The sequence below is a fragment of the Pseudarthrobacter sp. WHRI 8279 genome (assembly GCF_040224115.2).
Lineage (GTDB): Bacteria > Actinomycetota > Actinomycetes > Actinomycetales > Micrococcaceae > Arthrobacter.
Map to the genome: position 1 here is coordinate 858887 of NZ_CP168162.1, position 115343 is coordinate 974229.

Below are 115343 nucleotides of genomic sequence, written 5' to 3' on the forward strand. Positions count from 1 at the left end.
CCGGCGAATCCGCCGCCACACTGGGCCTGTCCGGCACGGAAACGTTCTCGGTTGAGGGCGTCACCGCCCTGAACGAGGGCACCACGCCCAAGACCCTCAAGGTCACGGCGACCGCCGAGGACGGCAGCTCCACGACGTTCGACGCGGTCCTGCGCATCGACACCCCGGGTGAAGCGGACTACTACCGCAACGGCGGCATCCTGCAGTACGTCCTGCGCCAGATCTCCGCGAACTAGCGGTAACTGCCCAGCAGGCACCACCATCCCGAAGCCCCGGCCGGTCACCGACCAGCCGGGGCTTCGGCTGTGCAGGTACGTCTGGTCCTGCGGACCAAGGCGTTAGAGTTAAACGGCACGTCTACCACCTGAAGGAGGGGTCAGTGGGAATCTTGGAGACCATCCGGAATCCGCAAGACCTGAACGAGTTGTCAGAAGACCAGCTGAAGCAGCTGGCTTCGGAGGTCAGGGACTTCCTGATCACGAACGTCTCCCAGACGGGCGGACACCTCGGACCCAACCTTGGCGTGGTGGAACTGACGCTTGCCGTGCACCGCATCTTCGACTCGCCCCGTGACAGCATTGTCTTCGACACCGGCCACCAGTCGTATGTCCACAAGCTGCTGACCGGGCGCCAGGATTTCAGCACCCTGCGCCAGGAGGGCGGAATCTCCGGCTACCCCTCCCGGGCCGAATCAGAGCACGACATTGTGGAAAGCTCGCACGCTTCCTCGTCGCTGTCCTGGGCGGACGGCATCTCCCGTGCCCGCCAGCTCACCGGGGAAGGCGACCGGTACGTCATCGCTGTGGTGGGCGACGGTGCGCTGACCGGCGGCATGGCCTGGGAAGCCATCAACAACATCGCTGCGGACAAAAAGCGGCGCGTCGTGATTGTGGTCAATGACAATGGCAGGTCCTATGCGCCCACCGTGGGCGGTTTCGCGGACTACCTTGCGTCCCTGCGCCCCACGATCGATTCCTTCCGGACGGCACCGGCCTACGAAGTGGCACTCGAGTGGTGGAAGAAGAAACTCCAAAACGGGGGACCGGCGGGCCAGTTCACCTACAAGAGCCTGCACGCCATGAAAAAGGGCATCAAGGACTGGTGGGCCCCGCAAGGCATGTTCGAAGACCTGGGCATGAAGTACATCGGTCCCGTGGACGGCCACAACCTCCAGGCAATGGAACACGCACTGTCCACGGCCAAGCACTACGGCGGGCCCGTCATTGTGCATGCGATGACCGAAAAGGGCCACGGCTACGCCCCCGCCCGCGCCCACGAGGCAGACCAGTTCCATGCCGTCGGCATCATCGACCCCGAGACCGGCGAGCCCACCGGCGCCGCCGGCGCCCAGTCCTGGACCTCGGTCTTCGCCGACGAAATCGCAGCCATCGCCGATGAGCGGAAGGACGTCGTCGGCATCACCGGCGCCATGCTCATCCCCGTTGGCCTGCATAAATTCGCGGCCCGGCACCCGGACCGCGTGATCGACGTCGGAATCGCCGAACAGCACGCACTCACATCCGCCGCCGGCATGGCCTTCGGCGGGCTGCACCCCGTGGTTGCCGTCTATGCAACCTTCCTGAACCGGGCCTTCGACCAGCTCCTCATGGACGTGGCCCTGCACAAGGCCGGCGTGACCATCGTCCTGGACCGCGCAGGCGTCACCGGTCCGGACGGGGCCAGCCACCACGGCATGTGGGACATGTCCATGGTCCAGATCGTCCCCGGACTCCACCTTGCAGCCCCGCGCGATGCCAGCCGGCTGCGCGAGGAGCTTCGGGAGGCCGTGGCAATCGGCGACGCTCCCACCGTGGTCCGCTTCTCCAAGGGATCCGTGGGCGCGGAAGTGGAAGCCCTTGAACGCCTCAGCGACGGCGTTGACGTGCTGGCCCGGCGGCCCAGCGGCTCCACGGAAAACGATGTCCTGATCGTCAGCGTGGGTGCCATGTCCGAACTCGCGCTGGACGTATCCAACCGCCTCGGCGCGCAGGGCATCAGCACCACCGTGGTGGACCCGCGCTGGGTCCTGCCCGTCCCGCGTTCCATCATCGCGCTGGCCTCGCACCACCGCCTGGTGATCTGTATTGAGGACGGCGTCCGTGCCGGCGGCGTCGGTTCGCGGATCCGACAGGAAATGCGGGCCGCGGGCGTGGACACCGCCCTGAACGAGGTGGGCCTTCCAGTCGAATTCCTGGACCACGGCACCCGCGCCCAGATCCTCGAACGCGTGGGCTTGACCGCCCAGCAGATCACGCACGACGTCGTTGCGCAGGTTCTCGGCACAAAGGTCCCCTTTGCGCGTCCCCTGCCCGGCCAGCAGCACCCCACCACCGGAAGCCTTCCGATTCTGTGAGGGGAGAGGCTGAGCTGAAATACCCCGGTGTCCTGGGGGAACCTGCAGGGGAAAACCACCCGGGGGCAACGCGGGTACCGGAGAACCTTCATCCCGGCCAGCTGGTGGTCGCCCGGAACCGGAAATGGAACGGCAAAGCCCACTGGGTGGTACCCGGGCGCTACCTCGGCGAGGACCGGCACGGCTGGTGGATTTTCCAGGGAACCAATGAATTCTGTTCCCGTCCGGGCGCGGCGTTCTACACTCAGTCTGATGCCGTGCTCCTTGTGCCGCGCGAAGGCGACTGGGTGGCCACGTTCTACGACGACGCCCACCCAGGTGGGGTGCGGGTCTACATCGACCTGGCCGTCGCCCACGAATGGAGCACCATCCGTCCCGCCGTCACCGAATTCCATGTCATCGACATGGACCTGGACGTCGTCCGGACGGCCGCCAGGGGCGTGTTCATTGACGACGAGGACGAATTCGCCGAGCACCGGGTGGCCATGGACTACCCCGCCGCACTTGCCGAATCCCTCGAGGCTTCGGCGGACCAGCTTTACCAGGCCGTAAAGGCGCAGAACGCACCATTCGACGGCACCGACGTCGAATGGTTTACCAAGGGACGGTCATGAGCGGAATTGTCAGGGTCTACAAGCGCGACGACGAGGGCACCCTCCATTTCCGGGAGGCTTGGTATGACGAGGACTACAGCCAGTTCGTGATGAACTACGGCGATGTGGGCCACCAAAGCAAAACCGAGGAGACAGATGTCTCCACCCCCGAGGCGGCGGAGAGCCTCCTGGACGCTTTCGCAGCCCAGTGCGCCGAGGACGGCTACGCAGAGATTCCGGAAAAGGAACAGTTCTGGGTGGTGGCCCAGTTCGCGCTGAAGACCCGTGAGGGCACCGACAGGGACCGCTACCTGGAGGAAAAGGCCACCGACGCGCTCATCAGCCACCTGGCCTGGCGTGGACTGGGGACGGTGGAACGTTCCGAATTCACGGACTACAAGCTCAACATCTTCTGCCTGTGCCCGGAGGTAAACAAGGCCGTCAACGCCGTCAAGGTGTGCATCCGCGGCGAGGACCTGGACTTCACCAAGCTGAGCATCGGCGCAGCCCCCTTCACCGAGCCCGGCAACTTCAAGCTCAAGTATTCCGCCAAGCCGGCTGCCGGCTTCAGCCTCTAGGAGCACAATGCCCACGTACCGCCGGCTCGGAAAATCCGGCCTGACCGTCTCCGCCGTCGGCCTGGGCTGCAACAACCTGGGCCGCGCCAACACCGCCACCGAATCCCAGGAGGCCACGGACGCCGTGGTCCACGCAGCGATCGACGCCGGGATCACGCTGTTCGACGTCGCCGATACCTACGGGCGGGAACCCGGGCTCAGCGAGGCGATGCTCGGCAAGGCGCTCGGCGCAAGGCGGGCGGACGTCGTCCTGGCCACCAAGTTCGGCATGGACATGAAGGGTGCCAGCGGCCCCGACTTCGGCGCCCGCGGATCACGCCGCTACATCATCCAGGCCGTGGAGGCATCGCTGCGGCGGCTGGGCACCGACTGGATCGACCTCTACCAGTTCCACACGCCTGACCCCTTGACTCCCATCGATGAGACCCTGTCCGCACTGGACAGCCTCGTCAGCAGCGGCAAGGTCCGCTACATCGGCCACTCAAACCGGGCCGGCTGGCAGATCGCGCAGGCCGAGTACGTGGCCAGGGAACTGGGCTGCACCCGCTTCATCTCCACGCAAAACCACTACAACCTCCTGGACCGGCGCGCCGAGCTTGAGGTGACGCCGGCTGCGGAAGTATTCGGCCTGGGCGTCCTGCCCTACTTCCCGCTCGCCAACGGACTGCTGACCGGCAAGTACTCGCCCGGCCACGCCCCGGACGGGTCGCGGCTCAGCCACACCCGCCAGCACCTGGTCCACGACGCCGACTGGGACCAGCTGCGCAGGTTCGGCGATTTCGCCAGGGACCGCGGCCTGACCGAAATCCAGGTGGCCTTCTCCTGGCTGGCGGCCCAGCCCTCGGTGGCCAGCGTCATCGCCGGCGCCACCACGTCGGACCAGGTCCGCCAGAACGCCGAATCAGCCGGCTGGGTGCCCTCGGAGAAAGACCTTGCGGAGCTGGACAGTATCTTCCCGGCCGCTCCCAAGGTTGCCCTGTTCTAGGACCGGGATGACCGCTTTCCTGCTGGACGTGGACACGGGCATCGACGATGCCCTTGCCCTGGCCTACCTCGCCGCCCTGCCGGACACAGAGTTCGTTTCCGTCACCGCGACACCGGGAAACGTGGACGCGGACCAGGTGGCACGCAACACCCTGGCGTTGCTCGAACTGTGCGGCCGGCCGGGTGTGGAAGTTGCCATCGGCGCGCGCAAGCCCCTGGCCATACCGCTGCTCACCACTCCCGAGACCCACGGACCCCAGGGGATCGGCTACGCGGTCCTGCCTCAACCCTCCGGTGCGGTGTCCGGGCGGAACGCCGTGGACCTCTGGGTTGAACACGCCCGCCGCCGCCCAGGGGAGCTCACCGCCCTCATCACTGCGCCGCTGACCAATTTTGCGCTCGCCCTCCGGAAGGAACCGGCACTTCCCCGCCTGCTGGCCGGGGTGGTGATCATGGGCGGCAGCTTCTACCACCAGGGCAACACAACGCCCACGGCCGAGTGGAACACCCACGTTGACCCGCACGCCGCCAAGGAAGTGTACGCCGCGTTCCGCGGCCTGCCGCAGGAGAAGCTTCCTGTTGTGTGCTCGCTGGATACCACCGAGCGGATGGAACTGCACCCCCACCACGTGCGGCAGCTGGCGGAAGCGGCCGGTGCGCGCATCCCCGAACTGGTGCTGCCCGAACAGCCGGAAGGACTGCGCAGCACCTCGGACAACACTCTGGTCCGGCACCTGTCCGACGCCCTGCGGTTCTACTTCGAGTTCCACCGGCACTACGACCAGGGATACCTGGCCCACGTCCACGACTTCTTCGCCGCGGGCGTGGCAGCGGGAACCCTGGAGTTTCAGGCCCGTCCCGCCACAGTGGACGTCGAGACCGGGTCGCCGCTCCTGATGGGCACCACGGTGGCAGACTTCCGCGGGCTGTGGGGTGCCCCGCCGAACGCACGCGTGGTCTCCGCCAACCATCCGGCAGCGGCCTTCCGGGAGCTGCTCTCCGCTGTGGGCGGCCTCGCCGCCCGGGTCGGCTGAGGGGACCGCTGACGACGGCGGGACTACAGCGGGGCATCCTCCGGCAGGTCGACGTCCAATGCCAGGAGGGCATTTTCCACCACCTCGGTCAGCGCCGGGTGGATCCAGTACGGGCCCCGGGCCAGCTCATGGACGGGCACGGACCCTGCCATGGCCTGGACCAGGGGCTGGAGGAGGATGGACGCTTCATGGCCCAGGATGTGGGCGCCCAGCAGCCTGCCCGAGGCACGCTCGGCCACAAGCTTCACCACGCCTTCCCCGTCCTCCATGGCCCAGCCGTAGGCGGTGGTGCCATAGTCCTGGACCGCTGTCACCACGTCGGTTCCCGCGGCTGCCTGTGAACGGGCCTCTGCTTCGGTGAGGCCAACCGATGCCACCTGCGGGTTGGAGAAGACTGCGGAGGGCACGGCGGTGTAGTCGATGCGGCGCAACCGGTCCGGGTGTTCCAGGTTGTGCGCCACCACGCGTGCTTCCCGGTTGGCCACGTGCTTGAGCTGGTACGGGTTGGCCACGTCGCCCACGGCGTAGACGCCGTCCACTGGCGTGCCGCGGGAAAGGATCCGCAGGCTGGCATCGACGGCCAGGGTGCCGTCGTCGTTCACATCGAACCCGGCGGCCTCCACGCCCAGCCGGTCCGTGTTGGGAACCCTGCCGGTGGCCATGAGTACAACATCCGCAGGTACGTGAAGCGGCCGGCCGCCGGCATCGGCAAAGTTCACCACAACGGTGCCGTCGCCGTTGTCCTCGATGGACTGGAGCGAGAAGCCCAGTTCCAGCCTCCAACGGCTTGCCGCCGCCGCCGCGAACCGCCCGGAGATTTCGGCGTCGTGGCCGCGCAACAGGCGCCTGGTCCTGTTGACCTGGGTCACGCTGGAGCCGAACCCGTGGAAAATTCCGGCAAACTCTGCAGCGATGAAGCCGCCGCCAACCACCACCACCCTTTCGGGCAGCCCGTCGATCCGCATCACGGTGTCAGAGGTATGCACCTGCGGCAGGCCGATCCCCGGCACCTCGGGCAGGACCGCCCTGGACCCGGCGGCAACCACAACCTGCCCGGCCGTGATGTCCACACCGGATTCGGTCCGCAGGGCCCGCGGTCCGGTGAAGCGGACGTAGTCCTCATAGAGGTCAACGTGGTCCAGTTCCGTTGCCCGGTAGTCCCGGCCGGCGGAGGAGATGGAGTCTATCCGGCCAAAGATCCGGTCGCGGATGGCATTCCAGTGCACTTTGTCCAGGCTGAGGTCCACTCCAAGCCGGGCTGCCTCCTGCTGCGCCGCGGCAAGCCCGGAGGGGTACACGAACATCTTGGTGGGAATGCACCCCACATTGAGGCAGGTGCCGCCAAAGACGCCGCCGTCAACCAGGGCCACGCGCTTGCCATCCCAGTACGGGGTGATCAGGGAATTGCCGGAGCCGGATCCGATGATGGCAAGGTCATAGTGGGGCATGGCAGGTCTTTCCGAAACGGCAGCGGCAGGCGGATTTTGCCTGTCCGGGCAGTCTAGGCCAATCCGGACCGGATGCCCCGACAGCGGTGCGGCGCCAGTAGAATAATCGCGGACGGAACAGGCGCAGCAGCCTGCCGCCAGCTGCCGAGGTGACATACGCAGCGTTCCATCGGCCCGGTTTCCCGGGCCCTCCACGCGCACCCTGAAGGAACTCCATGTCATCGCCCTCCCTGACGCTGCCTGCCCCGGCACCGGCTGCCGCTCGTAAACGCCGGCTGCTGGAAATTCTCGGCGCGGCGGCCATCGCCGCCACCTATGTCTACCTTGTCCTCAACCAGCCGGCCGACATCACCGGCGGGCCCGGCAGCGCGTCCGCGCTGATTGCCCTTTCCGGATTCCTGGTGGGCGCCATCCTGCTGATCGTGGCAGTCCTGCCGACGTTGCCGGCCTCCACCGTGGTGCTGATCCCCGTGGCACTGGTGTTGAACATCGTGCTGGGACAGTTCGTGGGCAGCACTTTGGTCCCGTTCTACCTCGATGCGATCGGCACGGTCCTCATCGCCGTGCTGGCAGGACCGGCCGCAGGCGCCGCAACCGGAGCGCTCAGCAGCATTGTCTGGTCCTTCTTCAACCCCACGGTGCTGCCGTTCGCAGCCGGCGCCGCACTGATCGGCTGCCTGGCGGGACTTGCCGCGCGGCACGGGATGTTCCGCCGCTTCTACCTCGCCCCCGTGGCCGGTTTTGTCACCGGAATCATCGGCGGCGTGGTGTCCGCGCCGGCGGCGGCCTTTGTTTTCGGCGGCACGTCCGGCGTGGCTACCGGCGCCATCGTCAGCGCCTTCCGGTCCATGGGGGACACACTCCTGGCCGCCATCACCAAGCAGGCGCTCATCTCCGATCCCATGGACAAGGCCATCGTCTTCACCGTGGTGGCCGTCCTGGCCTACGCGCTTCCCCGACGCGCGCGCCTGCAGTTCCCGTTCGTCCGCCGGCACCGCGTGCTGGCCGGCACGTCGCCCGAACAGGGCTCCTGACCCCCACGCCGATGCGCCTGCATCCGCTGACCTCCCTGGCCGCCGCTGGCAGCACGGCGGTAATAACGACGGCGGCAGCCAGCTGGCCGCTGTCCCTCGCCGTCATGGGTGCTGCCGTGGTCCTCTCGGCAAGGGGAGGCACGGCACGGCAGCTGCTGCCCGCGGCTGCGGCAGTGCTGCTGCCCCTGGGCTTGTCGCTGCTGGCCATGCATGGGCTGTTCTTTCCCGAGGGCCGGACAGTCCTGGCAGAGTGGGGAGTGGCCCGCATTACCACCGAGGGCCTTGTCTTCGCCCTGGAGCGGGCAGCGCAGCTGGGGGCGGTAGTCCTGAGCTTCCTGGTGTTCTCCTTCAGCGTCAGCGTGCCGGACCTGGTGGCGGTGCTGTCCTCCCGCGGTGTCCAAGGACGGTTCGCCTTCGTGCTCGCCTCCACCTTGACCCTGCTGCCGGCCATCTCCTCCCGCGCGGAACGGATCCGGCAGGCCCAGGAGTCCCGTGGACTGGTGGTCCGCCGCGGACTGCTGCACCGCGCGGCCGCGTTCCGGCTGCAGGCGGTGCCGCTGGTCCTGTCCCTGATCGAGGATGCCGGAACACGGACAGCCGCCCTTGAAGCGCGGGGCTTCAGCAATCCCGGGCCGCGGACCAGCTACCGGGACGTTCCGGATCCGATCCGCCAGCGCGTGTTTCGGGGTGTGCTGCTGGCGGCCGCTGCAGCCGCGGTTGCTGCGCGGCTGCTGCTGACCCGGGCGGGAAGCTGAGCCATGTCCGCCACCCACCCGATGCGAACCCAGCCGGTACTGTCAGCCGGAATCCGGAGCTTCACCTACCACGGGGATGAGGCCCCCGTCCTGGAGGGGATTGACCTCAACCTCGTCCCCGGAACGTTCACGGCCATCCTCGGAGCGTCCGGAAGCGGCAAGTCCACGCTGGGCCGGCTGCTGTCCGGCTGGCTTCCCCCCGGAACCGCTGGCACCCTCCGCGGTTTCCTGGAACTCGCAGGCACGCGCCTGGACTTCGGCGGTGACGCGGACCCGCGGATCAACCCGGCGGAGTGGGGCCGGCAGGTGGGCTTCGTTCCCCAGGACCCTGCCGCCGTCCTGTCCACCGTCCGGGCAACGGTGGCGGAAGAACTGGCGTTCGGACTGGAAAACGCGGCACTGGAACGGCAGGCCATGAAAGCCACGGTGGAACACACTGCCGGCCTCCTGGGGCTCTCGGAGCTTCTGGGACGGAACCCCGCCGCGCTGTCCGGCGGCCAGCTCCGCCGCCTCGCCATCGGCTGTGCCATCATCACCGGTCCGCGGGTGCTGATCATGGACGAGCCCTTCGCATCGCTGGACAGTGCCGGAACTGCCGAACTGGCACGCCTGCTGCAGGACCTCGCGACGGCCGGTACCGCCGTCGTGGTCCTCAGCCAGGTGGTTGACGCGCCACTCCTGGACGCCGGAACCTGGGTTCTTCTGGCGGACGGCAGCGTCATGGGGAGCGGAACGCCGGCCGAAATGGGGGCCGGCCCCGGGCTGCTGCCGTCCGGTATCCGGTACGCCGGCAGCGGGACGGCGCCGGGGCAGGGCCACAAGGAAGCCGTGCAGACGGAGACGCTGCCGCCGCGCAACGATGGAGGCGTTCCCGCACTTGAGCTCCGCGGCGTCTCCTTTGGCTACAGCGCCCGGGGCAAGGAAGCGCAACTTAGGAACATGCGGCGCCGGGACCCGGGCGGAAAAGCGGCAGGCAGCGCTCTGGTGCTGCAGGGCATCAACCTGCGCATCCATAGCGGCGAGATCGTAGCGGTGACCGGGCCCAACGGGGCAGGAAAATCAACGCTGCTGCGCCATTTCAACGGACTGCTCCGGCCCACCGCGGGCCGCGTCCTGGTCCACGGCAGGGACATTGCGGGGGTGCCGCCAGGGGAAGCGGCCGGCTCCGTGGGCCTGCTGTTCCAGCAGCCCCGGGACCAGCTGTTCGAGCGGACCGCCCTCCGCGAAGTGCGCTTCGGCCTGGACCGCCTGTTCCACCCCGGCGAGGCAGCCTCCCGGGCCCTGGAAGCACTGTCCGCCGTCGGCCTGGCAGGGGCGGAGCACACGCACCCAGCCGAACTTCCCGCCTCCGGCCAGCGCCTCCTCGCCCTGGCCACGGTCCTTGCCCGCAAACCGTCAGTCCTGGCCCTGGACGAACCCACCGTGGCGTTGGACGGCGGCGGCCTCGCCCTGCTGGACGCTGCGGTGCGTTCCGCGGCAGGGGAGGGCGCCGCCGTCGTGCTGGTCACGCATGACCTTGGCTATGCCCGCGCTGCTGCCCACCGGGTGGTAGCGCTCGACGGCGGGCGGCTGGAGGGCTGATCAGGCGGGACGGGACGCCACTCCCGGCGCCAGGAAACGCCTGCCGTTGACGCGCTCGGAGGCTCCCACTCTGTCGAGGTAGGGGGTGATGCCGCCGAGGAACATGGGCCAGCCCGCGCCCAGGATCATGCAGAGGTCGATGTCCTCGGGACCGGCAACCACGCCTTCGGTGAGCATGAGGCCGATTTCCTCCGCCAAGGCGTCCTGCGTGCGCCGCAGCACTTGCTCCGCAGTGGAGGGGGAGGTGCCGAAGGACATCAGCGCCAGGGTGGATTCCGGGATTTCCTGCGATCCGTCCGGGCCGGCCGCCCATAGGCCCTTCACGCCGTTGTCGATGAGCTTCTGCAGGTTGGCGGAGACCGTGAAGCGTTCGCCGAAGGCCGCGTGCAACGATTCCTGGACGTGCTGGGCCACGGGCAGGCCCACCATGGCGCCGAGCGTGAAGGGCGTCATCGGCAGGCCCATGGGACGGAGGGCGTTGTCCGCCACCTCGGCGGGGGTGCCCTCATCAAAGGCGGCCGTGACCTCGCCCATCAACCGCAACAGGATGCGGTTCACCACGAACGCGGCCGCGTCCTTCACCAACACCGCTGTCTTCTTCAGGCCCTTGGCCAGTTCGAAGGCGGTGGCCAGCACGGCGTCGTCCGTCTTCGGAGCACGGACAATTTCCAGGAGCGGCATGACGGCCACGGGGTTGAAGAAGTGGAAGCCCACCACGCGCTCCGGGTGCTGCAGGTCCTCCGCCATGGCGGTAACGGACAGCGAGGAGGTGTTGGTGGCCAGGATGCAGTCCGGGGAGACAACTGCCTCCAGTTCGGCAAAGACCTGCTTCTTGACGTTCAGTTCCTCGAACACGGCTTCAATCACAAAGTCCGCGTCAGCGAAAACATCCTTGGATACGGAGCCCGTGACCAGCGCCTTGGTCCGGTTGGCGGCGTCCTGGCTGATGCGCTTCTTGCCCAGGAGCTTGTCCACCTCGGCGTGGACATACCCCACGCCCTTGTCCACGCGGGCCTGGTCAATGTCCGTCATCACCACGGGGACCTTGAGCTGGCGGGCGAACAGCAGTGCCAGCTGGCTTGCCATGAGCCCGGCACCAACCACCCCAACCTTCGTGACAGGACGGGCCAGCTTGCGGTCCGGGGCTCCCGCGGGGCGCTTGGACCGCTTCTGGACGAGGTCCAGGAAGGCGTAGACGGTGGCACGGAACTCGTCGGTCTGCATGAGGTCGGCGAGGGTTTCGCATTCCAGGGCAGCAGACTGTGCCTGGGTCATGGTCCGGTTCGCCTCGAGGATGTCCAGGACCTTTCCCGGCGCAGGCGCAGCATTGGACGTCTTCGCGTCCACGAAGGCCCGCCCTGCCGTGACGGCGGCATCCCAGCGCGCGGCGGTTGCGGGCCCGGCGGGATCGACGGCGTTGGTACGTTCCGGGACCACGTCGCCGGAAATGACGCCGGCCGCCCACGCGAGGGACTGCTCCAGGAAATCCGCAGGCTCGAACAGGGCGTCCGCGACACCCAGGCTGAACGCCTGGGGTCCGGTCAGGGTCCGGTTGTTGCTGAGCGGGTTTTCAATCATCACCTTGACGGCGTTTTCCGGGCCGATGAGGCGCGGCAGGATGTACACGCCGCCCCAGCCCGGGACCAGGCCCAGAACGGCTTCCGGCAGCGCAAGTGCGCCTGCTCCGGTGGAGACTGTGCGGTACGTGGACTGCAGGGCAATCTCCAGCCCTCCACCCAGTGCCGCGCCGTTGATGAAGGCGAAGCTGGGGACCCCCAGGCCGGCCAGCGTGCTGTACACATCGTGTCCCAGCTGCGCCATCCACAGCCCGTGCTCGCGCTTGTCCAGGTTCTTGACGGCGGAAAGGTCGGCGCCCGCCACCAGGTAATAGGGTTTGCCGGTTACTCCGACGCCGACGATTTCACCCCGGGCCGCGCGGTCCCGGAGACCCTCCAGGACCTTGCCGAGCTCCACCAGCGTGTTCGGCCCCAGTGTGGTGGGCTTGGAATGGTCCAGGCCGTTGTCCAGGGTGATGAGGGCGAACGTGCCAGGGCTTGGCTTCCCGGCCGGTGCCGGCAGCTCGATGTCCTGGACGTAGGAATGCGTCACCGTTTCGTTGGGAAACAGGTCGGCAAGTCGGGTGAAATCTGCGGCGCTCATGCTGCTCCTTCGGAAACGGTGTGGGTGGCGGAGTTTGCCGGCCGGGCTCCGCTGTAATCGGCGTGGCGGGGGTTTTCCCAGATCACCGTGGCGCCCATGCCCAGGCCAACACACATGGTGGTGATGCCGTAGCGCACGGAAGGGTCTTCCTCGAACTGCCGGGCCAGCTGGGTCATCAGCCGTACGCCGGAGGAGGCCAGCGGGTGCCCCACTGCGATGGCGCCGCCGTAGCGGTTGACCCGGGTGTCGTCGTCGGCAATGCCAAAGTGCTCAAGGAAGCTCAGGACCTGGACGGCGAACGCTTCGTTGATCTCGAAAAGGCCGATGTCCCGGATGGAAAGCCCCGCGTTCTTCAGGGCCTTCTCGGTAGCGGGCACCGGGCCGATGCCCATGACTTCCGGTTCGACGCCCGCGTAGGCGTAACTGACCAGGCGCATCCTGACCGGCAGTCCGAGCTCCGCCGCGGTGTCGGACGAGGCCAGGACAGCGGCGGTTGCGCCATCGTTCAGGCCCGCGGAGTTACCTGCGGTGACCCGCCCGTGTGCCCGGAACGGGGTGCGGAGGCCTGCGAGGTCGGCCAAGGTGGTGCCGGGCCGCGGGGGCTCGTCCACCGTGTGCAGGGACCATCCCTGGCCGGGCTTCATGGCTGCCACCGGCACCAGGTCCGGCTGGATGCGGCCGCTGCGGCGGGCGGTCTCGTATTTTTCCTGCGATGCCACGGCATAGGCATCTGTGCGTTCTTTGGTGATGGACGGGAAACGGTCATGCAGGTTCTCTGCGGTGTTCCCCATATTGAGGGCGGCCGGGTCCACCAGCCGCTCGGACATAAAGCGCGGGTTAGGATCGGCGCCGGATCCCATGGGGTGGTTGCCCATATGCTCGACGCCACCTGCCACCGCCACGTCATAGGCTCCGAAGCCGATGCCGCCGGCGACGGAGGTCACGGCGGTCATTGCCCCTGCGCACATGCGGTCTATGGCGAACCCGGGAACCGTCCTGGGCAGGCCGGCGAGCAGGGCGGCGGTCCGGCCCAGGGTAAGGCCCTGGTCTCCGGTCTGGGTGGTGGCAGCAATCGCCACTTCATCGATCCGCTCCGGCGGCAGGGAGGGGTTCCGGCGGAGCAGTTCACGGATGCATTTCACCATCAGGTCATCAGCCCGGGTGCCCGCGTAGATGCCCTTTTCCCCGGCCCTGCCGAACGGTGTGCGGAGGCCGTCCACAAAGACGACGTCCCGGACAGTGCGCATGGATGCGCCGCTTTCCTGGTGGCTCACGTATAACTCCTCATCGAGACGTAGGCGCCGGTTGCGTGCCGGAATGCGGCAGCCAGCCTGGCGGCAATACCATCGATGTTACTCGTGAGTAACTTAGCCCGCAAGGCCCTGGATTGAAGGGACGCTCTCTCCTTTAATGCGCCTTTTTGGCTGGCGCTCGCTCACTCTCTTCAAGAAAGTGAGCGAGCGTCGGCACTATTCACGCATCAACCGAGAGAGCGTTTGGGGATTCGTTTTGGGAGCCGGTGGCCGACGGCGGGACCTACTGGCCTGCCGCGGTTGCGTCCGCTTTGGGTTCCTTGGCGGGCAGCGGCTGGGGGTTCAGGAACGCCTCGGAGATGAGCGGTGCGGCCAGTTCCACCTGCCAGTCCCGTGCGCCCAGGGCGCGAAGTTCCGCGGCGATCGCGTCTTCGCCGACATCCGCCGGTGGGCGCCAGGCCACCCGGCGCAGGTAGTCGGGAGTCAGCAGGTTCTCCAGTGGCAGGTTCAGCTCCTCGGCCCTGGCCTGCAGCAGCGGCCGGGCGGTGGCCAGCCGGCCAGCTGCCGCCGGATCGCGGTCGGCCCAGACCCGCGGCGGGGGCGGGGCATTGGTGGGCAGGTGCAGTGGCGGGAGCTCTTCGAGGTCGCGGGCTGCGGCGATGCACCGCAGCCAGCGGGGAGCCTCCCGCTGGGCCGCCCTGCCGTGGAAGCCCTTGGTTCCCAAAAGCTGCGGCACCGTGGACGGCATCGCCTTGGCTGCAGCCACCAGCGCAGAGTCAGGGATCAGCCTGCCGGGGGCAACATCCCGCTTCTGCGCCAGGGAGTCGCGCTCCAGCCACAGCTCCCGGACGGCAGCGAGCTGCCGGCGGTCGCGGATCTGGTGGAGCCCAGAGGTCTTCCGCCATGGGTCGACACGGGCCGGCGGCAGTCCCGCGGCCAGGATCGCCGCAAATTCCTGCTCCGCGTACTCCAGCTTGCCATCAGCCTCCAGGAGTTCGATCAGCTCCTCCCGCAGTTCCGTCAGGACCTCAACGTCCAGTGCGGCGTACCTCAGCCAGGGTTCCGGCAGGGGACGGGTGGACCAGTCGGCGGCGGAATGCTCCTTGGCGAGACCAAAGCCCAGCAGTTGTTCGATCACGGCCGCGAGTCCCACCCGGGGGAGCCCGGCGAGCCGTGCCGCGAGTTCGGTGTCAAAGAGCCTGTCCGGCCACATGCCCAGCTCGGAGAGGCAGGGCAGGTCCTGGCTGGCGGCATGCAGGATCCACTCGACGCCGCGCAGGGCGTCGTTGATGATGTCCAGGTTGCCGAACGGTTCGGGGTCGATCAGCCAGGTTCCGGCGCCTTCACGCCGGATCTGGACAAGGAAAGCCCGCTGCCCGTAGCGGAAGCCGGAAGCCCGCTCAGCGTCAACCCCCGCGGGCCCTGTTCCTGCGGCTATGGCCGCGGCGCAGCGCTCCAGGCCGGACTGCGTTTCGATCACCAGCGGAACGCCGTCCCGGGGCGAGGCAAGTTCAACGATTTCGGGGACAGGGCTGTCAAAGCCTTCCACCGTGATATGGGGTGCGGTATCAGCAGCCGGGACGCCGGCCGTGGTGTTATCCGGAATGTTAGGGGTCATGATGCCTTCAGTTTACCGGCCGGCCGGTCCACGCCCGTGTGCAGGCCTGCGTCCGGTCCTGCAGTGCTGCCTTGTGCGCCGCGCGCGTCCGGGCGCCACCGGCCAGGGATCTCAGTTCCGCCGCCGGTGTGTCAGCGGCGTAACGCCGTCCGGAAGGGGCGGCAAGCCGGCGAATGTGCAGACCATGTCGGACCATGCCTCGAGGTGGGCCCGGACGTCAGATGTGGCGGGTGTCCAGGACGCACGGAGTTCAATGTCGATGGATCCCGGCCGCTCCGAGAGGGTGCCGAAGCTTTCGGAGAGGACGCGGGTGGCGGTGCCGCCCGCGGCCCGGTACGGCGCCTTGTGATTTTCCAAGGCCTCAACGAGCCAGGTCCAGGCGACGGTTCCGAGCATCTCGTCATTGCCCATCTCGGGCTCCAGTTCTGCGCGAATATAGGTGACGATGCGGAACTCCCCGCCCCAGACCTCCGATCCGTCCGGATCATGCAGGAGGATGAACCGGCCGGTTGCCAGTTCCGTGCCGCCGTCGTCTTCCGTTCCCGAGGCGGCAGCCAGTGCCATGGCGGCGGGACCGTGAAGGGGCGTTCCAGGCGTGCCGGCGCCGGGAGCATAAACCTCGGCGCCGAGGGCGACAGCGAAGGGTGCCAGGCGGGCAGGCGCGGGAATCTCCGCCAGTCGGAGCTCCCGGCGGCACTGGGCTTTCCTGAGGGTTCCCAAGGCGTGGAGAAACTCCGGGGGAACCTGGTCAAGTGCGTTCACCTTCGCAGGTTACGCAACTGTGCCGGGCAGGGCGGGTAGGCTCGCCGCCGTCCCTTGCCCTGGGTGCAGGCAGCGTCAGCCGGCACGCTGCTGGAGTTCCCGGCGGATGGCGTCAGCAAAGGAATCCACGTCCTCTTCGGTGGTATCAAAGGAACACATCCACCGGACTTCCCCGGCGGCTTCATTCCAGTCGTAGAAGCGGAAGGACGCGCGCAGCCGGTCCGCCACGCCGTCGGGCAGGATGGCGAACACGCCGTTGGACTCGGTCTTCTGGGTGGGCTGGACGCCGTCGATGGTGTCGACGGCGGCGCGGAGCCGTGCGGCCATGGCGTTGGCGTGGGCGGCGGAGCGCAGCCACAGATCGCCCTCAAGGAGCGCGATGAACTGGGCCGACATAAAGCGCATCTTGGACGCCAGTTGCATGTTCATCTTGCGCAGGTAGACGAGCCCGTGCGCGGCCTCCGGGTTGAGCGCCACCACCACTTCGCCGAAGAGCAGGCCGTTCTTGGTCCCGCCGAAGGACAGGATGTCTACGCCGGCGTCGCGGGTGAAGGCCCTGAGTGGAACCCGGAGGTGGGCTGCGGCGTTGGCCAGCCTGGCGCCGTCCATGTGGAGTTTCATGCCTTTGGCGTGGATGTGGTCTGCGATGGCCCGGACTTCCTCCGGCGTGTAGCACGTGCCAAGTTCCGTGGTCTGGGTGATGGAGACCGCCAGCGGCTGGGCGCGGTGCTCGTCGCCCCAGCCCCAGGCCTCGCGGTCGATCAGTTCGGGGGTCAGCTTGCCGTCCGGCGTCGGGACATGCAGGAGCTTGATGCCGCCGACGCGCTCCGGGGCACCGTTCTCATCCATGTTGATATGGGCCGTGGATGCGCAGACCACCGCACCCCACCGGGGGAGCAGCGACTGCAGCGAAAGGACGTTGGCGCCGGTGCCGTTGAAGACCGGGAAGCACTCAATGCCGGGCCCGAAGTGTTCCTCCATCAGCTCCTTCAGCCGGGCGGTGTATTCGTCCTCGCCGTAGGAGACCTGGTGGCCGCCGTTCGCGGCCGCCAGTGCCGCGAGGACTTCCGGGTGCACCCCCGAATAGTTGTCCGAGGCGAACCCCCGCACGTTCGGATCGTGGAGGCGGACCCCGGCGGCGGTTTCAGCAGTTGTTGTCATCGCTTTGCTCACGCTTTCAGTCTAAGTAAAGTCGGGCGCCGGTAAGTCAGGGCGCCAGCAGCAGCCGGCTGCCGTTCAGTTCAACGGCCGGGGTTTCGAAGAGGCCGACGACGGCGCGCGCCAGGTCCCCGACGTCCGTTGCCCCCGGGAAAGTCCGTCCTGGATGGCTGCGGCGCAGCCCCTCGTCAACCAGGGCCTTGACCACCAGGACGACGGCGGCTGCCGCGCCGCCGCCGTTCCCGGAATCACGGCGGAAGCCGTCCGCCACGGCCATGGTCCAGGCTTCAGCGGCGGCCTTCGCTGCGGCATAGCTGGCTCCTGCCGCCGAGGGCTTGCTGACGGCGGTGGAGGACACCAGGGCGAAGCGGCCGTTCGGGGAGGCGGCGACGTCGTCGTAAAAAACGCGCGAAACGTTGCGGAGTGTCGTGATGGCTCCCCGTTCGAGGAAGTCCCAGTCCTCGTCCGTCTGGTCCGTGATGCCGCGTGCGCCGCGCCAGCCGCCCACCAGGTGGATGACGGCGTCCATTGGTCCGGCGGCAGCGGAGACCTCGGCCCGCAGCTGCCTGACCTCTTCCATTTGGGCGAGGTCGCACACAAAGGGGGCAACGCCGTCGCCCGCCTGTTCCGCCGCCGCGCTGATCCTGGCCCGGTCCGACCCCACGGTGAAGACGCGGTGGCCTGCTTCCTGGAGCGCGCGGGCCACGGCGACGCCGGACGCTCCGCTGCCGCCGGCAACAAGAACGTTCAGCCGCTGTTGTGCTGTACCCGGTGCTTCCGTCACAGGGCAGAGGCTCCGGTGATTCCGGCAGTGGACTCGATGACAGGGCGCATCTTCTTCTCCAGCGCTTCGTAGAACATGGACAGCGGGAATTCGTCGTCAAGCACCTGGTCCGTAAGGCCGCGGGGTGGACCGGCCAGGGGCAGTGCCTCCGGTCCCTTGGCCCAGACGGAGGCCGGGTGGGGAGTAACGGTCGCGGAAATCAGCTGGTACGCGGCCAGCCAATGGGCGGTCTTCGGCCGGTCAATGGAGCGCCAGTACAGCTCGTCGATGTTTGCGCCGAGCGCGATGACGGCGTCGGCTACCTCGTCCCAGTCGATGGTGAGCCGGGTGTCCGTCCAGTGCAGGACACGCTGCTGGTGCAGCCAGGCAAAGAGGAGCTGGCCGCCCAGTCCGTCGTAGTTCCGTACCCGGCTGCCGGTGATGGCGAAGCGGAAGATGCGGTCAAAGATGATGGCATACTGCACCAGTTTGGCGTGGCGCCGGGCCTCAGGATCGGCGTCTTCGTCCTTTTCTATCCGTACGGACTCTCGGAAAGCAGTCAGGTCGCAGCGCAGTTCCTCGAGCGAGTACAGGAAGAAGGGCATCCGCTGCTTGATCATGAACGGATCAAACGGCAGGTCGCCACGCATGTGGGTCCGGTCGTGGATCAGGTCCCACATGACGAAGGTGGCCTCGGTCAGGTCCTGGTCGGCGAGCATTTCCGCGGCGCCTTCGGGCAGCTCCAGGCTGGTGGTCTCGGCTGCGGCCTTGAGGACGCGGCGGAACCTGGCCGCCTCCCGGTCCGCGAAGATGGCTCCCCAGGTGAAGGTGGGGGTCTTGCTGACCGCGACGGTCTCAGGGAACAGTACAGCGGAGTTGGTGTCATAACCGGCGGTGAAGTCCACGAAGCGGATGGGAACGAACAGCTTGTTCGAGTAATCGCCCGCCTCAAGGCCGGCGATGAACTCGGGCCAGATCACCTCGATCAGGACTGCCTCCACCAGGCGGCTGCTGCTGCCGTTCTGCGTGTACATGGGGAAGACCACCAGGTGCTGGAGGCCGTTCCGCCGCTGCTCCTGGGGCTGGAAGGCCAGGAGGGAGGACAGGAAGTCAGGGGTGGCAAACCCGGCGCGCGCCCAGCTGGAAAAGTCCGCGCAAACAGCGTCCAGGTATGTGGCGTCATGCGGGAAGGCGGGGGCGAGGGCGCGGACGACGGTGACGATGTCTTCCACCTTGGCAGCTGCCTCGGAATGGTGCGCGGCGTCGGGGATGGAGCCGTCCTGGGCCTGCAGGGCCTGGAGGGCAGTGGCGGCGGCCTTCAGCCGCTTCCAGTCCTGGTTCTCCGCGGAAATCCCGGTGACGGCGGTGGTGAGGGTTTCGGTCATCGTCGGCTGCCTTTCTGGTTGCTTGCTACTAATGCCGAGCGTAGCAAGCAACCAGAGGGGCTAATGCAGAAAGGGTGTAAGCCTAAGAAAGCTTTAGGCTCGGGTACGGGGATCGCTGCCGGAGGAGGCTGGCAGCTGGGGCATCACTTCTCCGGCTCCGTTCCGCTGACCTGCGCATCCTCTTCCGGGACCAGCCGGATGGAGATGGAGTTGATGCAGTAGCGCTGGTCCGTGGGGGTTCCGAAACCCTCGCCCTCAAAGACATGGCCCAGATGCGAATCACAGGCTGCGCACCGGACCTCCACCCGGTCCATCCCCATGGTGCGGTCGTGGATGTAGCGGACCTTCCCTTCCGCAAGCGGTGCCCAGAAGGACGGCCAGCCGCAATGGGAATCGAACTTTTCGTTGCTGGTGAAGAGCTCTGTCCCGCAGGCGCGGCACTGGTAGACGCCTGCCGTGTGGGTGTCCCAGTATTCACCGGTGTAGGGACGCTCGGTTCCGGCCTGGCGAAGCACGCGGTATTCCTCCGGCGTGAGTTCCTCGCGCCATTGGGCATCGCTCTTTTCAACGCTCTTGCCGCCCGCGGCGGAACCGGCGGATGCCGCCTCAGGGGCAGGCACGGCCGTATCTGGGGCCTTATGTCCGAAGATGCTGTTTCCGAAAATGCTCATAGCCTTCCCAACGCTCACGAGTCGCCAATAAATCCCGAGCCCGCGTACAGGTGAAGCACCGGTATGCCCAGCTGGTCCTGCGCTTTGTTGGCCCAGTCCGTATGGAAGGTGTCCGCCACGGCATGCGGCCGGGTGATCACCACCGCCTGCGCAGCGCCGGTCTCGCGTACCTTGGAGACCAGTCCGCTGACCGCCCCGCCGTCCACGACTTCCCCTGTAAGGCCTGAACCCAGTCCTTCCAGGGCAGCGAGGGACACGGACAGGGTCTCGGCTGCCTTGGCACGTTCCTGGGTGGGATCCGGGGCGTGGGAGGTCAGCTCCCGGAAGGCTTTGGCTATGTCCAGCAGCGAAAGGTTCTCGAGGAAATCCACCAGCAGGTGCCGCTCGGTGTTTGCCGGCACCAGGACAACCAGGCGGGTATCCGAGCCGTCCACGAGGCGTTCGATGTTCAGGCGGTCGTCCGCCCCCAGGGGTTCTTCGGTCAGGATGACGATGGGTTCACTCATGGCCTTAGCCTAGTCCTGCAGCGCTGCCCTGCGCAGTGGCCGCCACGCCCGTCCCGGAGGGCCGGCAGGCAGCCGCGCACGCGGCGGAATGCGGGCATCGGTGCCGGGCCGGTAAGAATAGTTTCATGGCATCTTTCCAGCGAACCCGCCCCGCCCCCGTTCAGAGCACCCCCGACTCCGGGGGGATGTCGCTGCGCGCCAAATGGGCAATCGGCGGAGCGATCGGCGGAGGCGGCCTGGCAGGGCTGCTGGCAACAGGGTCCTCTGCGCTCGCCGTGTACTTCGCGCGGCGGGTCATCACGCCGGCACGGCAGCGGGCGGCAGACCAGGAAATGCTCGCGCTCATCAGGGACGGCCAGCGGCAGCAGGCAATTTTTGCCGCCACGGACGACACCACCGTGGACGGTGTCTACGGGTTCTTTTTCGACGGCGGCAAAGGACACGCGCGGATCGGCCGCATCGTTTCCTACTCGCCCGCCGAACGGACTGTCCTGCGGGAGGTCGAAGCGGTCTACGCCGGTGACCTCTCAAAGGCCCGCCGCGGCTGGTGGAGCGGGGCTGTCCACCCGGACCCTTCCGCCGTCGGAATCCCGCACGAGGAAGTGATGATCGACGTTGACCGGGGGCAGGCGCCCGCGTGGCTCGTCCGCGCCGGCGGAACGGCCCGGACCTGGGCGGTGATGGTGCATGGACGGGGAGCCACGCGGCAGGAGGCGCTGCGTGCGGTAGGCCCGGCGCTGGAACTGGGGCTTACCAGCCTCCTGGTTTCCTACCGCAACGACGGCCTTGCGCCCTCCGCAGACGACGGCCGTTACGGCCTGGGGTCGACGGAGTGGCGTGACGTCGAGGCAGCAATCGAGTACGCGCTGGCCAACGGTGCGGAAGAGGTTGTGCTGTTCGGGTGGTCCATGGGAGGTGCCATCTGCCTGCAGGCGGCCGACCTTTCCCGCCACCGCCACCTCATCCGGGCGATGGTGCTCGATGCGCCCGTCACTGACTGGGTGAATGTCCTGGCCCATCATGCGCAGCTGAACAGGATTCCCTCCCTTGTGGGCCGGTATGGCCAGCTTATGCTGGGGCATCCGCTGGGACGGCGCCTCACGGGATTGTCCGCCCCGGTTGACCTGAAGGCGATGGACTGGGTGTCGCGGGCAGTCGAACTCCGCACGCCCACGCTGGTGGTGCACAGCGTCGATGACGAATACGTGCCCTACCGGCCTTCTGCCCTGCTCGCCGAGCGCAATCCGGAGATGGTGACCTTCGAGCCGTTCCACCAGGCACGCCATACCAAGGAATGGAACGTTGATCCGGAGCGGTGGGAAAGCCTGGTCAAGGCGTGGCTGCGGCAGCAGCTGGCACCCAGGCTGAATCCGGGCGCCTTGAACCCGGTCAGCCCCTGACAGTGTTTAAGTTCTACTGTCAGCGCTGAATCCGTTGCGGGACGCGCCTGCTCCGGAGCAGCTTCAGCTGAAGCCTGGACCGTCCGAAGGGGTAATGGGATCCGCGAAGTTGGAATGGGTGGGACGGTCGCGGTCCGACAGACGTTCTGGCCATCGAGCGGCGTGCGGATCGACTTTTCCGCACTTCACGCAGTGGCGCGTGAAGGTGCCGTCGCGGTCCGCTTCCGCCACCCAGTGGTGCCCCAGGTTTGCCTTGCAAAACAGGGTTTTGAGCATGACGTTTGTCCATAAAACATCGGCCCTGCGTCAGGCCGGGCCGGCTAACGGCTGAACCGACCAGTGGCGTTGCGTCAGCCGGTCGGGCTGATCCTGCTGCAGGTAGGTGCGCCCTGACGGATCTTGTGTGCCTTGAACATACGACGGCGGCGCCGGCGGCGTGTTTTGGGGCTATGAGAGAAGTGGCATTTTTGGTGCTGAATCGGTGCATCGATTGTAGCGCCGCAAAAGGGCCAGGTGTATACGGGCTGCGACCCCTATGGGGCGGACAACGAGCCTATGGGTGCCGTGACTGCCTGGGTGAGGCGGATCAGGTCAGCCGGCGCCAGTTCTATGTCCAGGCCGCGCTTTCCGCCGGAGACCAGCAGGGTCTGCAGGCCCACGGCGCTTGAGTCCAGCACCGTGGGGGAGGGCAGCCGCTGGCCGAGCGGGGAGATGCCGCCCAGTACGTAGCCGGTGCGCCGCTGGGCTGCGGCCGGATCCGCCATGGCCGCCTTCTTGGCCCCCAGGGCGCTGGCGAACGCCTTCAGGTCCAGGGTTCCGCTGACCGGGACGATGCCCACCGCCAGCCGGCCCTCCACCTCAACCATCAGCGTCTTGAAGACCCTTGAGGGGTCGATCCCGAGGGCCTCGGCCGCCTCGGCCCCATAGCTGGCTGCTGAGGGATCGTGCGTGTAGGGGTGCAGCACAAAGGGAACCCCGGCCGCGGTCAGCGCCGCCGTTGCCGGGGTTCCCTGTGAAGCATTCTTGCGGGCCATGGTGCTGGTCCGGGCAGCAGCTAGGAGCGCACGCCGGAAGCGGCAGCGACCTTGCGCTTGATCCGTCCCAGCATGGCCGTCATGCCCCGCATGCGCAGCGGCGTGATGGCCCGGGTGAGTCCCAGGAGTTCGGGCATATCGTCCGGGACAGCGAGGATCTCTTCGGCGGACAGCCCGTCCAGCCCCTCGTGCAGCACACCGGCGAACCCGCGTGTTGTCGGGGCCTCGGCGGGAGCCTTGAAGAACAGCCGCACGGTACCGGCCGGGCCGCCGTCTTTTTCCGTTTCGATGGTGAGGAAGAGCGGCGACTGGCACTCCACAACCTGCTCCAGCAGTTCGGGGTGGTCCTTGAGCCGGTCCGGCAGCTCCGGAAGGCCCTCGGAGAATTCCAGCAGCAGCTGCAGCCGCTCGGGTTCGGACATGGCCTGGAAATCGTCCACGATGGCCGCTAGGGCGGAAGGCAAAGCTTGAGTAGTCATCGGTCCAAGTCTACGCAATCGCTGTGGAGCGGGCCGCGTCAGGCTCCGACTGCAACGGGAACGGAACCGCGTTCGGCACCCTTGACGATCGGTACCCGCACGGCGTTGCCCCATTCGGTCCAGGAGCCGTCGTAGTTGCGGACGGATTCGAAGCCCAGGAGGTATTTGAGGGCGAACCAGGTGTGGCTGGAACGCTCGCCGATGCGGCAGTAGGCCACGACGTCGTCGCCCGCGGTGAGGCCTGCCTCGCCCAGGTAGAGGGCCTCGAGTTCCTCGCGGCTGCGGTAGGTGCCGTCAGCGGCTGCGGCGCGGGCCCAGGGGACGGACGCGGCGGTGGGGATGTGGCCGCCGCGCAGGGCGCCCTCTTCCGGGTAGGCCGGCATGTGCGTGCGCTGGCCCGTGTATTCCTCGGGGGAGCGGACATCGATGAGCGGCTTGCCAAGATGGGCAAGGACGTCTTCCTTGAAGGCGCGGATGGGAGCGTCATTGCGCTCGACGACGGGGTAGTCGCCCCTGGCCGGAGCCGGCTTTTCCCTGGTGAGTTCCCGTCCTTCGGCAATCCACTTGTCCCGGCCGCCGTCCAGCAGGCGTACATCCTGGTGGCCGAAAAGCTCGAAAACCCACAGGGCGTAGGCAGCCCACCAGTTGGACTTGTCCCCGTAGATCACCACTGTGCTGTCACGGGAGATGCCCTTCGACGCCGCCAGTTCGGCGAACGCGGCGCCGTCCACGTAGTCGCGGGTTACGTCGTCGTTCAGGTCTGTGTGCCAGTCAATCTTCACGGCGCCGGGGATGTGGCCGGTTTCGTAGAGAAGGACGTCTTCATCGGACTCCACCACCACCAGCTCGCCGTTGGCGACGGCGCCGCTTTCGACAGCGGCAGCGAGCCACCCGGTGGAGACCAGCCGCTCCGGATGGGCGTAGGCAGCGAACTTCTCGTTCTGTTCAACGGGGTAGGGCATGATCTTGGCCTTTCATTGAGGACATGGATAGCCTGCTGGACCTTGGCGGGGCCGGCATTGGGACCTGCTTCCACACTAGCCAGCACCCCGGCCGGTGTCCGTATTCCGTTAATAGGACGAAATGTTGCCTTCATCACGCCGGGCCCGCCGGGAGCCTGTGACACAGCATGCGGCGGCAGTCTGTGAGGGAATGGGTATGGGCAAAGGAGACGCCGCATTGCCGGTATTCTTTCTGGGGACCAACCACCAGCAGAACGGACCCCCTTGGTACAGATCGAACAGCTTGCCGCCCGCACTCCGGCAGTTTCGGTGGATGAGCTCCTCAAAGGTTTCTATCCATCGCCCCGGTTCGGCCAGGTTTCATTTTCCAGCTACCGCCCCGATCCCAAGCAGCCCAGCCAGTCTGCAGCCGTCAGGGCACTCGAGGGGTTTGCCGACGGCGTTGGCTCCGCGGGCGGGGGCGGACTGTTCAAGAAGTTCTTCGCGAAGAAGGATGAGTCCCGCGCCGGCATTTACCTCGACGGCGGGTTCGGCGTCGGCAAGACCCACCTTCTGGCCTCGCTGTGGCACGCCTCGCCCGGCCCCAAAGCCTTCGGTACCTTCGTGGAGTACACCAACCTGGTGGGCGCCCTGTCCTTCCGCAAGACGGTGGACGCGCTCAGCAGCTACAAGCTCGTTTGCATCGATGAGTTCGAACTCGACGATCCCGGCGACACCGTCCTCATGTCCCGGCTGATGCGGGAACTGGCAGACGCCGGGGTGAAACTTGCGGCCACCTCCAACACCCTCCCCGGTTCGCTGGGCGACGGCAGGTTCGCGGCGGTGGATTTCCAGCGCGAAATCCAGGTCCTCGCGGACCAGTTCGACGTCCTGCGGATCGACGGGGAAGACTTCCGGCACCGCGGGCTGCCGGCAGCGCCGGCACCGCTGAAGAACAATGAACTGTCCTCGCACATGAAAGCGGAATTCGACGGGAAGACGGTGGCCCAGGACGAATTCAGCACGTTGATCCACCACCTTGCAGGGGTGCACCCCAGCCGCTACCGCCAGCTGATTGACGGCATTGACGGGGTGGTGTGGCGCAACGTCCACACCATCACTGAGCAGGCGGTGGCGCTGAGGTTCGTGGTGCTTGCTGACAGGCTCTACGACAAGGATGTCCCCATCCTCGCCAGCGGGGTGCCGTTCGACCAGCTGTTCACGGAGGAAATGATGACGGGCGGCTACATGAAGAAGTACTTCCGCGCCGTCTCCCGGCTCACCGCACTGGCCCGCGAAGGCCAAAACCACGAACCCTCCTAGCGGAGGTACAGCCTGGTAAGCCTGCTGCTCCGGGACTGTGCGGCTTCAGCACCAGGCGAACCGCCAGCCCGGCGGCGAGGGCCCAAAACGCCGACCCGATACCGGCGAAAGCAAGGCCCGAGGCCGCCAGCGCGGCAGAAACGGCACCGGCAAGGGTTCCCAGGAGTGCAAGGCCGGCCACTGCCTCGAGCATGCCGGCCGGTGCGGCGGTCACCAGGGCCACCAGCGCAGCGGAGAACGCAGCCAGCACAAGGTAGGCAAATCCGGACGTGAAGCCGGCAACCCACCGGCGGTGCCGGTCCGGACCTGCCTCCTCACCCGCTGCCAGGGCGGCGCTGAGCGCTGCCAGATTGACGGCGTGGGCGCCGAACCCAGCTGCCGCCGCGGTACCGGCGCCGGTCACCAGCATGGCCGGACGCCACGGGGTGTCGTAGCCGAAGGACCGGAGGACAGCCACGCCGGGAACGTTCTGTGACGCCATCGTCACCACAAACAGGGGAAGAGCAATACCCGCCATCGCCTGCAGGCTGAAGGCCGGCGCGGTCCAGGCCAGGCCTGGAAGGATCTCCCCGTCACCCAGGGTGGTGCCCCCTGCGGCCAGGGAAATGCCGATCACGGCGAGGGCCACCAGCAGGGCTGCCGGCACGGACCAGCGGGGCGCCAGCTTCATCATCAGCAGCCAGCACAGTATGACCGGCGCGATGAACAGCGGAACAGTCCCCAGCGCCTTGAAGGGGGCAAGGCAGAGCTGCAGCAGGACGCCGGCAAGCATAGCCTGCGCAAGGGTTGCAGGGATCCTCGCCATCAGCCGGCCCAGGGCAGGCACCAAACCTGTCATGGCAATCAGTACCCCGGTGGCAAGGAAGGCCCCGACGGCGGCTGGCCACCCGCCGTCGACCGCTCCGGACGTTGCCAGCAGGGCAGCGCCGGGCGTGGACCACGCAAGTGTCACCGGCACTTTGGAACGCCACGCAAGCCAGAGCACCCCCAGGCCCACGGCCACGGTCACCGCCAGCAGTCCGGACGCTGCCTGCTCAGGGCTGGCACCCACTGCCCTGAGCCCGGCCAGCACCACGGCGAAGGACGACGTGAAGCCCACCAGCGCAGTGACAATGCCCGCCACAATTGGCCGGGAGTCGAGCCGGGACTGCCCGGGTGGCTGGTGTGCCGTGGTGAAGGTAGGGGATTTCGCCATACGGGCAGGTTACCCGCCGTCTTTCGCGAACCCTTCATCGGCCCTGACATGCCGGTTAAACGCCAAAGGTGCAGGTGCCGCCTCCCGGCGGGACCTGCACCCCCTTGACGTGCTAGGGCAAGACCCTGGCCAAATCCTGTTAAGGAGTCCTGTCAGCCGGCGGAACCGGGTTGACGGGAGTTGCCGGCGGAACCTGCTCGGCGGCAGGTGCCTGTCCCGGGGTTCCGTTCTTGTCAATGAGCTTGGAAGCGCCATCCTGGACCTTGTTGACGTGGCCCGAGTACTTGCCTCCGGTCTTGGTGTCCACAAAATCACCGGCCTTGTTGATGCCGTTCTTGATGGCCTGCTCGTTGCCGCGGATGAGACCCTGAGCCTTGCCCTTTAGATCGTCAATCAGTCCCACGAGCACCTCCCTTCAATCGCGGAGCCAGGTCGCTCCTCCGCATTCGATCCTAGCGCCGCCGGGAAGGCATGCCAAGGAAATCGGGGGTTCCGGGCGTTCGCCCGCAGCGGATGCCGTTCCGCCAACGGGATCGCTCTGTCTGCTGTGGCTGCCGCGGTGTGGGAACGCCCGGTGATGGCTCGTTGGGGGAGGGGTGGCCGGGCAAGAAAAAAGCAGCTCCCGGGGGAGCTGCTGGATGTGGGCGATACTGGGATCGAACCAGTGACCTCTTCCGTGTCAGGGAAGCGCGCTACCGCTGCGCCAATCGCCCGGAACCGGAAGACCGGCTTATGGGATTGTGAAAACAAGAGAGCGGACGACGAGATTCGAACTCGCGACATCCACCTTGGCAAGGTGGTGCTCTACCAGCTGAGCTACGTCCGCAAATATGGAGTACGTTCCGGCCGGGGCCGGGCGAACTGCCTGAAGCAAGTTTCCTTGCTTGGTGGGCGATACTGGGATCGAACCAGTGACCTCTTCCGTGTCAGGGAAGCGCGCTACCGCTGCGCCAATCGCCCATGTCCATCCGGGTATTATCCGGAAACCATGGTTTTCACCGAGGTGGGTACGGGATTCGAACCCGTGTATACGGCTTTGCAGGCCGCTGCCTCGCCTCTCGGCCAACCCACCGTGTAAGCGTCGATTCCGAAGAACTTTTGCTGTGACAGTGTCCTGCGAGCGGACGACGAGATTCGAACTCGCGACATCCACCTTGGCAAGGTGGTGCTCTACCAGCTGAGCTACGTCCGCATTTTGGAGGCTGATTCCCTGCCGTTCCCGGCATTTCCTCGCGTTCCAACGAGTAAAAACAATATAGGAGGTTCAAGGATTCTCCAAATCGCCGGCGCCCCAATCACCCTTTGTGTCCGCCCTTCCCAGCAATGGCGCGGTTTCCGCCTACTTACAGCCGTGTAATTCACGACGACGGATGTGTGACCTGGGTGCTGCGTCCGGCAGATTCGCGGGACGCGCGCGCTTGCTGCCGGCGTCCGGGATAGCTGTGCGGGCGGCGATTTTTGAATTGGGTGCGGCGTCGGCTAGCATTCAAGTGCACCAGGGCGATTGGCGCAGTGGTAGCGCGCTTCGTTCACACCGAAGAGGTCACTGGTTCGAACCCAGTATCGCCCACCGCACAAAGGTCCGTTTCCGCTCGCAGCGGAAGCGGACCTTTTTTGTGCGCGGATCCTTGCCTGCAGATTTTGTCGGCCCCCTGTGAAAGAGTTTTTTCCATGACAGCTCCACTCCTCGCCCACGCCACCGAATACGGCCGGATGTACGCCCGCTCAACGTCGGAGCAGTTTTCGGTTCCGTCCATCACCACTGTTATCAGCCAGCAGCCGCATGGGCTGGATGGCTGGTTCGGGTATATGGGCGCCAGCAGCCTGGCAAAAGATCCGCTGCTGGCGGACTGCCTGGGAAGCCCCGCCAAAATCCGCCAGGCTGTCAGCCGCGCTGCCAAGGCAGCCGAGACCTATCGGGACGACGCCGCCAGGCGAGGGGACCGCGTGCACAACTACTGCGAGCAGGTGGCCCTCCGCGCCCTGGGGCGCCCGCACGCCATGAAGGAAGCCCGCGAGGCCCTGGCCGCCAACGGGGAGGAAGCCTTCGCAGTGCGCTTTGACGAGTGGTGGGAGCTGTTCCGGGTGGAACCCATCGCGCCGGAAATCACCGTGTGGAACAACGCGGTGGGGTATGCGGGAACCCTGGACCTGGTGGCCCGCATCAACGGCCGCGTTTGCCTCATCGACTACAAAACCAAAGGCACCACCCGGGACGGACTGGTTAAACCGCTCGATGACAAGGTGGTGATGCAGCTCGTCGCCGGGATGAAGGCGGAAGAGAGCCTGGTTGATCCCGAGGCCGGCACCTGGGAACCGTGGAAATACGGTGAGGACCCCGTCCTGCTGGCGGTGGCTATCGGCGAAACCGAAGTCCGTCCCGTGCGGGCCAACCCCGACGTCCTCAAGCACCACTGGTGGAAGTTCTGTGCCCTGCGGCGGGTGTGGGAGCTCAACGCGGATACCATCAGCGCCGGTGCCGCGCTGCTTCCCATCGCACCACCGCCGCTGGCCCAGGTGCGCACTGCCTAGCGCTCCGTCTGTATTTGGTATGTCTGCGGACCAGATGACTGCGCCTAAACTGGACAGGTCCCCTTTACCGCCAACTGTAAGGAATTACTGCGCATGGCTATCCTGAATATCCGCATCATCGGCGATCCTGTGTTGCGCACAGTGGCCGATCCCGTGACGGATTTCGGGCCGGAGCTGGCCAAGCTGGTGGCGGACATGACCGAAACCATGGAGGACGTGGACGGCGCAGGGCTGGCCGCGCCCCAGGTCGGCATCAGCCAGCGCGTCTTTACCTACCGGATTGGCGGCGTGGAAGGCCACATCATCAACCCCGTCCTGGAAAACAGCGGTGACTACCAGGAGGACCAGGTGGAGGGCTGCCTGTCCATCCCCGGCCTCGGTTTTCCCGTGCGGCGTTTCCGCTCCACCCGCGTGACCGGCGTGGACATGCACGGAAACCCCGTCACGGTGGAAGGTGAAGGGATGCTGGCACGGTGCTTCCAGCATGAGAACGACCACCTGGACGGCATCCTTTACACCGACCGCCTGGAGGGGGAGGACCGCAAGGCCGCCCTGCGGTCAATCCGGAACGCCAACTACGGCTCTGTTACCGAGCGGACGGCAGCCAAACGGGCCAAAACGGTCGGGTCCAGTTTCGGCGGCTCCACACCCGGGTCAAGTTTCGGTGCCGGAGCGGCCGGTAACGCCGGGTGAGGGTCCTGTTTGCGGGAACCCCCGCAGTCGCCGTCCCGTCCCTTGATGCGCTGGTGGAGGCAGGGTTCGACGTCGTCGCCGTGCTGACCCGTCCCGACGCCCCCGTGGGCCGCAAGCGTGTCCTGACGCCGTCGCCCGTGGCTGCGCGCGCCGCCGAGCTCGGCATCGAGGTCATCCGCGCAGCGCGCGTGGACGCCGAGGCGACGGCCAGGATTTCCGGGGTAAACCCGGACGTGGCCGCCATCGTGGCCTACGGCGGGCTGGTTCCGCCCGCAGCCCTGGCCGTTCCCCGGTACGGCTGGGTCAACCTGCACTTCTCCCTTCTGCCGGCCTGGCGCGGAGCCGCACCCGTGCAGCGTGCCGTCATGGCCGGGGACGACGTCACCGGGGCCGTGACGTTCCTGCTGGAAGAGGGGCTGGATACGGGTCCTGTTTTCGGCACCCTGACCGAATCCGTTGGCCCAGAGGACACCGCCGGGGAACTCCTGGAAAGGCTGTCCCGGAGCGGGGCGGTCCTCCTGGCCCAGACGCTGACCGCCATTGAGGCCGGCAAAGCGGCGCCGCAGCCGCAGGCAGGAGAGGTTTCCCTGGCGCCCAAGCTGACCCTTGAGGACGGCCACCTCAACTGGAGCCATCCCGCGCTTGCCATCGGCCGGCAGGCGCGTGGCGTCACTCCGGAACCGGGGGCATGGACGGTCCTGGACGGACAGCGGGTCAAACTGGAACCCGTCCGGCTGCGGCCCGATGTCACCCATCTTGCGCCGGGGGCACTGTCGCTCCACGGCAAGAGCGTTCTGGTGGGCACGGGCTCCCATGCCGTGGAACTAACCCGGATCCAGCCTGCGGGCAAAAAGATGATGGCCGCTGCTGATTGGGCACGCGGCATGGCTTCCCTTGAAAGCGTGGTGTTCGAATGAGCGGGTCCGGCGGCAATCCAGGCGGGCGCGGCAGCGGCGGTCAGGGCAACACAGGCAGAGGCAACACCGGGAAAGACGGCATGGGGCAGGGCCGGGGCAAAGGCGGACCCCGTGACAACAGCCGTCGAAACGCCCAGGGCCGTGAACGCAACCGCGGACCGCAGCGGAGCTTCACGGACAACGCCCCCTCCCAGCGCACCCGCCGGGCCGATCCCGCCCGGCTTGTGGCCTTTGAAGTCCTGCGGGCCGTGGCGGCTGAGGACGCCTACGCCAACCTTGTCCTGCCGGCGCGGATCCGCCACCACGGGCTGGACAAGCGCGACGCCGGATTCGCCACCGAACTGACGTACGGTGCCCTGCGCGGCCAAGGCACCTACGACGCCATCCTGGCCCGCTGCGTAGACCGCCCGCTGGACCAGCTGGATCCCGCCATCCTGGACGCCCTCCGCATCGGAGCGCACCAGCTGCTGGCCATGCGCGTACCGGCCCACGCGGCCCTGGACCAGACCGTCGGCCTGGCGCGCGCCGTGATCGGAGCAGGCCCGTCCGCCCTTATCAACGCTGTGCTGCGCAAAGTTGCCGCGCACCCCCTGGACGAGTGGCTGGACAAGCTCGTGGCGGGCGAAACCGACGCAACGAAGATCGCGGCGCTGCGCTATGCCCACCCCGAATGGATCGTCCGGGCCATGCGCCAGTCCCTGGTTGCACACGGCCGCTCCGCCGATGAAATCCAGGACCTGCTGGAGGCGGACAACGCAGCTCCCGTGGTCAACCTGGTAGCCCTCCCCGGCCTTGGCAACCTGGACGAGGCACTGGAGCACGGCGCTGCTCCGGGCGAACTCGTTGAGGGCTCCGCGCTTTCCAGCGGCGGAGACCTGGGACGGTTCTCCTCGGTCCGGGAAGGAACCACCCGCGTCCAGGACGTTGGCTCGCAGCTGGTGGCCCGGGCCATGGCATCGGTCGATCTTGGCGGGCCGGCAGGCGGACCTGGCGATGGAAAAGCCGAGGCGTGGCTGGACCTCTGTGCCGGCCCCGGCGGAAAGGCCGCCCTGCTGGGCGCACTGGCGAAGCAACGGGGCGCCACGCTCCTGGCCAATGAGCCCGCCCCGCACCGCGCCAAGCTGGTAAGCCGGGCCCTCGCCGCCGTCCCGCGGGAAACCTGGCAGGTCCGGACCGGCGACGGCCGCGAGCTCGGCACCGAAAAGCCCGGCTCCTTTGACCGCGTCCTGGTGGACGTTCCCTGCAGCGGACTGGGCGCCTTGCGGCGCCGGCCCGAATCCCGCTGGCGCCGGTCGCCCAAGGACCTGGCGGACCTTGGCCCGCTGCAGCGCGAACTCCTGGCCTCGGCCCTGGCAGCCGTGCGGCCCGGGGGCGTGGTGGCCTACGTGACGTGTTCGCCGCATCCGGCGGAGACGACGGCCGTGGTTGCCGACGCCCTCCGGAAGCGTGAGGACCTGGAGCTCCTGGACGCCGGGGCGGCGCTGGATGCCGTCAGCCTTCCGGGGAAGCTGGACGCGGGCCACGAGTCCACGGCTCAGCTCTGGCCGCACATCCATGGCACTGACGCCATGTTCCTGGCACTCATCCACAAAAAGGCCCAGGCGCAAGCAACAACAGACCAGTGAAAGGCAACCCCGTGACGCAATGCTGCATCAACCCGAGCATCCTCTCCGCCGACTTCGTCAACCTGGAGGCCGAACTGCAGCGCATCAGGACCGCTGACGCCGTGCATGTGGATGTCATGGACAACCACTTCGTCCCCAACCTGACCATCGGACTGCCCGTGGTGCAGCGCATCCAGGCTGTCAGCCCCGTCCCCCTCGACGCGCACCTCATGATCGCCGACGCCGACCGGTGGGCGCCCGGCTTTGCGGACGCCGGCCTGGCCTCGGTCACCTTCCATGCCGAAGCATCGATTGCCCCGGTGAAGCTGGCGCGCGAACTTCGCAGCAGGGGGTCAAAAGCGGGGATGGCGCTTCGGCCCGCCACCCCTGTAGAGCCGTACCTGGACATGCTCTCCGAGCTGGACATGCTGCTCATCATGACCGTTGAGCCCGGGTTCGGTGGACAGGCCTTCCTGGACCTCACCCTGCCCAAGATCCGGCGGGCAAGGGCAGCCATCGACGGGTCCGGAGCCGGCGTGGCCATCCAGGTTGACGGCGGCATCACGGAGGAAACGATTGTCCGGGCAGCAGAAGCCGGCGCCACTGTTTTTGTTGCCGGCTCCGCTGTTTACGGTGCTGACGATCCCGCCGCAGCCATTGAACGGCTCCGCGACCAGGGCAGCCGTCCATTACGTGCGGCGTCCGCGGAATAGCCGGGAGCCCGCGACTGTTATGGCACAATAGCAACACACATACGTGCTCCGGGGTCGGTGTAAGTCCGAACCGGCGGTGACAGTCCGCGACCCGCGAGCCGGTGCCTTCCGCAAGGAAAGCCCGGCAGACGGTTGAACCGGTGAAATTCCGGTACCGACAGTTAAAGTCTGGATGAGAGAAGCACGTACAGCTGTATCTGTGGGGCCGTCCCGGTCCCGCAGCCTTCTGCTGTCGTATACCCCCGGAGCCATCGCGGTTCGAGAGGGAAGGAACGACACAGCATGAACCCCCAGCGATGGCTCTTGACTGCCGAACGTCCCGCCGCTTCAGCGCAGGACGCAGCCGCGGCGATGGTCGCGGCATGACGGCGGCCAACCAGTTTCTTGGAACCGGCGCCGCCGCCACCGCCCTCCATCCGGGCCACCCGCTCCAGCCCGCCGACGGTGTGGTGACCGCCTTCAGCGCCGGCGAGACCCGGGCCATGGAGGCTGCACTGCAAGCAGCCCTGCGGGGCCCGCGCGGGGCCAACCCCCTGGTGGGCGCCGTCGTCGTCGATCCTGCCGGCAACCACCTCATCACCGGGTTCCACCGCGGTGCCGGCACCGCGCACGCGGAGGCCGATGCCATAGCCCAGGCGGCAGCTGCGGGCCTGGACCTTTCGGGCTGCACCATGCTGGTGACGCTGGAGCCCTGCGACCACCTGGGACGCACCGGCCCGTGCACACAGGCGATCATCGCCGCAGGCATCACGGACGTGGTGTACGCCGTGGACGACCCGCATGACCCGGCAGCAGGTGGAGCGGCAACGCTGCGTGCCGCCGGCGTGCGCGTCCGCAGCGGCCTGGGAGCTGCTGAATCCCTGGACCTGAACAGGCAGTGGTTCGAAGCGGTGACGGCAAAGCGGCCCTTCGTCACCCTCCACATTGCCCAGACCCTGGACAGCCGCATCGCTGCCCAGGACGGCACCAGCCAGTGGATCTCCAGCCCGGAATCCCTGGCGGACAACCACGCAATACGCGGGCGGATCGACGCCATCCTGGTGGGGACCCAGACCGTCCTGGTGGACAACCCCCGGCTCACCGCCCGCGACCCGAAGGGAACACCGGCGCCGAACCAGCCGGTACGGGCTGTCATGGGGCTGCGGGACGTCCCCGGCGGGGCCGCCGTGCGCGGAACGGACGGGCGCGTCACGCACCTGCGCACCCGCGACCCCCACGAGGCGTTGTCCCTGCTCTATGCGTCCGGGACACGCCACCTGATGGTGGAAGGAGGCTCGCGCATCCTGAGCGCCTTCCTCGCCGCCGGGCTTGTCGATGAACTCATCGTGTACCTGGCGCCCACCCTGCTCGGCTCCGGCACCTCCGCCCTGGACGGCCTTGGAATCACCACCCTCGGCGATGCCCAGCAGTGGGAATGGGACGAGTCCGACGGCGGTGCCGTGCGCAAGCTGGGCCGCGACCTAAGACTTCACCTAAGACCGCAACGAACCGTTGCCCTAGACCCCCAACCATCCCGCGTAACCGCGGAGCAAGCCCAGGAAGGCCACTGATGTTTACCGGAATTATTGCCGAACAAGGGCGCGTTCTGTCCGTCGAGAGGGACGGGGAAACCAGCGCCACCCTCCGGCTGCACGCGCCCGGCAGCACTGAAGGGCTCGCCCTGGGCGGCTCGGTCGCCGTCAACGGGGTCTGCCTTACGGCCACCGAAATCAACGGCACGGAATTCAGTGTGGATGTGATGGGCGAGACCCTGGTCCGCAGCACCATCGGGGAACTGGCCCCTGGCGACTCCGTCAACCTTGAGCGCTGCGTTCCCGCGGGCGGCCGGCTGGACGGGCATGTGGTGCAGGGCCATGTTGACGGCGTCGGCGTGCTGCTGGAACGGGAAGCCCTGGGCAACTGGGAGCGGCTCCGGTTCGGCGTGCCAGCCAACCTGGCCCGCTACATCGCGGAAAAGGGCTCCATCGCCATCGACGGCGTCTCCCTTACCGTCACCGCCGTCAGCGACGCAGCCGAGCGTAAACCCTGGTTCGAAGTCGGCCTGATTCCCACCACCCTGGCCGAGACCGGGCTGGGTTCCAAGACCACGGGCAGCCGGGTCAACCTTGAGGCGGATGTCCTGGCCAAGTACACCGAACGCCTGCTTGCCTTCAGCACACCAGCGTCTGCTGTCCTTGATGGAGGTGCACCGTGAACGCCGTTCTCCGGCTCGAGCCCGAGGCGCCGCAAACAGGCGCTGAACCTGCCCCGGGTACCCGCGGACTGGACTCCATCGAGGCAGCCGTGCAGGCCATGGCCGCCGGCAGGCCGGTGCTTGTGGTGGACAACGAGGACCGCGAAAACGAAGGCGACATCATCTTCGCGGCGCAGCATGCCACCCCCGCGTTGATGGGATGGACCATCCGCCACAGTTCCGGCGTCATCTGCGTTCCGCTGTCCGGGGACCGGGCGGATGCCCTTGCGCTGCCTCCCATGGTGGCGGTCAACGAGGACGCCAAGGGGACCGCCTACACCGTTTCCTGCGACGCCGCCCTCGGTGTCAGCACAGGGATCTCCGCCACGGACCGGGCCCTCACCGCCCGGGTCCTGGCGGACCCCCACGCCGTGCCGGCGTCCCTGACCCGGCCTGGGCATATATTCCCCCTCCGTGCAGTTGACGGTGGTGTGCGGGAACGTCCCGGCCACACCGAGGCCGCGGTGGACCTGTGCCGCCTGGCCGGCCTCGAGCCGGTGGGCGTGATTGCAGAAGTTGTATATGACGACGGCGAGATGATGCGCCTGGACGGGCTCCTGACCTTTGCAGCTGAGCACGGCTGTCCCCTGATCTCCATTGAGGATCTGGCGGCCTACCTCGCAGCGGGGGGAAGCGAACCCACGAAGAGCGCCCGCAAGGTTCGGGGCGGCAAGAAGGAGACACGATGACCTCTTCGACAGCCCGCGGCAGCGGTTCGCCGAACGGCCACGGGACTTCCCCGAACAGCCACCGGAGTTCCCCGAACAGCCACGGACCCGCCGTCAACGGGGAGGAGCGCAGCGGCAGCGGCGTGGTACCTCATCCCGTCAGCGCCGGCCCGGTAGTGCAGCTGCCCACGGCCTTCGGTGATTTTGTGGCGCAGGCCTGGACGGACCTGGTCACCGGCGTTGAACACCTGGCCGTCAGTTCACCCAACCCGCCCAAGGACGGTAAAGCTCCCCTTGTCCGGCTGCACTCGGAATGCCTGACCGGCGACATTTTTGGCTCCTACCGCTGCGATTGCGGGGAGCAGCTTGCCTTCGCCCTGGAAATGATCCAGCAAAACGGCGGGACGCTGCTCTACCTGCGCGGGCAGGAAGGCCGGGGCATTGGCCTGGCCAACAAGATCAAGGCCTACGCGCTGCAGGAGGCGGGCTTTGACACGGTGGAGGCCAACGAACAGCTGGGGCTTCCCGTGGATGCCCGCTCCTACAACGCCGCGGCGCAGGTCCTGGCGGAAATGGGCCTCCATGAGGTGCGGCTCCTGAGCAACAACCCGGACAAGCAGAACAGGCTTGCCCGGGCGGGCGTAAAGGTTGTGGAGATGGTTCCCACAGAGGTGCCCTCCCGCGATGAGAACATCCGCTACCTGCGGACCAAGAAGGACCGCATGGAACACCGGCTGCTGCTGGACACCCATGTGGTTGCGGTTCCCGTCACCACCCCGGAAACCTTCGAGCACGAACAAGACTGACGTGCTGCGGCACACCACCAACCGCAGCACCGGCAAGACACACCACCACGACTGAACGGAACAGACTGACCCATGAGCGGACACGGCGCCCCCGATATCGACCTCAGCACCCTCAACCCCGCAGAAACGTCGCAGCTGCGGCTGGCGATCGTGGCGGCAAGCTGGCACACCCAGATTATGGACGGGCTGCTGGACGGCGCCCTCCGGGCGGCGAAGGACGCCGGCATTGCCGAACCCACCGTCCTGCGCGTTCCCGGCAGCTTCGAGCTGCCGGTCGCTGCCGCCCGGCTCGCACCGCACTTCGACGCCGTCGTTGCCCTCGGCGTCGTGATCCGCGGCGGAACCCCGCACTTTGACTACGTGTGCCAGGCAGCGACGTCGGGACTCACCGACGTCAGTGTGCGCACTGGCGTCCCCGTGGGCTTCGGCGTCCTGACGTGCGACACCGAGCAGCAGGGCCTTGACCGGGCCGGCCTTCCCGGCTCCAAGGAGGACAAGGGCCACGAGGCCGTCACCGCGGCGCTGGCCACCGCCGTCGTACTCAAGCAGTACGGCAAATAGCGGACCCGGCAGGACGGGCGCGCGTGTGTATTCGCTCACATCGCGCCCGTCATGCAACGGCCCGGGAAGCGCCCCGTGGGCTGCAGCAAGTAGGCTGGAGGGCGTGAAGAATTTCGAGACGCTGTTCGCTGAGCTCAGCGAGAAGGCAGCCACCCGCCCGGAAGGCTCCCGCACCGTCGCTGAATTGGACTCCGGTGTCCACGGCATCGGCAAGAAAGTCGTTGAGGAAGCAGCCGAAGTCTGGATGGCTGCCGAATATGAATCCGATGAAGCCGCGGCAGAGGAAATCTCCCAGCTGCTGTACCACCTGCAGGTTCTGATGCTCGCCAAAGGCCTGACCCTGGAAGACGTCTACAAGCATCTGTAGCCACCGGCCCGGCGCGCTACAAGCCGCCGGTGCCCGCCGTGGCCTGCATTGCCTGAACACCTAGACCTCCCCAAACCAGAAAGACCCCAATGCTGCGAGTAGCCGTCCCCAACAAGGGCTCCCTGTCCGAAGCCGCCTCCGCCATGCTGTCCGAGGCCGGCTACCGCCAGCGCCGGGACACCCGCGAACTGGTCATGGTGGACCCGGACAACGACATCGAGTTCTTCTTCCTCCGCCCCCGCGACATTGCGGTGTACGTCGGGCAGGGAACGCTCGACGTCGGCATCACCGGACGCGACCTGCTCCTGGACGCCGAGGTGGAGGCCGAAGAGCTGCTTCCGCTGGGCTTCGCTGCCTCGACGTTCCGCTTCGCGGGCCCCGTGGGTGACTTTGCCAAAGTCGAGGAGCTTGAGGGCAAGCGGCTGGCCACCAGCTACGACGGCCTGCTCCGCGGCTACCTCGCCGGGAAGGGCATCAACGCCAAGGTTGTCCGGCTGGACGGTGCCGTTGAGTCATCGGTCAGGCTGGGCGTGGCAGACGCCATCGCCGATGTTGTGGAAACCGGCAACACCCTGAAAGCTGCCGGCATGGAAATCTTCGGCGATCCCATCCTGAAGTCCGAGGCCGTGCTGATCCGCCGCACCGGCGAAGGCGGCGCCGCGAACGGCACAGCCAAGGAGATCGAAGTCCTGATCCGCCGCCTGCAGGGCGTGCTGGTGGCTCGCCAGTATGTGCTGATGGACTACGACATCCGCAAGGAACTTGTGGAAAGTGCCGCTGCCCTGACCCCCGGCCTTGAATCACCCACCGTCTCCCCGCTGCGGGATTCGGACTGGGTGGCAGTCCGCTCCATGGTGCCCAAGAAGGAAACCAACCGGATCATGGACGAGCTCTACGACCTCGGCGCCCGCGCCATCCTGGTCAGCAGCATCCACGCCTGCCGCATCTGAGCCGGCCCCCGCAGTACCAACCCGCGCCCTAACAACCCAGCGCAGCAAAAGACAGAATTTCCAGGAGTTCCCATGGCAGTAGCAGTACGCGTCATTCCCTGCCTCGACGTGGACGCCGGACGCGTCGTCAAAGGCGTTAACTTCGAAGGCCTCCGGGACGCCGGCGATCCCGTTGAGCTCGCCCACCGCTACGACAACGCCGGTGCGGATGAGCTGACCTTCCTTGATGTCACGGCGTCCTCAGGGAACCGGGAGACCACCTTTGACGTGGTCCGCCGGACTGCAGAGGAAGTCTTTATCCCGTTGTGCGTGGGCGGAGGCGTCCGGGGCGTGGCAGAGGTGGACAGGCTGCTGCGCTACGGGGCCGACAAAGCCTCGATCAACACCGCAGCGGTTGCGCGGCCCGACGTTATCGACGAGATCACCCGGCACTTTGGTTCCCAGGTCCTTGTCCTGTCCCTTGATGCCCGCCGCACCCGCCCCGGGTCCCAGCCCACGCCGTCGGGCTTTGAAGTGACCACCCACGGCGGACGGACCGGCACCGGAATCGACGCCATTGAGTGGGCCAGGGAAGCCGCGGAACGCGGCGTGGGCGAGATCCTGCTCAACTCCATTGACGCTGACGGCACCAAGGACGGCTTCGACCTGGAACTTATCAGGCTGGTCCGGGCTGCGGTCAAGGTGCCCATCATCGCGTCCGGCGGAGCAGGGGAGCCTGCCCACTTCCCTCCGGCCGTCGCCGCGGGTGCCGACGCGGTGCTGGCAGCTTCCATCTTCCACTGGGGACCGGACAACATGATGTCCCAGGTTAAGGACGCGATCCGGAACGCGGGCTTCGAAGTCCGCTGAAGCGTGCCCTAACCCAACTGGGTAGCGTCAGGTGTCGTTATGAGGGCTCATAACGACGCCTGGCGCTACTTGGTTTGAGGGTTTAGAGGCCCACTTCTGCTGACTGGAGGAGCGCGACGGCGTCGGGCTGGCCTTCGAAAGTCACCAGGGCATGGCGCGTGCGGCCATGGGCGTGCATCAGCAGCTCGCCCGGTTCGCCCACGATGGCCACCGAAACAGGTGCGCGCTTGGCGACGTGCCGGGGCCCGGACGGCCGGACCAGGACGATTCCCAGGTCGACGCCGCGGTAAAGGATCGCGGCGCGCTTGACCAGCTCGTCCCAGAGGGCCTCCGAGTAGGCCTCGTCGAGTGCCCGCGGCGCCCACCGGTCAACTGCCCGGCGGATATCCTCCGTGTGCACGAAGTACTCAATGAGGTTGGCGCTTTCATCGAGGGTCCTGATGTTCATCGGCGAGAGCGCCGGCGGGCCTGCCCGGAACGTGTTGACCAGCTTTGCATAGGCTTCGGCAGTGGTCAGCTTCGCCGCGAGCCTGGCAGTGGCCTGGTCCGAGGCTTTGGCCAGGCGTTTGATAATCAGGCCCAGCCCCACGGCTGCTTTGCGTTCGCGCAGGTACAGGTGCGCGGCAAGGTCCCTGGTGCGCCAGCCCTTGCACAGCGTGGGCGCATCAGGACCGGCCGCAAGCAGGGTCTCGGCCAGGACTTCTCGGGACGGTTCGACGAAATGCATCACTTGTGAAACTAGCATGACCGGCGCGGAGTTGGGCAGCGCGGCCACCCCTGCTGGCGTGCCGTCGTTCACACACGTTCGGGGCCGCGGGACAGGCACTAGACTTGACCTGATGTCTGAGTACCCCGCCCCCGTCCCTGACCCCGGCCCCGCCGTGCCTGTGGCTGCCCCGCCCAGCCCGGCCGCCGCCCCATCGCCAAGCCCGCTTCCCGTGGACTTGGCCGCCGCGCTCAAGCGTGACAGCGCCGGCCTGGTGGCCGCGGTGGTGCAGCAGTACGACACCAACGAGGTCCTGATGCTTGGCTGGATGGACGACGAAGCGCTGCGCCGCACCATGACCACCGGGCGGGTCACCTTCTACTCGCGCTCCCGCCAGGAATACTGGCGCAAGGGCGACACCTCCGGGCACGTGCAGTGGGTCAAGTCAGTGGCAATGGACTGCGACGGCGACGCGCTGCTGGTACGGGTGGACCAGGTGGGCGCAGCATGCCACACCGGCACCCGCACCTGCTTCGACGGCCGGGACCTCGCTGTCACCACCGGCCAGGCCGGCTGAAACTCTCTGGCTGAAACTCTTCAGGACCCGCAGCCACCTGCGGTCACGCGGGGGAGGGCCGGGCACCCCCGCAAACACGCACACACAGGCGCCGGCGCAGACGGCCCAACGAGAACAGGCGGAACAGCATAGCCATGCAGGACCTTGGAATCATCAGCCCGGGCCTCGAGGAATTCAGGGAGCTCGCCGGGCACAGCCGCGTCATTCCCGTCCGGCTCAAGGTGCTCGCCGATGCCGAGACGCCCATCGGGTTGTACCGGAAGCTCGCCAACGGCCAGCCCGGCACCTTCCTGATGGAATCGGCGGCTGTAGGCGGGGCATGGTCCCGCTACTCCTTCATCGGCGCGAGGTCCAGGGCCACGCTGACCGCCAAGGACGGCAACGCGCACTGGCTGGGCCAGCCTCCCGCTGGCGTTCCGGTGGACGGCAGCCCGGTGGATGCCATCCGCGACACCATTGAGGCCCTCCGCACCGACAGGTTCGACGGACTGCCGCCCTTTACCTCAGGCCTGGTGGGATTCCTGGGCTGGGAAACGGTCCGGCACTGGGAGCGCCTGGTCAGCCCGCCCGAGGACGACCTGCAGCTCCCGGAGATGGCGTTGAACCTGGTGACGGACATGGCGGTCCACGACAATGTGGACGGCACGGTGCTGCTCATCGCAAACGCCATCAACTTCGACGACAGTTCGGAGCGCGTGGATGAGGCCTGGCACGACGCCGTGGCCAGGGTCAAGGCGCTGCTTGCCAAGGTGAGCACCCCCGTGGCCCAGCCCGTCTCGGTCCTGGCTCCGGCGGCACTGGACTTCGCCTCCAGCGTCCAGGAACGCTGGGACGAAGCGGAGTACCTGGCTGCCCTGGACCGCGGCAAGGAGGCCATCGTTGACGGCGAGGTGTTCCAGGTGGTCATCTCCCGCCGCTTTGAGATGGAGTGCCCGGCATCGGCCTTGGACGTCTACAGGGTACTGCGGAACACCAACCCGAGCCCCTACATGTACATCTTCAGCCTCGAGGATGCCGAAGGCCGTGAGTACTCCATCGTGGGATCCTCGCCCGAGGCCCTGGTGACGGTGACCGGCGAGGAAGTCATCACCCACCCCATCGCCGGATCGCGCCCGCGGGGCAGGACGGTGGAAGCGGACAAGGCACTTGCCGAGGAGCTCCTGGCGGACCAGAAGGAACGTGCCGAGCACCTGATGCTCGTGGACCTTTCCCGCAATGACCTCTCCAAGGTCTGCGTTGCGGGGACCGTGGACGTCACCCAGTTCATGGAAGTGGAGCGCTTCAGCCACATCATGCACCTGGTGTCCACCGTGGTGGGCAAGCTCTCACCACAGGCCAAGGCATACGACGTCCTCAAGGCAACGTTCCCGGCCGGCACCCTCTCCGGCGCCCCCAAACCCCGCGCGCTGCGCCTCCTGGACGAACTCGAACCCCACCGCCGCGGCATCTACGGCGGAGTGGTGGGATACCTCGATTTCGCGGGCGACATGGACATGGCAATCGCCATCCGCTCCGCACTGATCCGCGACGGACGCGCCTACGTCCAGGCCGGTGGCGGCATCGTGGCTGATTCGGTCAACGACACCGAGGCGTTGGAAACCGTCAACAAGGCCGCAGCGCCCCTCCGCGCCGTCCATACCGCGGGCACGCTGCAGAACATCTCGGCAGACTCGCTGCCCGGCAGGTCGGACTCCTGATGCCCGGTCCGGGACCCGGAACAGGGCAGGAACCCGCAACAGGACAGGCAGGCGGAGCAGGACAGGCAGGCGCTGGAGAGGCGCCGGCCGCGGTCAAGGGCCCGGCGGCGCCGGCCTGGGCACGCCGGTCCACGCTGGTGCTGCTCATTGCCGTCCTGGCGCTGGCGGTGTTCGGCGCCACCACACAGACCTGGATCAGCGTCAACCTCGATCCCAACCAGCTTGGCCAGGGCGGCGCCGCGGAGGAGCCTCTCCCGGTGCAGGGCAGCAAGGCGGCCACCGCCGTCACAGCCCTGGCGCTGGTGGCACTCGCCGGCGGACTGGCAGCCGCGATCGCGGGCAGGGTTGCCCGGTGGATCATCACCGCCATCATCGTCCTGGCATCCGCTGGAATTGTTGCTGCGGCTGCAACCGTCCTCACCAACCCGCTGGCAGCGGCCCAGGGTTCCATTGCGGAAGCCACCGGCGTCACCGGAAGCCAGGCCCAGGTCGCTGTCACGGCGTTCCCGGCCCTTGCCGTCGTTGCCGGCTGCCTGCTGGCACTGGCAGCCCTGCTGATCGTCCCCGCGGGACGATACTGGAAAGCCCGGACCAAATATGACGCACCGGCGCCCGGCAGTCCCGCGGCTGCAGGCCCGGTGGACGAGATCGACAGCTGGGACCGGCTCTCCCGCGGCGACGATCCCACCTGACCCGGCCTCAGCCAGCCGCGGGCACCGGCAGCGCGCCGCCCGATAACCGGTTGCGGGCCAAAAAATGGCAGAATGTAAGCAGTATTCACCCTGAGGAGATTTCCATGAGCAAAGCACCTGCGTCCGTTTCCAAGTCCGGCACCCGCACGGTAGCCCCGGGCGTCATCGACCACAGCCAGGAACTTGGCCACGGCAACAGCCCCGCAGCCTGGACCTGCGTCATCGTGATGCTGGTGGGCGCCCTGATCATGTCAATCGCATTCGTCATTGCCAACACCCCCATATTCATCGCCGGCGGCGGCGTCATGGTGCTGGGCCTGATCCTGGGCTACGTCATGCGCAAGGCGGGCTACGGCGTTGAGGGCAGCAAGCTGAAGAACTCCGGCCACTGATGTCCACTGTTCTCGATGACATCAACGCCGGTGTCAGGGAGGATATGGAGGCCCGGAAACGGCTTGTTTCGCTGGCTGAACTGAAGGACCTGGCCCAGGCCGCGGCACCTGCCCGCGATGCCTGGGCAGCGCTCGGCGGCCCTTCACCGTCCCGGGCGGAGCTCAAAGTCATTGCGGAAATCAAGCGCCGCAGCCCCTCCAAGGGAGACCTTGCCGCTATCGGCGACCCCGCCTCCCTCGCCAGGCAGTATGCCGACGGCGGTGCCTCCGTCATCAGCGTCCTCACCGAACAGCGCCGCTTCAGCGGGTCCCTCGCGGACCTCGACGCCGTGCGGGCCGCCGTCGACGTTCCGCTCCTGCGGAAGGACTTCACGCTTGACGAGTACCAGATCTGGGAAGCCCGTGCCCACGGCGCGGACCTGATCCTCCTCATCGTTGCCGCGCTCTCCGATGCCCAGCTCGCCGAGTTCAGCACCCTCAGCCGGGAACTTGGCATGAACGTGCTGGTGGAGACGCACACTGAAGAGGAAATAGAGCGGGCGGTTGCTGCGCAGGCGCGCATCATCGGCGTCAACGTGCGGAACCTGAAGACGCTCGACGTCGACCGTTCAGTCTTTGCCTCGCTGGCCGGGCAGATTCCGGCCGGGGCAGTGGTGGTCGCCGAGTCGGGCGTACGCGACGCCGACGACGTCACGCACTACGCCGCCAGCGGCGCCAACGCCGTACTGGTCGGCGAGGCCCTGGTCAGCCACTCGACGCCGCGCGAGCGGATCGCCGAATTCAAGGCGGCCGGCGCCGCCGCCATTGCCGCCCGCGGCTGACGCCCACACCGGCGCAGGAGCGGAAGGCGGGGTTTGCCCCGCCCGGCGGTCCTGGCCGGCCAGCCCGCGGAACCACACTTTGAGAAACATCCAACTGGAACAGGACGGGACCGATGGCTGAAGCACCCTCCGGCAACGCCGACAACGATACTGACAACAATGCCGCCGAAGCATTCCTGCAGGGCGGCTCCCTCAAGCACGCCCCGGGGCCTTACTTCGGCAGCTACGGCGGACGCTGGATGCCGGAATCCCTCATCGCCGCGTTGGACGAGCTTGAGGACACCTTCAACAAGGCCAAGGACGATCCCGAATTCCGGGCACAAATCGCGGACCTGAACAAGAACTATTCCGGCCGGCCGTCCCTGCTGACCGAAGCCAAGCGCTTCTCCCAGCACGCCGGGGGCGTCCGCATCTTCCTCAAGCGCGAGGACCTCAACCACACCGGATCGCACAAGATCAACAACGTCCTCGGCCAGGCGCTGCTCGCCAAGCGGATGGGCAAGACCCGCGTCATCGCCGAGACGGGCGCTGGCCAGCACGGCGTGGCAAGCGCCACCGCCGCTGCCCTCATGGGGCTCGAGTGCGTCGTCTACATGGGTGCCGAGGACTGCCGCCGCCAAGCACTGAACGTTGCCCGCATGGAACTCCTTGGCGCCACCGTCATTCCCGTGACCAGCGGATCGCAGACCCTCAAGGACGCCATCAACGACGCCCTGCGCGACTGGGTGGCCAACGTGGACAACACCCACTACCTGCTTGGCACCGCGGCAGGCGCCCACCCCTTCCCGGCCATGGTGCGCTACTTCCACGAGGTCATCGGCGAGGAAGCCCGCGCCCAGATCCTGGAGCAGGAAGGCCGGCTCCCGGACGCCGTCTGTGCCTGCATCGGCGGCGGCTCGAATGCCATCGGCATCTTCCACGGCTTCCTTGACGATCCGTCCGTGAAGATCTACGGCTTCGAAGCCGGCGGCGATGGCGTGGACACGGGACGGCACGCAGCCACCATCACGCTGGGCAAGCCCGGTGTCCTCCACGGCGCCCGTTCCTACCTCATGCAGGACGACGACGGCCAGACGATCGAGTCCCACTCGATCTCCGCCGGCCTGGACTACCCCGGCGTGGGCCCCGAGCACTCCTACCTGGCGGACATCGGACGGGTCAGCTACGAGCCCATCACGGACAGCGAGGCCATGGAGTCCTTCCGGCTGCTGTGCCGCACGGAAGGCATCATTCCCGCGATTGAGTCCTCCCATGCCCTGGCCGGAGCCATCAAGGTGGGCCAGCGCCTTGCAGCCGAAGCCGCTGCAAGCGGCGGTACGGCACAGGACAAGATCGTGATTGTGAACCTTTCGGGCCGCGGTGACAAGGATGTGGCCACCGCAGCCGAATGGTTCGACCTGTTGGACAAGGATTCCGCCGAGTCGGAAATCGGCAAAGAGGGGGAGCAGCTGTGACCACGGCACAGGCAACCAGCAAGTCAGCGGCGGCCATCGACAAGGCCCGTGCCGAGGGCCGCGCCGCCCTCATCGGATACCTTCCCGCCGGCTACCCCAGCGTGGAGCAGACCATTGCCGCCGGCATCGCGCTGGCGGAAAACGGTGCCGACCTCATCGAGATCGGGATCCCCTACTCCGACCCCGTGATGGACGGCCAGGTCATCCAGGCCGCCACTACCGAGGCGCTGGCCAAGGGTTTCACCGTCAGCCAGGTTTTCGACGTCGTCCAGGGCATCACCAGCCGGACCGACGCCGCCGTATTGGTGATGACCTACTGGAACCCCGTGGTCCGGATGGGCGTGGACGAGTTTTCCCGCCGCCTGGCCGAGGCCGGGGGAGCAGGGCTGATCACCCCGGACCTCATCCCGGATGAGGCGGCCGAGTGGATGGCCGCCTCCGACAAGTACGGCCTGGACCGCGTGTTCCTTGTGGCGCCGTCCTCCACGCCCGAGCGCATGCAGCGGACGGTGGACGCCAGCCGCGGCTTCGTCTACGCCGTATCCATCATGGGCGTCACCGGCGCACGGACTTCCGTGAGCACCGCGGCGAAGGACGTAGTGGCGGCAGCACACGCCGCCGGCGCTGAGCGCGTCTGCGTGGGCCTTGGCGTCTCCAACGCCGGCCAGGTCCGCGAGATCGCCGCCTACGCCGAAGGCGTCATCGTAGGCACAGCCCTCGTGGCCGCAATCCGCGACGGCGGCGTCGACGCAGTTGCCGCCCTCACCAAGGACCTCAGCACCGGACTGACAGCGGAAGAAGCCTAGTCAATGCAGATCCTCCTTCAGGCAGCCGCACTGGTGCCGGCCAGCATTCCGAGCCCGGACTGGTCCGGTTTCGACATTCCCCTGCCCTGGGGAACGCTGCGCATCCACGCCTATGCCCTCTGTATCCTGGCGGGCATCGTGGTGGGCCTCTGGCTGACCTCCGTCCGCTGGGCCAAACGCGGCGCGCCTGAAGGCAGCGTCTGGGACATCGTGGTCTGGGCCATTCCCTTCGGCATCATCGGAGGCCGCCTCTACCACGTGGTGTCCTCGCCGGACGCCTACTTCGGCCCCGGTTTCGACGGCACCGGCGACCTTTCCCTCATTCCGCAGATCCAGCGGGGCGGGCTGGGCATTTGGGGCGCAGTAGTGCTGGGCGCCGTGGGCGCCTGGATCGGCTGCCGCCGCAGCGGCGTCAAGCTGAGCGCTTTCCTGGACGCCGCCGCGCCCGGACTGCTGCTGGCCCAGGCAGTGGGCCGCTGGGGCAACTACTTCAACCAGGAACTCTTCGGCGGGCCCACCACCCTGCCGTGGGGCCTGCAGATTGATGCCGACAATCCCAACTTTCCGGCCGGAACGCCGGCGGACACCCTGTTCCACCCCACGTTCCTGTACGAATCGCTGTGGAACCTCGCCGGCGTCGTCCTCCTGCTCGCACTGGACCGGAAGTTCAACTTCCGCCGCAGCAGGCTCTTCTGGCTGTACGCCATGTACTACACGCTGGGCCGGGTCTGGATCGAGGCGATGCGGATCGATGACGCCGAGCAGATCGAACTGTTTGGCATCACCACCCGCCTGAACGTCTGGACCAGCATCTTCGTGTTCCTGGCGGCGCTGGTGGCCTTCATCCTGCTCGGCATGAAGAAGCGCACCGAGAGGGACAGCGTGTATCTGCCGGGCCGGGAACCGGAGAAGCTGGCCGCCCCGGCTGAGGCAGCCGCCGCCGGCGATGACGTCCGTGATCCGGACCCTGTTGTCTCAGATAGTGAATCGCGTGATAATCTCCCTGATAACCAAAACGGTTCCCGGCGTGCTTCCGTGCCAACGGAAGAGGCCGCGGCTGCGCCGGCGGGCTCCACGCCCGGACCGGACGCAACGGCTTCCGGAAAGTCCGGCAGCACTGCCACAGGAACCGCGCCGGAAGCCGGCGCTACCAAGTAGCGCGCGGGCCAGGCAGGGCAGCAGAGCCACCGCTCGAAGCGCCCAATCACCACAGCGTCGTGGCAGCGGGGCCACCCTGGACAGCATAGAGCTGCTGTCCGGTGTTGCCCGGGGCAGGGGCCTGCGTAACTGTTAGTTCAGCAGGCCACGCTGACCTACAATTTCCAGTAAATAACACTTTGTTGTGCCCATGAGAGCGGCGCCCGACGAGTGGGGCCAACGGTGTCCCTTCCATACGCACGATCAGGAGGAAGGACGTCTCCCATGACCCAAACTCTTCACACTCCCAGCTGGTCAGAACCGGACCAGCCTGAGGCTGCCATGTCGCCGTTCAAGCGCTTCGCGGCGCTGCCGGAGGCTGCCGGGCTCTACAACCCGGAGCAGGAGAAGGACGCCTGCGGTCTTGCGATTATCGCCACCCTCCGCGGCGAGCCCGGCTACGACATCGTGGACGCCGCCCTCACCGCCCTTCGCAACCTCGAGCACCGCGGTGCCGTGGGCGCGGACGAGGGCACCGGTGACGGCGCGGGCCTCCTCATGCAGATCCCGGACGAGTTCTTCCGCGCGGTCACGGAGTTCGAACTTCCCGCCCCCGGCCAGTACGTGGCCGGCACGGCTTTCCTTCCCGCCGAACAGCGCGAGGCCGACGCCGCGAAGGCCGGCATCGAGGGCCTTGCAGCAGACGAGGGCCTGAAGGTCCTCGGCTGGCGCGAAGTCCCCATCGTCGCTGACCTGGTGGGCGCCATGGCACGCGCCTGCATGCCGTACTTCGCCCAGCCCTTCCTGGCATCGGCCACTGGCGAGGAACTGGAACGCAACGAACTGGACTCCCGTGCATGGCGGATCCGCAAGCGCGCCCAGAATAAGTTTGGCGTCTATTTCCCCTCGCTGTCTTCGCGCACCATCGTCTACAAGGGCATGCTCACCACGGCCCAGCTGGAGCCGTTCTACCCGGACCTTTCGGACAAGCGCTTCAAGACCAAGCTGGCGATTGTCCACTCGCGCTTCTCCACCAACACCTTCCCGTCCTGGCCGCTGGCCCAGCCGTTCCGCACCATCGCCCACAACGGTGAAATCAACACCGTCAAGGGCAACCGGAACTGGATGCGCGCCCGCCAGTCGCAGCTGGCCAACCCGCTGCTGGGCGACACCCCGGAAGAGCTGTACCCCATCTGCACCCCGGGCGCCTCGGACTCCGCGTCCTTCGACGAGGTGGCCGAGCTGCTGTGGCTGTCCGGCCGCCCCATCACGCACTCGATCATGATGATGATCCCTGAGGCCTGGGAAAACCACGCCACCATGGATCCGGCCCGGCGCGCGTTCTACGAGTACCACTCCCTGCTGATGGAACCCTGGGACGGCCCCGCCGCTGTCTCCTTCACCGACGGCAGCCTGGTGGGCGCCACGCTGGACCGCAACGGCCTGCGCCCCGGCCGTTACTGGATCACCGAGGACGGCCTGATCGTCTTCGCCTCCGAGGTGGGTGTCATCGACGTCGAAGCCTCCAAGGTGGTCAAGAAGGGCCGCGTCTCCCCGGGCAAGATGTTCCTGGTGGACACCGAGGCCGGCCGCGTCATCGACGATGAAGAGGTCAAGGCCGAGGTCGCAGCCGCCAACCCGTGGGCGGAGTGGGTCAAGGACAACCTGATCGACCTCAATGAACTCCCCGAGCGCGAGCACGTGGTGCACACGGCCGCGTCCGTGAACATCCGCCAGCGCACCTTCGGCTACACCACCGAGGAACTGAAGATCCTCCTCGGCCCCATGGCCCGCACCGGCGCCGAACCGCTGGGCGCCATGGGCTCGGACACCCCGGTGGCCGTGCTGTCCAAGCGCCCCCGCCTGCTCTTCGACTACTTCGTGCAGTCCTTCGCGCAGGTGACCAACCCGCCGCTGGACGCCATCCGCGAAGAACTCGTGACGTCGCTGACGTGTGCCATCGGCCCCAACGGCAACCTCCTGGACACCAAGCAGGTCCGCCAGCCCCAGGTCCAGCTGCCGTTCCCGGTGATCAACAACGACCAGCTCGCCAAGATCGCGAACATCGAGGATGCCGACGGCACCCGCGTTGCCATGAAGGTCCGAGGGCTTTACCGCCCGGAGGGCGGCGAGAACGCGCTCCGTGCACGGCTCACCGAGATCTGCGAGCAGGTGTCCGGTGCCATCAACCGCGGCGTCCAGTACGTGGTGCTCTCCGACCGTGACTCCAACGCCCAGTGGGCGCCCATCCCGTCGCTGCTGCTGGTCAGCGCCGTGCACCACCACCTGCTGCGCAGCGCCAACCGCACCAAGACCGCCCTGGTGGTCGAAGCCGGCGACGTCCGCGAGACACACCACGTGGCTGTACTGATCGGCTACGGCGCCTCTGCCGTCAACCCGTACCTGGCCATGGAGTCCGTGGAGCAGCTCATTGCTGCCGGGGACGTCACCGGGGTCACCCCGCAGGACGGCGTGTACAACCTGATCAAGGGCCTCGGCAAGGGCGTCCTGAAGATCATGTCCAAGATGGGCATCTCCACCGTGGCGTCCTACACGGGCGCCCAGACGTTCGAGGCGCTCGGCCTGGGCCAGGAGCTGGTGGACGAATTCTTCGCCGGCACCCACTCGCAGCTTGGCGGCGTTGGCCTGGACGTAATCGCCGCGGAAGTTTCCGCGCGCCACCAGATGGCCTATCCCGAGGGCGGCATCGAGCAGCCCCACCGCCCCCTGCTGGGCGGCGGCGAGTACCAGTGGCGCCGCGACGGCGAGCCGCACCTGTTCAACCCGGAGACCGTCTTCCGGCTGCAGCACGCAACCCGTGAGCGCCGCTATGACATCTTCAAGGCGTACACCAGGGGAGTGGACGACCAGTCCGAGAACCTGATGACCCTCCGCGGCCTCCTCAAGTTCAAGAACGAGCGCCCGCCCGTTCCGCTCGAGGAAGTGGAGCCCGTCTCCAGCATCGTCAAGCGGTTCTCCACGGGTGCCATGAGCTATGGCTCCATCTCGCAGGAGGCCCACGAGACGCTGGCCATCGCCATGAACCAGCTCGGTGGCAAGTCGAACACCGGCGAAGGCGGCGAGGACGTTGACCGCCTGCTCGACCCGAAGCGCCGCTCTGCCGTCAAGCAGATCGCCTCCGGCCGTTTCGGTGTGACCAGCCTCTACCTGACCAACGCCGACGACATCCAGATCAAGATGGCCCAGGGCGCCAAGCCCGGCGAAGGCGGCCAGCTGATGGCTCAGAAGGTCTACCCGTGGGTGGCCCGTACCCGCCACTCGACCCCCGGCGTCGGACTCATCTCCCCGCCCCCGCACCACGACATTTACTCCATCGAGGACCTTGCGCAGCTGATTTACGATGCCAAGCGCGCCAACCCCTCGGCACGGGTGCACGTCAAGCTCGTCTCGGAGGTGGGCATCGGCACCGTTGCCGCCGGTGTGACCAAGGCGAAGGCCGACGTCGTACTGGTCTCCGGCCATGACGGCGGAACCGGCGCCTCGCCGCTGAACTCGCTCAAGCACGCAGGTGTTCCGTGGGAGCTCGGCCTGGCCGAGACCCAGCAGACCCTGATGCTCAACGGGCTGCGCGACCGCGTGGTGGTGCAGGTGGACGGCCAGCTCAAGACCGGCCGCGACGTGGTGATCGCCGCGCTGCTGGGCGGCGAGGAATTCGGCTTCGCCACCGCACCGCTGGTGGTGGAAGGCTGCATCATGATGCGCGTCTGCCACCTGGACACCTGCCCGGTGGGCGTGGCCACGCAGAACCCGGAACTGCGCGCACGCTTCACCGGCAAGCCCGAGTTCGTGGTCAACTTCTTCGAATTCCTTGCCGAGGAAGTCCGCGAGATCCTGGCCGAGCTGGGCTTCCGCAGCCTGGAAGAGGCAATCGGCCACGCCGAGGTCCTCGACGCCCGGGACGCCGTCAACCACTGGAAGGCCGACGGCCTGGACCTGGACCCGATCCTGCACGGGCTGGAATTCGACGACGACGCACCGCTGCGGAACATGACCGGCCAGAACCACGAGCTGGACAAGCACTTCGACCAGCGCCTGATCACCATGGCCACCGAGGCGCTGACGGACCGCAGCCCGGTCAGGATCGCCGTGGACGTCATCAACACGGACCGCTCGGTGGGCACCATGCTGGGCCACGTCGTCACCAAGACGTTCGGCACCGACGTCCTGGCCACGGACACGATCGACATCACCCTCAGCGGCACAGCCGGCCAGTCACTGGGCGCCTTCCTGCCCGCAGGCATCACCCTGCGGCTGTTCGGCGACTCCAATGACTACGTGGGCAAGGGCCTCTCCGGCGGCCGCATCATCGTCCGCCCGGACCGCACGAACGTCTTCAAGGCGGAGACCAACGTGATTGCGGGCAACGTGATCGGTTACGGTGCCACCAGCGGCGAGATGTTCCTGCGCGGCCAGGTGGGCGAACGGTTCCTGGTCCGCAACTCAGGCGCCACCGCCGTCGTCGAAGGCATCGGCGACCACGGCTGCGAGTACATGACCGGCGGCCAGACGCTGATCATCGGCCGGACCGGACGCAACTTCGGCGCCGGCATGTCCGGCGGCACCGCCTACGTCCTGGACCTGGACCCAGCCCGGGTCAACAAGGACGCCCTGCAGTCCGGCGAACTCCAGCTCCGCGAGCTGGACGCCGAGGACCGCGACATCGTGCACGGCCTGCTGGTCAAGCACGTTGAAGAAACTGATTCCCAGCTGGCGGCGCGCCTCCTCGAGAACTTCGATGACACCGCCGCCCGCATTACCAAGGTGCTGCCGCGCGACTACGCTGCCGTACTGCAGACCCGTCTTGACGCCATCGAAGAGGGCCTGGACCCCGACGGCGAAGAAGTGTGGTCCCGAATCCTGGAGGTAACCGGTGGCTGATCCACGCGGATTTTTGAAAGTACGCCAGCGTGAAACCCAGCCGCGCCGTCCCGTTCCCGTCCGCATCATGGACTGGAAGGAAGTGTACGAGGCGCAGGAGAAGGGCACCCTGAAGGCCCAGGCCGGCCGCTGCATGGACTGCGGCGTGCCGTTCTGCCACCAGGGCTGCCCGCTGGGCAACCTCATTCCTGAATGGAATGACCTCACGTGGCGGGACAAGGGCGAGGAAGCAATCGAGCGCCTGCACGCCACGAACAACTTCCCGGAGTTCACCGGCCGGCTCTGCCCGGCGCCGTGTGAAGCCTCTTGTGTCCTGGGCATCAACCAGCCCGCGGTCACCATCAAGCAGGTGGAAGTCTCCATCATTGACGAGGCCTGGGACAACGGCTGGGTGGAGCCGCTGCCGCCCGCACGCCTGACCGGCAAGACGGTCGCCGTGGTGGGTTCCGGTCCCGCCGGCCTGGCCGTGGCGCAGCAGCTGACCCGGGTGGGCCACACCGTGGCTGTGTACGAGCGGGACGACAAGATCGGCGGCCTGCTCCGCTACGGCATCCCCGACTTCAAGATGGAAAAGGAGCAGGTGGACCGCCGCGTCGAGCAGATGAAGGCGGAAGGCACCCGCTTCCGGACTGGCGTTGCAGTCGGCACGGACGTGACCTGGGAGCAGCTGCGGCGGCGTTACGACGCTGTTGTTGTCTGCACAGGCGCCACCGTCCCGCGCGACCTGCCCATTCCGGGCCGCGACCTTGAAGGCGTGCACTTCGCCATGGACTACCTGGTTCCGGCCAACCGCGCCGTGGCGGGGGAGGCTGTCGAAAACCAGATCCACGCCCAGGGCAAGCATGTGGTAATCCTCGGCGGCGGCGACACCGGCGCGGACTGCCTCGGCACCGCACACCGGCATGGAGCCGCTTCGGTGACGACGCTCGCGATCGGCAAGCAGCCGCCGTCGGAACGCGCCGGCCACCAGCCGTGGCCGACGTTCCCAACCCTCTTTGAGGTTGCCAGCGCCCACGAGGAAGGCGGAGAGCGCACGTACCTCGCCTCCACCGTTGAGTTCGTGGGCGAAAACGGCCAGCTGACCGGCGTCAAAGTTGCCGAGACCGAGTTCGTTGACGGCAAGCGCCTGCCCAAGGCCGGAACGGAACGGATCATTCCCGCGGACCTGGTGTTCCTGTCCCTGGGCTTCACCGGAGCCGAGCCTGCCGGCATCACCGACCAGGTGAAGGCGGAGTTCGACGGCCGCGGCAACGTGTCCCGCGACGGCTACTACATGACCAACACCGAGGGCGTCTTCGTGGCCGGTGACGCCGGCCGCGGCCAGTCCCTGATCGTGTGGGCCATTGCCGAAGGGCGCGCCGCTGCGGCAGCCGTGGACAAGTACCTGATGGGCAGCACCATCCTGCCCGCTCCCGTGGCCCCGACGGACCGCGCCATCGCCGTCCTCTAGCGATGCAACGGAGGGTTCACCTCCGCGACAACTTAACCAATGCAAGAGACCAATAGGGTAGGTATATGAGACGCGCAAAAATTGTGGCCACGTTCGGCCCGGCCATCGCCAGCTACGAAAACACTCTCGCGGTGCTGGAAGCCGGTGTTGACGTTGCCCGCATGAACATGAGCCACGGCGACTACTCCGTGCACGACAACACCTACGAGAACGTCCGCAAGGCCGCCGCGGACCTGGGCAAGGCCGTGGCCATCATGGCTGACCTGCAGGGTCCCAAAATCCGCCTGGGCCGCTTTGTTGACGGCCCGCACGAACTCGCCGTTGGCGACACGTTCACCATCACCACCGAAGACGTTCCCGGCACCAAGGACATCTGCTCCACCACGCTGAAGAGCCTCACCGATGACGTCAACGTGGGCGACGCCCTGCTGATCGACGACGGCAAGGTGGCTCTGCGTGCCACGGCTGTTGACGACGTCAAGGTGGTCGCCGAGGTGACCGTGGGCGGCATGGTGTCCAACAACAAGGGCATCAACCTTCCCGGCGTAGCCGTCAACGTGCCCGCCCTGAGCGAAAAGGATGAGGACGACCTCCGCTGGGCCATGCGCCGCGGGGTTGACTTGGTGGCCCTGTCCTTCGTCCGGGATGCTTCGGACATCGTCCGCGTGCACGAGATCATGGACGAGGAAGGCCGCCGCGTTCCGGTCATCGCCAAGATCGAGAAGCCCCAGGCCGTGGAGCAGCTGTCCGAGATCATCGACGCGTTTGACGCCATCATGGTGGCCCGTGGCGACCTCGGCGTGGAGCTTCCGCTGGAGGAAGTGCCGATCGTCCAGAAGCGCGCCATTGAACTGGCCCGCCGCTGGGCCAAGCCGGTCATCGTGGCTACCCAGGTCCTGGAATCCATGATCGACAACCCGCGACCCACCCGTGCAGAGGCCTCCGACTGCGCCAACGCCGTCCTCGATGGTGCTGACGCCGTCATGCTTTCCGGCGAGACCAGCGTGGGCAAGTACCCCATCGAGACCGTCAAGGTCATGGCCCGGATCATCGAGTCCACCGAGGTCCACGGCCTCGAGCGCGTTCCCCCGCTCGGGACCAAGCCCAAGACCCGTGGCGGCGCCATCACCCGTGCCGCCGTCGAAATCGCCGACCAGCTGGACGCAAAGTACATCTGTGCTTTCACCCAGTCCGGTGACTCCGCACGCCGTCTTTCCCGCCTGCGGCCCATCAAGCCGGTCTTCGCTTTCACTCCGGTGGAGCAGGTCTGGAACCAGCTGGCGCTGACCTGGGGCATCCAGCCGGTCCTGGTCCAGATGGTGGACCACACCGATGAGATGACCGCACAGGTTGACCGCAGCCTCATGGAGATGAACCTCGTGGAAGACGGTGACCTGGTGGTTATTGCCGCCGGTTCCCCTCCCGGAAAGGCCGGCTCCACCAACTCGCTGAAGGTGCACAAGGTGGGCGACCTCGCCGACTCCACCCGCGTTGGCGAAGCGACCAGCAACAAGGAAAAGCTCGGCCCCTGGCCGGAAAAGAAGAAGAAGGCCTAGGCTTTCGGATTACCCAAAAGGACCCCTGCCGGCTGGCAGGGGTCCTTTTCGTTGTGGTCTGCTGGTTGGGCCTGCCGGATTTTTGGCAGACCCAACCAGGCGGAACTAGTTGACCTGGTTGATGATGGTCTCAGCCACTTCACGCATGCTGAGGCGGCGGTCCATGGAGGTCTTCTGGATCCAGCGGAAGGCTTCGGGTTCAGTGAGGCCCATCTTGGTGGTGAGCAGGCTCTTGGCGCGCTCCACGAGCTTGCGGGTGGCGAACTGTTCCTGAAGATCGGAGACTTCGCTTTCGAGAGCCTTGATTTCCTCGTGGCGGGAGAGGGCAATCTCCAGGGCCGGGATGAGGTCTGCGGGGGTGAACGGCTTCACCACGTACGCCATGGCACCGGCGTCGCGGGCGCGCTCCACGAGTTCCTTCTGGCTGAATGCGGTCAGCAGCACCACGGGGGCGATGCGGGCCTTGACGATCTTCTCGGCCGCGGAAATGCCGTCCATAACGGGCATCTTGACGTCCATCAGGACGAGGTCCGGCTTCAGTTCCTCGGCGAGCTGGACGGCCTTCTCGCCGTTGTCCGCCTCGCCCACAACGTCATAGCCTTCGCCGCGCAGGATTTCGATGATGTCGAGGCGGATGAGGGTTTCATCCTCGGCCACAATGACGCGGCGCGCCGGCTGGGATGTGGGCTTTGACTCCGTCTGTTCAGTCACGGGATCTCCTTGGAAAGGTACGGCGGGGACATCACTATCTTAGGTGCGCCCGGTCCTGTACATGATCTGCTTGGTCGGTTGCGGCGTCGGCGGCGCGATTCTGGAATTCAGCCTATCTGGCTGTAGAGTAATTCCGCGTACGTGAAGCGATCGCGTTGCTCACAATCAGCTGTGGGCGTACCGGTTTGCTTTGCGTATTCCGCGCCCGAGTGGCGGAATTGGCAGACGCGCCGCACTCAAAATGCGGTATCGAAAGGTGTGTGGGTTCGAGTCCCACCTCGGGCACAGTGTTTTCGCAGGTCAGAGGCCTGTTAGACGGTTGAGTGTGTACAAAGCACCAAAAGTCTTTGCACGGGCGTAGCGCTTTTCCATGGCCAGCGTCAGTGCGCGCACAAACATGGACGGTTCCAAGTCCTACATGAGTAGCCAGCCTCACTGAAGCAGGGACGCTCGCGCGTCTGCTAGGCGCCGCGGCCAGTCATTCGAGATTGAGCACCGGCACGTCATCGGCCACGTCCCCGTAGATAAGCTGGACTATAGACTGTTGGCGCAGTGGGTGAAGTCGATGATGGCCAAGGGCAAGGCACCGAAGACCACTCACAACGTTCAGGGCCTCATTTCGGCTGCTATGAATACCCGGAGATGCTCGGCTACATTACACGTAACCCCTGCCGCGGCGTACAGCTTCCCGGCATTGAAAAGGCCGAGGACAAGGCTATGTTCCTTACCCATTCGGAGTTCAGCCTCATCATGGAGGGGATGGGGGAGCGCTACAAGGCTTTCACCAGTCGGACAACGCCGACGGGGCGGGAACAAAACCCGGGACGGTCAGGGAAGGGGCCGGCAGCTGAAACCAGCTCTTGGTAGCCATGAACAAGGGGGTCACAGGTCACCTTTGCGTCACAGAATATGCATTTGTGAACGCGCGTCCTCATGCGTCACTCCAGCAACATATGCTCCTCCTATCACTTACCGCTGCGCCTTCGCAGCACTATGAGGAAGACAAATATGGGGGCCTCTCAGAGGCGGCTTCTCGCAGCCGCAGCTTCTCTTGCCATTGCAGCATCCTGGGTTGGATCTGTTGGACCGGCAATCGCAGCATCACCGACCACTACCGCTACGGATGAAAAGGTAGCAACACCTACTAGCTCACCTACCGGGACCTCCACAGTTCCGGTAGAAATCCCGACAGCACCCGCTCCGACAGAAGCAGTTGCTACGTTGCGAATAGAGGCGCCGACCGCTCCGGCCGCCGCGGAAAATGGCGGGACACCCGAAGCGGTCACACCTGGGGGGTCCACGTACACTACCTCCGACGCAATCGGAGCTGAGTATGCGACCTCCGGCGCAATCGGAGCCAAGTACGCCACCGCCTCCGCTATCCTCGGTGCCGCCATATCACCGGAGTTCACCAGCCAGCGTTTCGGTGGCGCGTACCAACTCTTTGAGAATGGCACAATCGCCTACCTTCCGCAGTACGGTGGCTACATAGTTATCGGCGGCAACAACAGCGTCTGGCAGTCCATTGGTGCGCAGGACAGCGACCTCGGCTACCCGATCTCCGCCGAGTACGCACCGATGACTGGCGGAGTGATGCAGATCTTCCAGTTCGGGAAAATTTCTTGGAACCCCGCAACGGGTTCTCACGTCACCAAGGGTGGCATTGGTGGCGCCTGGGACAACGCAGGCGGACCGCTGGGCGGCCTCGGTTACCCGACCACGGATGAGTATGCTCCCATGACCGGTGGTGGTATGCAGGATTTCCAAAACGGCAAGATTTCCTGGAACGCCGCAACTGGTTCGCGCGTCACCAAGGGTGGCATTGGCGCGACTTACGACTCCGCCGGCGGCCCCCTCAGCGGTCTTGGCTACCCGACGACGGACGAATACGCGACCGAGAACGGCGGCGCCGCCCAGGACTTCCAGTACGGGCAAATCGCCTATTCACCTGCAACGGGATCCCACGTCGTCAGAGGCGCTATCGGGGCGATGTGGATCCTCTACGGCGGACCTCGAGGGTTCGGGTACCCGACGGCCGATGAGATTACTGGTCTGACGGGCGGTGGGGCCAAGCAGTACTTCCAGAACGCTGAAATTGTATGGTCCCCCAGTGTCGGTACCAAGATCATCACCGGCGGTATTCGTTCCATCTGGGTTGCTCAGGGCTCTGAAGCCGGGCGCCTCGGATACCCGACCAGCAACGCATACTGGGTCAGCGGCGGCGAGGGCCAGGATTTCCAGGGTGGCCGGATCACCCGGTACTCGGGGAACACCAAGATCGAGTACGCCTCCGACACGCATTAGCCAGATCCCGCAGCAGCCGCCGGCCTACTAGGCCAATCGCACTTGGAGCTTGTGAGGCCCTGTCCCTGTAAGGGGCAGGGCCTTCCTGCTGCTCGGAGTCCTCGAGCGCGTCCGCCGACGGTACGCTGACGGGCGCGTCTGGCACCCGCCGCTGCGGTACACATAGGATGCAAATTCCAGCGATAGACAGACCCGCGTGAAGCAGAGCATTTTCGCCCGCGTCGCCCAGCTCGCCAGGGCCAACATCAACGCTCTCCTGGTCTCCGCCGAAGAACCGCAGAAAATGCCGGACCAGATGGTCCGGGACTACTCGGCCAACATCCGCGAAGCCGAAGCCGCCATCGCCCAGACCATCGGAAACGTCCGCATGGCCGCTCAGAATGAGGTGGTCGACAAGCTCAAGGGCGGGCTCGACGAGATGAAGGGCAGGCTGCACGAGCTGACCGCGAAGCGCAACATCATCCATGATTCGGGCTGTCTGCCGTACTGATTGCCGGTTCCAGCGATTCATGCTTGTAGTGCAGCAGGAACTCGTGCTTGTAGTGAAGTCCAATCCAAGGCGAGGCAACAACGTCGTCGATGTCGGCAGCCACCTGGGTGCTGATGGATGTGCGTTGCATGGCATTCTCGCTTCATTGCGGGGCCGCAATGGCGGCGCGTGACTGGGATAGGCTGCCACGCATTTTCCACCTGAAAGGGTTAAGGCGGCTGCAGCTGTTCCCTTGAATGGGAGTTAGGTTCAAGGGTCGATTGGCCGGGACCGGAACGATGAGCTGTACGGGTCCCGGCCACTTCGGGGCGAAATGGGCCTAAGCCTTGGTGCTTGCTCCAGCGGGAGTGACTTCCAGGCCAGCGGCCGTAGTGGAAGCTGCAAGAGTGGGCGCTGGGTGAGCGGCAGCACCGGCTACGTCCAGGCCGAGCTTGCGTCGGTCACGCTGCTGGTTGATGAAAAGCAGGGCCAGGATTCCGAAGACCAGCAGCAGGCCGCCGGCCAGGGCGAACGCTGCGCGGTAACCTTCAGCCGGAGTGGCCGCACCGCCGATAAGGAATCCCGACACGGCCGGTGCGAAAACGCCGCCGGTGGTTAGGACCGCGTTTGCGATGGAGAGGTTTGCCCCGCGCTGGGCGATGGTGGTTAGTTCAGCAACCACCAGGTAGGTGATGGCGAAGAGTGCAGGTGCCGTTCCGAAGCCGAAGACCATGAGAATGACCGAGAGGACGGGTGAGGTGGTCAGAGTTGCGGCCACAAGGCAGGCTCCCGCGAAGGCCGCCGAGATGCTGAGCACCCAACCACGGGCCTTCCGGGTGGGAACGCCCTTTATGTGCAGGCGCTGGGTCAGGGCGCTGAGGCCCACCGTGGCGATCGCTCCCCAGGCCGCAGGCAGCGCGATCATGGCACCGGACTGCTGCCCGCTGAAGCCCAGCACGTTCTGGAAGTACGCCGGGCCCCAGGACATCGCCAGGGTGAAGGTCCAGTAGCCGAAGAAGGAGGCGAACACTGCGAAGATCCAGCTGGGGGAGAGGATGGTGCGCCAGTAGCGAATTTTGGTTTCTGCTGCGACGGGAGTTTCTTCCGCTGCGATGCCGTCGATCTCCTGTTCGGCTTTCCGGCTGGTGTACGGGCCTTCCTTGCCCACGATGACCCAGAAGACTGACCAGACCAGTCCCACGATGGCCAGCAGTGCAAAGGCCGTCTGCCAGCCGAACTGCCCGATGACCCAGGCCAGGACCGGTGCGAAGGCTACAATGCCCAGGGTCACGCCGGATGAGGCAAGAGCCGCCGGCGTAGCGCCCTTCTTCTCCGGAAACCATTTGTAGATGCCGTGCATCAGCACCGGAGCCAGTGGACCCTCGCCGGCACCCAGGAGTAGGCGGCTGGCCCAGAGGGCAGGCAGGGAGGCGAACAGCAGGATGGGTACCTGGGCCACGGACCACAGCAGGCACAGGACCAGGAGGATCCACTTGCTCGATACCTTATTGGCGATGGGTGCAGCGACGATCTGGGCGATCCCGAATGTGAGGAACATGGCGCTGCCCACCAGGCCGAACTGCTCGGGAGTGATGCCCAGTTCTTTCATGATGGGCACGGCCGCGATGCCGAGCACTGCTTTGTCAGCCCAGCTGAGCATCATCAGGAAAAGAAGGCTGAACGTCATGAACCAGCCATAGCGGTTGCGCCTAGCCCGGGACCAGGTCCGGGGATCGCGGGAAGCCGCGGCGTCCGGCGTAATGCCGGTGAGGGGAGTTTCAGACACGGTATGCCCAATCGTTGAAGGGGAGGTCTTTGCCGGTTTGGGGGACGGCGTTTCCTTGACTCTAGGCCCGTGTGACGGGCCTTACATTTCGGCTTTCCGTTGGGCGGAAAGCCACTTTCCGGGGCGGTGTGCACCGCTCGTTGTCCCGCCGCCGGCGGGACCCAGTAGCGCCAGCAGGCCCATCCCCAGAATGCTCAATCCGCATGTCAACCACCAGGTTGTGTCCCAGCCGCCCGTAGTGGTGGCCAGCAGGGCGAACAGCATGGGTCCCAGGAAGTTCCCCACGTTGAAGATCTGCTGCGTCAGTCCCAGTACGGCCGTGACGGAACCGTCGGCGGGGGCAACGTGTACGGAGTACCTGGTGACCGCGGCCGGGATGAGGCCTCCGACGGCGGAGAACATGGCGATCAGGATGAACTGGAAGAGGATGCCGTTGCCGATGTGTTCCCAGCCCACAGCGAAGGTAGCCACGGACGCCGCTGACATGGCCAGGAAGGTCCAGAAGATGATCTTCCGCTCGGACAGGCCGCGCTGGATGAGCGGTCCGGCGCTGAGGGCTCCGATGGCATTGACTCCTCCCACAACGGCGCTGAGGATGCCGGGGAGTGGCCCTTCAAGGCCGGCGGAGCGGTAAATGGAGGGCAGGAAGCCCAGCACTGCCATCCACTGGGCGGTGTAGCACGCGAAGACCACTCCGATAATCCAGGGTGGACGCGTGGCGACGGTGCGTCCGACGCGGCGGAGGGCATGCCGGAGACCAGCGTCGGCCGGAGGCACGTCCCTGGGTACCTGGCGCAGCAGCAAGGGCACCGGTGACAGTGTGAGCACGGCCATCACCAGCCACCATTCGCGCCAGCCGGCGGCCTCCAGGAACAGTGCTCCGGCCGCGAGTCCTATTAGCGTGGCCATGCCCTGGAAGGCGCCCCAGCTTGCCAGCGCAACGTTCAGCCGCCGCTGTGGGGCCACCCTGCGGATGAGGGGTGGGGCGACGACGACGGCCAGCAGGAATCCGATGCCTTCGAGCGTCCGGGCTGCCATGAGCAGTTCGGTGGTGGGGGCGGCGGCGCCGAGCATGGACGCGCCGCTCAGCAGGACCAGTCCGCTGACCAGGAGCCTGCGGAGGCCTGCCAGTTCCCCGCCCACGGCGGTGGCCAGGCCACCCACGACGCTGGCCAGTTGGATGATGCCAAGCAGCAGGCCGGCCTGGACCAGGGTTGTGCCCAGATCCACCTGGATGCCGGCCAAAGCAGCCGGCAATTTCCAGATGTGCATCGCTGCCGCGATGCCCGCGGCGAGGACTGCAAGCCAGGGCCCGTCCGCCGTCGTCCGTTTGTCATTCACTGTTTTTGCGGGCGACGGCAGTTCCAAGAGTTGTCCTTGCTGAAGGGTGGCGGTGCGGTGTCCTTTGTTCCCCGGGGTTCCTAGGCAGGCGCGAGCACCGGGGTGCCGATGCGGAAGCGCTGGCCGCTGGCGGCAACGTCCACAGGGCCGTCGAAAGTGGAAGCGGCACGGGCGCGCCACCATTCCGGCTCCGCTCGGCCAGCCAGGTGGGAGAGGACCAGCCTGCCCACTCCAGCTGCGGCGGCAACGCGGCCTGCCCCTTCCGGAGGTGTGTGCGCGATCTGCTGGTGGTTGAGGAATTCCGGCGCGAAACCCTTGCCGGCGTAGAAATCCAGGTTCACTGCCTCATGCACCAGGACGTCTGCACCGCTGGCGAGTACGGCCATCGCCTGACATTCCGCGGTGTCGCCGGAAAACACTACTGAGCCGGCATCGGTATCGAAGCGGAATGCCAGTGCGGGGCGGACCGGGGGGTGCTCCACCAGGATGCCGGTGACTTTGACCCTGTCGTCCTCGTAGACGTCGAAGGGCCGGGCTGCATCCGGGCTCCCGTGGGCCGGGGCGGAGAGGTCCACGGTCCGCACGAGGGAGGCCAGGTCCGGACGTGCCTCGTCATGGACGCGGATGTCGATGTCGTAGGAGAAGGCCTGCAGCGAGTGGGATACCAGTTCACCGGTGCCGGAGAGGCGGGCACCTCCTGCGCGGGTGGCATCCTTGCCAGGTCCCACAATCGAAACAGGGCCCGTGAAGCCCTCCACCGGGCTGCCCCAATTCCATAGCAGGAAGCCGGGCAGTTCCACCACATGGTCCGAATGCAGGTGGGTGACAAAGCCCGCCACGAAGTCCTTGCCGCGAAGCCCGGCTTCATGGGCGGCGCGGGAGCAGCCCAGGCCGAAATCCACCATGTAGAAGGCATCGTCCACCACCAGGGCGCTGGAGATGCCGTTTTCCGGACCGCGGATGGCCGGGCCGGCGGCGGTGCCAAGGGTAATCAGTTCGACGCTCACGGGAAGTCCTTTTGCAGGGTAGGTGCGGGGCTCAGGAGTGGGGGCGGGCATTGATGACGCGGGTTTCCAGGTATTCCTCCAAGCCCCAGCGGCCGCGCTCGCGGCCGACGCCGGAGGCCTTCCAGCCGCCGAAGGGTGCATCCGGTTCCACCAGCGTGTGCTGGTTGATCCAGACTGTTCCTGCTTCAATCTGCGAGGCGGTGGCGTGCGCGCGTTCCTGGTCCGGGCTCCAGACGGAGGCGCCCAGGCCGAATTCGCCGGCGTTCAGGGAGGCGATGGTCTGCTGGAGGTTGTCATATGCCACGATGGGCAGGGCTGCCCCGAACTGTTCCTGTTCAACCAGGTCCATTCCCGGTTCGGCGTCCACTACTACCGTGGGGGAGAGGAAGTAGCCGGGCAGGTCGCAGCCGGCGCTGCCGCCGGCAATGATGCGGGCTCCTGAACCCACAGCGGAATCTACCAGGCCATGGACCAGTTTGAGCTGTGACTCGTTGTGCATGGGTCCCATGGTGGTCCCGTCCGCGATGCCGTGGCCCAGCACGTGCCGCGAAGCCTCTGCAGCGATCGCTTCGGCGAGTTCCCTGCTGCGGCTCCGGGGAACATACACACGCTTGACTGCCATGCACACCTGACCGGCGTTGCGGAACGCGCTGCCCACAATTCCGCGGGCCGTAACGGCCATGTCCGCGTCATCCAGCACGATGGCCGGATCGTTCCCGCCGAGCTCCATGGTGACGCGCTTGACGGTGGGGGCGGCCTGCTGGGCCATGGAGATGCCCACCTCGGTTGAGCCGGTGAAGGAGATCTTGCGGATGCCCGGCGAGGTGCTGAGGGCGACGTTCACGGTCCGCCGCGAACTGGTCCGCACCTGCAATACCCCCGCCGGAAGGGCCTCGTTGAGCAGGTTCACCAGCGCGATGGTGGACAGCGGCGTGGACGGGGAGGGCTTGGCGATCACGGTGCACCCCGCGACCAGGGCAGGGGCAAGCTTGACGGAAAGGAGCGAGATGGGGAAGTTCCAGGGCGTGATGGTGCCCACGATGCCCACCGGCCGGTACTGGACTTCAAGGGTCCTGTCCGCCCGGGGTGCCAGCGGCTCGGTCTCGTCCCAAGCCAGGTCCGCGTAGTACTCGAAGAGCCCTGCCGCCACCGTGAACTCACCGGCAGCCTCCGCCTTGGGTTTACCCTGCTCACGGGAGAGCAAGGTGGCCAGGGAATCCAGGTCGCGGCGGATCAGGGCCGCTCCCGCACGCAGGGCGGCGCGGCGGGCCTCCCGATCAGCTGACCAGCGTGGTGTGGCCCGGCGGGCGGAAGCAACCGCCTGCTCAACATCGTCTCCGGTATTTTCCGGAGCGTACCCCACGAGTTCAAGCGTGGCCGGGTCCAGGACCTGGTAGTGGTCTGCCGTCATGGCCTGTCCTTTCGGGCGGGAAGGGGAAATTCTTATCCCAGTCTCATGGCACCCGTCACAATCCGCGCGAACCTTTCCGCCCAACGGAAAGCCCGGAATGCGGAACTGCCGGAGCTTGCCACTATGGAGTGAAGCACGTCACGCACTAACGAGGAGTCTCCATGACCCAAGAGCAGCTTCCCATCGTCCTCACCGGGGTTTCCTCCGGCATCGGTGCCCGCACTGCACAGATCTTGTCTGCCCGCGGGGTGCCGCTGATCGGTATCGACCGCAACGCCCCCACGGGCTTCAGCGGCACCTTCGTGCAGGCGGACCTGTCCAGCCAGGCGGGCATCGATGCCGCCGCCGCCGCAGTGTCCGCCGCAGCGCCGAACGGCGTCGCCGGCCTGGCCAACATCGCAGGCGTCCCCGGCACCGCCCCCTGGCGCACAGTGCTGTCCGTCAACGTCTTCGGTGTCCGGGAGCTGGTGCGGGCCCTCGCCCCGCTGCTCGGCGAGGGAACCGCCGTCGTCAACCTTGCGTCCAGCGTTGCTGTCCAGTGGCGGGACGTGAAAGGCAAGTGCGCCGCTTTCGCGCTTACCGCCGACCCGGCCGGCGCCCTGGATTCGGTGTCCGGCGATGAGGACATCACCGGCGAGTCCTACCTTTTCTCCAAGCAGTGCGTCCGCTTCCTCACCGAGCACCTGGCCGCGGAACTGCTGCCGCAGCGGACCCGGGTGAACAGCGTGAGCCCGGGGCCGGTTGCCACGCCCATCCTTGAAGACTTCAAGAAAGACCACGGCCGGGACAAGGTGGAGGGGGCAGGAGCCCTGCTGGGCCGTTTTGGCGAGCCCGACGACGTTGCATCCGTCATCGACTTCCTGCTCCGCCCCGAGTCCGGCTGGGTGAATGGCTCGGACATCCGCGTGGACGGCGGACTGGGTGCGTACCGGGGTTCAAGCCTCGCCAACGTCACCGGCTGAGGAAACCCCCTCAGTGCCTGAAGCGGTACTCTCCTTGCCGCCGCAAGGGAGGTTTCGGCGTCGGGCTTAAACTGGTGGTGCGGCACGGCGTCAAGGATGCGCTGCTGCCCCCGGCGTCCGGAAGGGTGAAGCATGGCTAACGCTGCCCCAAGCGGCCGGACCGCCCGTCCCGCGTCCGCGGCGGCCCGGGCGCAGACGGCCAAAGCTGCCGACGGCGGTGCTTCCGCACAGCAAGCAGCGAGTGTCACGTCCCGTGCACTGGCCCTGCTGGGCACCTTCGACGCCGAACACTCAGTCCAAAGCCTCAGTGCCATGGCGCGGCGGGCCGGCCTGCCGGTAGCCACCGCCCACCGGCTGGCAGGAGAACTCGTGGCCTGGGGTGGACTCGAGAAAGCCAACGCCGAGTACCGCGTGGGTCAGCGCATCTGGCGCCTTGGCCTGCTCGCTCCTGCCCAGCAGAACATCGCCGAAGTTGCGGCCCCCTTCATGCAGGACGTCCTCTTCGTCACCCACAACGTGGTGAACCTGTTCATCCTGGACGGGCAGGAGGTCCTGCTGGTGGAACGGATGTCCGGCACGGGAGCAGGCCAGCCCTTCCGGCGGGTGGGCGCCCGCCTGCCGCTCCATGCGAGCGCCGCGGGGAAAATCATGCTGGCCTACGGGGCCAAGGAGCTGTTGACCGCAGTTGTCCAGCACCTGGAGCCGCACACGCCGCGGACCATCACCAGCGCCGCAGCGCTTGCTGCCGAAGTGGAACGGGTCCGGGCCGGCGGCTACGCCACCACCGAGGAGGAAACCGGGCCGGACAACTATGGCCTGGCTGTCCCGGTGTTTCTTCCGAACAAGCAGGTGGTGGCGGCGCTCGGCATCGTCACCCGGAGCAAGCCTGCCCCCGCCGGGAGCGTGGTTCCTGTGCTCAATATCGCTGCCCGGGGCATTGCCCGAAGGCTGGGCGTGGAGCACCTGCCGCGATAAGGGACCGTGGAGTCCTTTTCACGCCGGTCTTTCCGTTGGACGGAAAGCACCGCCCCGGCTGTGGTCTGAAACACCTAACCTCAATTAAGCCGTAAATAAGGCCGGACCTCCGGCCGCAGGGACCGCCGCCCAGGCGGGCCTTCCCAAAGGAAGTGAAGACCTCATGACTGCACCTGCAGGAGCCACTATCGACGTCGTGGTCGATAAGGCGGACATTGTGGCGGACCGGGTGGTCTCCCTGGTCCTGCGGCGGGCCGACGGCCTGCCGTTCGAACCCTGGCAGCCGGGCGCGCACATTGACGTGCACGTGGGGGACGGCCTGGTCCGCCAGTACTCGCTGTGTTCCTCCCCCGACGAGCTGGACCACCTGCGGATAGGCGTGCTGCACGTACCCGATTCGCGCGGCGGATCCAAGGCCGTGCACGCCCTGCTGCCGGGAACACCGCTGGCTATCTCGGAACCCCGCAACAACTTCCCCGTCCGCGAATCCCGCCGTTACCTTTTCATCGCCGGCGGCATCGGCATCACCCCGCTTGTTCCCATGCTTGAAGCAGCTGACGCGGCCGGCAAGGAGTGGACACTGGTCTATGGCGGCCGGAGCCGGAACACCATGGCCTTCGCCCAGCAGCTGGAGGACCGGTACGGCCCTGAACGGGTCCGCATCGTAGCCGAGGACGAGGTTGGCAGGCTGGACCTGGACCAGATCCTGGGCATGCCCAGGGCCCACATGCTGGTCTATGCCTGCGGCCCGGGCGGACTGCTGGGTGCCGTGGAGGATCGCTGCATGGGTTGGCCGCCCGGCGCGTTGCACACTGAACGCTTCGTCGCCTCCACCCTGGGTGCCGCCGCAGCCAACGCACCCTTCGAAGTGAAGCTGGCACGGACCGGAACCACCGTGACCGTACCCAATGACAAGACCATCCTCGAAGCCGTGGAGGAGGTGGGTGTGCGGGTTCTGTCCTCCTGCCGCCACGGGTTGTGCGGCACCTGCGAAACCCAGATCATTTCGGGCGAACCCGAACACCGCGACGCCGTCCTCACGGAAGAGGACCGCGAGGCCGGCGAAATCATGCTGGTTTGTGTCTCCCGTGCCGCCGCCGGCTGCCCGCGCCTCGTGCTGGATCTCTGAACCAGACGCCAGCTTTCCCTTACTTAGGCCCACGGGCCCGCCACGTATCGCCACCAGGAGAGTTCCAATGACCGTTACAACCCATGAAGCCAACGTCTTGGGGGAGGACCCTTTTGAAACCGCCAATCTCCTCGACCCGTATCCCTTCCTCGGCAGGCTCCGGGACGCGGGGGCAGTTTCCTACCTGGAGGCCACGGGCAGCTACGCGGTAGCCGGGTACCAGGAGGTGTACGAGGTCCTGACCGACTTCGAGACGTACATCTCCTCCGGTGGCCTCGGCCCCCGAGACATCCGGAAGGACGCGGGGTGGCGGCCGCCCAGCATTCTCGAATCCGATCCGCCCATCCATACCGTGATGCGCCGCGCGCTGACCGGCGTCATCAATCCCGGCACCGTGCGCGCCCTGCGGGAACCTTTCACGCCGCCCGCTGAGGAATTGACGGCACAACTGGCGGGCCGGGAACAGTTCGACGCCATCACGGATCTTGCCGAGAAGTACCCCCTGCGGGTCTTCCCGGACGCGGTGGGAATTCCCGACGTCGGCCGTGAACACCTGCTGCCATACGGCAACATGGTGTTCAACGCCTTTGGCCCGGAAAACTACATCTTCAAGCAGGCTTTCGCACAGGGTGACGAACATGCTGCCGCCGTGATGCGTAACTGCCAGCGCGAAAACCTGGATGACACCGGTTTCGGTGCCCAGATCTGGAAGCGCGTGGAGGATGGCCTCATCACCGAGCAGCAGGCAACGCTGCTGGTCCGCGCACTGCTGTCCGCGGGCGTGGACACCACAATATTCGGTATCGGAAACACCCTGTCCGTGTTGGCCCGGTACCCGGAAGCCTGGGCGCGGCTGCGGGAGAACCCCAAGATGGCGAAATTCGCCGTGGATGAGGCGCTGCGGCTGGAATCACCCTTCCAGAAGTTCCACCGGACCGTTGCCGTGGACACCGTCCTGGGCGGTGTGCACCTGCCGGCAGGTGCCAAGGTGCTGGTGTTCCTGGGCGCTGCCAACAGGGATCCCCGCAAATGGGGTGAGAACGCCGACGAGTTCGACCTTGACCGCAATGCCTCCGGCCACGTGGCCTTCGGCATGGGCCTGCACCAGTGCGTGGGCCAGCCCATCGCCCGGCTGGAAATGGAGATTGTGCTCCAGCAACTGCTTCTGCGGGTAGCCACCATCGAACCGGACGGCACGCCGGTGCCGATCCTGCACAACGTGCTGCGCGGGTTCGAGTCCCTTCCGGTGCGGATCACGGCAGGATAGACCTCCCAGGAGTGTTCGCGGTCTAGTCTTGAAGTCCCTGAAACGCTCAAAGAGTAGTCGGGGTGGGCGGAACCTTGAACTTTGGAACGTTTGCCAGGAACCACGGGAGTGCGGCCTCGCAATCGTCAGAGCAGGCGATCGGTCATCCCGGTCTTCCGCTCAAACAGTGTCCTGTGGACAAACCTCGAGGGTGGGCCAAGAATGAGCAGCATGTGCGGTGAGAGCATCCCTGTCCGGGCTCCTGGAGGCCGTTGGATCTGATCGAATTGGGTGCGGCATGAGAGCTGTGGTTGTGGGGGCGGGTATTGCGGGTCTCGTCGCGGCCCGCCAACTTGGTTTGGCCGGATGGGAGGTCGATCTCTGCGAACAGTCGCCGGCTCCGCGACCTGATGGCTACATGATGGACTTCTTCGGCCCAGGAGTCGGCGCGGCCGAGAGGATTGGTCTTTACTCCCGGCTGGCAGCGGTTGCTTATCACGTGGAGGCGATCGAGTACATCGATGTTGCGGGACGTCTCAGGTCCAGTCTCGCTTACCACACGTTTGCCAGGGTGGCGGGCGGGAAGGTTTTGAGCTTGCCGCGCCCCGACATGGAGCGGGCCGCCTTGGCGGCACTGACGGACGACGTCGCCCCGGGCCGGGTACGCGTCCGTTACGGAGCGCCGGTATCCCAAGTGTGGGATGACGAGGCCGGTGTGCGGGTCTCTGTTGAGGGGTCTCCAGGCGTGACTCTCACCGCAGATGTCCTCATTGGCGCTGATGGCATCCATTCCGGTGTGCGGGCCCAAGTCTTTGGTCCGAAAGCGCAGTACTTTCGCTTTCTGGGCATGCGTGCTGCGGCGTTTATCGTGACCGAACCGCTATTGAATGCCCGCTTTCGGGACAGGTTTGTCCTCACTGACACCATCGACCGGATGGCAGGTTTCTACAGCCTGCGTTCGAACCAAGTGGCGGCTCTGATGGTTTACCGAGATGCCGCAGGGGAAACGGGGGATGAGCGATCGAGGAGTCCGCGGGAGCGGTTGCGACGGGAGTTCGCCGGGCTCGGCGATGCGGTGGATCGGGTGCTGGAACTGTGCCCGGAGCATCCGTACGATGATGCTGTCGCGCAGATCATTATGCCGGGCTGGCAGAAGGGGCGAACCGTTCTCGTAGGGGACGCTTGCGGGGCAGTGTCGCTCCTCGCCGGGCAGGGCGGCTCGCTGGCCATCGCTGGGGCCGCGCTTTTGGGGGACATTCTCGGTCCCGTGGCGTCCCCTAAGGGAGTAGGTCCCGCCATCGCTGAATTTGAGCGATTCTGGCGACCCGTCGTCGAGGATGCCCAGACGGCAGGGCGGCGCATCGCGTCGTCATTTCTGCCCAGGAACCACGTCCAGCGCTTCCTGCGGCGTTGGATCATCAGTGCAACTCATGTGCCGGGAATCGACCGTATGGTGGCACGCCGTATCGTGGGCAAAATTGCAAAGTAGGAATCAAGGGGAGCCGGCCGCCTAACCGGCAGGAACTACTGGGCTTCCGGGGACCTGCTAAGTTGAGGGGAAACCGAAGAGAAGACCCGGTGTCAGGTGACTGAGTTGCTTAATTGGGAACGTATGGGGCGTATTGCTCTAACGTCCCGTCGAGTACGGCCACGTCAAAACTTGTTGTGTCGCCTTGAGTACTGACTGTCAGGGCGGTCCGCGCGCCTGGGCTTGCTTCGGTGCTGGTTAAGACGGTCGGTGAATCCTGAAATTCAAGCTTTTCCCCGGCTGGAATGCTCATGGGCAGCTCGTCGTCGCGGTCCCCTATGACAAGATCGATGCTCTCGTCAGTCTTATTGAAGATCGTGCCCAAGATGCGGCCCGGTTCGTTCTCGGCGGCAGTGACAATGAATATGCTGCGCAGTTCAAGGCCAGCGAAGTCCTTATTTGACCCCACCGCTATCGCATACTGGTCCTCGTCAGGTGGGGGTGTGCACGCCGTTAGTAGTAGGGCCACAATGGTTGGCGCCAGCATTGCCGCGAGAAAGGGTTTTGCCTTATTCATGTGGTGTCCTTCCGGGTTGCCACCGATCCGACTGCTGGACAGGGCTTACTCAATCGGAACTTCAGAAAATCGCACCATCACCGACTTTCCCAAGGTGCCGCTGAGCTTGCTGACTTCTGCCATTTTTTCTTCGGACATGGTGTTGTTCCTCCCTTGCGGGCGCAGAAGAGCACACTAATGAGGCTGGGGCCCTTTTGCTGTGGGTTGTGTCCCGGACATCTCACGGGTCCGGGGTGCAGGTTCTGCGTCCGCCCGCATTGTGGTTCCGTTACCGGTTCCGCAACGCCCTTCACTATTCAGGCTACGTGGCTGATCTGTACCGACAACCCCGTGTTATGCACCTGTGATGGGGTTCAGACATTCTTGACGCGCCCGTAACGCACAGCGCCGGGAGATTTTCGAGATGGAGTGGTTGATCTAGGACATTGACCGAAACGGGGTAGCGGCAACACCGCAGGAGGCTGATGCCCGCCCCGTCCCCGAGTACGAGGAGTCTGCAGAACGCAAGTGCCCGGGGCGCTAAGTCCTCCACCAGCGCGCAAGCCTGGAGTGTTCACGATCGGAACGGGAGCTTGAGATTGCCCTTCTACTGACAAGGCGTCAGTTGCGGCTATGCGCTTGAGCTGCTGAGCGGGCCAATCGGCGGCCGACGTCGATCGGTGAGTGGGGGTAGCCGCGCAGGAAGGCGGTAAGGGTTCCGCTGTAGGCCAGGAGTACCTCGTCGGCCAGGTCCTGGGCGCGGGCTCCGGCGAGGGGGCGTGAGAAGTGCAGGAGGCGGGTAGCGAGCAGCTCGGTATCCGTGGCGAGGACGGCGCTGATCTCGTCCGCAGCTGCAGGAAGCTCGGTGGCTGCGGCCAGAAAGGCGCACCAGCGTGAGGGGTGGTTCTGGTCGCGCCGGTAGGAGCTAAGGGCGTCAAACACTGCCACTAACCGCCCCATATCGTCGCTGGCGGCCACAATGTGCTGGTCCCACGCTGCCTGCCAGTCCGCGAGCCTGACCCTCAAGGCTTCAGCGACCAGCGCGTCTTTGCTGCCGAAATGCGTGTACAGGGTGGAGGCGGAGACCTCCGCCTGGTGGAGCAGCGCATCGACGGGCGTGGCCCGGATGCCCTGGTCGAACAGAACCTGGTCGGCTGCCTTGAGCAAGCGTGCGCGGGCAGGAAGTCGCTGGCCGGTAGTCACCACCCCACTGTAACTGCCCCTATTGCAGAACGCTAGTTCTCCTGTAGCGTAACGAGCGTTCTGGTTGTGATGCGTGAGGAGGATCCCGTGCGGGCGATGGTGGTCAGTGGAATGGCACTGATAGCGGCGACCTATGGCCTGGCGCGCTTCGGTTACGGGCTTTTCCTGCCCCGGTTCACGGAAGCCTTTCAGATGGGTTCGGCCACTGCGGGGTTCATCCAGGCCGGCAGTTTCCTCTCATTCTGCTTCGCGGCGGTTCTCGCTTTGCGCCTCGCTTCCCGTCCTCGACTCGTCATCGTGTGCGCGGGGGTAACGGCTGCCCTGGGATCGATGGGAGTGGCGTTTGCGCCTAATGTCGAGGTCCTTGCGATGAGTGTCGTCCTGGCCGGTGCCGGCGCAGGGTTCGCAACCCCGGGCCTGGTGACGCTCATCGAAAGCAATATCGTCCCCGGCACGACAGGAAAGCGCGCAGACGATAGTTAATGCCGGCACCGGGGCAGGCATCGTCGTCGCGGGCATCTTCATGCTCCTCACCATTGGCCAATGGCGGCTCGGCTGGATGGCAATCGCGGCCCTGGTCGCCATCGCCACCGTTGCCACCCTCCGTGCTGACCGGACTGCAGCCCGGGACCGCGCTCCCGGCCGGCAACCTCAGGTGCGGCCCCGCGAGCTGGCCCCACTGGCCTGGCCCCACTGGCCTGGCCCATCGCCGCGGCAGTCATGGCCGGGGCGTCCAGTGCCGCGATCTGGACTTTCGGCCGCACCGTCATCGCCGCTTCCCGCACGGGTGAAGAAACATACTCCATCCTTGCGTGGATGATCCTGGGCGCCTTTGGGGTATTCGGCGCGACCGCCGGAAGGATCGTGCAGGCCTGGAGCCTACGGACTGCCTGGAACCTGACCTCGCTGGCCATGGCAGGGGCGACGATCCTCCTGGGCGTGGCACCGGGTGATGCCCTTACCTCGTATTCCTCCGTGGCACTTTTCGGCGCCAGCTACACCGCCTTGTGCGGGGTTCTTATCATCTGGGCAGTCCGCACTGTTCCCGACCAGGCCGCCGAAGGCACTGCCGTGCTGTTCATCGCCCTTGCCATCGGCCAGGCGCTTGGCTCTGCAACACTTGGAGTCCTGTTCGACCACGTCTCACCGGTACTGGCTTTCACGGTGGCCGGAATCCTCGGAATCCTCACAGTACTGCCGGCGATGAAAGGCCAGCCCGTCACACCGTCCCCTACAGCGATAGGACAGCGGGCCACATGAGATTCGATGCATCCGATACGCGAACGGTTCGTGAGACTGTTTCCAATGCTTGATCGCAGGGTGTGGGGGTGCAGAAGCGTAGGGAGTTTGCTGTCAAAGTTCAGTGGCAGCTGTCCCCTTTGGCGGGCCGTTGTCTCCTTCGATTTATGGTCAACGACCTGCGTTTGGCGGTAACGCTGCAGTAACGCTCACGCCAATAGGGTCCCACTACCTTTACGTTGCGTTCACGGGTGGCCGGGGAGCTGATATGGCCAATCTCAGACTGTGGAAAGAGATACAGGAGCAACTTCCTGCCATTGGACCCGATGGCCGTTCACTTCCTACGGCGCTGTCATGAGCCTTTGGGACGATCTCCCGTCCGACGTCCGCAACACTGGAGCGCTGGATCCGCTGGAGAATGCCCTTAGGGCGATTGACACCGCCGGGCTGACACCGCGCGAGGTCACCGATGTGGATGGCACCTGGAGCGTGAGATCCGTTGCGGTGGACGTGCCGCAGCTCGCCGGGGTCACCGTCGACCCCGCGACCGGGCGCTGGGGCGGGGCCGGGTCATCCACGCCCATCGAGCTCACCGGCACCCAGGTCACCATCGCGTACGGCCGCCATCTGACCGGCCCGGGCGGCACGGAGGACGGCGGCTGGCACCTTGACCTGGACGTGCCCGGGATCCGGCTGCTCGTGCCCTACCTGAGGGGTGCGATGCTGGACATCCGCGGCCAGCTGGTCTTCGACCCGGCCAATCCGCAGGTCCGGTTCATCCTGCCTCGCATCGTCATCCGGACCATGCAGCTGGCCGGGGCCGCGGTCGGCACCCGGCTGCGCTCGGCGTCGACCTCGGGCAGCCCCGTCGACGACATCTACTCCTTCATCCGCATGACCCCGGGCCACGCGCTCATCGGCCCGGGCAACACGGTCGGCTTCGCGTTCCGCACCGCCGAGCTCGACCTGTCCTCCCTCGCCGACGCGCCCGGGCTGCCGCCCGGGGCGCGAGCAATCCCCGGCGAGTGGCAGGGGCTGCACCTGCCGGAGGTCCGGCTGTTCGTCGCCCCGGACGGGCTCGAGGGCCTGGCCGTCTCGGCGGGCGTCCGGGACCTGTGGATCGGGATCGGGGTGCACGACGGCGTCACGGGCGCCTTCAGTGCCGAGGTGGTCAACCGCGGCGGCTCTCCGACGGTGCTGGCCCGGTTCATCAGCCCGGCCGGCCGGCACATCGCGGCGGTCGCCGGCGGGGCAGTCGAGGCGCCGGACCAGAGCGTGTTCCTCGTCGATGCCTCGGGCGGGCTGGCCCCGCACACCGTCAGGATCGAGGTCATCAGCGGGCCGACCGTCGCGGGGGACCGGCTGCCTGTGACGGTGCCCGCGGCCGGCACTGTCGAGCTGCGGGTCACGGTCACCGACGCGGGCGGGCACTCCCACGGCCCGGTCTCCTTCCGGGCGCTGCGGCCTGCCGCTGGGGAAGGCGCCGCCCCGGCGCTCGCGAACCCGGCCGCCCTGCGGATGCTGACGCCCGAGCGCGGGCGGATGGTCATCGTCTCCCAGAGCGCCGCCGACGTCACCGTGCGGCTCGACCCCGAGGTGCCCGCGGACTGGGCCTGGCCCGGCGGCACCTCGACCGGGACCCGGGCCACCGTCCCGGTGATGGCCGGCAGCACCGCGGCGGTCTCCGGCACCCCGACCCAGCCCGCGGATGCCCGCCCGGCCACGCTGGACTGCTACTTCCGGTTCAACCACCCCTTCCCGAGCGAGACCACCGACTCCTGGTGGCGCAACCCGGCCAACACCGGCTCGGCTCCCGCGTCCGGGCGGACCGCCGCCCCCGCTGGGCAAGCCTTCACCGACCTGGCGCGGTCACGGCAGGCAGACATCGGCACCACCCCGCTCGTTGTGGACGGCTACGCCTCCTACGAAGGCAACGACACCCCCACGAAGCGGACCGACAACCTGGAGCTCAGCCGGCGCCGCCTCGACGCGGCGGTCGAAATCCTGCGCGACCTGGGCTACGCCGCGACCGCCGGCACCCCGCACGGCCACGCCGACGCGCGGGACCGCACGCCGCTGGACCCGCCCGAGGCGGCGCCGGCCGAGACGTCGGGGGAGTGGTGGCTAGCCCGGGCCCGGGCCGCCGCGGCCCCCGCTCCGGAGGCCGTCCGTGCCGAACTGTCCCGCCCTCCGGCCAGCCAGCCGCCCGAGCAGCGCGACCCGCAGCCCCCGGGCACCGGCCGGCCCGACTGCTTCCGCCGGCTCGGCGTCGAGGTCGAGCTGATCCGGACCACGTTCGTCCGGCTCGAGGTCTGGGGTGAGTTCGACGTCCAGACGGCCATCGAGGCCTCGCTCGACGAAGGCGGGCAGCCCCCGCTGGGCGGGCGCGGCCCCAACCCTGGCGACGGCCTGTGCGCGTTCCGGGTCCGGCTCCGGCTGGCCACCGACCGCGAGTCCTGGCAGGTCTTCGGGGAGTTCCGCGCCCTCGAGGCAGATCTCGACGGGCTGTGGGAGGGCCGCCACACCGACGCCGGCATCGACGCCAGCAGCCTCAATGTGCTTGGAGCGCTAACGGTGATGGGGCCCCTCGCCGCCGGCGCCGCCGACCTCTCCCCGGCGGCCGGGACCCTCGTCCAGCTCGGCTCGGTCGCGCTCGGCGCCAGCGATCTGGTGCGGACCCGCATCCTGACCCTGCGGGGCGCCGAGGTCATGGTCAGCGACGGCATCATCGCGCCGGACGGCTCGACAGCCACCGACCGCGGCACGCAAGTCAGCGTCCTGCTGGACGTGGAGGTGCAGTTCTGGTTCGACCTGGGCGTGATCCGCGTGCCCGAGGACCGGCCGATCCGGACCCGCTACAAGGCGGTCGGCGTCCGGTCGGAGTGGGGCGCCGGCGCGGAAGTGGAGTATGTGCCGGTCCCGGTGTTCGATCCGTCCCGGGGCTACGAGCTCGACATCCAGCCCGGCTCCCTGGTCGCGAAGCCACCGCTGGACGAGATCCTGCGCGTATTCGGCGTCCGCGTCAGCCGTGACAACCCGACCTACCTCGAGGTCGAGGCCGGCATCGACGTGCCGCTGGGCCCCGTGACCGTCGACACCATCCGCGTCCGGGCGAGGCTTGACGCCGTCGAACTCCCGCAGCTGACCAAGCTCGGCGCCACGCTCGACATCCCCGGCACGGTCCACGGCGCGGGCTCGATCGAGCTCACCGGCGCCGGGTTCAAAGCGGCGTTCGACCTCACCATCGTGCCGCTGAGCATCCGCGCCGCCGCGACCCTCGCGATTGAGACGAAGGCCGGCGTCACCGGCGTCCTGATCGGCGTCGAGGTCGAGTTCCCCGCGCCCCTGCCGCTGGGCAACTCCGGCCTGGCCCTGTACGGGCTGCTCGGCGGGGTCGGCGTCAACTACGCCCGCCTTGAGAATCCGGCGGCGAGGGTACCGGCGCTGGACTGGCTCATAGCGCAGCTCGCCCCGCCACGGAAGAGCGTGATGCACCCGGACGGCTGGACTCACAGAGCCGGCTCCTTCGCCGTCGCGGCCGGACTGCTGCTCGGGACCACCGAGGGCGGGTTCATCCTGCACCTCAAGGGCATCATCCTCATCGAGGTGCCCGGGCCGCGGCTGCTGCTCGTGATGAAGGCGGACGTCCTGAGCCTCCCGCCCGCCATGGGCTCCACCCAGGAGGCCACCTTCCTGGCCGTGCTGGACATCGACTTCGGCGCCGGCACAATCACAGTCGGCGTCGTTGCGGACTACGCCGTCGAGCGGATCCTGCGCATCCACGTCCCGGTTACCGCGTTCTTCGACGCGCGGAACCCGGAGAAGTGGCTCGTCGACCTCGGCTCTTACGACGATCGGGTGACCGTGAAGGTGCTCGACGTGTTCACCGGCACCGGCTACCTCATGGTGCATGGTGACGGCATCGCCATCCCGCCCCTGCCGGCCACGACCGGCCTGTCCGTGGCCACCGGCTTCCACATCCAGGCCGTGCTGATGGGCTCTAAGGCCGCCCGGCTGTACGTCGAGGCGGCGGCGGGGTTCGACGCCGTGCTCGGCTTCGACCCGTTCTTCCTGGCCGGCAAGGTCTACGTCCGGGGCGAGCTGCGGCTGTTCATCGTCTCGATCGGCGTGAGCGCCGAGCTCACGCTCATGGTGGGCACCCGGATCCAGGACGGCGTGCCCCGTGACGACCCATACCTGCACGGCGAGGTCTGCGGCAGGGTGGACTTCTTCTTCTTCAGCGTCAAGGGGTGCGTGGGGATCACCATCGGGCACGAGCCGGACCCGGACCCGCCCGTGCGCGATCTCGTCGCCGGACTGTCCCTCGCCGGACGGACGCCGGCGCTGCTCGAGGGCACCGCGGGCCGGCCCGCCGACTCGACCGTGGGCCACGCCGCCGCCGTGGACGGCGCCGTCGTCCACGGCGAGGTGCCGAGCGTGCCCCTCGACGCCGTCCCCGTGCTGAGGTTCCAGGTCGCGCCCGACGCCGAGGGGCTGAGCGTGCTGGGCGAGGCACCGCTCGGCTCAACAGGCGCGGCGGGCGCAGGCGCCTGGCGCCGGATCGGCGAGCGCTGGTGGGCCTACAAGGTCACGGGCGTCACCCTCAGCGGCACCCTCACCGCGGGCACGACGCCGTCGGTCTGGTGGAGCACATCGGCGCCCGGCTCGTCCACCGCCGAGTCGCCGGCTCTGGCGCTGCTGCACTGGCTGCCGACGCCGTTCACCAGCACCGTCACGTACGGAGAGATGCTGCGCGAGCAGGTCGAGCACCGCTGGGGGACCGTCTGCCGCCCGGCTTCGCCGCCGCAGCCGCAGCTGTGGACCTTCCTGGGCGAGGCGCTCGGGTCCAGCGCCACCGGCTGGCGGCTCGACCCGGTGCTGTGGCCGGACCCTGACGGGCTGCTGCGGACCGCCCGGGCAGGCCGCATGCTCCGGGTCACCGAGCCGTGGCGCACGGGCGACGTGGCGGCGGACCTACTCGCGAGCGGTGCCCCGGCCGAGGTGGTCGGCGACGCCGTCGCCTGCCCCATCGACCGCACCCCGCCCGAGGACCCGTTCAGCCGCTGGTCGGAGGAGAACGGCCCCCTTGACCCGACCACCTGGGCTGGGGCAGGGGCCGCCACCTACGCCGAGCTGGCCGAGCTGCTCGCCGCCGGCACCACCGTCAACGACCTCGCCGGTCAGTGGCTCGAGCGCAGCCCCGACCCCGAGGCCGGCCGGCTCAAGGGCTGCGAGGGACGCATCCTCGCCTCGCCCGTGCACACCGACGGCGAGGCGACTTTCGGCAGCAGGGCCGACCGGGAGCTGGTCGAGCGGGCCCGGCAGGAGGCCGGGTGGAAACCCGACCCGCTCGCAGACGCGGTCGCGCTCTCGCTCGGGGAGGACCTCGCCGCGTTCGACCTGCTACTGCTCGTGCCGCGCGAGAAGCACCGGTCCCTGCTCATCGAAGTCCGTTCGGGGACGGGGGAGACCCTCGACCGCCGCGAGGTGGACTGGCCCGCAATGGTAGGCCCCGACAACCCCTTGCCTAAACGCTGGGTCGCCCCCGACGGGCCCTGGGCCGAGCCGGTCGAACTGGCCGGGCGCATGGCGGCGAAGGTCGCCGGGACCGACCGGGACCGGCCGATGCTCGCCCTGATCCGCTGGGAGGAGCTGCCGGAGGGTGCGGCCGCCGTCGTCGTCGGCTGGGGCGAGGACCACGGCCAGCGGATCCGCGCCCAGCGCTACTGGGTGGTCGCGGCTGCTGGCCTGACCCGGGCCGAGGTGCGCCGGCACGAGTACGACGAGACGATCGTCTCCCGCGACCGGGATGCGCTCGAGACCGGCCTGGCCCAGGACCCCTCCGACCACGCCCTGCTCGAGCCCGGACAGACCTACGACGTCACCGTGAGCTGGACATACGACGTCGAGGCCGGGGACTCAGTGCCGACGCGGACACCGTCCTTCGCCGACGAGCACACGCAAACCTTCCGGTTCGCGACCGCCTCGGCGTCCGAGGTCCCCACCGACCTGGGGCCGTGGCTGCTCGACACCAACCCGGGGATGGGCGATGCCGGCGTGTTCTGCCGGGAGCCGCTGCGGGTCACTCTCGCCACCCAGAACGTGCTCCGGCTGTTCGATGCCTATGACCACCGGCTCGAGGTGACCGTGCTCGCAGCCTCTGGCCACCACCCCGCCCCGCCCGGCGGGGGAGCCCCCGGCCAGGCGCTCGTGCTGCCGATCGAAGCGGTGCTCGCTGCCGGGTCGGTGCTGCAGCCAAAGGCCAACGCTGTCGTGCTCACGCCGTGGGACCGGGCCGTCGGCGAGCTCGTGGACGCCCTCGAGTGCATCGAGGCCGAGCACGTCACCCGGGAGGTGGAGGAGATCGTCCTGGCATATGAGCTCGAGCCGCTGACCGACTACCTCCTCGACATCCACGCGGTGCCGACCGGCGGCGCCGGGCCGCGGAAGCGGGTGCACCGGGCGAACTTCACGACCTCCCGCTTCGACGGCGTCGACCATCTGGCCTCGTGGATCGCGCCGGCGCCGATCGACCACCGCATGGTCCGCGACGCCGCCCCGCTCGCCGGCCTGCCGGACAGGCCGACCGGGCGGGAGTGGGACGACGCCGTGCAGCTGGCGGGGTTGCCCGTCCCGCAGACCCCGTCGGCGCCGGCGGTGCAGGTCTGGTGGTCGGCCGACGCCGTACCGCAGCCGCTCGCCGTCGTCATCGAGTGCTCCGAGCAGCTCGTGCGGGAGCGCGTCATGCCGGTCCAGCTGAGCGCGCCGCCCGACGGCGTCGATCCCTCGCACGCGTGGTGGGCCGCCCGGCCTGCGACCTGGCTGGACGTACGGTCCGCCGCGACGCCCCCGGACCCGGCGGCCGCCGCAAGCGTCGGGCGGGTGGTACGCGGGCCGGGCGGAACCCGGGCGATGATGCTGCTGGTTGCGGGGCAGCGCGGCCGGCGCCTGACCCTCGAACTGGTGCAGGCGCCCGACCCGCTCGCGGCCGACCCGGCCCGGGCCGTCACGATCGTCGACGTGACCCTGACAGGGGCACCCTGGGAGGTGGAGTTCTGATGCGCGCTCACGACGTGAGGAAGTTCCGGGCCGTGGGCGCACGGCTCGACTGGCTGGACATCGCCCGTCGCATGCTCAGGGCCGGGCATGGCGAGGGGATCGACGACGCGCTGCTCGAACGGCTCAAGGAGCGCGGCCCGGACACCCGGCTGGCCTGGGGCTGTTCCGAGGACCTTGGTGTTCCGCGCGACGCCTTCACGGTGTGGGGCCGGCCGTTGCGGGACCGCCGGCTGCGGGACGCCGGGCTGGTCGGCGTCCCCGTCGACGAGGGGGAGCTGGTCTGGTGGGGCGGTGAGGAGGCCGCGCACGTGCAGGTCCGGTACCAGGTGCAGGACCCGGCCCGGCCGGTCGCGCTGTTCCTGCTGCGGACCGGGCTGGACCCCGCCGGTGCTGTCGGCACCGCCGCCGTGGCACCTGCCGGCAGCCCCACCGTGACGCTGACCGCCAGCGCGGGCGCGGCCACCCACGCCGTTCTGGTCAACGCACACGCGCTAGCGGTGCGGATCCAGACCGTGCAGGAGGTGGTCGACGCCGATGACTGGCAGCCGCTCGAGCGCGTCGGCCTGCCGGTCGACGGCCACGAGCTCGGCGAGTACGTTCCCGACGAGCAGGGCCTCGTCGTCGCCCCGACCGCCCCGCCCAAGGCCGCCGCCCAGCGCATCGGCCGGGCCGGTGTGCCGCTCGGCTGGTACCCCGTGACTGAGACCGGCCGGACCGCCCCGCCGTGGCAGCCCTCGGACCCGGACGGGCTGGTCGAGGAGACCCGGAAGTTCCTCCTGCCCGAGCTGCGCCCGCTCTACGTGTCCGGGACCGGCGAGACGGACCAGCAGGCGCTCGAGGACCGGCGCGCCGTCGACCCTCCCTCCCGCGCCGACGGCACCGCCGCAGACCAGCCTGCGACAGCCCGGCTCAAGCCGCTCGCCCTCCTGCTGCTGGCCGCGGGTACCGACCCGGCGGCGAACCTTGCGACGGGCTTCGGCACCGCCTACCGGGCCGCCGACCTGGCCGAGCTTATGCCCGACCAGCGGGGCGAGCTCGAGTACCTGGTCACCGGGCACTACCGGCGCTCGGTCCTCGGCGACGGCGTCGAGGTGGCCGCGTACATCCCGCCGGTGCAGCGGCATGCGGTGGTGCCGCCGGTTGTGGACCTGCGGGCGGCCCGGGCGGCGCTGCTGCCGCCCGGGCTCCCCGACGGGCCGTTCCACGAGGCGATCGAGGTCAGCTGGCGGCCGGGCCCGCGCCTGGCGACGATGACCGGGCCGGTGGCGCATGCCTTCGCCGGCTGGCGCCATGGCGCGGGATCTGCCGAGGACCTGATGCCGGAGCGGCTGCTCGGCGGGTCGCAGCCGCGGGCCATCCCCCGCCCCGACGCCCACGACACCACCGTGGCCGGCGGGGACCGGCCGAAGGTCGTTCAGGGCGACCAGGAGCTGCCCGTCGACGGGTCGATCGACCGGGGGTACGGGGTCGCGCAGTGCGACATCTTCGGCATCTGGTCGCGCTGGGAGGACGTGGAGCTGACCACCTCCTCGCCCGGTGTGGCGCCGCCGCGGCTCGCACACCTGGGGCTCGTGGCCACGTACGCGGGATCCCCGGTCTGCCCCTCCGTGCTGACCGCGGACCTGGCCACAGAGTGGACGCAGCGCACGCCCGCGGCGATTGAGCTGCGCGCGGTGTTCTACCCAATGCCCACCGGCGCGACGCCGCCGCCGTTCGGGGCGCCGCCGCCACTGCCCCCGCCGGCGCCCAACCTCGGGCTGGACAGCACCCTCACGTTCACAGGCGACACGGCCACGGCGACTGCGGGGACCGTGGTGCCGCTGCGCGAGGACGGCTCGGTCGCGCCGAGCTGGGGCGCCCCGGAGCAGGGCGGCGAGGCGCGCTCCTACCGGTTCACGGTGCCCGGGCCCGGCCTGGACTTCGGGGCAGTCTCGCGCTGGGGAGTCCGGGTCTGGGCCCGGCAGACCGCGCCCGGCATAGCCGCCCCCAGCATCTGGGTTCCCGGGCCCTCACAACCTGCCACGGCGGTCGCGGGCAGCCCGGTCCCAGCCGTGCCGACGCCGCCGCCGCTGCCGCCGGGGGTGCCGCTGGGCAGCACTCCGGACGCGCAGGGCGTATCCCACGTGAAGGTGGGCTGGTCGGGCCTGGCCGGCCCGCACGTGGACCGGGTCGTCGTCTGGGAGGCCTCGGAGACCACACTGCGCCAGCGGCTCGCGCCCGGCAGCCCTCCGGACCGGACGCTCCTGCCCGGGGTCCGGCTCCAGCAGCTGTGGGACCTGTACGACGCCGCGCCCGCCGCCCAGCGCCCCCTCGGCTTCCGGCGGGCCGCCGAGGTGCCCGCGGTTCCCCCCGCCGCCGATCTCACCCTGGGCCGGGGGAGCGAGGACATCCACCTGTTCCTCGTCACGGCCGTCACCACCACCGGGGTCGAGTCGCCCTGGCCGGGCCCGGGCGGCGGCCTGCCCCCGCATGCCCACCTGCAGGCGGCCGCCGCACCCCGGCTGCGGCGCCCTGCCATGCCCCTCGTCCGGCCTGCCGTCCAGCCCGACGGCAGCCTCACCGTGGCCATCGAGGCGGCCTCACCGATCCCCGTCACGGCCTTCGAGGTGTTCGCGACACGTTCCGAGCTCGCGGCCCGCGACCACCTGACCATGGGGCCGCCGCTGGCACAGGTGCCTGCCGGCGCCGCGTTCGACCCGGTGACGGCGGATCCCCGGCTGGACCCGATCACCCGCCAGCGGGTCTGGACCGCGGACTGGTCCGGCGCCCTGCCGCCCTCGTGGGAACCCTGGCACCTGCGGGCCGTCGCCGTGCCGGAGCGCACGGTGCCCGTCTCCGCCGAGCGCGGCCTGGTGTCACCTGCCTCGGACGTGGTCACCGCCGTCGTCCTGCCGCCGGCGGCGCCGCAACTCGACGCACTCATCGCGGAGGTGCTCGGGGCAGACCATACGGGGCTTCTGATCCGGACGGCGACCACCGCCGCGGACCGGGTGGTACCCGCGGGGTCGCACACGGTCCAAGTGGCGCTGGGCGCGGTCACCGGTCCGGTCCAGCCGCTCGAGGCGACGGCGCGCGTGGCGAATGAGTCCACCGCCCCCGACACCACCGCCGGCCCCGTCGTGCAGCGGCTGCCGCGCGAGGCCGGACGCACGCCGCTGCTGGTCTGGGGCCGCCGCGACGACCCGTCCGTGCCGGTTCAGGCGACCGTCCGCGTGGCAGACCCGCTCGGGCGGGTTGCGGAGCAGACCCTGCTCATCCCCGGCTGGGTCGAGCCGCGGCCCGAACTGACCCTCAAAATCATCGACGTCTTCCGGATCGCCGGCCGCGGCTACGTGGCGAGCCTGCTGACCAGCGCCGATCCCGCGACCGAACCGCCCCATGTCCTCACGGTCGTCGCTCCACTGCCCGGCACCATTCCGCCGGGCCCCCTCAGGCGCCGTTCCTTGCGCGCCTCCTGGGAGCTCCCGGACATTCCGACACGGCGCTCCCCGGTGCCACCGCGGGGCGCAGAGATCACGGCCGTGCGGTCGAGGGGCTCGCAGGGGACAGAGATCGGACTATGGATACCCGCCGCGCGGATCACCGGCCTGACCGCAGGCATCACCCACCCCATCGAAGGAGAGGTGCAAGACGGCTGGCATCCGGCCTGACAGGCGGGGAAGCCGTCGGATGATGCAGAGGTAGCGGCACCGTTAGAAAAGCCATGAGTGGTGTGCCGGGTGGCCGCCCGGTAAGAGCGGTTCTTTGGCTCCCGCCACGTTCTGCTGGGCGCCGGGAGGCGTGCCTGCCTCACGGTCCGTACCCGATCCTTTCGATGCAATCGGCTCCGTTCCGCGCCCCGTTCTGGGCGCGGAGGCGTTCGCCCGTGCGTGCGGCCGCTGCGGTGACCGCGTGGTCGGTGAGGATGTCGTTGATGGTTTGGCCGATGATTTCTGAGGGCGCGCTTGCGGAGAGGGTACGGCCGAGCCTGTTGCGTTCGATGACGTTGCCTATGAGTGGCTGGTCGGACGAGGGGTCCAGCGGCAGCACCAGGAGGGGGATCCCGTGGGCGAGGGCTTTGAGGGTCGTGGAGTGTCCGCCGTGGCCGATGACAAGGTCGACGTGAGGCATGATGTGCTCGTGGGGGATTCGCCCTAAAAGCTCCACATTGGCTGGCAGCGGCTGCTCCGTTTTTATCGGCACTCCGCCGGTGGTCACTATGGCCCGCACCGCTGATGTGCCCTTTGTCAGCTGCCCCAACGCGGTAATGATCCTCCGGTACACGTCCTCTTGGTTCTTCTGCCAGACGGTACTGAGGCTGACCAGGACGAGCGGCGGGATTCCGGCAGGGCGGAGGGCTGGGGGAGTTGCGTGCTCCGTTGTGCCGATCCAGTCGAACGCGATCCGGCACCTTCCTTGCCCGGCCGGATCTATGTCGCGGTCAGTGGGCAGGAGCCGCGCGGCGCAGCGCTCAAGGAGAGCCATGGGGCTGAGGCCAAACGGCCGGAGCGCCGCGTTCACGGCAGGGTTGCCCATGCCCTGCTCCCAGAATTTCCCAAGGGAATGAAACAGCACGGCGGACGGGGTGCCCGTTCTGAGGGCTTCGCGCAGCGAAGTCAGCATGACGCCGTCAACAACGATCGCGTCGGCGCGTTGTCTGGCAAGCAAAGACCGGACATCCCGGGCGGTCCCTCGCCCCAGTGCCATCCGCATCAGCGCAGGCCAATGTCCGAACGTCCCCGTAGGCTTGGTGACGTCCATTCGTGCCAAGGCGGGCAACTGCACCATCGTCACGCCTGCGGGGGCCGACCCCTGAGCGCGCACGCGCACGCCGGCAATGGTCACGTGATGCCCGCGCCGCGCGAGTTCTCCGGCGATCGCGAAAGTCGGCGGGAGGTTCCCCCCAATGTCACCGCTGAGGAACATTACGTCGAGCGGCGGGTGCTGCCGTTGCTGTCCGATCATGACGTGCGTGGCGACACCGCATGCACGCGGTCGCCCCTTGGCGTGCTCGCGGCGGAGGGCATGCTACCGAGCCTGGCCGCCCGCTCGCCCCTGGAGGTCATGACGACGGCGGCCGGGCACAACGAGCGGGTTCTTCCGTTTGCTGCGACTTCGCTCTGCAGATAGCCACCGGTCGTGATCAGCACCTGGAGGCCGCCGCACTCCCGGGTCGGTCGTCCGTGATCGCCGTTCCCAGGCTCATGAACCATTATGGGCGCGTCCTCTCCGGACTGACCAGAGACTTTTCCTCCCCACCAGGCCTGACTGGGCCAAAAACAGGGGGATGCCAGACGCAGCTTCGGACTGGTATGCGTCTCGATGGCCTGGTGGCTGGGTTCAGTCGGTGATGCCGGCGATTTCCTGCAGAGCACGCAGGTGCGCGCCGAAGGCGTTTCGCCCGGCCGGGGTGAGGGCAATCCAGGTCAGACGGCGGGCGTCGCTGCGAGAGACAGATGCGGCTTTGCTCAGGCTGACGTATCCAGCCTCAGTCAGGGTCTTGAGGTGCTTTGAGAGGGTCGCATCTGAGACGTCGAGGGTGTCGCGCAGTACAGCAAAGTCCATCTGCTCCACCTGCTGCAATAATCCGCAGATCCGGAGCCGTACCGGAGCATGGATCAGGTCATTGAACAGCGCCTTGGTCATCGTCGCAGCTGGTTCAGTGCCGAGCGGAAGGCGATGCCGCCCAGCCAGGTGACCAACCCGAAGGCGGACAAGCTGGTCAGCAGGACCGCCCAGCGCGCACCGAAGGAAACCAGTCCGAGCGAGATTGAGAACAGGATTAGGCAAAGCACCAGAATGGCAGCCATCACCAGGGCTGCGCGGGGCCCCATCTTGCGGAAGCGGATTCCGGTTTCGCGGCGGATCAAGTGAGCTATCACCAACGCTGCGACCAAGCCCAGCCACCCGGACGTTGGCGGCTCGTAGTTCCCACCCGGGTTGGCCACTGCAGCCCCAGCCACCCACCAGGCAGCCACGCCTCCGAGCGCGGCCAGCAGCATCGTCGGGACCTGCACCCTATCGGCCAGGGCCTGCCTGTCGGCACCCAGGTCCCGGAGACTGGCAGCGGCCTCCTCGGACGATGGACGCCCTTCAAAGTCGTTTTCCATATTGGAAAGTCTATAAAGAGACTTTCCGATTCGGCAAGTTATTCGGTTTGCCGTAATGGGGAGTGTGGTTAGCCCACGCTTGATAACGCTGGGAAGATGCCCGCCCTGCGTCACTCCGCAATTCTTCCTGAGCCCTAAGCTGCTGCACCCGGGCCAAGCGGGCCGGTTTATGGGCTCAAGGGCGGTGCCGGTGGCGCCCGGTCTAAGCTAAGCGGCCCTTTCTTCGGAGCTTTGGATCTCCGCACCCTGGAGTGCGTGTCTGACTTCTGTGGGCGGCCGGCGCCGGTCTTTGACCCGAACAATCAGCATGGTCAGGATGGTGACCGTCCAGGCAATCGCGGTGAGGAACACCAGGCCGATCGCCACTAAGGGGTGCATGCCGAAAGTCTAGGACCGAGGAGCCGGGAATCCCGGCCGCAACACCGCAGCATCAGAGCACGAAAAAGGTGCGCCCCGTTCGCTGAGCGCACCCTTCTCGATTCCCCTCACAGTCGCATCCCCATCCGACTGGAACCATCATAAGCATGCTTAGGATTATGTGCGCAAGCCCGATACCCACACCGAAGCACTGAGGCAGACGGCTCCGAACAGGACAGGGGCTGCTCGTGGGTTCACGCTTGCTGCTGGGCGCGGTCGGCCTGACCCCTGGTCGGCATGTTCGCTGACAATGCGGTCTGGGGCCAGATCCAGGCGGAGCGCAGGATGAAGGCCAGGAGCAGCACCTCGATTGCGATGTGGAAGCCGTAGTAAAGAGCCCAGTCCCAGGACGCCTCTGCCGCGTTGAACACCGTGATGGGGATGTAGAGCGTTGCCACGACGAGGTTCGTGGCGCGGTTCACCCGGGCGGGCAGCGTCATGGAGAGCATCACCATCAGGGCCGGGATTCCTATGACCGCGACGAAAATGGTCATCAACGTCGGGGTGATGTTGAACTCAAAGATGCCGCCACCCCGGATTTGGTCGATGGCGCCGGGTTGGTAAAGGTGGAAGTAGTCGATGTAGATGTAGAAGAACATCAAACTGGCCCAGGCTGCGGCGAGCTTGGCTTGCACCGGGATCCGCTGGTCTTCCAGTGTGGTGGTGGGTTGACGTGTTCTCAGCATGGACTCCGTTGTTGTGGTGAGGATCGGTAGTTCCACGATCGCTGAGTCCGGCGGCGGGCACATCGGCCCGGAGGCTGGAGTTTGACTGGCCGATGGCATGGTCTCCTTCTCGTGCTTTCGGCTGATCCGCCGGTGCCGCTCTGGTTCTAAGCTGGACAGATGGTGACGAAGGCGTTGCGCTCGTTGTGGGCTGAGCCTCGACCGGCGAATCCGCCGCGGCGGGTGTGGCGGGATGGGGTGCTCGTCGGGGTGCTCCTGGTGTGGTCGGTGGTGGAGGCGGTGCTCCGTGAGGACATAATGTGGCGCCCGCTGGTGCTCGCCGCCATGGTTGTGGTCCTTGCTCCCTTGTGGTGGCGCCGCACCCACCCGCTGGCGGCGGTCGCGGTCTCCTTCGGCACGCTGACGGCTGTCGACGTTGCGAGGATCCTCGCGGGCGAGGATCCTCGTCTCTTGACGAGCATCGGGGGCGTGCTCGTCTTGGCCTACGCGCTGTTCCGGTGGGGAGCCGGCCGGGAGGCAGTGATCGGTCTGGTGGTCATCCTGGCCTGGCTGGTCATCACGCACGTCGCCGATCCGACCAGCCAGGCAGATGTGGTGGGTGCATTCGCCTTCTTCCTGTTCGCGGCAGCCCTGGGCGCTGCAATCCGTTACTACGCGTCCGCGCGCACCCGCGACATTGACGAGGCCAAAGCTCTGGAGCGTGAGCAGTTGGCGCGTGACCTCCACGACACGGTCGCCCACCACGTCTCCGGGATCGTCATCCAGGCCCAGGCGGGACGTGCCGTCGCAACATCGCACCCTGAGCGTGCCGCTGAGGTTCTTGCGGTCATCGAGGACGCGGCCTCGCGAACGCTGACCGAGTTGCGCACCATGGTGGGTGTCCTGCGTGCCTCCGAGGGGGCGGACTTCGCGCCAAGCCAGGGCGTGGCGGACCTCGGGCGGCTCGCCGGTCAAGCCGGGGGAGTGCCACAGGTCGATGTTGAGCTGTCCGGTGAGCTCGACGATCTCAGCCCTGTGGTTGGTGCCGCGCTCTACCGGCTGACCCAGGAGTCGGTCACCAACGCGCGACGGCACGCCCGCTCCGCGACGCGGGTAGACGTGCGTGTCGTGGGTGACGCCGAGCAGGTGCGGTTGACGGTCGATGACGATGGTGCCGTCAGCACGGCCGGCGGCAGCCCGTCGGGCTTCGGCCTGGTCGGTATGCGGGAACGCGCCGAGCTGCTGGGTGGCACGTTCCACGCCGGCCCGTCCGCGGGCGGTGGCTGGCGGGTTGAGGCGATACTGCCCCGAGCGGGCGCCCCCCGATGACCATCCGGGTGCTCATCGCCGACGATCAAGACATTGTGCGCAGCGGCCTGACGATGCTGCTGAACGCCCAGCCCGACATCGAGGTCGTGGGTGCCGCCACCGATGGGCGACAGGCGGTGGCCCTGGCGCGTCAGCTGCACCCGGACGTGTGCTTGTTCGACATCCGCATGCCGCTGATGAACGGTATCGAAGCCACCCGCCAGCTCGCCGGACCCGAGGTCACCGACCCCCTGCCGATCGTGGTGATCACCACTTTTGACCTCGACGAGTACGTCCATGGGGCGTTGAAGGCCGGCGCCCGGGGCTTCCTGCTCAAGGACGCCGGACCTGCGCTGCTGACCCAGGCGATCCACGCCGCACCCGACGGTGATGCTCTGATCGCTCCCAGCGTGACCGTCCGCCTGCTTGCGGCGTTTGCCAGATCGCAGAAGGGATCACCCGCGCAGCCGATAGAACCGCTCACCTCCCGGGAGGAGCAAGTGCTCCTCCCCGTGGCGCAGGGCCGAACGAACAGTGAGATCGCCGCCGATCTCCACATCAGTCCCAGCACCGTCAAGACCCATCTGGCCAGCCTGATGCGCAAGCTGGGCGCGCGAAATCGGGTCGAGCTCGCCATGTGGGCTCATGAGACAGGCCGCACCTGAGGTTGGGACGCGGGCCGTTGATGCCAGCGCGTCGTTGAACGGATGGCAGGGCTACATCGACTACATCAGCCTGACCAAGGGCAGTTCTGAGGCTGCCTTTCGGGAGTATCTTGATGAGGGCATGGCATCTCACCCCCGGGAACGACGCCGGCGGCACGGCTCCCGGACCAGTGCCGCGGGACGTGTGGCCCTCCTGGACAAGCCACACCTTGGGTATCGCCTGAGCCGGGCGTTGACCTGGTAAGGCCTTCTACAGCGTGGATGGTTACTTGGCACCGGCCGGGTCGAGCGACGAGCTCGCGACCTTGTGCACGGACTGACCGGTGACCGTGCGCTGCTCGCGCCACAAGGAGAATCCGAGGGCGACCAGGGCGACAGCGTTGGGCAAGGCGAACAGTCTGAAGTTGATCTGCGGCAGCACCAGGATCGCAATAGGAGCAAGGGCGCCAACGGCGAGCAGTACTGCAGACCAACGGACGAGGATCTTTGCGCGGAAGAGGGCGATAGCGAAAAGCAGGCCGCCGCCCAGGTAAGCGATTCCCATGAACGAGATGAGTGGCTGGATCAGGCCAATGTCACCGGCCGCACTGCCGTTTGTGGACACGGCAAGGACGTCGTTGACGTAGCCGGGCGCGCTCTCGGCGATGGATGGGAGGACGACCATTGCAATGGTTTCGACGCTCAGCATGGTGAGGTAGCCTGCGCTGAAAAGGACGTACCCGATCAGGCCAAGGACCCCAGTCTCCTTGGTCTGGCGCAGGTACATTCCCGTGATTCCAACGAGCGCCAAAGCGGCCATCAGCACCTTCATCCCTTGCCGGACCGTCCATTCGGTTGTGGTGACAAAGGTGGCATCCAGATGGGGATGGTTGATCTGGACGGCAGCAAACAGCAATCCTGCGGCAATGGCGCTCAGGCCAGCCGCCCCGGCGAGCTTGGTGGCGGTGATGGACATGTCCGGCTCCTTGTTTCCGCGTGTCCGTGGCCGAGTGCTACGGATGACTCAAACGTAGGAACCAATGGGGTGACCAGGCGTCACCCAAGGATGTGATTGACGGGGTGAGATCCGGGCAACCCGGACCCCTATACTGGGGGCATGCCGACGCCTGTGCTGGCTACGAAGCTCTTTTTTCCGGCACCGCGCCCGCAGATCACTTCCCGGCCACGGCTGCTCAAGCGTCTCAACGATGAACTGGGCGCAAGCCGGAAGCTGTCACTCGTTTGCGCTCCGGCGGGCTTCGGCAAAACCACCCTGCTCAGCGAGTGGATCATCCAGCGCAGACGGCAGCACCCCGGCGTACACATCGCCTGGTTGTCCCTGGACGCGCACGATAACGACCCGTCACGCTTCTTGGCCTACCTTGTTGCTGCCCTGCAGGGCGTTGACGCGGAAATCGGCGCAGAGATCACAGGCATGAGGCACAGCGATCAGGTCCTGGTGACGGAACCAGTGCTGACGTCCCTGATCAACGACATAGCGCGGTCCGGGAAAGAGTTCATCCTCGTGCTCGATGACTACCACGTCATTGAAGAACGACCGGTTCATGAAGCCCTCGCGTTTCTTCTGGACCATCTGCCGCCACAGCTGCACCTGGCCATCGCCACCAGATCGGACCCGCCGCTGTCGCTGGCCCGCCTGCGGAGCCGCGGCGAGCTGACCGAGCTCCGGGCCGCCGACCTGCGCTTCACACCGGACGAAGCGGCTGATTTCCTCAACCAGGTCATGGACTTGGGTCTTTCAGCGGATGACATCGCTGCTCTTGCGACCCGGACCGAGGGGTGGATCGCGGGACTCCAGCTGGCCGGGCTGTCCCTACGGGAGCACGAGGACGCCTCCGCGTCCATCAGGGCTTTCACGGGAAGCCATCGCTTCGTCATCGACTACCTGGTGGAGGAAGTGTTGCAGCGTCAGCCGGAAGAAGTCCGCAACTTCCTGTTGACCACCGCTCTCCTGGACCACCTGACAGGAGGTCTGTGTGAGGCACTCACAGGCGTGGGCGGGGGCCAGGCCATGCTTGATGCGCTGGACCGGGACAATCTGTTCGTTATTCCACTGGATGATCGGCGGCAGTGGTATCGCTATCACCATCTGTTCGCCGAAGTCCTGCGTGCACGGGCCCGGCAGGAACTGCCCGGCCGTATACGCGAGCTGCATCGACTGGCAAGCGAATGGTACGAACAGAATGACCTGGCAGAGGACGCGGTCCACCATGCACTGGCGGCCGAGGACTTTGAACGGGCCGCCAACCTGATCGAAGCGGTTCTGCCGCAAATGCGCCGGACCCGGCAGGATGTCATGATGCTGGCCTGGCTGACGGCGCTTCCTGACAAGGTGATCCGTTCCCGCCCACTGCTCAGTGTCTTCTACGCCTGGCGCATGCTCGTCTCCGGCGACCTCGACGCCGTCGAGCCCTGGCTTCGGGCCGCTGAACAGGGACTGGAAGCTGCAGCAGAGGGTCCTAGAGACTCCGCCCCGACATCAATCCGCGGGCAAGAGCTCCGAATGCTGCCATCAACCATCGAAATGTACCGGGCCTCACTGGCTCAAGCCAGGGGTGACGTCTCCGCCACGGCACACCACGCGCGGGAGGCGTTCGAACTTGCCGGGCCGGAAGACCATTTCGCCCGCGGGGCCGCAGCAGCGTTTCTGGGTTTGGCTTCCTGGGCGCAAGGTGACGTTCAAACGGCTGTCGACACCTTCTCAGAGGCAGTCCTGAGCCTCCATGAAGCGGGAAACCTCACCGATGAACTCAGCAGCACCATCCTGCTGGCAGAGATGCGCGTCGCCGCGGCACAGCTTCAGGAAGCGCGAAAGCTCTACGAAAGGGCCCTTGGCCGTGCGGCCGCCCAAGGGGGTTCCGTGCCCCGTGGCACTGCTGAGCTGCATGTGGGCTACAGCGAGCTCTGCCTTGAATTTGGGGACCTGGAGAGCGCAGCCGGGCATCTTCAAACCAGTAAGGAGCTGGGCCAGCACGTCGCTCCCCTGACCGAGCACTCTTACCGGTGGTTCGTTGCGATGGCAGCCGTAAGGGAAGCCGAGGGGGACATGGCCGGGGCCATTGAATCCCTCGATCAGGCCCAGCTCCTGTACCGGCGCGGGTTTTTCCCGGAGATCCGTCCCATCCCCGCATTGAAGGCGCGCGCAGCGATCAGGCAGGGGCTGCTGTCCGAGGGCTTGGCGTGGGCACGCAGCACCGGCCTGATAGCGGTGGGGGAGCTGACCTACCTGCGGGAATTTGAGCACCTCACCCTGGTGCGCCTTCTCGTTGCCCAATACAGGGTCCGGCCTGAGGAAAAGACGATCCAGGAGGCGGCGGACCTGCTCGTGCGCCTGCTCAAAGCTGCGGAGGCAGCCGGACGCAAGGGAAGCACCTACGAGATCCTCATGCTGCAGGCACTTGCACTGGAAGCCCAGGGCCAGCGCGCGCTGGCCCTGGTGCCCCTGGAACGTGCCCTGGCGGAAGCCGGACCGGAGGGTTTTGTCCGCCTCTTTGTTGATGAAGGCGCGTCCCTGGCGCCGCTGCTGGCCGAGGCAGCTGGCAAAGGCACCGCCCCGGCCCACACCGCCCTGCTGCTCCGATCCCTGGAAACCGTGAAACCTGGAACGGCCATAAGGAGGACTGCCGCACCTCAGCCAGAGGACCTGAGCAAGCGCGAGCTGGAGGTACTGAGGCTACTGGGCTCGTCATTGAGCGGGCCGGAAATTGCCCGCCAGCTCTTTGTCTCGGTCAACACCCTGCGCACCCACACCAAACGCATCTTCACCAAGCTCGGGGTCAACAGCCGGCGGGAAGCGGTGCGCCATGGCAAGGAGCAGGGGCTGATTTAAGGGCCTGCGCAGCCCTCGGGGACTCACTACATCTATCACCACGGATGGTGACGCGGAATCACCCCACGCCTCGGTAGCTTCAGGTTGTCCGGGCAACCGTTCCCGGCCAATTCAGGGCAGAAAAGCGCGGACCATGAGCATCATGCGCTTTCCGCAGGAGCACGAACGTTTCACCACCCCGCATGCATGGCCGGGATGATCAGGACCTGTAAAGGGGATGAACGACATGCCAGCGGAACATCACGGGCCCGGACAGTACCAACTCCGCGTCCGGGGACACCTCGACAGTTCCTGGACCAACTGGTTCGAAGGCATGGCGCTCACACAAGAAGACGATGGAACAACCACCCTGTGCGGACCCGTCCTCGATCAGGCAGCGCTGCACGGCCTGCTCGCAAAGGTTCGGGACATGGGCGCGACGTTAATAGCCGTGAATCTCCTGGAGGATCCGAGCCCCCAGAACGAAACCATCAAGGCCTAGCGCCAGCGTGCAGCGACCACACCCCGCATTCCACCCAACCTCGCCGGCTCATCGGGAGATATAGGGCCAGCCACCTCATCAATCACCACCAGTGGTGACGCCAAGTCACTAAGCGCCCGCATAGTTTCAACTCATCCGGCACCCACGTTCATGACGCCTCCTACAACACCCGTTATTCGCGCAGAACCCTTTAGAAAAGAGCTCCAAATGTCTTCCAGAATCGAAATGCTCCTGCCCGCGGCACTCATAAGGATCCTTGCCTTCGCCGGATTTATCTCAGCAGCAATCCTGCTGGTCAACGCGGCAAAAAGAGCAGGGATCATTCCCACATCACCTTTCACCCAGCTCGCTGCACCGATAGCTCAAATCGCGGCCATCGGATTGGTGATCGGGATGTATCTGTTGATGTCCCGCAAGGCCGGGACCCTCGCAGCCTCAGGTGCCGTAATCTCCGTAATTTCGCTGGCCGGCCTCGTTGGGGTTGAGTTCGTCCTCAACCTCGTCTTTCCCTACATTGGCCAAGATGTTGTTGCCGTCCTGCGTTCAGGTCCCTTGGGTATTGCCCTCACAGTGGTATCGATGCTCTTCCTCGTGGGTACCGTGATCTTCATGCTCGCGCTGTGGTTCACGTCAAGCGTTCCCAGAAGCGCCATAATCCTCTACACGGCGAGTTCACTTCCCATCGCCCTGCGAACGGTGTTCCCGGAAACTGTGCTGCAACTTGGGCTGGTTGGTTTGGCCGTAGCCGCCGCTTTCCTTGCAGCCTGGATGCTTCGCACCATTCCTCGTACCGCAGCGGCCGACGGGGCTTCTGTGGCACAGCCAGCATCGGTGACCGCAACTTAACCAGAACACGCAGAGAAAGCCGCTGCCCGCAATTTTCTAAACGTCGACTGCAATCAACCACTGCCGGATATTGGCCCGGCTCTTGTACCAGGAGCAGCAATGAGTTCGCTTACAGACCACACAAAACGTCGCCGGCCCTTCCGTCGCACTCGCAAAATACTTGGCGTCGTCGCTGCCACTGCGCTGGGCACAACGCTTGCATCCACAGGGGCAAACGCGTTCCTGGAACAGCAGGAGAGGTGGAGTACAGCCCAGTACGGAGAACTGGTGGAAGTCGCGGGAGGCTCACTGAACGTCGTTCGGGCGGGCACCGAAGGTGGGCAGCCCCTGGTCCTGCTCAGCGGCCTGGGCACGATAGCTCCGGCGCTGGACTTCGCACCTTTGATCAGGGAACTCGTTGCTTACGACGTCATCGTCGTCGAGCGCTTCGGGTACGGCTACAGCGACATGAGCGCACGCGATCGGACCGTGGAGAACACCAGTACTGAGCTTCACGAGGCCCTGTCCTCACTCGACATCGGGAAGCCCTACGTCTTGGCTGGGCATTCGATCGCGGGCTTCTACACACTCGACTATGCCAACCGGTACCCTGGCGAAGTAGCCGCTGTCATCGGCATCGACCCCACCGTGCCCACCACGGAGTTGGAGAAGCCATCCGCGGCTGGCGGCATCAATATCGCCGGGATACTGTCCGCCATTGGCCTGGTCCGGACAGTCGTCTCAATTGCTCCCGGATCGGTAGACCCGACTGGCGACGACTTCACCAAAACCGAATTGGAACGCATGCGCCAAATGACAATCTGGAATTTCGGCAACGCGGCAGTCGCCGACGAAAGCGCCCGGGTTGCCAGCAACGCTGCAGCACTCCGCGGAATGACCTATCCGCAGAACATACCCGTCCTTCACTTCCTTGCCAGTGACAGCGTGGCTGCCATTCCCGACTGGCTCGAGTCGCACAAGAACCAGCTCAAGGGCGTCAACCGTCACGAAGTCCTCGAACTCCAGGGTCTGCATAACCTGCAATGGACGCAGTCAACGGCCATGGCTAAGAAGATCACGCAATTCCTTCAGGACAGTGCTCCGTCTCAGACGAAGCCCACACCTCCTCAGGTGCAGTGATCTCAATGGAAGCGAACACGGTCGGGGCAGCGACCCCCTCGTCGGAGCATTCGATGCGTGACCACTTTGGGGGCGTAGTCGGTTTGGCGCAGGAGTGCACGAAGTCCCGGCCCAGCCGTTGCCACCGGCAGGCGCTTTGGATGGTTTGATTAGTCGGTGCTTCGTCTCAGACGCCTCGTTGTTCTTATCCTCTTTACGGTTGCTGTCACCACCGCTTCCTTGTCCTGGGCGCTTGGGCAACCTGCCGCGGACGCCCGTCGGGCTTTTTCTCCACCGCCGCGAGCGGAGGCTGAGCTCGACATGGTGTCTTCCGGTATGACCACCGCAGTGAACGTCACCAGGAACCCGGATGCGGAGTGGGTGCTCCGGGCTGCAAAGGAGACTGGAATTCCTCAGCGTGCCCTGCGGGCGTATGCTGCGGCGGCGGTAACCGTGAATGCTGCTGTTCCGGCGTGCGGAATCGGTTGGAACACCCTGGCGGCCGTGGGCTTCGTCGAAACAGCACACGGAACGTACGGCGGCGGCAGCCTCACGGCCTCGGGCCAGGTGAGCCGCCCGCTGACGGGCCCGGTTCTCAACGGTGCCGGGTTCGCTGCCATCGCCGATACGGACGCAGGTGTCCTGGACGGGGATGCCCGCTGGGACCGTGCTGTGGGACCCATGCAGTTCATTCCGTCCACGTGGCAGCTCGTCGGGCGGGACGGGAACGGAGATGGAACGGCGGACCCGTTCAATATCGATGATGCCGCCCTCAGCGCGGCGACCTACCTGTGTGCCGGCGGCCGGGACCTGACAACTGCGGACGGCTGGACCGACGCCATCTACGCGTACAACCAGTCTGATGCCTATATCAAGCAGGTGCGGGACCAGGCCACGGCCTACGCCGCGAACTTAGGCGCGGCGTAGGCCGTCGGATCTCTTCCCAGACGGCAGCAGTAACTGCAGAGGGGGCCTTGCCCGCCTGGTCCTGCGCCTGCCGGGCCGTCCCCGCCTGAGCGCCGGATCCAACCCGTTGCCGGATTAGTAAGAATGCCGGGCTTTGGAACTACCGAATCGGTTTGATTTCGCGGATGGTCAGGTCCCGGAAAGTGGCGGCACCCTCGTGGGCGTAAAGGCGGATTGCGTTGTCGCCTTCAAGGGGGAACACCCGGTGCGAATGCACCACCCGTCCGTCCCCGAGGAACATCTCCACGCTTGTGAGGTCCACGAGGATGCGGATGCTGAGCCGTCCTGCCGAGGGGTCGATCGGAGTCTGGGTTTCGCCGCCAGTCGGGTTGATCGTTGGACGCCTGTTGAGGTAGGCGAAGGGGCCCCGGAGGAATGCGCCGGCGGCAACGTGCCTGCCCCCGCCCTCTGCGCGGCACACTTCAAGGCCAACGTTGGCAGGTGGGGAAGCGGGGTCCCAGACAAGCTCGCACGTCAGGTCGTAAGCGGATGACCGGACGTCCAGGTCGCGGGTGCCTTTTGCGACGACGTCGCCCAGCATGTGGGTGCGCTTCACGTGGTTTTCCAGCGCTGACGTAGGTGCGGACACGAGGTGGTAGCCGCCGTGCGCCTGTTTGAGGCGGATGTCGCGCACGATCATGTCATCGCCGTTGTACGCGTCCGTCTCAAGGGTGGGCGTGTTGTGGGGGTAGTCCCAGAAGTTCGCCCACCCGATTGCCCGGCGGAGCGTCTCATCTTCCGCACCCGAGGCGTCGTGGTGTGGATAGGTGACTGCCCCGTAGAAGTCGTAGCCGTAGTCGAGCCATTCGGGCTCGGGGTGGTCAGGCGTGAACGATGTTCCGTCGAAAGCGCCGGTCCAGTACGCGTAGGTGGCGGGCAGGCCACGGGCTTTGCCGTTGGCACTCGTGCCGAGGATCCAGTGGGAGGTGCCGTCGTCAGCGGTCATCCGGAAGATGTCAGGGCATTCCAGCAGCCCCAGATCGGTGCGGACGAACTCGCCGACGCGCTGCCAGGACCGCAGGTCGGCTGATGTGTAGAAGCCGAGCTTATGCCCCTCGGCGTTCGCCATAAACCAGCGTCCGCGGTCAGCGTCCCAGATGACTTTGGGATCGCGGAAATCATGCACTCCGGGGTTAGGCAGCACCGGGGCAGCCCCCGCGGCCTTGAACGAGCGTCCGCGGTCGGTCGAGTACCAGAGGTACTGGGCCTGGCGGCCTTCGGGCGCCTGCGTCACCAGGGCGATCACCGCACCCTCGCCGTATCCGGCGGTGTTCAGTTCGTCCACCACAAGGGACCCTGACCAGCAGTCCCCGTTGCCGTCGCTGAACTTCGGGATCGCGACGCCGTGGTCAGTGAATTCGACGTGGTCCGTAGTGGTCGCGCGGCGCCATGACGTGCCTCCGCCGCCCTGCAGGTAGTCGGCGTTGTACAGGTAGTAGTAGTGGTATTCCCCGTCTATGTAGACGGGGCGCTGGGGGTCGTTCTTCCAGTTGTCCGGGACGCTGAAGTGAAAGGCTGGACGCATCCGGCGTGATCCGTTCGAAAGTGAGCCGTTTGATGCCGGATCTGGTGTCCTGGCCGGTGCGGCTGCGGCTGATTCGGCGATGGCCGCTGACAGTGCGAGAGATCCGCTGAGCGCAGCCGCCCCGCTTCCGGCAAGGAGTGACCGACGAGAGACCGCGGGTGAATTTTTCATGGGTTCCTTCTTCATGGGCAGCCTCGATGCTGCTGTAAGAGTTGGTGGTGGTGTTCTGCCCCGCTTCAGGGAAAGAGGCTCCGGGTACCGTCAAAAATGTCGGCCATGGTCCAGGCGTCGAGGGAGAGCACCTCTGCCGTTCCTTCGGCGGCAAGGCTCACGTGGCCCCCGCCCAGGGTGGGGTAGACGCGGGCAGTGAGCGCTATCCCGTTGGCAAAAATTTCGACGGCGGACCGGTCCAGGATGACGCGCAGGTGCACCCGCCCGTCGGGCATGGGGACGGCTCCGGACTTGTCTTCCGCATCAACGGCTGGATCTAGGCTGCTTTGGGTGCGGTCCAGGCGGAGCGTGCCCTCGCCAATGCCGTCAGCCGCCCTGCCCAGCTCGATGACCGTTTCCTCGGCGGGGCTGCCGGAGGTGCCCCGATCAGTGGAGCCCAGTACACCGAGCCGCAGCAGTGCGCCCGGTGCCAGTTGGAGCTCCAGTTCGAGGTCGAGTTGCGTGCCGGACAGGCCGGTTTCCAGGGGTTCCAGCAAACGGCCCGGCACCTGTCCGGGCAGGCGGGTATGGTCACGGCGCAGCTTCTTGATTTCCGGCACGGGTGCGAAGCGGAGGGTCCCGTCCTCGGCCGCCGTGACGGTTCGCGGCAGGCTCATCACTCCTGACCAGCCGGCCTCCACCATCGCGGCATCGCTTCGGCCTTCCTGCATCCAGCCGAACATGACGCGCCGGCCGGACTCATCCTGGAACGATTGCGGTGCATAGAAGAAGCGGCCGCCGTAATCGAGCCGGTGCAGGGCCGCGGGTTCGAAGCTGTCGCCGGCATACCGGCCGGTCCAGTACAGCGGGTGGTGGGTGTCGCCGTCGTTCCAGGCGGAGAAGACCAGCACGTCCGGTGAGCCGTCAGAAGGCGCGGATCCCAGCGAACCCTGCCCGGCCCGGAAAAGGTCCACGCATTCCCACATGGTCCCCGTCCAGTCCGTGTCCGCAGGATCACCCTGCGAGGCATCGCCGATGAACAAGGGCCCAATGTAGTCCCAGGACCGCAGGTCCGCTGACTCGTACAGGAACGCCGTACCGCCGCGTCCGCGGACGCCCGAACCCACCAGCTGACGCCACTTGGTTCCTTCACGCCAGACGCAGTGGTCGCGGTACGCCGTGATGTCGACTCCAGCCGGCGGCGCTGCGATCACGGGATTTGCCGGGTCTTTGGTCCAGGTCAGAAGGTCGGGGGATCCTACGGCGACGCAGGGCAGCTCCTTGCCTTTGAGCCGCCCCGAATACACCAGGGTGGGCGTGCCGCCGTCGTTCACCAGGACCCCGGACCAGCAGCCCTCGGCGTCCGGTCCTGCGGACGGTTCCAAGGCAATGGGCTGGTCCGTCCAGGTGACGAGGTCCGTGCTGGTGGCGTGGCCCCACTGGATGCGGTGGTGGAACGCGCCCTCCGGGTTGTACTGGTAGAAGAGGTGGTAGGTGCCGTTCCAGTGGCTGACGCCGTTGGGATCATTAAGCCAGCCGGCCGGTGAAACGAAATGGAAGCGCGGCCGGAGGGGGTCGGCTTCGGCCCTGGCAACCAGCTCATCCTGTGGAACGGTTGCGAGCGGGTGGGTCAGTTCAGTCATGCGGAAGCCTTTTCTTGAGCGTTCGACGCCGGGCGGCCGGGTTGGGTTGGTTCGCCCGCCAGGGCATGGCCGGCGGCGCCGGCCCACGGCCGGTAGAGGTGGCAGCGCACCCAGTGCCGGTTTTCGGGGTCCCCAACCTGGTGGCGCACGGGTTCATCGGCTGAACAGGCCTGGTTCGGATCGCCGTCGAAAGCGCACGTGGTGGAAGCCATGACCGCCTGCCGCAGTTCGGCCCGGCGGACGGGATCGTAGGAGCCTGCCCGTGCCGGGTCCGGGACGGCCGAGACCAGGAGTTGCGTGTAGGGGTGCGCGGGGTTGGACAGCAGGTCCAGGGACTCGCCTTCCTCGACGAGTTCACCGGCGAACATCACTGCCGTCCGGTCCGCCAGATAGCGGGCGGACGCGAGGTCGTGGGTGATGTAGAGCATGGAGATGCCCTGCTCGTCGCGGAGCTTGCGCATCAGGTTCAGCACACCGATCCGGACGGAAACGTCAAGCATGGAGGTGGGCTCGTCTGCCAGGATGACTTGTGGTTCAACGGCGAGGGCCCGCGCAATTGCAACGCGCTGGCGCTGGCCGCCGGAGAGCTCGTGCGGATACGAGTTCAGCATGTCAGCCTGCAGGCCAACAGTGGTCATGAGTTCTTCGAGCCGCCGCACGGTCTCCTCCGCGGAACCGCCGCCTTTGCCGTGGATCGCCAGCGAACGCCGCAGGAAGTGCTCGATCCTGTGGGCCGGGTTCAGTGAGCCGAAGGGGTCCTGGAAGACCATCTGGAGTTGGGACCGGAACGCACGCGACGCCTGGAACCGGTCGCGCTTGAGGATGTCGACGCCGTCGATCAGGATCGCGCCGCGGCTCGGCTTCTCGAGCCGGGCAACGCAGCGGGCCAGGGTGCTCTTGCCGGAACCGGACTCTCCCACAAGCGCGACGATTTCGCCGCGGTTGATTGTCAGGTCCACGCCGTGCAGGGCGCGGACCGAGTCACGGGAGAACAGCCCTCCGATGGGGAATGACTTGCCCAGGCCACGGATTTCAAGGGCGGGGGTGCCGGTGGCGGACGCAGCCGCCGGGGATGTCAGGGAGTGGCTCATCGTGCGGCTCCTGCCAGGTCTGCGGAATCAATCACTGGAGCGTCGGCACCAAACGGAGCCACAAAGTGGCCGGGTGCCGCTTCGGTGAGGTCCGGAATGTTCCGGAACTTCACGCCGTCGGGCAGTCCCGTCAGCGGAACCCGCGGGCCGGTGAGCGGCGGGAATGCGCCCATCAGCGCCTGGGTGTAGGGGTGGCGGGGGTTGGTGTACACGTCCTGGGCTTTGGCGGTCTCCACGATCCTGCCGCCGTACATCACGGCCATCCGGTGCGAGAGTTCCACCATGAGTGACATGTCGTGGGTGATAAAGAGGACGGAGAAGCCGAGCTCGCGCTGGAGGTCCTTGATCTGGGCCATGATTTCCTGCTGCACCACCACGTCCAGGGCGGTGGTGGGTTCGTCCAGGATCAACAGGGACGGTTTGAGGGCCACGGCCATAGCAATCACTGCACGCTGGCGCATTCCGCCCGAGAGCTGGTGCGGGTAGGACTTGAGGCGTGCGGGGTCGATCCTCACCAGTTCCAGCAGTTCACCGGCGCGCCGGAGGGACTCCTTGCGGGAGTAGCCGGCGTGGGTGGTGAAGATGTCCACGATCTGTTCGCCGATGGTCAGCACCGGGTTGAGTGAGTTCATGGCTGACTGGAAGACCATGGCCACGTCCTGCCAGCGGAAGCGCCGCAGCTCCTCCGGGCTCATGGCCAGGACGTCCTTGCCGCCAAAGGAAATGCTGCCGCCTGCGATCTTCGCGGGATCCTTGAGCAGCCGCATGATCGAGTTGGCGATGGTTGATTTTCCGCAGCCTGATTCCCCTGCGAGGCCGAACACCTCACCGGTGCCGATGCTGAAGGAAACGCGGTCCACGGCGGTGGTGGAGCGGGTGTCGCCGATGTACTTGACGGTGAGGTCCTTGACGTCCAGGACGGGTTCGTGGGAGCCGAAGGACACTTGGGAGATGGTCATTTGGAGGCGCTCCTTTCGGTATCTTTCGGGGTTTTGATCTTCCGCAGGCGCGGGTTGGTGACCTCGTCCACGGCGTAGTTGATGAGGGCCAGGGCGAAGGCAACCAGTGCGATGCAGACGCCCGAGGGAACGAACACCCACCAGCTGCCGGTCAGCAGGGCGCCTTCGTTGCCTGCCCAGAAGAGGTTGTTGCCCCACGAGACCGTGCTGGCGTCGCCCAGGCCCAGGAACTCCAGGCCTGCCTGGGCACCAATGCCGTAGATGACGCAGGCCAGCAGGGTGCCCATCACGATCGAGGCCATGTTGGGCAGGATTTCGCGGAACATGATCCGGCCGGCCCGTTCACCGGACACCACGGCCGCGGCCACAAAGTCCTTCGAGCGGATGGACAGGGCCTGTGAGCGCAGGACGCGTGCTGAGCCTGCCCAGCCGGTGACCACCAGGACAAGAATCACTGTGCCCAGTCCCGGAGGGAGGAACGCGGCCAGGATGACCAGCAGCGGCAGGCCGGGAAGGAGCAGGAAGACGTTGGTCATCAAGGACAGCGCTTCGTCGATGAACTTTCCGAAGTACGCCGAGGCAAGTCCTACCAGGATGCCGATGAAGGTGGACGCGAAGCCTACGGTGAGCCCCACGAAGAGGGAACTCCGGGAGCCGTGGACGGTCAGGGCGAGCACGTCCTGTCCCTTGGCGGTAGTTCCCAGCCAGTGCTCGGCTGAGGGTTCCTGGGAGGCCATGGCGGTGATCCGCGACGGGTCGCCGGGGAAGAGCACCGGTGCCAGCAGGGCCAGCGCGATGAAGACGAGCATCACAGCCATGCCTGTCAGGGCTTTTTTGTTGGTGAGGATGCCGTGGACGAAGCTGCGGTTGGGCTTGCGGGCCGCCGGGGTTTTGGCGGCCGTTGTGCCGGGTTGCTTCAGGATTGCGGTTGTCATGATCGATCCCTCTAGTTGCTGCGCACGCGCGGGTCGAGGCGGACGTAGAGGATGTCCACCAGGAAGTTGGCCAGCAGCACGGCGGCGGTGATGGTCAGGAACAGGCCCTGCATGAGCGGGTAGTCGAGGCCCTGGACGGCGTTGAGGAGCTGGTATCCGACGCCGGGGTAGGCGAAGACCACCTCGGTGAGCAGCGCACCGCCCACCACGAACCCCAGTCCCATGCCGAAGCTCGTGACCGACGGGAGCATGGCGTTGCGGGCTGCGTAGCGGAGCATGATCCGGCCCGGGCGGAGTCCCTTGGCTTCGGCCATGGTGATGTAGTCCTCGGAATTGGTGGCGATCATGGTGTTGCGCATGCCCAGCATCCAGCCGCCGATGGAGACCAGCACGATGGTCAGGGCCGGAAGCACCAGGTGGGCTCCGAGGTCGCCGATGAACTCCCACGTGAATCCGGGCTCCAGGCCGGCGGTGAAGGCATGGCGGATGGGGAACCAGTTCAGTACTACGCCGAAAAGGTAGAGGGCGCCCATTGCGAGCCAGAAGTACGGGAACGAGCCGATGAATACGAGCAGCGGTGGAAGCGCGGAGTCGATCGCGCCGCCGCGCCGCCAGGCGGCGAGGACGCCCAGCAGGTTACCCACGACGGCGGCAATCACCAGTGCGGTTCCGCCGAGCAGGAGGGTCCAGCCGATCTGGGACGAGATGACCTCGGTGACCGGGGTGGGGAAGCGGGAAATGGAGACGCCCATCTGCCCGGTGAAGATGTTGGTCATGTAGCCGATGTACTGCTCCCAGAGGGGCCGGTCATCAACACCCAGCAGCTTGCGCAGGGCCTCGATCTGTTCGGGCTGCATTCTGTCCTGGGAGCGGGCGAACATGCGGGAGACGGGGTCCCCGGGCATGAAGCGGGGGAGCAGGAAATTCAGGGTGATGGATGCCCAGAAGGCGATCAGGTAGAAACCCAGGCGGCGCAGGATGAAGCGCACGGTTTCCCTCCATTCGGGAATTACGGAAAGTTTGCGGGCTGGCCGCCGGATGATCCGGCGGCCAGCGGTGGTGCGTGATGGGCCCACGCCGCCCGGGTTCCCTGGCCGAAGCGAAGCGAGGCTAGGGAGGCGGTGGGGATTACTTGCGCGGTTCCAGCGTGGTCAGGACGAGCACCGTAGAAGGTGAGCGGACCGAAAGGGTTGCGTAGGGGTTGTCCTCGGTGGGCCAGCCGGTGAAGCGGGTGTCGTTGAAGGCGCCCCACTCCGGACCGGAGAACAGCGGCACCAGCGGTGCGGCGTCGTCGTATTCTTCCTGCAGCTTGTTGGCGATGTCCTTCTGCTTGGACTCGTCCGACTCCGCCGCGAACTCTGCCAGCAGGGCGTCAGCCTCGGCGTCGCCGAAGCGGTGGTAGTTGTCGAACGTCTTGGTGCCCACGGGCTTGACCGTGGCCGTACCCATGGAGGAGTTGAAGTACTTGTACGGGCTGGGGTCGTTGGCGCTCCAGACGATGCCGGAGTCGAAGTCGCCCGTCTCGTAGCCGGCAACCACGGCAGCCCAGTCCGGGGACTCCACCTTTGCCGTGACGCCGACTTCTGCCAGGTTCTGCGCGATCACGTTGGCCACGGACAGCCAGTCGGAAGAAGACGCTCCCACGGAGATCTTGAATTCGAACGGCTTGCCGTCCTTGAGCGTGCGCTTGCCGTCGGCACCCTTCGGGTATCCCGCCTTGTCCAGCAGCTCATTGGCCTTCTGGACGTCCAGCTTGGTCCAGGTGCAGTTCTCCTTGACCTCGTTGTTCTTCCACGTCTCGTAGTTGCCGGAAAGCCCAGTGCAATCCGCAGGCTCGGCGTAGCCGCTCATGCCGATCGTGGTGACCTGCTCCCGGTCGACGGCCATGCTCAGGGCCTTGCGGACGTCAACATCGTTGAAGGGCGCCTTGGTGGTGTTGAGCTGCCAGTTAATCATGGCGCCGGTGGCCGGGAACCAGTAGTGGCGGTGTTCCTTGTCCTTGGAAACGAACGTCTTTTCGATGTTCGGGATGTACTGCGGGGCCCAGTCCACATCGCCGTTCGCGGCGGCGAGGTTGGCGCCGTCGTTTCCTGCGAAGGCAAGCATCTTGATACCAGCGATCTTTTGCTTTTCCGGCTGCCAGTAATTGGGGTTTTTCTTCAGCACGAACGACTGGGCCTGGAAACTGTCAACCTCGGTGTAGGGGCCTGTGCCGACGGGCTTGGCATTGGCCTCCTTCTCCGGGTCGGCAAGGGTGGACCAGATGTGCTTGGGCAGGATGGTGAGGTGCCCGACGTCGTACAGGGCCGGCGACCACGGCTTGTTGAAGGTGAAGGTCACTTTGTTGGTGCCTTCGGCGCTCACGGTGTCCAGGTACTCGAAGCCACCCTTGATCTTCTTCTGGAGCTCGAAGGTGTAGGCGACGTCCTCGGCCACGAAGGGCTGGCCGTCGGACCACTTAACGCCGTCGCGCAGGGTGAAGGTGATGGACTTGCCATCGTCGGCGGCCTCCCAATCAGTGGCCAGCCACGGCACCGTGTCACCCTTGGCCGGGTTGAAGATCAGCAGCGACTCGTAGATGGACTGCTGGACCATCGGGTTGACGGTGGGGGCGAACGGGTTGAAGTTCTGCACGAACGTGCCCATGTCCTCACGCGGAATGGTGAGGAAGGCGCTGGCGTTGGCTGCGGCGTCGGTGCCGGCAGCCTTGTTGCCGTTGGCCGCACAGCCGGTCAGCAGCAATGCGCCTACCGCCAGCCCGGCCGCCGTGGTGCGGGCAGCCCTCAGGAATCGGGGTTGTGTCATGATGGTTATCTCTTTCCTATCTTCATCAGCAAGGTGAAGGGGTGGGGGAGGGGTTGCTCTTCGAAAGTGATTTCGCGGTCAGACCGAAGAGCGTTCTAGCAGCGGACAGCCGACCAATTGCTGGTCGGCAATAATCGGCTGTCCTGCTGTCAGAGCTGCGAGCGTCTGGACTCCCAGGGCGCCCATTTCTTCAAACGGCAACGCAACCGTGGTCAGCTTGGGCCTGAGGTAGGCCGCAATCAGTTCCTGGTTGTCGAAGCCAATCACGGCGATGTCCCCGGGGATGGTCAGGCCCCGTTCCTTGATGGCGTCGTAAGCGCCCATCGCCATGCGGTCGTTGAGGCAGAACAGCGCTGTTGGCCTGTCCTCCTGCGGGTAGCGGTCCAGGATGCGGCACGCGGCCTCATACCCGCCGTCTGCCGTTGCATATCCCGGCACCACGAGCTCCGGGTCCAGCTCGAGCCCGGCGTCGGCGAGTGCTTCGCGTGCACCCTCCAAGCGCCCGATTGCCGCGGGAATGACCGGGTCCAGGTTGATGACTCCGATCCTGCGGTGGCCGGCCCGGAGCAAACGTTCGACGGCGGTGCGGCCGCCGGCGCGTTCGTCCGGGACGATCGAGGGCAGCTTCCCGTCGGCGTCGAAGCAGTTGATCAGTACGGTGGGTACTTCCTTGGCGGTCTCGGGCACGTGCACGCCACGGTGGAATGTGGCTGCGTACAGAAGTCCTTCCACGCGCTGCTCCAGCAGCTTTTCGGTTGCTGCGTCCTCCAGGCCCTGGTTGGGTCCTACGGCATCGGCCTGGTCGGAGGGCGCGATGAGCAGGAACTTGCGGTCGAGCCAGGCTTGGTCCTGTGCACCTTTGATGATGTCGACGGCGAACGGTGCCGTGACGATCTCGGTGACAATCCCGTACCAGTCACTGCGCTGGGATGCCAGCGCACGTGCCCCGGCATTCGGGCGGTAGCCCAAGGCCTGGACAGCTTCGTTGATCCGGGTGCGGGTCTCTTCGGAGATGCTGGCATTTTCGCGGTTGCTCAGCACGAACGAAACCGCAGTCCGGGAAACCCCCGCATGTTTGGCAACATCATTCATGGTGACACCCCGCTGCCGCGCGGTCCCGGCATGGTTCGAGGTGGTGGTCTTCGCCATTGAATGCTCCGGTGTAATCGGTACTGCTGCCAGTTAGGTAACGCGCGTTACTTTGCGCATATAGAGAGGTTACGCGCGTTACTAGTCGTGTGTCAAGGGTTACATTTCCGGGCAGGGGAGTCGCCGCACAATGGGCGATCAACGCACCCCGCACCGAGGGTACGTGCTAGGCGTGGGAGTGCAGCTGGTACTGATGCTGATGCTGGAGCTGTGTGCGGAGTTCGTCTTCGGTGGGGGGCCGGGCGCCGGCCCGGGATACGGTGATCGCGGCCGCGGCTGCCGCCGTGCGCCCCAGCTGGTCAAGGACGGAAGGGGCCAGGCCGCCGGTTCCGCGCGTGAGGAGTCCCAGGATCAGGGCCGCCATGTAGGAGTCACCGGCGCCGATGGTGTCAACCACGGAGGTCTTCACCGCAGGAATGCTGAGGGCGGTGCTGGCTGTGGCGAGCAATGAGCCTGATGAGCCCCTGGTAATGACAGCAAGCTCCGCTCCCAGACCCAGGATGTGCGTCGCGGTTTCCTCGAGAGTCTTCCCCGGGTAAAGCCATGCGGCGTCCTCATCGCTGAGTTTGACCACGCTGGTGAGCTGCACCAGTTCCTCGAAAGTGCGACGTGCTTCGGCATGGGTTCCGAGCAGCGCCGGCCTGATGTTGGGATCGTAGGTGATGATGCACCCGCTGCGGAGTTCCTGGAGCATGGCTTTGACGCCGGCGGCGCCCGGTGGCAGGAAACTTGCGATCGAACCGGTGTGGACGATTCTGGGCGGAGTAAGGGCAGGATCCAGCGGTGCCACATCCCAGGCGATGTCGAAGGCGTAGCTCGCCGAGCCATCGCGGGCGAGGGTGGCGGTCGCCGTCGACGTTCTCTCCAGTGACCGGGAGCCGGGCAGGAGCGTCACGCCGGCGCCCGTGAGGTGCTCCTCGAGTGCGTCACCACGGTGGTCAGTGCCCATGGACGTGAGCAGCCCGGTGCTGACTCCCAGGCGGGCCAGGCCGTAGGCGACGTTGGCCGGTGACCCGCCGGGATGTTCATTGGTCCCCTCGGGCGTGGTGACGACGTCGATCAGGGCTTCGCCGATGACGACGACGTCCAACCCCTGCCCGGGAGGGTTCGGTTTCCCGTTGTTGTGCATGTCTGTTGTTCCTTGCTGTGGTGCTGCCCTACCCGAGCTGCGTGACCTGGAGGCTGTTCATGGTTGCCGTACCGCCGGTGGCGTAGACGGCGACGTCGGTGCTGGTTTCGGCCGGGAAGATCAGTTCGGTCATGGTGACCTGGCCGTCCTGGGCAAAGACTTCAACGGAACAGCGGTCCACGAAGATGGTGAGGTCATAGGAACCCGAGGTTGCCTGGATGGGGGCGCTATCGATGGAGGGAAAGGAATCGTGGAAGTCTGTCCTGCCGGATTCGCGCCGGTCCACGAGCAGTGTGCCTTCGCCCGGGCGGATGCCAACGCGGGTTCCTTTGACGCCGTCCCCACGCAGGATGAGGCCGAATTCCTCTGCGCTTCCGGGGGTGAAGCTGACGTCAATCCGCTGGACGGTACCGGCCGCGCCGGCCAGAACCTGCACGCCGTCGTCGATGTTGGTTCCGGAAAGGTGGAACTGCTCCGTGCCGGCCAAGGCAGTCCAGTCGCCCGCGGGCTGCTGGACCAGGCACAGTTCTCCGTCGCGGGCCTGGAGTGAAATTTCCCGGGCGAGGCTCATGGGGCTGCGCCAGGGCGTGGTGGGGATCTGGTTGGCGTACTCCCAGTTGTTCATCCAGGCGATCATGAGGCGGCGGTTCTCCGGCGCGTCGCTGAAGGAGACGGCGGCGTAGTAGTCCCGGCCCCAGTCCAGCCATTGGTAGTCGCCCAGCCGGTCCGGGTCCTGGAGGCCTTCGGTCACGGTGCTGGCGGAGGTGAAGGTGGTTCCGTCGAAGTCACCGATGAAGTATTGGCCGGCGGAGCCGTTGTTGGGCCCGCCGGGATTGAGGTTGACGGTGAGGACCCACTTGACGTTTTCCGGGTCGCCGTCCACGGGCAGGGGGAACAGATCGGGGCATTCCCAGACCCCGCCGGTGGCGTTTGCGGGCCCGAAGGTGCTCAGCAGTTCCCAGGCCTTCAGGTCGCGGGACTTGTAAAGCACCACCTGGAAGTCTGCGGCTTCAACGGCGACCATCACCCAGAAACTGTCCGCGCCGCCGTCGTACCAGATGACCTTGGGGTCCCGGAACTCGGCGGACCCGCGGTTAAGCACAGGGTTGCCGCCGTGTTTTGTCCAGCTGTAGCCCCCGTCCAGGCTGTAGGCCAGGGACTGGGCCTGGACGCCCTCGTGCAGGGAGCCCGGTTTGAAGGCGCTGGTGTAGATCGCCACCAGGGGCGCAGTGGATCCGTCGCCGAAGCCGCTGGTGTTGTGACGGTCGTGGACGATGCTGCCGGAAAAGATGTCCTCGTTATCGTCACAGGCGATGGCGACCGGGTGCTCGGTCCAGGTCAGGAGGTCGGTGGAGGTGGCGTGGCCCCAGGACATGTTTCCCCAGACGTTTCCCAGCGGGTTGTTCTGGTAGTAGAGGTGGTAGACGCCGTCGTGAAAGATCAGGCCGTTGGGGTCATTGAGCCAGGTGTCCTTGGCGGAGTAGTGCAGGGCCGGGCGGTAGCTGTCTGTTGTTGCTGCCGTGCTGGTCGGGGTGAGTGTATCCATGGGGTTCCTTTTGAAAGTACGTGTTATTTGCTCGCGCCGGCCGTGAGGCCCTCGCGCAGGGTGCGTTGGCCGAAGATAAAGACCACCAGTGCGGGCAGCATGGACAGGATCACGCCGGCGAGGACCACGGATATGCTTCCGGTGCCGAGGTTGCCTTGGAGCGTGACCAGGCCGAGGGGAAGCGTGAAGTTCTGTTCGCTGATAGTGAGGATCAGCGGCCGGAAGAACTCGTTCCAGTGGAAGTTGAAGGCGAGGATCCCCACGATGGCCATGCCCGGGACCGCCAGGGGTGCGTAGACGGAGCGGAAGATCCGCCATGGTCCGGCGCCGTCCAGGGCGGCCGCTTCCGCAAAGTCATTCGGCAGGCCCAGGAAGTACTGGCGCATCAGGAAGGTGCCGAAGGCGGTGGGAATGGCCGGCAGGATCAGGGCCAGCAGTGTATCGGACAGGCCCATCCCGCGGATGAGCATGAACACCGGAACGATGGTGACCTGCACCGGAACCATCATGGTGGCCAGCACCAACGAGAAGATGGCCTTCCTGCCGCGGAAGTCCAGGCGGGCGAAGGCGTAGCCGGCCAAGGTGGCGGAAGCCATCTGGCCAAGCGCGATCAGCCCGGTCACCAGGGCGCTGTTCAGCACCAGGAGGCCGACGTTGATCTGCTTGAACACCTCCTGGTAGGCGGTGAAGTCAGGGTTGATGGGGAGGAAGGACGGCGGCAGGTTGAAGGATTCCGACGGCGTCCGCAGCGAGGTGGACAGGGTCCACAGGACAGGGCCGAGGGTCAGCGCCGCCGCCACCGCCAGCGCGGCGTACCGGCCGACGGTTCCGGCTGCGGGCAGGCGGCGGTTGCGGTAGGCCTTGCGGGTGGCCAGCGTGCCGTTGCTGGAAAGCGAATGCTCGTCGGTCCCGGTGTGCAGGGTCTGGCTGGACATAAGGGACCTCACTGGTAGAAGACGAAGCGGCGGCTGAGGCGGAATTGCAGGGCGGTGACGGCGAGGATCAGCACGGTCAGGACCAGTCCGATGGCCGAGGCTTCGCCGAATTCCAGTTGCTGGAAGGCGGACTCGAAGATCACCATGACGGCGGTACGGGTGGAATCCCCTGGACCGCCGTTGGTCAGGACGTACGGCTGGTCGAAGACCTGCAGGGCACTGATGATCGCCATGACGGAGGCGACCAGCACCGTGGGGCTGATCAGGGGAAGGGTGACGTTGCTGAACTGTTTCCAGCCCGTGGCGCCGTCCAGGTTCGCTGCCTCGTGCAGTTCCTTCGGGATGTTGCTCAGGGCGCCGAGGAACAGGAGGAAGGAGAACCCGAAGTTCTGCCAGACGTACACCAGGACGACGACGGCGGCGGAGGCCACGGGACTGGTCAGCCACGGGACTGCGGGAATGCCGATGAGCGACAGGAGCCAGTTCACCACGCCGAACTGTTCATTGAACATGTACCGCATGAAGATGGACACCGACGCGGCGGACAGCACCAGGGGAAAGAAGAAGGTGGAACGGAGGAACACCCTGAGCCAGGACGGCATCCTGGCCTGGAGCATGGAAGCCAGGCTGAGTGCGATGCCGAGTTGAAGGATTACTGCGACGACGACGAACACGATGGTGTTCAGGAAGGACACCCGGACGGTGGGGTCCTGTGCGAGGGAGGCGAAGTTGGCGAAACCGACGAACTCGGGTGCTGAGATGATGTCCCAGCGGAAGAAGGCCAGCACCAGCGAGCCGATGATCGGCAGGAAGGTGAACAGGGCCATCCCCAGCAGGGTGGGGGCAAGGAAAATCATCGCCAGCCATCGTTCGACGAAGGAGCGGCCCGCGGCCGGTGGTTTGACCGTTTGGCTCGGGGCGGTGGAAGTGGTGGTCATGCGTTCCTCCTGAGGGCCAGTTCGAGATCACGCTGCAGGGTGCCCATCGCTGACCGTACGCCGGCGGAGCTGCCGCTGACGGCGGTGGACACGTTCTTCATCAGGGCAGTTTCCACGGCCGCCTGCTGCGGCGGCGCGGGGATCGGGCCGGAGGTGGGGAACCTGTCGAGGGTGTCGTAGAAGACCTTCCAGTGCCGCGGGCCGGTGGCGGCATAAAAGGACTCGTTCACCATGGAGCGGCGGGTGGGTGTGGTGTTCGGTTTGGGCATGGCCAGCTGCATCGCTTCGCGGCTGGAGCAGAACTTCACCCATTCCCAGGCTGCGTCCTTGTCCCTAGCCGTACGCATGATCGCGTAGCCGGCAGCACCGAACTGGTGCCGCTGCGTCCGCCAGCGGGGGAAGAACTGCACATCGAACTGATCAGCCGTCATGCCGGCTTCATGCAGGCCCTGGGCCCAGTAGCCGCCCGCCGGCGTGGTGCCGATGCGGTTGTTCGCGAACAAGCCCACCAGGGCGTTGCCGCCGCCGGATTCAGGCCGCACGCCCAGTCCTTCGGCAACAAGTTCGCGCAGGTAGTCGAAGGTCTCGACAACCCGCGCGTCCTCGGCGTTGGGGGCCAGCCACTGATACCCGCCCCCGCGGGTGGCCCGGGCCGGGTCCTTGGGATAAAAGCGGTCCCACAGCCAGTCCCCGCCGGAAGCCTTGCTCTCGGTGAGGAAGCTGGTGTCGTTGGCGTACAGCCACGGGACTACTCCGCCAAAAAGGCGGTTGGTCCAGTAGTACGGGGTGAAGTCCGCCGGCCGTGCTTTCCGCAGGGCGCGGAGGGTGGCACTGAAGTCATCCTGCGTCCAGTCGTCTTTCGGCCGGTCAAGGCCGGCCTGGGCGAAGGTAGTGGTATTCAGGTACATGTTCGCCGCGTTCCAGTCCAGCGGCAGCTGGTAGAGGCTTCCCTGGTACATAAAGGCTTCCAGCAGGCTCGGATGAACGTCATCGAAGTAGTCGCTCATCTCGGCTGCATCCCGGCGGACATAATCATCCAAGGGTTCGGCGAGCTTGTCGGCGAACAGTTGGGCACCTTCCGTGGCCACGTACACGACGTCCGGCGGTGTGCCGGCCGCCACCATGGTGAGGATCTTGGAAAAGAAGTCCTTCCAGTCGGCGCCCTGGATGGCCTGCACCTGCACGGGGATATCCGGATGGGCGGCGGTAAAGGCCTGGACCAGGCCCTGGCGGGCTGTGGCGTCCGCTGCAGTTCCAAGGATGGCGATGTTCAGGGCCTTGCTGCCCCGGCCGGGAATATCAGTCCCGGTAAGCCGGGGCCACGCTGCGACGGTAGCTCCCGCCACGGCGAGTCCCGTAAGGCCCAGCATGGAACGCCGGGTGAGTTGCGAAATCCCGCTGCCGGACCGCGGCGCGAACGAGGGGGTGGGTTGCCCCGGTGTCTTTTCAGACGTCATTGTCGTCTCCTCCTAACACGTGTTAAGTAGAGTAGATACCGGACCTAACACGTGTCAAGTGATGAGGGGTGCTCTTTGTGCGGCGTCATTCGGAAGGTACGGGAAGGCAGGCCGTGTTCGGCACAAAGGCATCCAGGCAAGGGCTGGTACTGGCCGTTCCTGCCGGGTTCACCTGCGGTGGATAAACGTCCGTCTGCTTAGCCCGCGGGGACGGCAGCGGTTGAAGCCCGTGGGATGACCCGGCAAGGTACGTGGAGCGTTCCCTCTTCCTTGTCCTCCGTGGCCGCAGTTTTTCCTTCCACCGCATCCAGCAGCATGGACATGGCTGCCGCTCCAATTTCGGCGTGCGGAAGCGCCACTGTGGTCAGCGCGGGAACAAGGTTCGCGGCAAGGTTCTGCTGGTCGTCGTAGCCCACCACGGACAAGTCCGTCGGTACGCGCAGTCCCGCGGCAGCCGCGTACAGCAGTACGCCGGTGGCCACCCTGTCGTTTGAGCAGACGATCGCCGTCGGCGGGTTGCTGCCGCCCAGCACCGAGGAAGCGGCCCGGTAGCCCTCATCGATGTCCCATCCGGTCGCGTGGACGTGCTGCTGATCACGGCCCAATCCCGCTGCTTCCATCGCCTCGCGGTAACCCTGTTCACGCTGTGGGGCGGCAGGGGAGCTGAGGGTCCCAGTCAACAGCGTGATGCGGCGGTGGCCCAGGTCAATCAGAAGCTGTGCCGCGGCGCGCCCGCCTTCGACCTCCGCCGGTATGACGGACTGGAGCCCGGAGTCCGCATCGGTGCAATTGGCCAGGATAGCCGGCAGGGTAAGCATCGCCGGCGGGGCGGTAATTTCGCGCAGGCTGCCGGCGGCATACATGATTCCGTCCACCTGCCGGTGGACGAGTTGCTGGGCCGCGGCGCTCTCGCGGGACTTGTCATGTTCCGTGTCGACCACCAGGACCATGTACCCGCGGGCCAAGGCCGTGCGGGACGCGCCGCTGATCAGCCGGCCCGCAAAGGGGCTGGTAACGATGTCGTCCGTAATGATGCCGATTGTTGACGTTTGCTGGTTGCGCAGGCTGACGGCAACCGAATTGGGGGTGTAATCCAGCTCTGCCGCGGCGCGGAGCACGCGCTCCTGGCGTTCTGCGGTGACATTGCCGGTTGCCCTGCCGTTAAGCACCAGTGACACCGCGCTGCGGGACACTCCCGCCCGCCGGGCCACGTCCAGTGCCGTCGCTTTACGTTTGACCATACCGGCCCCCTTGCTTTTCGGCCTAGCATACCTAACTCGTGTGAGGTTAGGAGATGCGTATCCCGCACATGGGCTTGGCGGAGCCACAAGGGGCCTGAAGGGGGCTTGGCGTCAGCGGGGCAGGAGGAGGCGGATCTGGCTCCTGATGTCCTGGACAATGTCCTCGACGCGAAAGGCGGGATCCGGCCTGCCGGACATGCCGAGGAACATGATTGCCGAGACGATGCGGGCGGTGGTTGCGGCATCGCCGGCTGTGAACTTCCCGCCGCGGCCCAACACGGCAGCGACGGCCTCCTCGGTCTGCGCGACGATGTGCAGGGCTTCGCTGTGACGTGGCTCGGCCGGGTCGCCGAAGACCATCTCCCGCAGGTAGGTGCGGCCGTTCTCGACCTGGACGCGGTTGCATTCCACAATCGGCTGGAGAATGGCCATCACGGCGTCAAGTGCATCGGGGACAGCTTCAGCAGCAGCGCGCCCCCGTTCCAGCGCTTCCGCGTAGTGGGCATTCTGCACGAGCAGGAG

The 115343-nt window shown here is 66.6% G+C and carries 98 protein-coding genes, 7 tRNA genes, 1 pseudogene and 1 riboswitch (2 of these 107 running past the window's edge); of the genes and pseudogenes, 56 read left to right on the forward strand and 50 right to left on the reverse strand.

Annotation, left to right across the window (positions count from 1 at the left end):
* The 6 genes from ABRP28_RS03810 to ABRP28_RS03835 form a co-directional block, all read left to right on the forward strand.
* Nucleotides 1-236, forward strand: partial view of an aconitate hydratase gene (locus ABRP28_RS03810; protein WP_350002250.1) — the 3' portion only. Its footprint begins 2590 nt before the window's first position; the window shows 236 of its 2826 coding nt (coding positions 2591-2826); its start codon lies off the left edge, out of view; it ends in the stop codon at nt 234-236.
* A gap of 143 nt (nt 237-379) precedes the next feature.
* Complete coding sequence (gene dxs, locus ABRP28_RS03815) at nt 380-2353, forward strand: 1-deoxy-D-xylulose-5-phosphate synthase (protein ID WP_350002251.1); 1974 nt, start codon at nt 380-382, stop codon at nt 2351-2353.
* Nucleotides 2350-2967, forward strand: coding sequence for a DUF402 domain-containing protein (locus ABRP28_RS03820; RefSeq protein ID WP_350002252.1), 618 nt, complete (start codon nt 2350-2352; stop codon nt 2965-2967). The genes dxs and ABRP28_RS03820 overlap by 4 nt, the downstream gene beginning before the upstream one ends.
* Nucleotides 2964-3524, forward strand: coding sequence for a hypothetical protein (locus tag ABRP28_RS03825; protein ID WP_350002253.1), 561 nt, complete (start codon nt 2964-2966; stop codon nt 3522-3524). The genes ABRP28_RS03820 and ABRP28_RS03825 overlap by 4 nt, the downstream gene beginning before the upstream one ends.
* A gap of 7 nt (nt 3525-3531) precedes the next feature.
* Complete coding sequence (locus tag ABRP28_RS03830; protein WP_350002254.1) at nt 3532-4509, forward strand: aldo/keto reductase; 978 nt, start codon at nt 3532-3534, stop codon at nt 4507-4509.
* A gap of 7 nt (nt 4510-4516) precedes the next feature.
* Entirely contained in the window at nt 4517-5542 is a 1026-nt protein-coding gene (locus ABRP28_RS03835) for a nucleoside hydrolase (RefSeq protein WP_350002255.1), read from the forward strand.
* A gap of 23 nt (nt 5543-5565) precedes the next feature.
* Here ABRP28_RS03835 and ABRP28_RS03840 read toward each other — a convergent pair whose 3' ends face one another.
* Complete coding sequence (locus tag ABRP28_RS03840; protein WP_350002256.1) at nt 5566-6990, reverse strand: mycothione reductase; 1425 nt, start codon at nt 6988-6990, stop codon at nt 5566-5568.
* Nucleotides 6991-7205: 215 nt separating this feature from the next.
* Here ABRP28_RS03840 and ABRP28_RS03845 point away from each other — a divergent pair, with 215 nt between their 5' ends.
* The 3 genes from ABRP28_RS03845 to ABRP28_RS03855 are packed head-to-tail and all read left to right on the forward strand — an operon-like array spanning nt 7206 to nt 10360.
* Entirely contained in the window at nt 7206-8024 is an 819-nt protein-coding gene (locus ABRP28_RS03845; protein WP_350002257.1) for an ECF transporter S component, read from the forward strand.
* 11 nt (nt 8025-8035) lie between these two features.
* Nucleotides 8036-8779, forward strand: a complete 744-nt coding sequence (locus ABRP28_RS03850) for an energy-coupling factor transporter transmembrane component T (RefSeq protein WP_350002258.1) — start codon at nt 8036-8038, stop codon at nt 8777-8779.
* 3 nt (nt 8780-8782) lie between these two features.
* The gene (locus ABRP28_RS03855; protein ID WP_350002259.1) at nt 8783-10360 is read left to right on the forward strand and encodes an ATP-binding cassette domain-containing protein; all 1578 of its coding nucleotides are present in this window, start codon (nt 8783-8785) and stop codon (nt 10358-10360) included.
* Here the strand turns inward: ABRP28_RS03855 and ABRP28_RS03860 are convergent, their stop codons facing one another.
* The 9 genes from ABRP28_RS03860 to ABRP28_RS03900 form a co-directional block, all read right to left on the reverse strand.
* Entirely contained in the window at nt 10361-12520 is a 2160-nt protein-coding gene (locus tag ABRP28_RS03860; protein WP_350002260.1) for a 3-hydroxyacyl-CoA dehydrogenase NAD-binding domain-containing protein, read from the reverse strand.
* Entirely contained in the window at nt 12517-13794 is a 1278-nt protein-coding gene (locus ABRP28_RS03865; protein ID WP_350002261.1) for an acetyl-CoA C-acyltransferase, read from the reverse strand. Before ABRP28_RS03865 ends, ABRP28_RS03860 begins: the two co-directional genes overlap by 4 nt.
* 262 nt (nt 13795-14056) lie before the next feature.
* Complete coding sequence (locus ABRP28_RS03870; protein WP_350002262.1) at nt 14057-15391, reverse strand: HRDC domain-containing protein; 1335 nt, start codon at nt 15389-15391, stop codon at nt 14057-14059.
* A 111-nt stretch (nt 15392-15502) separates the two neighbouring features.
* On the reverse strand, nt 15503-16153 hold the full coding sequence (locus ABRP28_RS03875; protein WP_188812774.1) for a DUF3000 domain-containing protein: 651 nt from the start codon (nt 16151-16153) through the stop codon (nt 15503-15505).
* Between the two features lie 75 nt (nt 16154-16228).
* Nucleotides 16229-17314, reverse strand: a complete 1086-nt coding sequence (locus tag ABRP28_RS03880; protein WP_350002393.1) for a low specificity L-threonine aldolase — start codon at nt 17312-17314, stop codon at nt 16229-16231.
* Between the two features lie 46 nt (nt 17315-17360).
* Nucleotides 17361-18095, reverse strand: a complete 735-nt coding sequence (locus ABRP28_RS03885; RefSeq protein WP_350002263.1) for an SDR family NAD(P)-dependent oxidoreductase — start codon at nt 18093-18095, stop codon at nt 17361-17363.
* A complete protein-coding gene (locus tag ABRP28_RS03890; protein ID WP_350002264.1) occupies nt 18092-19459 on the reverse strand; it encodes a DUF6421 family protein in 1368 nt (455 codons plus the stop codon). The genes ABRP28_RS03885 and ABRP28_RS03890 overlap by 4 nt, the downstream gene beginning before the upstream one ends.
* Nucleotides 19460-19602: 143 nt before the next feature.
* Entirely contained in the window at nt 19603-20130 is a 528-nt protein-coding gene (gene msrB, locus ABRP28_RS03895; RefSeq protein WP_350002265.1) for a peptide-methionine (R)-S-oxide reductase MsrB, read from the reverse strand.
* A gap of 14 nt (nt 20131-20144) precedes the next feature.
* The gene (locus tag ABRP28_RS03900; protein WP_231455004.1) at nt 20145-20636 is read right to left on the reverse strand and encodes a hypothetical protein; all 492 of its coding nucleotides are present in this window, start codon (nt 20634-20636) and stop codon (nt 20145-20147) included.
* Between the two features lie 125 nt (nt 20637-20761).
* Between ABRP28_RS03900 and ABRP28_RS03905 the strand changes: the two genes are divergently transcribed.
* Nucleotides 20762-22036: an alpha/beta fold hydrolase gene (locus tag ABRP28_RS03905; RefSeq protein WP_350002266.1), complete on the forward strand. Its 1275-nt coding sequence runs from the start codon at nt 20762-20764 to the stop codon at nt 22034-22036.
* 533 nt (nt 22037-22569) lie between these two features.
* On the opposite strand, the gene ybaK is transcribed toward ABRP28_RS03905, so the two are convergent.
* Genes ybaK through ABRP28_RS03920 form a run of 3 tightly spaced genes read right to left on the reverse strand, consistent with a single transcriptional unit; the run spans nt 22570 to nt 24511 of the window.
* Nucleotides 22570-23070, reverse strand: a complete 501-nt coding sequence (ybaK, locus tag ABRP28_RS03910; RefSeq protein WP_350002268.1) for a Cys-tRNA(Pro) deacylase — start codon at nt 23068-23070, stop codon at nt 22570-22572.
* A 20-nt stretch (nt 23071-23090) separates the two neighbouring features.
* On the reverse strand, nt 23091-23549 hold the full coding sequence (locus ABRP28_RS03915; protein WP_350002269.1) for a SufE family protein: 459 nt from the start codon (nt 23547-23549) through the stop codon (nt 23091-23093).
* A 38-nt stretch (nt 23550-23587) separates the two neighbouring features.
* The gene (locus tag ABRP28_RS03920; protein WP_350002270.1) at nt 23588-24511 is read right to left on the reverse strand and encodes a sulfurtransferase; all 924 of its coding nucleotides are present in this window, start codon (nt 24509-24511) and stop codon (nt 23588-23590) included.
* 264 nt (nt 24512-24775) lie between these two features.
* Between ABRP28_RS03920 and zapE the strand changes: the two genes are divergently transcribed.
* The gene (gene zapE / locus ABRP28_RS03925; RefSeq protein WP_350002271.1) at nt 24776-25813 is read left to right on the forward strand and encodes a cell division protein ZapE; all 1038 of its coding nucleotides are present in this window, start codon (nt 24776-24778) and stop codon (nt 25811-25813) included.
* Here zapE and ABRP28_RS03930 read toward each other — a convergent pair.
* From ABRP28_RS03930 to ABRP28_RS03960, 7 genes are all read right to left on the reverse strand, one after another.
* A complete protein-coding gene (locus ABRP28_RS03930; RefSeq protein ID WP_350002272.1) occupies nt 25770-27008 on the reverse strand; it encodes a benzoate/H(+) symporter BenE family transporter in 1239 nt (412 codons plus the stop codon). The two genes, zapE and ABRP28_RS03930, sit on opposite strands and share 44 nt — an antisense overlap.
* A gap of 139 nt (nt 27009-27147) precedes the next feature.
* On the reverse strand, nt 27148-27411 hold the full coding sequence (locus tag ABRP28_RS03935; protein WP_350002273.1) for an antitoxin: 264 nt from the start codon (nt 27409-27411) through the stop codon (nt 27148-27150).
* A gap of 238 nt (nt 27412-27649) precedes the next feature.
* Nucleotides 27650-27721: transfer RNA gene (locus tag ABRP28_RS03940), tRNA-Val, on the reverse strand.
* Nucleotides 27722-27761: 40 nt separating this feature from the next.
* Nucleotides 27762-27834, reverse strand: a tRNA-Gly gene (locus ABRP28_RS03945).
* 59 nt (nt 27835-27893) lie between these two features.
* A tRNA-Val gene (locus ABRP28_RS03950) sits at nt 27894-27968 on the reverse strand.
* A 41-nt stretch (nt 27969-28009) separates the two neighbouring features.
* Nucleotides 28010-28080: transfer RNA gene (locus ABRP28_RS03955), tRNA-Cys, on the reverse strand.
* 47 nt (nt 28081-28127) lie between these two features.
* A tRNA-Gly gene (locus ABRP28_RS03960) sits at nt 28128-28200 on the reverse strand.
* A gap of 306 nt (nt 28201-28506) precedes the next feature.
* Between ABRP28_RS03960 and ABRP28_RS03965 the strand changes: the two genes are divergently transcribed.
* The 14 genes from ABRP28_RS03965 (at nt 28507) to hisF (ending at nt 39901) form a co-directional block, all read left to right on the forward strand.
* Nucleotides 28507-28578: transfer RNA gene (locus tag ABRP28_RS03965), tRNA-Val, on the forward strand.
* Between the two features lie 101 nt (nt 28579-28679).
* The gene (locus ABRP28_RS03970; RefSeq protein ID WP_350002274.1) at nt 28680-29540 is read left to right on the forward strand and encodes a cytochrome; all 861 of its coding nucleotides are present in this window, start codon (nt 28680-28682) and stop codon (nt 29538-29540) included.
* Between the two features lie 93 nt (nt 29541-29633).
* The gene (gene def / locus ABRP28_RS03975; RefSeq protein ID WP_350002275.1) at nt 29634-30233 is read left to right on the forward strand and encodes a peptide deformylase; all 600 of its coding nucleotides are present in this window, start codon (nt 29634-29636) and stop codon (nt 30231-30233) included.
* Complete coding sequence (fmt, locus tag ABRP28_RS03980) at nt 30230-31150, forward strand: methionyl-tRNA formyltransferase (RefSeq protein ID WP_350002276.1); 921 nt, start codon at nt 30230-30232, stop codon at nt 31148-31150. The genes def and fmt overlap by 4 nt, the downstream gene beginning before the upstream one ends.
* The gene (locus ABRP28_RS03985) at nt 31147-32775 is read left to right on the forward strand and encodes an RsmB/NOP family class I SAM-dependent RNA methyltransferase (RefSeq protein WP_374152919.1); all 1629 of its coding nucleotides are present in this window, start codon (nt 31147-31149) and stop codon (nt 32773-32775) included. The genes fmt and ABRP28_RS03985 overlap by 4 nt, the downstream gene beginning before the upstream one ends.
* A gap of 11 nt (nt 32776-32786) precedes the next feature.
* Nucleotides 32787-33467, forward strand: a complete 681-nt coding sequence (gene rpe / locus ABRP28_RS03990) for a ribulose-phosphate 3-epimerase (protein WP_350002395.1) — start codon at nt 32787-32789, stop codon at nt 33465-33467.
* Nucleotides 33468-33506: 39 nt separating this feature from the next.
* A riboswitch (FMN riboswitch) is annotated at nt 33507-33656 on the forward strand.
* Between the two features lie 293 nt (nt 33657-33949).
* Complete coding sequence (gene ribD / locus ABRP28_RS03995) at nt 33950-35017, forward strand: bifunctional diaminohydroxyphosphoribosylaminopyrimidine deaminase/5-amino-6-(5-phosphoribosylamino)uracil reductase RibD (RefSeq protein ID WP_350002396.1); 1068 nt, start codon at nt 33950-33952, stop codon at nt 35015-35017.
* Entirely contained in the window at nt 35017-35661 is a 645-nt protein-coding gene (locus tag ABRP28_RS04000; protein WP_350002277.1) for a riboflavin synthase, read from the forward strand. Before ribD ends, ABRP28_RS04000 begins: the two co-directional genes overlap by 1 nt.
* A complete protein-coding gene (gene ribB / locus ABRP28_RS04005) occupies nt 35658-36389 on the forward strand; it encodes a 3,4-dihydroxy-2-butanone-4-phosphate synthase (RefSeq protein WP_374152920.1) in 732 nt (243 codons plus the stop codon). The genes ABRP28_RS04000 and ribB overlap by 4 nt, the downstream gene beginning before the upstream one ends.
* Nucleotides 36386-37174, forward strand: a complete 789-nt coding sequence (ribA, locus tag ABRP28_RS04010) for a GTP cyclohydrolase II (RefSeq protein WP_350002278.1) — start codon at nt 36386-36388, stop codon at nt 37172-37174. Before ribB ends, ribA begins: the two co-directional genes overlap by 4 nt.
* Nucleotides 37175-37246: 72 nt before the next feature.
* Nucleotides 37247-37735 carry a 6,7-dimethyl-8-ribityllumazine synthase gene (gene ribH / locus ABRP28_RS04015; protein ID WP_104187712.1) on the forward strand — a complete coding sequence of 163 codons (489 nt, stop codon included), beginning with the start codon at nt 37247-37249 and terminating at the stop codon, nt 37733-37735.
* Between the two features lie 103 nt (nt 37736-37838).
* Nucleotides 37839-38102: a phosphoribosyl-ATP diphosphatase gene (locus ABRP28_RS04020; RefSeq protein WP_015936881.1), complete on the forward strand. Its 264-nt coding sequence runs from the start codon at nt 37839-37841 to the stop codon at nt 38100-38102.
* An 89-nt stretch (nt 38103-38191) separates the two neighbouring features.
* Nucleotides 38192-39052 carry an ATP phosphoribosyltransferase gene (gene hisG, locus ABRP28_RS04025; protein ID WP_066275344.1) on the forward strand — a complete coding sequence of 287 codons (861 nt, stop codon included), beginning with the start codon at nt 38192-38194 and terminating at the stop codon, nt 39050-39052.
* A 72-nt stretch (nt 39053-39124) separates the two neighbouring features.
* Nucleotides 39125-39901, forward strand: coding sequence for an imidazole glycerol phosphate synthase subunit HisF (gene hisF / locus ABRP28_RS04030; RefSeq protein WP_350002279.1), 777 nt, complete (start codon nt 39125-39127; stop codon nt 39899-39901).
* 82 nt (nt 39902-39983) lie between these two features.
* Here hisF and ABRP28_RS04035 read toward each other — a convergent pair whose 3' ends face one another.
* Nucleotides 39984-40628 (reverse strand): TIGR03085 family metal-binding protein, encoded by a 645-nt coding sequence (locus ABRP28_RS04035; RefSeq protein WP_350002280.1) that lies wholly within the window; start codon nt 40626-40628, stop codon nt 39984-39986.
* A gap of 112 nt (nt 40629-40740) precedes the next feature.
* On the opposite strand from ABRP28_RS04035, the gene hisI reads away from it, so the two are divergent.
* From hisI to pyk, 11 genes are all read left to right on the forward strand, one after another.
* Nucleotides 40741-41184, forward strand: coding sequence for a phosphoribosyl-AMP cyclohydrolase (gene hisI, locus ABRP28_RS04040; RefSeq protein ID WP_350002281.1), 444 nt, complete (start codon nt 40741-40743; stop codon nt 41182-41184).
* 134 nt (nt 41185-41318) lie between these two features.
* Nucleotides 41319-42881 (forward strand): anthranilate synthase component I, encoded by a 1563-nt coding sequence (locus tag ABRP28_RS04045; RefSeq protein WP_350002282.1) that lies wholly within the window; start codon nt 41319-41321, stop codon nt 42879-42881.
* Nucleotides 42881-43573 carry a Trp biosynthesis-associated membrane protein gene (locus ABRP28_RS04050; protein ID WP_350002283.1) on the forward strand — a complete coding sequence of 231 codons (693 nt, stop codon included), beginning with the start codon at nt 42881-42883 and terminating at the stop codon, nt 43571-43573. The genes ABRP28_RS04045 and ABRP28_RS04050 overlap by 1 nt, the downstream gene beginning before the upstream one ends.
* A gap of 104 nt (nt 43574-43677) precedes the next feature.
* Nucleotides 43678-43965 carry an HGxxPAAW family protein gene (locus ABRP28_RS04055; RefSeq protein ID WP_066275356.1) on the forward strand — a complete coding sequence of 96 codons (288 nt, stop codon included), beginning with the start codon at nt 43678-43680 and terminating at the stop codon, nt 43963-43965.
* Nucleotides 43965-44786 carry an indole-3-glycerol phosphate synthase TrpC gene (gene trpC, locus ABRP28_RS04060; RefSeq protein WP_350002284.1) on the forward strand — a complete coding sequence of 274 codons (822 nt, stop codon included), beginning with the start codon at nt 43965-43967 and terminating at the stop codon, nt 44784-44786. The genes ABRP28_RS04055 and trpC overlap by 1 nt, the downstream gene beginning before the upstream one ends.
* A 113-nt stretch (nt 44787-44899) precedes the next feature.
* Entirely contained in the window at nt 44900-46240 is a 1341-nt protein-coding gene (trpB, locus tag ABRP28_RS04065) for a tryptophan synthase subunit beta (RefSeq protein WP_350002285.1), read from the forward strand.
* A complete protein-coding gene (gene trpA, locus ABRP28_RS04070) occupies nt 46237-47046 on the forward strand; it encodes a tryptophan synthase subunit alpha (protein WP_350002286.1) in 810 nt (269 codons plus the stop codon). The genes trpB and trpA overlap by 4 nt, the downstream gene beginning before the upstream one ends.
* Before the next feature lie 3 nt (nt 47047-47049).
* Nucleotides 47050-48204, forward strand: a complete 1155-nt coding sequence (gene lgt / locus ABRP28_RS04075) for a prolipoprotein diacylglyceryl transferase (protein ID WP_350002287.1) — start codon at nt 47050-47052, stop codon at nt 48202-48204.
* A 264-nt stretch (nt 48205-48468) separates the two neighbouring features.
* Nucleotides 48469-53082, forward strand: a complete 4614-nt coding sequence (gltB, locus tag ABRP28_RS04080) for a glutamate synthase large subunit (RefSeq protein WP_350002288.1) — start codon at nt 48469-48471, stop codon at nt 53080-53082.
* Nucleotides 53075-54532 (forward strand): glutamate synthase subunit beta, encoded by a 1458-nt coding sequence (locus ABRP28_RS04085; RefSeq protein ID WP_231454632.1) that lies wholly within the window; start codon nt 53075-53077, stop codon nt 54530-54532. The genes gltB and ABRP28_RS04085 overlap by 8 nt, the downstream gene beginning before the upstream one ends.
* A gap of 65 nt (nt 54533-54597) precedes the next feature.
* Nucleotides 54598-56088: a pyruvate kinase gene (gene pyk / locus ABRP28_RS04090; RefSeq protein ID WP_350002289.1), complete on the forward strand. Its 1491-nt coding sequence runs from the start codon at nt 54598-54600 to the stop codon at nt 56086-56088.
* A gap of 105 nt (nt 56089-56193) precedes the next feature.
* Here the strand turns inward: pyk and ABRP28_RS04095 are convergent, their stop codons facing one another.
* The gene (locus ABRP28_RS04095; RefSeq protein WP_009358190.1) at nt 56194-56799 is read right to left on the reverse strand and encodes an ANTAR domain-containing response regulator; all 606 of its coding nucleotides are present in this window, start codon (nt 56797-56799) and stop codon (nt 56194-56196) included.
* Between the two features lie 203 nt (nt 56800-57002).
* On the opposite strand from ABRP28_RS04095, the gene ABRP28_RS04100 reads away from it, so the two are divergent.
* The 4 genes and pseudogenes from ABRP28_RS04100 to ABRP28_RS04115 form a co-directional block, all read left to right on the forward strand.
* A tRNA-Leu gene (locus tag ABRP28_RS04100) sits at nt 57003-57084 on the forward strand.
* 267 nt (nt 57085-57351) lie between these two features.
* Nucleotides 57352-57666: a hypothetical protein gene (locus tag ABRP28_RS04105; RefSeq protein WP_350002290.1), complete on the forward strand. Its 315-nt coding sequence runs from the start codon at nt 57352-57354 to the stop codon at nt 57664-57666.
* A 354-nt stretch (nt 57667-58020) separates the two neighbouring features.
* On the forward strand, nt 58021-59103 hold the full coding sequence (locus tag ABRP28_RS04110) for a hypothetical protein (protein ID WP_350002291.1): 1083 nt from the start codon (nt 58021-58023) through the stop codon (nt 59101-59103).
* Between the two features lie 196 nt (nt 59104-59299).
* A pseudogene (locus tag ABRP28_RS04115) lies at nt 59300-59560 on the forward strand (PspA/IM30 family protein); the annotation flags it as partial.
* 1 nt (nt 59561) lies between these two features.
* On the opposite strand, the gene ABRP28_RS04120 reads toward ABRP28_RS04115, so the two are convergent.
* From ABRP28_RS04120 to ABRP28_RS04140, 5 genes are all read right to left on the reverse strand, one after another.
* On the reverse strand, nt 59562-59723 hold the full coding sequence (locus tag ABRP28_RS04120; protein ID WP_350002292.1) for a hypothetical protein: 162 nt from the start codon (nt 59721-59723) through the stop codon (nt 59562-59564).
* A 189-nt stretch (nt 59724-59912) separates the two neighbouring features.
* Nucleotides 59913-61358 carry an MFS transporter gene (locus ABRP28_RS04125; RefSeq protein ID WP_350002293.1) on the reverse strand — a complete coding sequence of 482 codons (1446 nt, stop codon included), beginning with the start codon at nt 61356-61358 and terminating at the stop codon, nt 59913-59915.
* A gap of 81 nt (nt 61359-61439) precedes the next feature.
* Nucleotides 61440-62699: a CynX/NimT family MFS transporter gene (locus ABRP28_RS04130; protein ID WP_374152922.1), complete on the reverse strand. Its 1260-nt coding sequence runs from the start codon at nt 62697-62699 to the stop codon at nt 61440-61442.
* Nucleotides 62700-62779: 80 nt separating this feature from the next.
* A complete protein-coding gene (locus tag ABRP28_RS04135; protein WP_350002295.1) occupies nt 62780-63706 on the reverse strand; it encodes an MBL fold metallo-hydrolase in 927 nt (308 codons plus the stop codon).
* Between the two features lie 31 nt (nt 63707-63737).
* Nucleotides 63738-65117, reverse strand: a complete 1380-nt coding sequence (locus ABRP28_RS04140) for an aldehyde dehydrogenase family protein (RefSeq protein ID WP_350002296.1) — start codon at nt 65115-65117, stop codon at nt 63738-63740.
* 161 nt (nt 65118-65278) lie between these two features.
* Between ABRP28_RS04140 and ABRP28_RS04145 the strand changes: the two genes are divergently transcribed.
* The 5 genes from ABRP28_RS04145 (at nt 65279) to ABRP28_RS04165 (ending at nt 70918) form a co-directional block, all read left to right on the forward strand.
* Nucleotides 65279-66079, forward strand: coding sequence for an SDR family oxidoreductase (locus ABRP28_RS04145; RefSeq protein ID WP_350002297.1), 801 nt, complete (start codon nt 65279-65281; stop codon nt 66077-66079).
* Between the two features lie 132 nt (nt 66080-66211).
* Nucleotides 66212-67054 carry an IclR family transcriptional regulator gene (locus ABRP28_RS04150; protein WP_350002298.1) on the forward strand — a complete coding sequence of 281 codons (843 nt, stop codon included), beginning with the start codon at nt 66212-66214 and terminating at the stop codon, nt 67052-67054.
* 163 nt (nt 67055-67217) lie between these two features.
* Nucleotides 67218-68183: a PDR/VanB family oxidoreductase gene (locus ABRP28_RS04155; RefSeq protein ID WP_350002299.1), complete on the forward strand. Its 966-nt coding sequence runs from the start codon at nt 67218-67220 to the stop codon at nt 68181-68183.
* 67 nt (nt 68184-68250) lie between these two features.
* Nucleotides 68251-69450 carry a cytochrome P450 gene (locus tag ABRP28_RS04160; protein ID WP_350002300.1) on the forward strand — a complete coding sequence of 400 codons (1200 nt, stop codon included), beginning with the start codon at nt 68251-68253 and terminating at the stop codon, nt 69448-69450.
* Between the two features lie 277 nt (nt 69451-69727).
* The gene (locus ABRP28_RS04165) at nt 69728-70918 is read left to right on the forward strand and encodes an FAD-dependent monooxygenase (RefSeq protein WP_350002301.1); all 1191 of its coding nucleotides are present in this window, start codon (nt 69728-69730) and stop codon (nt 70916-70918) included.
* A gap of 109 nt (nt 70919-71027) precedes the next feature.
* Here ABRP28_RS04165 and ABRP28_RS04170 read toward each other — a convergent pair whose 3' ends face one another.
* Nucleotides 71028-71474: a hypothetical protein gene (locus ABRP28_RS04170; RefSeq protein ID WP_350002302.1), complete on the reverse strand. Its 447-nt coding sequence runs from the start codon at nt 71472-71474 to the stop codon at nt 71028-71030.
* A gap of 600 nt (nt 71475-72074) precedes the next feature.
* Nucleotides 72075-72656 carry a helix-turn-helix domain-containing protein gene (locus tag ABRP28_RS04175; protein WP_350002303.1) on the reverse strand — a complete coding sequence of 194 codons (582 nt, stop codon included), beginning with the start codon at nt 72654-72656 and terminating at the stop codon, nt 72075-72077.
* Nucleotides 72657-72725: 69 nt separating this feature from the next.
* Between ABRP28_RS04175 and ABRP28_RS04180 the strand changes: the two genes are divergently transcribed.
* From ABRP28_RS04180 to ABRP28_RS04195, 4 genes are all read left to right on the forward strand, one after another.
* On the forward strand, nt 72726-73139 hold the full coding sequence (locus tag ABRP28_RS04180) for an MFS transporter (protein ID WP_350002398.1): 414 nt from the start codon (nt 72726-72728) through the stop codon (nt 73137-73139).
* A 237-nt stretch (nt 73140-73376) separates the two neighbouring features.
* Nucleotides 73377-73916: a hypothetical protein gene (locus ABRP28_RS04185; protein WP_350002304.1), complete on the forward strand. Its 540-nt coding sequence runs from the start codon at nt 73377-73379 to the stop codon at nt 73914-73916.
* A gap of 333 nt (nt 73917-74249) precedes the next feature.
* Entirely contained in the window at nt 74250-80954 is a 6705-nt protein-coding gene (locus tag ABRP28_RS04190; RefSeq protein ID WP_350002305.1) for a DUF6603 domain-containing protein, read from the forward strand.
* On the forward strand, nt 80954-84604 hold the full coding sequence (locus tag ABRP28_RS04195; protein ID WP_350002306.1) for a hypothetical protein: 3651 nt from the start codon (nt 80954-80956) through the stop codon (nt 84602-84604). Before ABRP28_RS04190 ends, ABRP28_RS04195 begins: the two co-directional genes overlap by 1 nt.
* Nucleotides 84605-84743: 139 nt before the next feature.
* Here ABRP28_RS04195 and ABRP28_RS04200 read toward each other — a convergent pair whose 3' ends face one another.
* From ABRP28_RS04200 to ABRP28_RS04220, 5 genes are all read right to left on the reverse strand, one after another.
* Nucleotides 84744-85898: a nucleotide disphospho-sugar-binding domain-containing protein gene (locus ABRP28_RS04200; protein WP_350002307.1), complete on the reverse strand. Its 1155-nt coding sequence runs from the start codon at nt 85896-85898 to the stop codon at nt 84744-84746.
* A gap of 375 nt (nt 85899-86273) precedes the next feature.
* On the reverse strand, nt 86274-86579 hold the full coding sequence (locus ABRP28_RS04205) for a transcriptional regulator (protein WP_350002308.1): 306 nt from the start codon (nt 86577-86579) through the stop codon (nt 86274-86276).
* Nucleotides 86576-87043: a hypothetical protein gene (locus ABRP28_RS04210; protein WP_350002309.1), complete on the reverse strand. Its 468-nt coding sequence runs from the start codon at nt 87041-87043 to the stop codon at nt 86576-86578. The genes ABRP28_RS04205 and ABRP28_RS04210 overlap by 4 nt, the downstream gene beginning before the upstream one ends.
* A 207-nt stretch (nt 87044-87250) precedes the next feature.
* Complete coding sequence (locus ABRP28_RS04215; RefSeq protein ID WP_350002310.1) at nt 87251-87421, reverse strand: hypothetical protein; 171 nt, start codon at nt 87419-87421, stop codon at nt 87251-87253.
* A gap of 233 nt (nt 87422-87654) precedes the next feature.
* Nucleotides 87655-88245, reverse strand: coding sequence for a DUF6326 family protein (locus ABRP28_RS04220; protein ID WP_374152923.1), 591 nt, complete (start codon nt 88243-88245; stop codon nt 87655-87657).
* Between the two features lie 123 nt (nt 88246-88368).
* Between ABRP28_RS04220 and ABRP28_RS04225 the strand changes: the two genes are divergently transcribed.
* Entirely contained in the window at nt 88369-89454 is a 1086-nt protein-coding gene (locus ABRP28_RS04225) for a sensor histidine kinase (protein WP_374152924.1), read from the forward strand.
* A complete protein-coding gene (locus tag ABRP28_RS04230) occupies nt 89451-90098 on the forward strand; it encodes a response regulator transcription factor (protein ID WP_350002313.1) in 648 nt (215 codons plus the stop codon). The genes ABRP28_RS04225 and ABRP28_RS04230 overlap by 4 nt, the downstream gene beginning before the upstream one ends.
* Nucleotides 90099-90363: 265 nt before the next feature.
* Here the strand turns inward: ABRP28_RS04230 and ABRP28_RS04235 are convergent, their stop codons facing one another.
* Nucleotides 90364-91053 (reverse strand): hypothetical protein, encoded by a 690-nt coding sequence (locus tag ABRP28_RS04235; protein ID WP_350002314.1) that lies wholly within the window; start codon nt 91051-91053, stop codon nt 90364-90366.
* A 141-nt stretch (nt 91054-91194) separates the two neighbouring features.
* On the opposite strand from ABRP28_RS04235, the gene ABRP28_RS04240 reads away from it, so the two are divergent.
* The 5 genes from ABRP28_RS04240 (at nt 91195) to ABRP28_RS04260 (ending at nt 97279) form a co-directional block, all read left to right on the forward strand.
* Nucleotides 91195-93927 (forward strand): LuxR C-terminal-related transcriptional regulator, encoded by a 2733-nt coding sequence (locus ABRP28_RS04240; RefSeq protein WP_350002315.1) that lies wholly within the window; start codon nt 91195-91197, stop codon nt 93925-93927.
* A gap of 226 nt (nt 93928-94153) precedes the next feature.
* Nucleotides 94154-94408, forward strand: a complete 255-nt coding sequence (locus tag ABRP28_RS04245; protein WP_350002316.1) for a hypothetical protein — start codon at nt 94154-94156, stop codon at nt 94406-94408.
* Between the two features lie 207 nt (nt 94409-94615).
* Nucleotides 94616-95254, forward strand: a complete 639-nt coding sequence (locus ABRP28_RS04250) for a hypothetical protein (RefSeq protein ID WP_350002317.1) — start codon at nt 94616-94618, stop codon at nt 95252-95254.
* 99 nt (nt 95255-95353) lie between these two features.
* Nucleotides 95354-96373, forward strand: a complete 1020-nt coding sequence (locus ABRP28_RS04255; RefSeq protein WP_350002318.1) for an alpha/beta hydrolase — start codon at nt 95354-95356, stop codon at nt 96371-96373.
* 300 nt (nt 96374-96673) lie between these two features.
* Nucleotides 96674-97279, forward strand: coding sequence for a lytic transglycosylase domain-containing protein (locus ABRP28_RS04260; RefSeq protein ID WP_374152925.1), 606 nt, complete (start codon nt 96674-96676; stop codon nt 97277-97279).
* 139 nt (nt 97280-97418) lie between these two features.
* Here the strand turns inward: ABRP28_RS04260 and ABRP28_RS04265 are convergent, their stop codons facing one another.
* The 15 genes from ABRP28_RS04265 to ABRP28_RS04335 all read right to left on the reverse strand — a co-directional run.
* The gene (locus ABRP28_RS04265; RefSeq protein ID WP_350002399.1) at nt 97419-98843 is read right to left on the reverse strand and encodes a glycoside hydrolase family 32 protein; all 1425 of its coding nucleotides are present in this window, start codon (nt 98841-98843) and stop codon (nt 97419-97421) included.
* Nucleotides 98844-99079: 236 nt separating this feature from the next.
* A complete protein-coding gene (locus ABRP28_RS04270; protein ID WP_350002320.1) occupies nt 99080-100636 on the reverse strand; it encodes a glycoside hydrolase family 32 protein in 1557 nt (518 codons plus the stop codon).
* A complete protein-coding gene (locus tag ABRP28_RS04275) occupies nt 100633-101727 on the reverse strand; it encodes an ABC transporter ATP-binding protein (RefSeq protein ID WP_350002321.1) in 1095 nt (364 codons plus the stop codon). Before ABRP28_RS04275 ends, ABRP28_RS04270 begins: the two co-directional genes overlap by 4 nt.
* The gene (locus ABRP28_RS04280; protein WP_350002322.1) at nt 101724-102686 is read right to left on the reverse strand and encodes an ABC transporter ATP-binding protein; all 963 of its coding nucleotides are present in this window, start codon (nt 102684-102686) and stop codon (nt 101724-101726) included. The genes ABRP28_RS04275 and ABRP28_RS04280 overlap by 4 nt, the downstream gene beginning before the upstream one ends.
* Nucleotides 102683-103621, reverse strand: coding sequence for an ABC transporter permease (locus ABRP28_RS04285; protein ID WP_350002323.1), 939 nt, complete (start codon nt 103619-103621; stop codon nt 102683-102685). Before ABRP28_RS04285 ends, ABRP28_RS04280 begins: the two co-directional genes overlap by 4 nt.
* Nucleotides 103622-103632: 11 nt before the next feature.
* Entirely contained in the window at nt 103633-104610 is a 978-nt protein-coding gene (locus ABRP28_RS04290) for an ABC transporter permease (protein ID WP_350002324.1), read from the reverse strand.
* Between the two features lie 139 nt (nt 104611-104749).
* Nucleotides 104750-106426, reverse strand: coding sequence for an ABC transporter substrate-binding protein (locus tag ABRP28_RS04295; RefSeq protein ID WP_350002325.1), 1677 nt, complete (start codon nt 106424-106426; stop codon nt 104750-104752).
* Between the two features lie 78 nt (nt 106427-106504).
* Entirely contained in the window at nt 106505-107575 is a 1071-nt protein-coding gene (locus tag ABRP28_RS04300) for a LacI family DNA-binding transcriptional regulator (RefSeq protein ID WP_350002326.1), read from the reverse strand.
* Nucleotides 107576-107741: 166 nt separating this feature from the next.
* Nucleotides 107742-108704: a carbohydrate kinase gene (locus ABRP28_RS04305; RefSeq protein WP_350002327.1), complete on the reverse strand. Its 963-nt coding sequence runs from the start codon at nt 108702-108704 to the stop codon at nt 107742-107744.
* A 28-nt stretch (nt 108705-108732) separates the two neighbouring features.
* Nucleotides 108733-110250, reverse strand: coding sequence for a glycoside hydrolase family 32 protein (locus ABRP28_RS04310; protein ID WP_350002328.1), 1518 nt, complete (start codon nt 110248-110250; stop codon nt 108733-108735).
* Nucleotides 110251-110273: 23 nt separating this feature from the next.
* Nucleotides 110274-111185 carry a carbohydrate ABC transporter permease gene (locus tag ABRP28_RS04315; protein WP_350002329.1) on the reverse strand — a complete coding sequence of 304 codons (912 nt, stop codon included), beginning with the start codon at nt 111183-111185 and terminating at the stop codon, nt 110274-110276.
* Between the two features lie 8 nt (nt 111186-111193).
* On the reverse strand, nt 111194-112123 hold the full coding sequence (locus tag ABRP28_RS04320; protein ID WP_350002330.1) for a sugar ABC transporter permease: 930 nt from the start codon (nt 112121-112123) through the stop codon (nt 111194-111196).
* On the reverse strand, nt 112120-113580 hold the full coding sequence (locus ABRP28_RS04325; protein WP_350002331.1) for an extracellular solute-binding protein: 1461 nt from the start codon (nt 113578-113580) through the stop codon (nt 112120-112122). The genes ABRP28_RS04320 and ABRP28_RS04325 overlap by 4 nt, the downstream gene beginning before the upstream one ends.
* 197 nt (nt 113581-113777) lie before the next feature.
* Nucleotides 113778-114821, reverse strand: a complete 1044-nt coding sequence (locus tag ABRP28_RS04330) for a LacI family DNA-binding transcriptional regulator (RefSeq protein ID WP_350002332.1) — start codon at nt 114819-114821, stop codon at nt 113778-113780.
* 111 nt (nt 114822-114932) lie between these two features.
* Nucleotides 114933-115343, reverse strand: partial view of a helix-turn-helix domain-containing protein gene (locus tag ABRP28_RS04335; protein WP_350002333.1) — the 3' portion only. It continues 192 nt past the right edge of the window; only the last 411 of its 603 coding nucleotides appear in the window; its start codon lies beyond the right edge, outside the window — the gene reads right to left on this strand; it ends in the stop codon at nt 114933-114935.

What these genes read in the sequence shown, in the direction of transcription:
- ABRP28_RS04210 (WP_350002309.1), bottom strand. Translation starts at nt 87,043, where the DNA reads ATGGAAAACGACTTTGAAGGGCGTCCATCGTCCGAGGAGGCCGCTGCC.
- ABRP28_RS04235 (WP_350002314.1), bottom strand. Translation starts at nt 91,053, where the DNA reads ATGTCCATCACCGCCACCAAGCTCGCCGGGGCGGCTGGCCTGAGCGCC.
- ABRP28_RS04255 (WP_350002318.1), top strand. Translation starts at nt 95,354, where the DNA reads ATGAGTTCGCTTACAGACCACACAAAACGTCGCCGGCCCTTCCGTCGC.
- hisG (WP_066275344.1), top strand. Translation starts at nt 38,192, where the DNA reads ATGCTGCGAGTAGCCGTCCCCAACAAGGGCTCCCTGTCCGAAGCCGCC.
- ABRP28_RS04325 (WP_350002331.1), bottom strand. Translation starts at nt 113,580, where the DNA reads ATGACGTCTGAAAAGACACCGGGGCAACCCACCCCCTCGTTCGCGCCG.
- ribH (WP_104187712.1), top strand. Translation starts at nt 37,247, where the DNA reads ATGAGCGGACACGGCGCCCCCGATATCGACCTCAGCACCCTCAACCCC.
- ABRP28_RS04215 (WP_350002310.1), bottom strand. Translation starts at nt 87,421, where the DNA reads ATGCACCCCTTAGTGGCGATCGGCCTGGTGTTCCTCACCGCGATTGCC.
- ABRP28_RS03840 (WP_350002256.1), bottom strand. Translation starts at nt 6,990, where the DNA reads ATGCCCCACTATGACCTTGCCATCATCGGATCCGGCTCCGGCAATTCC.
- ABRP28_RS04150 (WP_350002298.1), top strand. Translation starts at nt 66,212, where the DNA reads ATGGCTAACGCTGCCCCAAGCGGCCGGACCGCCCGTCCCGCGTCCGCG.
- ABRP28_RS04305 (WP_350002327.1), bottom strand. Translation starts at nt 108,704, where the DNA reads ATGCACAACAACGGGAAACCGAACCCTCCCGGGCAGGGGTTGGACGTC.
- ABRP28_RS04310 (WP_350002328.1), bottom strand. Translation starts at nt 110,250, where the DNA reads ATGGATACACTCACCCCGACCAGCACGGCAGCAACAACAGACAGCTAC.
- ABRP28_RS04045 (WP_350002282.1), top strand. Translation starts at nt 41,319, where the DNA reads ATGCAGGACCTTGGAATCATCAGCCCGGGCCTCGAGGAATTCAGGGAG.
- ABRP28_RS04250 (WP_350002317.1), top strand. Translation starts at nt 94,616, where the DNA reads ATGTCTTCCAGAATCGAAATGCTCCTGCCCGCGGCACTCATAAGGATC.
- ABRP28_RS04230 (WP_350002313.1), top strand. Translation starts at nt 89,451, where the DNA reads ATGACCATCCGGGTGCTCATCGCCGACGATCAAGACATTGTGCGCAGC.
- ABRP28_RS03900 (WP_231455004.1), bottom strand. Translation starts at nt 20,636, where the DNA reads ATGAGTGAACCCATCGTCATCCTGACCGAAGAACCCCTGGGGGCGGAC.
- ABRP28_RS04140 (WP_350002296.1), bottom strand. Translation starts at nt 65,117, where the DNA reads ATGACGGCAGACCACTACCAGGTCCTGGACCCGGCCACGCTTGAACTC.
- ABRP28_RS04155 (WP_350002299.1), top strand. Translation starts at nt 67,218, where the DNA reads ATGACTGCACCTGCAGGAGCCACTATCGACGTCGTGGTCGATAAGGCG.
- ABRP28_RS04280 (WP_350002322.1), bottom strand. Translation starts at nt 102,686, where the DNA reads ATGACCATCTCCCAAGTGTCCTTCGGCTCCCACGAACCCGTCCTGGAC.
- ABRP28_RS04205 (WP_350002308.1), bottom strand. Translation starts at nt 86,579, where the DNA reads ATGACCAAGGCGCTGTTCAATGACCTGATCCATGCTCCGGTACGGCTC.
- ABRP28_RS04195 (WP_350002306.1), top strand. Translation starts at nt 80,954, where the DNA reads ATGCGCGCTCACGACGTGAGGAAGTTCCGGGCCGTGGGCGCACGGCTC.
- ABRP28_RS03985 (WP_374152919.1), top strand. Translation starts at nt 31,147, where the DNA reads ATGAGCGGGTCCGGCGGCAATCCAGGCGGGCGCGGCAGCGGCGGTCAG.
- trpB (WP_350002285.1), top strand. Translation starts at nt 44,900, where the DNA reads ATGGCTGAAGCACCCTCCGGCAACGCCGACAACGATACTGACAACAAT.
- ABRP28_RS04120 (WP_350002292.1), bottom strand. Translation starts at nt 59,723, where the DNA reads ATGCAACGCACATCCATCAGCACCCAGGTGGCTGCCGACATCGACGAC.
- ABRP28_RS04240 (WP_350002315.1), top strand. Translation starts at nt 91,195, where the DNA reads ATGCCGACGCCTGTGCTGGCTACGAAGCTCTTTTTTCCGGCACCGCGC.
- ABRP28_RS03835 (WP_350002255.1), top strand. Translation starts at nt 4,517, where the DNA reads ATGACCGCTTTCCTGCTGGACGTGGACACGGGCATCGACGATGCCCTT.
- ABRP28_RS03830 (WP_350002254.1), top strand. Translation starts at nt 3,532, where the DNA reads ATGCCCACGTACCGCCGGCTCGGAAAATCCGGCCTGACCGTCTCCGCC.
- ABRP28_RS04245 (WP_350002316.1), top strand. Translation starts at nt 94,154, where the DNA reads ATGCCAGCGGAACATCACGGGCCCGGACAGTACCAACTCCGCGTCCGG.
- ABRP28_RS04165 (WP_350002301.1), top strand. Translation starts at nt 69,728, where the DNA reads ATGAGAGCTGTGGTTGTGGGGGCGGGTATTGCGGGTCTCGTCGCGGCC.
- ABRP28_RS03970 (WP_350002274.1), top strand. Translation starts at nt 28,680, where the DNA reads ATGACAGCTCCACTCCTCGCCCACGCCACCGAATACGGCCGGATGTAC.
- ABRP28_RS04260 (WP_374152925.1), top strand. Translation starts at nt 96,674, where the DNA reads ATGGTGTCTTCCGGTATGACCACCGCAGTGAACGTCACCAGGAACCCG.
- ribD (WP_350002396.1), top strand. Translation starts at nt 33,950, where the DNA reads ATGGAGGCTGCACTGCAAGCAGCCCTGCGGGGCCCGCGCGGGGCCAAC.
- ABRP28_RS03905 (WP_350002266.1), top strand. Translation starts at nt 20,762, where the DNA reads ATGGCATCTTTCCAGCGAACCCGCCCCGCCCCCGTTCAGAGCACCCCC.
- def (WP_350002275.1), top strand. Translation starts at nt 29,634, where the DNA reads ATGGCTATCCTGAATATCCGCATCATCGGCGATCCTGTGTTGCGCACA.
- ABRP28_RS04320 (WP_350002330.1), bottom strand. Translation starts at nt 112,123, where the DNA reads ATGACCACCACTTCCACCGCCCCGAGCCAAACGGTCAAACCACCGGCC.
- ABRP28_RS04330 (WP_350002332.1), bottom strand. Translation starts at nt 114,821, where the DNA reads ATGGTCAAACGTAAAGCGACGGCACTGGACGTGGCCCGGCGGGCGGGA.
- ABRP28_RS04055 (WP_066275356.1), top strand. Translation starts at nt 43,678, where the DNA reads ATGAGCAAAGCACCTGCGTCCGTTTCCAAGTCCGGCACCCGCACGGTA.
- hisF (WP_350002279.1), top strand. Translation starts at nt 39,125, where the DNA reads ATGGCAGTAGCAGTACGCGTCATTCCCTGCCTCGACGTGGACGCCGGA.
- ABRP28_RS04265 (WP_350002399.1), bottom strand. Translation starts at nt 98,843, where the DNA reads ATGCGTCCAGCCTTTCACTTCAGCGTCCCGGACAACTGGAAGAACGAC.
- ABRP28_RS04200 (WP_350002307.1), bottom strand. Translation starts at nt 85,898, where the DNA reads ATGATCGGACAGCAACGGCAGCACCCGCCGCTCGACGTAATGTTCCTC.
- ABRP28_RS03845 (WP_350002257.1), top strand. Translation starts at nt 7,206, where the DNA reads ATGTCATCGCCCTCCCTGACGCTGCCTGCCCCGGCACCGGCTGCCGCT.
- ABRP28_RS04220 (WP_374152923.1), bottom strand. Translation starts at nt 88,245, where the DNA reads ATGCCATCGGCCAGTCAAACTCCAGCCTCCGGGCCGATGTGCCCGCCG.
- ABRP28_RS04145 (WP_350002297.1), top strand. Translation starts at nt 65,279, where the DNA reads ATGACCCAAGAGCAGCTTCCCATCGTCCTCACCGGGGTTTCCTCCGGC.
- gltB (WP_350002288.1), top strand. Translation starts at nt 48,469, where the DNA reads ATGACCCAAACTCTTCACACTCCCAGCTGGTCAGAACCGGACCAGCCT.
- ABRP28_RS03930 (WP_350002272.1), bottom strand. Translation starts at nt 27,008, where the DNA reads ATGGCGAAATCCCCTACCTTCACCACGGCACACCAGCCACCCGGGCAG.
- ABRP28_RS04295 (WP_350002325.1), bottom strand. Translation starts at nt 106,426, where the DNA reads ATGACACAACCCCGATTCCTGAGGGCTGCCCGCACCACGGCGGCCGGG.
- ABRP28_RS04180 (WP_350002398.1), top strand. Translation starts at nt 72,726, where the DNA reads ATGCGTGAGGAGGATCCCGTGCGGGCGATGGTGGTCAGTGGAATGGCA.
- hisI (WP_350002281.1), top strand. Translation starts at nt 40,741, where the DNA reads ATGTCTGAGTACCCCGCCCCCGTCCCTGACCCCGGCCCCGCCGTGCCT.
- ABRP28_RS03825 (WP_350002253.1), top strand. Translation starts at nt 2,964, where the DNA reads ATGAGCGGAATTGTCAGGGTCTACAAGCGCGACGACGAGGGCACCCTC.
- lgt (WP_350002287.1), top strand. Translation starts at nt 47,050, where the DNA reads ATGCAGATCCTCCTTCAGGCAGCCGCACTGGTGCCGGCCAGCATTCCG.
- ABRP28_RS03870 (WP_350002262.1), bottom strand. Translation starts at nt 15,391, where the DNA reads ATGACCCCTAACATTCCGGATAACACCACGGCCGGCGTCCCGGCTGCT.
- ABRP28_RS03850 (WP_350002258.1), top strand. Translation starts at nt 8,036, where the DNA reads ATGCGCCTGCATCCGCTGACCTCCCTGGCCGCCGCTGGCAGCACGGCG.
- ABRP28_RS04050 (WP_350002283.1), top strand. Translation starts at nt 42,881, where the DNA reads ATGCCCGGTCCGGGACCCGGAACAGGGCAGGAACCCGCAACAGGACAG.
- ABRP28_RS03915 (WP_350002269.1), bottom strand. Translation starts at nt 23,549, where the DNA reads ATGACTACTCAAGCTTTGCCTTCCGCCCTAGCGGCCATCGTGGACGAT.
- ABRP28_RS03855 (WP_350002259.1), top strand. Translation starts at nt 8,783, where the DNA reads ATGTCCGCCACCCACCCGATGCGAACCCAGCCGGTACTGTCAGCCGGA.
- ribA (WP_350002278.1), top strand. Translation starts at nt 36,386, where the DNA reads ATGACCTCTTCGACAGCCCGCGGCAGCGGTTCGCCGAACGGCCACGGG.
- ABRP28_RS04270 (WP_350002320.1), bottom strand. Translation starts at nt 100,636, where the DNA reads ATGACTGAACTGACCCACCCGCTCGCAACCGTTCCACAGGATGAGCTG.
- ABRP28_RS03890 (WP_350002264.1), bottom strand. Translation starts at nt 19,459, where the DNA reads ATGACCGAAACCCTCACCACCGCCGTCACCGGGATTTCCGCGGAGAAC.
- pyk (WP_350002289.1), top strand. Translation starts at nt 54,598, where the DNA reads ATGAGACGCGCAAAAATTGTGGCCACGTTCGGCCCGGCCATCGCCAGC.
- ABRP28_RS04285 (WP_350002323.1), bottom strand. Translation starts at nt 103,621, where the DNA reads ATGACAACCGCAATCCTGAAGCAACCCGGCACAACGGCCGCCAAAACC.
- ABRP28_RS03860 (WP_350002260.1), bottom strand. Translation starts at nt 12,520, where the DNA reads ATGAGCGCCGCAGATTTCACCCGACTTGCCGACCTGTTTCCCAACGAA.
- ABRP28_RS04315 (WP_350002329.1), bottom strand. Translation starts at nt 111,185, where the DNA reads ATGTCCAGCCAGACCCTGCACACCGGGACCGACGAGCATTCGCTTTCC.
- ABRP28_RS04035 (WP_350002280.1), bottom strand. Translation starts at nt 40,628, where the DNA reads ATGCATTTCGTCGAACCGTCCCGAGAAGTCCTGGCCGAGACCCTGCTT.
- ABRP28_RS04160 (WP_350002300.1), top strand. Translation starts at nt 68,251, where the DNA reads ATGACCGTTACAACCCATGAAGCCAACGTCTTGGGGGAGGACCCTTTT.
- msrB (WP_350002265.1), bottom strand. Translation starts at nt 20,130, where the DNA reads ATGAGCATTTTCGGAAACAGCATCTTCGGACATAAGGCCCCAGATACG.
- ABRP28_RS03920 (WP_350002270.1), bottom strand. Translation starts at nt 24,511, where the DNA reads ATGCCCTACCCCGTTGAACAGAACGAGAAGTTCGCTGCCTACGCCCAT.
- ABRP28_RS04190 (WP_350002305.1), top strand. Translation starts at nt 74,250, where the DNA reads ATGAGCCTTTGGGACGATCTCCCGTCCGACGTCCGCAACACTGGAGCG.
- ybaK (WP_350002268.1), bottom strand. Translation starts at nt 23,070, where the DNA reads ATGGCCCGCAAGAATGCTTCACAGGGAACCCCGGCAACGGCGGCGCTG.
- trpC (WP_350002284.1), top strand. Translation starts at nt 43,965, where the DNA reads ATGTCCACTGTTCTCGATGACATCAACGCCGGTGTCAGGGAGGATATG.
- ABRP28_RS04275 (WP_350002321.1), bottom strand. Translation starts at nt 101,727, where the DNA reads ATGAGCCACTCCCTGACATCCCCGGCGGCTGCGTCCGCCACCGGCACC.
- ABRP28_RS04300 (WP_350002326.1), bottom strand. Translation starts at nt 107,575, where the DNA reads ATGGCGAAGACCACCACCTCGAACCATGCCGGGACCGCGCGGCAGCGG.
- ABRP28_RS03880 (WP_350002393.1), bottom strand. Translation starts at nt 17,314, where the DNA reads ATGACAACAACTGCTGAAACCGCCGCCGGGGTCCGCCTCCACGATCCG.
- ABRP28_RS04000 (WP_350002277.1), top strand. Translation starts at nt 35,017, where the DNA reads ATGTTTACCGGAATTATTGCCGAACAAGGGCGCGTTCTGTCCGTCGAG.
- ABRP28_RS04170 (WP_350002302.1), bottom strand. Translation starts at nt 71,474, where the DNA reads ATGAATAAGGCAAAACCCTTTCTCGCGGCAATGCTGGCGCCAACCATT.
- ABRP28_RS04185 (WP_350002304.1), top strand. Translation starts at nt 73,377, where the DNA reads ATGGCCGGGGCGTCCAGTGCCGCGATCTGGACTTTCGGCCGCACCGTC.